This window comes from Verrucomicrobiia bacterium, from assembly GCA_026414565.1.
GTDB lineage: Bacteria > Verrucomicrobiota > Verrucomicrobiia > Limisphaerales > Fontisphaeraceae > Fontisphaera.
The window spans coordinates 57,672-173,014 of the sequence record JAOAIT010000061.1 but is presented as its reverse complement, the minus strand read 5'-3'; the positions used below and the strand labels follow the sequence as shown (position 1 = coordinate 173,014).

Here is a 115,343-nt window from a genome sequence, read left to right as displayed (position 1 = left end):
ACTGGCAGATGGCACGCTGGAGATCATCGGCAGCGATCATGCGCCGCACTGCGACTTCGAAAAGGAGGTGGAGTTCGATTACGCGCCCTTCGGCGTGACGGGCCTGGAAACCGAGCTGCCGCTCTCCCTCATGCAACTGTATCACGCCGGCCGCCTGGGGCTGGCTGATGTCTTGGCCAAATTCACCGTCAATCCCGCGCGCCTGCTGCGCCTGGCCACCAAAGGCAGCCTGGCCGTGGGCATGGACGGCGATGTGACGGTCATTGACCCCGCCCGTGAGTGGACCTTCCGCCGTGAGGACTCCGCCAGCAAATCCCGGAACACCCCCTTCCACGGCTGGCGGCTTAAAGGACGCGCCGTCGTTACGATCGTGGGCGGGCAGGTGGTATGGCAGGCTCCCGCGTGAAAAAGCATTGCGCTTTGACGGACGGATTTTAAGGTGGGCGCGTGGCGGTGCGTTGGACCATTCTGGGCAGCGGCTCAGCCGGCAATTGCGCGTATCTTGAGGCCGGCAACACCCGCTTGTTGATTGACGCCGGCCTGAGCGCCCGGCAAATCCGGCTGCGCCTGGCGGCGCTGGGGCGGGTGGTGGAGTCCCTCTCGGGCATTCTCATCACCCATGAACACAGCGACCACACCGAGGCATTGAAGGTGCTGGCCGCCCGCCATGACATCCCGATCTACTGCAACCGCTTCACCCGCGAAGCCATCGAAGCCCAACTGGGCCTGCGGCTGGCCTGCCGGGTGTTTGAAACCGGCAGCGCCTTCTCCGTCGGCGAGGTGGAGGTGGAATCGTTCAGCGTGCCGCACGATGCCCAGGACCCCGTGGGCTTCCTGGTGCGCACCAACGCCGGCAACGTGGGGGTCATCACCGACCTGGGGCATGTCACCCGCCTCGTCCTGGAGCGGATGCGCCCGGCCCATGTCCTGCTCGTGGAGGCCAATCACGATGTGCGGCTGCTGCAGGAGGACACCAAACGCCCCTGGGCCACCAAACAACGCATCCTCAGCCGGCATGGCCATTTGTCCAACGAGGCCGCGGCCGCCATGGTGGAATCGCTGGCGGGCGAAAACCTGCAACACGTCTTCCTGGGGCATTTGAGCCGCGATTGCAACCGCCCGGAGCTGGCGCATGCGGCCGTGGCCCAACGGCTGGACGCCCTTGGCGCGCAGCACATCCGGCTGGCCACCGCGGCGCAGGACGTGCCCACACCGGAGCTGGTGTTATAAGACCGGGCGCCGCCGGGGCGCTGTCAGGCGCTGGCGCTGGTGTAACGCCGCAGGGACAGCCGCCAGAACTTCTCGGAAATCCACAACAGCAGCAGACTCATGCCCAGCAGCAGCACCAGCTCCCACGGCGAGCGCAGTTTGGCCACCAACAATTTCACCGGCACATTGACCACCAGCAGCACCGGCAGCGCATAGGTGAAGGCCACCTTGAACAGGCCCCGAAACGCCTCGTCCGGAAACCGCGCCAGGTTGAAGAGATTGTAGTAGCTCCACACGATGCCCTGCGCGCGCACCGTCCAGAAGCTGATGCACGCCAGCATGTACATCAGGGAGTAGTGAATCAGTATGCCGGCCACCAACAGCACGCCGAAACCCGCCAGCTCGGCCGGCGACGGGCGCAAGCCGAGTTGGCGGGCCGCATAAACCATCACCACCACCGCGGTGGCGGCGTTGACGTAGCTGCCCCAGTCCACATGCCGCAGCGACACCACAAAGCGCGTGTTCACCGGCAGCAACAGGAGAAAGTCCAGCCGCCCGGTGCGGACATGCTCGGAAAGTTGCACGCAATTGTTGAGAAACAGCGCCGTGAACACCTGCTGAATGAAATGACTGGCCCCCACCAGCATCACCACCTGCCAGCGCGTCCAGGTGCCGATGGCGTCCGTGTGCGTGTAAAGCACCATGAAAAAGGTGATCTGCAGGGCAAACCACAGCAGCTCCACCACGATCCACAGCAGGAAATTCACCTTGAAGCCCATCTCGCGGATGAGCGCATTGCGCCACATGGCCGCGTAAAGGCCGGCGTAGCGCGCCAGGCGCTGGAAGAAGGAAGTACTGTCTGCGTGGAGAACGTGGCCCACGGCGCTTAACGATGAGGGGGCAGTGCGGGTTTGTCAAACCGCCAGCCGGTCGCCAGCCCAAGCCTTATCCCTCCCCTCGTGGCCGGAGCCATCCGGCCTCCTGCCGACGGCGCTGCGTTTGAGGAGGATGGGGCGGAATCCCGGGCCTTGGGAGGGTCAATCCTCCGGCAGGGGTTTGTCCTTGGTTTCCGGCGCCCAGATCAAAGCCACCAACCCAATCAGAAACACGCTGCACATCAGGGTGGCCACCAGCCGGAAATCCATCAACGTGGTCAGATAACCAAACAACGCCGGCGCCGGCGCCGCCAGATAGCGCACCGTGTTATAGCAGAACCCCACCCCCGTGCCCCGCAGGCGGGTGGGAAATAATTCGGGGAAGTAAATCGAGTAGCCGGCAAACACCGACAACGTGGCAAACCCCAGCAGCGGCAGCATCCAGTAGGCGTCCGTGGGTTTGCGCAGGAAATTGAACACAAACGCCACCACCACCAAACACGTCAGGAAGGAGACCAGAAACGCCGGCTTGCGTCCCCAGCGCGAGGCCAGCGCCGTAAACACCATCATCCCCACAAAGGCGCCGGCATCCTGCAACAACGTCCCCAGCCCGCGCACCCGGTCCACCACCTGCGCCGGATAATCCCCCTTCAAAGCCTCGCTGATCAATTCCGGCGAGAAAAAGCCGATCCCCCACAGCCCAATCATGCCCGAAACCCCCAGCAGCAGCCCGATGAGCGCGTGCCGCCGCCACCGCGGATGTTTGAGCATCTCCAGGGGGGACCCCACCTGCTTGTCCTTCTGCCCCTGCCGGGCGGCTTCCTTGGCCTTTTTCCACGCCTCGGGCTCCTTGAGGATGAAAATCATGGGAATGGCCAGCAGGGCCGGCAGAATGCCCACAAAAAACAGCACCCGCCAGCCCGCATAATGACCCACGAAATTTTCCGCCCCCGGCGGAATGAGCAGGCTGATGCCCGAGCCGGTCATGTTGCCGGTGGCGGACAACGCCTGCAAGGACCCCAGCGCCACCGAACGGAAATTGGTGGGCACACTCTCCGCCACCAGCGTGGTGGCGGCGCCAAACATGCCGCCCACGCCCAGGCCCACCAGAAAGCGGAAGACCATGAACTGCTCCCACGTCTGGGCCAGACCCGATAAACCGGTGAATCCGGAATACACCAGCAGGGTGGCCACCATCGTTTTCACCCGGCCCCATTTGTCGCTCATCATGCCAAAGAAAATGCCGCCCGTGGCCCACCCAATGATCATGCACGTGGTGGCCCAGCCGCCATAATTTTTGGCGTCCCGCGCAATGACCTGTTTCAACTTGTCCGGCGCAGGCGCCGCAGGCGTGGCGGCCGTGCGGCCTTTGTCCTGGCACTCGCCGCAACGGTCTGTCTTGGCCTGATTCTTGATGGGCACGCCGCAGGCGCTGCAATGGCGCTTTTGCGTGTACTCGTGCGCCGCCAGCTCGGTCAGCGCCGGCTGCCGGGCCAGGATGAACAATCGCTGGTCCATGCAATCAAACAACCAGCCGCAGGAGGCAATGATGACCAGCAGCCAGTGATAGCGGGTGACCCCGTCAAATGTGCCGCCGGTGCGGGGCGCGTCTGCTGAAGTATTCGCGTGCATAACGTCTTTCACTGCCACACACCCGCTGCGGCTTGCGCAGGCGGCGGTGGGCTGATGCCCGGCATTGTCCAAATCTCCCCTTGGGGGTCAAGCCGGGATGGAAAAAAAGTGCCCCTGCCCTTGGCCCCTGGCGCCGCCTCTGCCCGGGATTTCAACGGGGCGCGGAAAACAGGCTATGCAGAACCGCCTCCTTGATTTTCCACACCATCGCCATGGTGGTGGCCACCGGCAGCAGGGTGAACAACAAAAACAGCCACTCCTGCGCCGGCCCAAATTGCTGCCACGCCCGCGCCAGCCGCGCGGCGGAGTCCGTGCCGGCCAGCAGTTGCGGCAGGGCATGGCTCAGCACCACCGCCAGGGGCAGGCCGGCCAGGATCACCTGATTGAGGCGGGTGAAGGTCATCGTCTCCTGGCGCAGGGCCTCGGCCGGCAGCATGGCCACCAGCCGCTGCAGCAGATGGTTGAAATGAAACAGAAACAACACCCCAAACACCGCCAGAAACCACACACATGCCGAGTAGGCCGGCACCTCCGGCAGCAGCACGTGCCAGTAGAGAAAAGGCGAAAAGCCGGTCAGGACCAGGGCCAGAGCCCGGGAGCGATCCACGGCCCGCATCCAGATGGTCTCCTGCGGATGAAAGGCGGCCAGCATCCAGACGCCGTAAAGCAGCAGCCCGGTGGCGGCCGGCGGCAAAAATGCGTCAAAAAGACGCAAATCCAGCCGGGTCTTCAATCCCGTATGCACCCCCACCAGCAGGGCGGCGGGCAGCCCCCAGAAAATGGCGGTCAACCCCCGCACCAACCGTCCCAAGGCATGCAACAGTTCAGGGGTGGGCGGGGGGGAGGCCATGCGTTGCCGGATCAGGGCTGAAAGGAGAGATAGGTGTACTCCTTGAGTCCGCGCTCATAGTCATCCAGCAACCGCATGCCTTCGGAGGGTTTCATGCGGTCCGAGCGGATGGCTTCATCAATCTGCGCCTTCATCTGCCGCTTCAGTTCATTCTCATCGTACTGCACGGACATCAGGGCCTGGGCGATGGTGGTGCCTTCGATGATTTCCTCCACATAATAACCCGCCGGCTCATCGGGATCGAGAAAGACATGCACTTCATTCACCCGCCCGAAAAGATTGTGCAAGTCCCCCATGATGTCCTGATAGGCCCCCATGAGGAATATGCCCAAATAATACGGCTCCGGCGTGCCGTTGCCGTTGCCGTTCAGGGCATGGAGCGGCAGGGTGTCGCGCACATCGTTCAGATCAATGAACTTGTTGATCTGCCCGTCGGAATCGCAGGTGATGTCCACCAGCGTGGCCTCGCGCGTCGGGCGCTCATTCAGCCGGCTGAGCGGCATGATGGGGAAAAGCTGCCCCAGGGCCCAATGATCCAGCAATGACTGAAAAACGGAGAAGTTGCAAAGGTATTGATCCCCCAGGCTGTCCTCCAGCTTGCGAATTTCCTCCGGCACATACCCGCCCCCCTTGTAACACTGCACCACCGCCTGGCCAATCTCCCAGAAAAGGCTCTCAATCTTGGCCTTGTCCACCAGCTCGAGCATCCCCAGCATGAACATCTGGTGGGCGTCCTCCTTCCGCTCCAGGGCATCGTGGAAAGCCTCCAGTTTGTTGAGCTTGTGCAGGTTTTTGCGGATGTCCAGCAGCTCATTCACCAGCGGATGCTCGTGATCGCCAAACTTGAACAACGGCTGCGGGGCCACCTTGGCGATGGCGCCAAACACCTCCATGATCAGCACGCTGTGATGCGCCACCAGCGCGCGCCCGCTCTCGCTGATGATGTCCGGATGGGGCACCCCTTCATTGTGGCACACGTCGGCAATGTAATACACCACGTCATTGGTGTACTCCTGCAGCGTGTAATTGGTGGAGCTGTCGTACGCCGAGCGGCTGCCGTCATAGTCCACCCCCAGGCCGCCCCCCACATCCAGGTACTGGATGTCAAAGCCCATCTTGTGCAGCTTGGCATAAAAACGGGCGGCCTCCTGCACCGCTTTTTTGACGGTGAGAATGTCCGGCACCTGCGAGCCAATGTGAAAATGAATGAGCTTGAAGCAATGGGCCAGTTGCTCCGTCTTGAGCATCTGCACCGCCTCCATCAATTCGGTGGTGCTGAGGCCAAACTTGGCGTTTTCCCCGGCGCTGTCCGCCCACTTGCCCGCCCCCTTGGCGGACAGCCGCACGCGGATGCCGATGATCGGCTCCACGCCAAACTGGCGCGAAATCTGAATAATCTGGCGCAGCTCCTCAATCTTCTCCACCACGGTGATGACCGTCTTGCCCAGCTTGATCCCCAGCATGGCCATGCGGATGAACGCGGCGTCCTTGTACCCGTTGCAGATGATGAGCGAGCCGGGCTGGTTTTGAATGGCCAGGCCGGCAAACAGCTCCGGCTTGCTGCCCACCTCCAGCCCAAACTGATACGGCCGCCCGGCATCCAGGATTTCCTCCACCACCTCCCGCAGTTGATTCACCTTGATCGGAAACACCCCGCGGTATTTGCCCTGATAATTGTACTCCGCAATCGAGGCCCGGAAGGCCGCATGCAACGCCTCCACCCGATGGCGCAAAATGTCCTGGAAACGCACCAGCAGCGGAAATTTCAAACCCCGCCCGCGGGCCTCCTCGATGATGTCCGTCAAATCCACCACCGCCCCGTTCTCCTGCAGCGGCTTGGCCACCACATGACCGGCTTCGTTGATGTCGAAGTAATTGGCCCCCCAGCGGTGGATGTGGAAAAGCTGGCGGGCCTCCTCCAGGCTCCAGCCGTCCTGCCCGGTGTGATTCTCACTCATGTTTGATGTCAGCCAACCATCCCTATACGTCACCGCCCGCAGATTTCAAGTGTTATCCCCGCAGCCCCGCGGCGGTGAGCCGCTGCACCTTCTCCTGCAGCTCGGCAAACTTCTCGAAGGTCAGCGATTGCGGGCCGTCGCTCAAGGCGCGCGGCGGATCCGGATGCACCTCCACCAGCAGCCCGTGCGCCCCCGCCGCCACACCCGCCAGCGCCAGCGGAATGACATACGGCCATTTGCCCGCAGCGTGGCTGGGATCCACCAGCACCGGCAGATGGCTGAGCTGCTGGACCACCACCACCGCGCTCAAATCCAGCGTGTTGCGGGTGTGATCCGCAAACGTGCGCACCCCCCGCTCGCACAACACCACCTGCCGGTTGCCGCCCGCCAAAATGTACTCCGCCGCCATCAACAGCTCCTCCAGCGTGGCGGCCAGCCCGCGCTTCAACAAAATCGGTTTGCGGCTCTGCCCCGCCCGGCGCAACAGGGAAAAGTTCTGCATGTTGCGCGCCCCAATCTGGATCATGTCCGCCACCGGCTCGACGGCGTTGAAGTTCTCATGATCCAGCGCCTCCGTGACCACGCCCACCGGAAACTGTTGCTTGATTTCCTCCAGGATCTTGAGGCCCTCCTCGCCCAGCCCTTGAAACGCATAGGGCGACGTCCGCGGCTTGAACACCCCGCCGCGAATCAATTTCACCCCGCGCGACACCAGATACTCCACCGTGCGCAACATCTGGTCGCGCGACTCCACCGAGCACGGCCCGGCGATCAGAACCGGGGGCGCCTGCCCCCCCACGGACACACCCGCCACCGTCAACACCGTATCCTGCGGCTGGGTCTCGCGGCTCACCAGTTTGTAGGGCTTGGTGACCCGGATGCATTCCTTGACCCCCGGCAGGTTCTCAAAGGGCGCCGGATTCACCGGCCCGGTATTCCCCAGCACACACACCGCCGTGCGCTCGGCCCCGGGCATCGGCACCGGCCGAAATCCGCAGGCGCGCACCTGCTCCATGACCGCCTCCACCTGCGCCGGCGTGGCGGCGTGATCCATCACAATCAACATAAGCTCTAACTAATACGACATGAGGCGGGGAAAGTGCAATGGCAGGTTTTGGCCACCCAACGGACGCCCCCCGGCACGGCGGGCCGCTTCGAAGACAGGACTTAAAACACCACTACTGACCGCACCGGGTACTGGCTCAGGCGCTGCCGCCCGTGCAGGAAAGAAAGCTCGATGAGAAAAGTGATTTCCACGATCTGGGCCTGAATTTTCTGCAGCAGCTCGGCCGCCGCCGCGGCCGTGCCGCCCGTGGCCAGCAGGTCATCCATCAAAATCACCCGCGCCCCGGGTTTGACGGCGTCCACATGAATGGCAATGGTGTTGGTGCCATATTCCAGGGCGTAACTCTGCTCCAGCGTCTGGTAGGGCAGCTTGCCTTTCTTCCGCACCGGCACAAAGCCGGCCCCCAGCCGCAAAGCGGCGGCGGCGGCAAAAATGAATCCCCGGGCATCAATCCCCACCACGGCGTCAATGGTGCCGGGTTGATGGTGCCCCACAAGCAAATCAATCGCCCCCGCCAGCAGGCGCGGGCTGGCCAGGACGGGGGTGATGTCCTTGAACTGAATGCCCGGCTGGGGAAAATCGGGAATGTTGCGGATCGCGTCCTTGATCTCCGCCGCAGTCACCGGTGATGGCTTCATACGGCGCTATAAATGCCCAACTTGCGCTCTTTTCGCAAAGGTTTTTCTGCCGCCCATCCGGGGAAGCGGCTTGACGCCACCATTGGCGGCGGCAAACTGATACCCATGAAGCAAGCCCTGCCCAAGCCCCTCGGCACGGCGGCCGCAGGCCCCTGCGTGCCCCGTCGTCATTTCCTGCAAACCACCGCGGCGGCCGGTCTTTGGCTGGCCAGCGCGCCTGCGTTCATCGGCGCCGAACCCGCCGGCAAAAAATATCGCACCGCCCTGCTGGGCACCGGCTGGTGGGGCATGAACATCCTGGGCGAAGCCATGGCCAGCGGCCAGTGCGAGGTGGTGGCCCTGTGTGATGTGGACCGGCGCCTGCTCGAGCCGGCGGCCCAGAAAGTCCAGCAGCTCACCGGCGCGCAGCCCAAATTGTTCAAGGATTACCGCGAGCTGCTGGCTGCCGCCAAACCCGAGATCGTCATCGTGGGCACCCCCGATCACTGGCACCCCCTCATGACCATTGACGCCGTCCGCGCCGGCGCGCACGTGTACGTGGAAAAACCGATCGGACATACCATCCGCGAGGGCCGCGCCATGGTCCAAGCCGCGCGCGAAACCGGCAAGGTCGTGCAGGTGGGCACCCACCGCCGCGTCTCGCCCCATAATGTCTCGGGCCGCGAATTCATCCTCTCCGGCAAGGTGGGCAAGATCGGCTTCATCCGCTCCTTCGTCCACTACGGCGGCGGGCCCGAAAAACCGCGCCGCAACGTCGAGCCGCCGCCGGAATTGGACTGGGATTTGTGGTGCGGCCCCGCCCCCAAACGCCCTTACAACGGCGACCCGAAGAACCCCTGGAGCGGCGGCATCCATCCGCGCGGCTTCCGCAATTATCTCGATTATGCCAACGGCACCCTCGGCGACTGGGGCGTGCACTGGATGGATCAGATTCTCTGGATCATGGGCACGCTGACGGGCGAAAAGTGGCCCCGCAAGGTCTATTCCACCGGCGGCCGCCCCATCAAAGGCCCCCCCGTGCTCACCCCCACCGAGCAAACCACCGACGCCCCGGATCATCAAATCGCCACCTTCGAATTCGAGAACTTCACCGCCACCTGGGAGCACCGCCAGTTCGCCGGCAACAATGCTGAAAAAGGCGAAAATGTGGGCTGTTATTTCTACGGCACCAACGGCACCTTCCACATGGGCTGGAAAAACGGCTGGGTCTTTTACCCCGCCGACAGCCGCGCTGAACCCGTCCGCCAGGCCCCGCAATTGCACCAACCGGACGATCAGAACATCAAAGAATTGTGGGCGGATTTCCTCGACGCCATCAAATCCGGCCGGCGGCCCGTCAGTGACATCGAGGAGGTGCATCGCTCCACCAACATGAGCCTGCTGGGAATGCTCTCGCTTAAGCTGGGCCGCAGCGTCGTCTGGGATGGCGCCAAAGAAGAATGTGTGGGCGACCCGGAGGCCAACAAGTTGTTGCGCCGGGAGTACCGGCCAGGATGGACCTATCCGGCGTAAGCGCCGACCGGCCGCCGCCTCGCTGGCCCTGGTTAAGCCGGAGTAATCCTCCTGCCCAAGTTTGGCTCATACTTGCTTCCGCCCCGTTCTCAAACGGTGCAAGTGTGATAAGCTGGAGCTATATTGTGGTTTGACGATTGATTATGAGCAACATGGATGAGGCAGGCTCGGCCGCCAACCTGGAATTTGTCGAGGCGATGTACGCCGATTATTTGCGCGACCCGGCCAGTGTGCCGCCGGAATGGCGCGAGTACTTTGCACAGATGGACGGCGGTTTGCCCGCCCGCCCGCCCACTCCCCCCGGCTCCCTGACCTCCCCGCCCCCGGCGGCCCCGGCAACCCGGCCTGCCTCCCGGCGCACGACCGCCTCGCAGGAAAACCGGCCGGCCCCGGCGCCTCCCTCCGCCCCCACCCCGCGGGCCCCCGGCCTGCAAGGGGAAGATTTGGAGCACCGGGTCCTGATGCAGCACCGGGTGGAACGCCTGGTGCGGGCCTACCGTGGCCGGGGACACATCCAGGCCCGCATTGACCCCCTGGGCACCCCCACCCGCTATGTGCCCGAGCTGGACCCCCAGTATTACGGATTCACCGAGGACGACATGGATCGGCAGTTTTACTGCGAAACCATGCGCACCGAGGGGCCCCTGACCCTGCGCCAGATCCTCAGCCGCCTGCGCCAGATTTATTGCGGCTCCATCGCCTTCCAATTTCTGCACATTGACGATATGCGCATGCGCCACTGGGTCCAGGAGCGCATTGAAGGCGACCAGTACTGGGAGCCGCTGCCCCGCCACATCCAGCGCCGCATCCTCACCCGCCTCACCGATGCCGTGGTCTTCGAGCAGTTTGTGCGGCGCAAATTCGTCGGCGCCAAAAGCTTCTCGCTGGAAGGCGGCGAGAGCCTCATCCCGCTGCTGGATCTGGCCATCGGCACCGCCGCCCAGCAGGGCGTCAAAGAAATCGTCATCGGCATGGCCCACCGCGGACGCCTCAATGTGCTGGCCAACATCATCGGCAAAAGCCCCAAGGAAATCTTCCGTGAATTTGAGGACAAGGACCCGGATTTGTACATGGGCGGGGGCGATGTCAAATACCACATGGGCTACAGCAGCGACTACCGCACCGCCGCCGGCCAGCATGTGCATCTCTCCCTCTGTTTCAACCCCAGCCACCTGGAATACGTCAATCCCGTGGCCCTCGGCCGCACCCGGGCCAAGCAGGACCGTCTGCGGGATGATGAGCGCGCACAGGTCATGGCCCTCCTCATCCATGGGGATGCGGCCTTCATCGGCGAGGGAATTGTGCAGGAGACCCTGAACTTGAGCCGGCTCAAAGGCTACCAGGTGGGGGGCACCATTCACATCATTCTGAACAACCAGATCGGCTTTACCACGCCCCCCTCCGAAGGCCGCTCCACCATGTACACCACCAGCGTGGCCAAAATGCTCCCGGCACCCATCATGCACGTCAACGGCGAAGACCCGGAGGCCGTGGCCCGCTGCATCCAACTGGCCATGGACTTCCGCAAGACCTTCCAGGTGGACGTGGTGATTGACATGTACTGCTACCGCCGGCTGGGGCACAACGAGGGCGACGAACCCTCCTTCACCCAGCCGCTGATGTACAAGCTGATCGAAAATAAACCCAGCGTCCGCGACGCCTATCTGGAAAAATTGATCGAGCTGGGGGGCGTCACCCGCGAGCTGGCCGAGCAAATCGAGAAAAAACGCACCGAAGCCCTCGAGCTGCAACTGAGCGAAGCCCGCCGCTCCACGCGCATCATGCCGCCCAGCAGCCTCATGGGCCGCTGGAAAGGCTACCTGGGCGGACCGGAGCCGGCAGATGACCAGCCCGAAACGGGGCTGCCCAAAGAGCAGTTGAGCAGCCTGCTGGAGCGGCTCACCGATCTGCCGGAGGATTTTCACCTGCATCCCAAGCTCCATCGTTTCATGGAGGCCCGCCGTGCCATGGCCCGGGGCGAGCAGCCCCTGGACTGGTCGGCTGGCGAAGCTCTGGCGCTGGCCAGTCTGGCGGCGGACGGCGTCCGCATCCGCCTCAGCGGGCAGGATAGCTGCCGGGGCACCTTCAGCCACCGCCACGCGGTCCTGCATGACGTGGAGAACGGCCGGACCTATTGTCCCCTGCAACATCTTGCCGGCAACCAGGCGCCCGTGGACATCATCAACAGCCCGTTGTCCGAAGCCGGCGTGCTCGGCTTTGAATATGGCTACAGCCTCGACTGCCCCGAAGGGTTGATCATGTGGGAGGCGCAGTTCGGGGACTTCGTCAATGTGGCGCAGGTGATCATTGATCAATTCATCTCCAGCGGCGAGGACAAGTGGCGCCGTTTGAGCGGGCTGGTGATGCTCCTGCCGCACGGCTTTGAAGGCGCGGGGCCGGAGCACTCCAGCGGGCGCATCGAGCGTTTCCTCACCCTGGCGGCGGATGACAACATCCAGGTGGCCATCCCCACCACCCCGGCGCAGATGTTTCATCTCTTGCGCCGCCAGGCCCTGCGCCGCTGGCGCAAGCCGCTGGTGGTGTTCACCCCCAAAAGCATGTTGCGTAATCCGCGCGTTGTCTCCTCCCTCGAAGAGCTGGCCGGCGGCCGTTTCCAGCGGGTCATTCCTGACCCGCGGCATCCGGCCATGGACCGCGTGAGCCGCGTCTTGTTGTGCGCCGGCAAGCTCTACTACGAACTCGAGGCCCGGCGCGAAAAACTCGGCATCGAGGATGTCGCCATCGTGCGGCTCGAACAGCTCTATCCCTTCCCACGAACCGAGCTGGAAGCCCTGCTCGGCGACTGCAAACCCGGCACCAATGTCATCTGGGTGCAGGAGGAGCCCGAAAACATGGGGGCATGGCGTTACCTCCGCGTGACCGTCAGCATGCAGTTCCTCAATCGCCTGCCCTTCAGCGGCATTTGCCGGCCGGCCTCGGCCTCTCCGGCCACCGGCTCGGCCTCCGCCCATCAAATCGAGCAGGAGGAACTGCTGGCCAAGGTCTTCGCCGCCGAGCAGCCGGTGGTGCGGCCGCGCACCGAAACCATCGTGGGCACCAAACAGCCGCAGGCTTGAATCGAAGCAGGATTTTTTTATGAGCAAACCAACCATCGAATTGCGGGTGCCTTCCGTGGGCGAGTCCGTCTCCGAAGTGGAAGTGGGCGAGTGGCTGGTGGCCGAAGGCGCCGAAGTGCGCCGCGATGCCACCGTGGTGGTGTTGGAAACCGACAAGGCCACCGTCGAAGTCCCCGCACCCGAGGACGGCCGCCTGCTCAAGCAGCTCTGCCCCCGGGGCGCCAAGGTCAAAGTGGGCGAGGTGTTGGGCCTGCTGGAACCCGCCGCCCTGCCGGATGCCACCCCGGAGGTCATCAAGGCGGCGGGCCGCAAAAAAGCGGCCGCGGAAAAACCCCCGGCGCCCGTTGCGCCTCCCCCTCCTCCTCCACCGCCGCCCGCTGCCCCCTCCCCGGCTGCCCCCGTCGTCATGCCCGCCGCCGCAAGGTTGGCCGCGGAACAGGGAGTGGATTTGAGCAAGGTGACCGGCACCGGTCCCGGTGGCCGCATCCTCAAGGAAGATGTGCAGCGCGCCCTGCCTGCCGTCCCGCCTCCGCCTCCCCCTCCTGCCGCTGCGCCCCCGCCTGCCGTACCGGCGGCGCCGCCGCCAGTGGCGATGCCCGCCGCCGTGGACAGCAACGGGCCGGAGGAGGAAGTGGTCCCCATGAGCCTGCTGCGGCGCAAAATCGCCGAGCGCCTGGTCCAGGCCCAACAAACGGCGGCGCTGCTGACCACCTTCAACGAGGTGGACATGTCGGCCGTGCAGGCGCTGCGCAAGCAATATCAGGAAGCCTTTCAACAAAAGCATCAGGTCAAGCTGGGCATCATGTCCTTCTTTGTGAAGGCAGTGGTGGCGGCGCTGCAACAGGTGCCGGGCCTCAACGCGGAAATTCGCGGCACTGACATCGTCTATCACAAACGCTATGACATCGGCATTGCCATCGGCGGCGGCCGCGGCCTGGTGGTCCCCGTCCTGCGCCGGGCCGAGCGGATGAGCTTCGCCCAGATTGAGGCCGCCATTGCCGATTACGCCGCCCGGGCCCGCGAAAACAAATTGCGCCCGGACGACCTGGCCGGCGGCACCTTCACCATCACCAACGGCGGCGTGTACGGCTCCATGTTGTCCACTCCGCTGCTCAATCCCCCGCAAAGCGGCGTGCTCGGCATGCATGCCATCCAGGAGCGTCCCGTGGCCGTCGCCGGGCAAATCGTCATCCGGCCCATCATGTACGTGGCCCTGACCTACGATCATCGCCTGGTGGATGGCCGCGAGGCCGTCACCTTCCTTAAGACAGTGAAGGAACTGATCGAAAACCCGGCCCGGCTGCTGCTGGAGGTGTAGGGCGGCAGGGAGCGCTTTCTCCCTCCCGCCGCCCGCCGGCAGGCCTAGTGCATCTCCACCGCGCAGGTGCCCAGGCCGCCCCGGTAATAATTGAACTGCACGTTGGGATGATCCGCCAGCAGGGACATCGGCACGGCGGTATCCACGATGCGTTTCGAAATCATGTACGCGGTGAGCCGCTGCCCAAACGGATTGTCGTGCCGGCCCGCCTGCCAGATGCTCACCTTCTCCGCCTTCCACGTCTCCACCGGCCCCACGCTGATGGCCATGGTGGGCACCAGGGCAATGTTGCCGCCGCCGCTGGTGCGGGCGTTTTGCGCCACGGTCAGCGGGTGTAATTGGACCACGCGCGTGGCCAGTTGGCGATACTCCGCCGCAGAAGGCGGTGCGTCCTTGTATTTGCCCTTGCGCTGCGGCGGATCATTGAAGGCCCAGTGCTTCACATCCCCCTGCCCGCCCTGCATCACCACGCAGCGGATGCCGCTTTCCCACGTCTTGCGGTACGGCGCGGTGTCCGCCTTGGGGAAATGCAGGTGCGCCTCCGGCATCCGCAGCTTGCGGTCAATCCGGTTGAAACACAGCTCCCGATCCGCGCGCTCAAATGACAACGGATGCGTGACCGGCACTTCCCGGCCGTCCAGATACCACTCGTCCATGCCCCAAAAATGCCCCTCGCGCACGTCCAGCCCCAGCGCATTCACCAGCCGCGCCACCAGCGGCAACTGCTCGGTGGGACCGATGGGGCCGCAAATCCCCGCCGGATTGTCCGCCGTGCTCTGCCGCCACGCCTGGATGTACTCCAGCGCCTCGGCCAGATAAAAATCCTCCAGCGTGTCATACATCACCACCTTGAAGCCGGGCCGGGAGAGCCGCTCCAAATCCCGCGGGGTTAGGCGGGCCACTTCCTCGATCAACTCTTTGGGCAGGGTGGTGTAATCCCACCAGTCCGGGGCGATGGCACTCAAGGGGCGGGGCATGATGCGGCGCGGGTTGGTGGGTTACAGAACTTGCGTCTCTCCCGGCATGGCGATGGGGTAGCGCCCCTGCGCATCCGGCATGACCGGCGCCGGGCCGTCCATGGTCAAAGTCTCCAGATTGGGCGCCAGCGACAAGTTGGAGTTGAGGGCCGCGTCCCACGTGATGAGCGCCCCCGATTCGCACGCCATCCGCCCCATGATCGCCGTGAGGCACGACTTGGCGCAGCGCTCCGTCTCGTTGTACGGCTTGTCATTGCGAATGGCCTCAAACAGCAAATCGTGCTCGCGCTGGTATTGATCCCCTTTGTCCCCACGAAACCGCCACAGCAACTGTTCACCGGCGGGCTTGTGCCCCTTGAACAAACGCGGATCGGGAATGCCCTCCCCCAAAATGCCGCAGCCGGTGGTGCCGTAAATCATGTTGCCAAAGAAATCATAACACCGGGAGATATGCCGCCCCTGCGCGATCAGGCGCGTGCCGTCCGCAAAAGTGTACTCGGCCATGTAATGATCAAAAAGCTGGTCCGCCTCTTTGCGCACCTGCCGCCCCCCCATCCCCTGCACCGAGACCGGCCAGGCGTCTTTAACCCAGCAGCAGACATCAATGTTATGGATCAGCCAGTCCACAATGAAGCTGCCGTTCAACCAGGTGAAACAACTGTAGTTCATGATTTGATACGCCACCTCGCTCATCCCCGGCGTTTTCGGCGCCAATCCCACCGGCCCATGCATGCGATAGGCGTACGACGTCACCACCGTCCCAATCGCGCCGTCATGAATCCGTGCGATGGCCTCCTCCAGCGGCGGATAATGCCGGCTCATCAAGCCGCCCGCCACCTTCAGATTTTTCTGCCGCGCCACCTCGCCTGTCTTGAGCACCCGCCGGATGCCGGGGGCGTCCACCGCAAAGGATTTCTCCATGAACACATGCATGCCCTTCTCGATGGCGTATTCAAAATGCAGCGGACGAAAAGCCGGCGCCGTGGCCAGCAACACCACGCTCCCCTTGTCCAGCGAATCAATGGCCCGCTTGAAGGCGTCGAAGCCCACAAACCGCCGATCCGGCGGCACATTGGCTTTTTCCCCCACTTGCGCTGTCAAATTGCGCACGCATGCCTCGGTCTTCTGCTCAAACACATCCGCCACCGCCCAGAGCTGTGTCGGCCCGGCGGTGGACAGGGCATTTTTCGCCGCCCCCGTGCCTCGGCCGCCGCACCCCACCAGCGCTATTTTCAAGGTGTTGCTTTCCGCGGCATATCCCGGCATGGCGACGCCATGCGCCAATGCCGCTCCTGCGGCCAGGGTGGACGAAGTCTTCAAAAATTTGCGGCGGGTGGTGGATATTGTTGCGGGCTTCATGCGGTTGATTGCATTAAGTAATCTCCCTGCCGTCAAGCCGGAAAACCGGGGGCGTTATCGGCCTCGCCCCCGCCACGGACCACGTGCCGGGCAGACGCGGCGCAATCGCCAACCTGTAGGCGTATTTGCCAACCCCCCGGCAAGGGGCTAGCATGGGGCAGCGATGAAACCAGATTCCGCGCATCACTTCCAGGAGCCGATCCTCAAATACGCCCGCCAGGACTTCGCCAAGTTGGCCGTGCGGTTCACGGTGCAGGAGGCCCTGGAGGCCATCCGCCGGCAGGGCATCGGCGAGAAAATCGTCTATTTCTACGTGGTGGATGATCAGGATCACCTCGTCGGCGTGGTGCCCACCCGCCGCTTGTTGACCGCGCCCCTGGAGGAAAAACTGGAAAACATCATGATCCGCCAGTTGGTGGTCATCCCGCATACGGCCACCGTGTTGGAGGCCTGCGAGCAGTTCATCCTGCACAAATTCCTCGCCTTTCCCGTGGTGGACGAGCAACGCCGCATCGTGGGCATGGTGGACGTCCAGCTCTTCACCGGCGAAATTTTTGAGTTCACCGAGCACGAGCAGGCCGAAGACGTGTTTGAGATGCTGGGCTTCCGCCTCAGCCAGGTGCGCGATGCCACCCCGCTCCGCGCCTTTCGCTACCGCTTCCCCTGGCTCATGCCCACCGTCCTCAGCGGCACGGTTTGCGCCCTGCTCTCGGGACTCTATGAAACCACGCTGGACCGGGTCATCCTGCTGGCCTTCTTCCTGACCCTGGTGCTGGCACTGGGCGAAAGTGTCAGCATTCAATCCATGACACTGGCCATTCAGAGTTTCCGCGCGCTGCGTCCCACCTGGCAATGGTTTGGCCGCGCCCTGAGCCGCGAGCTGACCACCGCCCTGCTTCTGGGGCTGGGCTGTGGCGCCCTGGTGGCCTTGATTGTCTGGCTGTGGCGCGGGGCCGTGCCGGCCGCGCTGGTCATCGGCGGCAGCATCACCCTTTCCCTCATGTCGGCCTGTTTGATTGGCCTGGGCATTCCCACCCTGTTGCATGCACTGCGCTGGGATCCCAAGGTGGCCGCCGGCCCGCTCACCCTGGCGTTGACCGACATCATGACCCTCCTGTTTTACTTCAATCTGGCAGCACTCTTCCTCTAGTCCGAAAGGACTGGGCGCCCGAGGCGGCGGGGGGTTACGGCGGGACGGCGGCCGGGCGGCGGTGATTTGGTGGGCGCTGAGGGATTCGAACCCCCGACCTACTCGGTGTAAACGAGACGCGCTAACCGCTGCGCCAAGCGCCCATCCCCACCGCCGGCACCTTCGTTTACTAGGCCATTGGCGGCCTTCCCGCAAGCCAAATACATGCCGCCCACACCGCCTTACGCCCGCCACGCCAAGGCTTTTTCCATTGTGATTCCGCCGCCCTCGTATTAAATAACCCCTGTCATGGCGACCCCAGACCAACAACCGGGGCCGGAAAAAACTGCCAATCCCTTCCAGACAACCGGCAGCCCGGCGGTGGGCGACCGCCTGCTCACGGCGGCAGAGGTGCACCAGTGCCTCAAGCGCGCCCGGCGCACGCAGTTGGTGCAGTTGCTGGTGGCCGTGGTGCTCATCACCGCCATCACCGGCACCGCCACCTATTTGATTCTGGAATCCTGGCAGGCCGCCGAACGCCGCCTCCAACACAGCCAGGAATGGACGGACCAAAGCGGGCGTTACATGGTCATCATCGCCTCCAACTACGCCGCCCAGGCGCGCCTGGCCCAGCATCAGGCCATGCTTGCCGCCAGCCAAGCCGGCGCGGATCGCGAGGCCGTCGTCGCCCTCCGCACCGAAACCGCCGTGACCATCACCAACGCCGCCGTGAACCTGACCCGCCAGCTCTCCCGCGCCCTCAATGATTTGGGCCACAGCAACATCATGGCGCTGGACCTGCACTACGCCGCCCGCCTGCAAAACATCGAAAAACAAATGGAGGCCGAACGCCAGAAACTCCTGCAAACCACCCTCGAACAACTCAAGCGCCTCACCAAAGAGCTCTCCAAGTACGATCCGCTCCTTAAAATTGACCCCGACGTGGCCGGCCGCATTCAGACCGCCCTGGCCCAGCTCAAACAATTGGTGGAGATCACCGAACTGCTCAAGTTGCGGCAGGAAGACCAGGTGAAAAACCTGCAAAACCAGATCACCCTCCTGAACGAAAAATTAAAAGTCCTCGAGCTGCGCCTCGAGCAGATGCAATCCAGCATGGGCGGTTTGCTGACCAATCTCCCGCCCGGCGTGCGGCTCAACACCAACGCCCCCCCCGCCGCTCCGCGTCCCGCGCCTTGACCGCCGCGGCCGTGGCATTCCGTTCAGGGCCTTTGGGCCTTGGCCCCGTTCTTTCAAGCCCCAAACAACCGCCGCACGTACGCCCCATTTTTCCGCGCATCGGCCACGGGATCCTTGGAGGGCGCCGAGGTCTCCAGCACAATCCACCCCCGATAGCCAATATCGTGGATCGCCTGCGCCAGGGCCTCGAACTTGGCCGGCTCGTCCTCCAGATACTTGGGCCCGTTTTTGAAATGAATCTGGGCAATGCGATCCCGCAGCAGCCGGATCTCCGCCGGTGAATCATACTGCTTGGTGGTGCCGGTATTATAGACATCATAATACATCTGCACCGCCTCATGATTCACCGCGTCCAAAATCCGCAGGTTGTCGCGCGCATTCAGATAAGTCTCGATGGCCAGCACCACCCCGGCCTTTTTGGCCCGCGGCGCCGCGTCCTTCAACCGCTGCACCACCACGTCCATCTCCTTCGCCTTCAGCCGCCCCTGCTCATCCAGCAAATCCCCGCGGAAAAAGAACGCCACCAAAATCACCTTCGCGCCGAGCTCCTGCGCCGCATCAATGGATTGCTCCAGCCACGCCGGCCCGCGCGGATCGCTGGCCAGGGGATATTCGTTCAACAACCCCATCATCAGCGAACAGATCGGCAACCCCGTGGCCTGCATCTGCGCCTTGTAGCGGGCGCGTGTCTCCGGCTCGGCAATGGACAGCCGCTCCGCCGCCCCGCCCACGCCCACCTCCACGCCCTCCAGCCCGGCCTGTTTGGCCTGCTCCAAATTCACCACACAAGCCCCCACCTTGATCCGGGCCCGCGCCGCAGCCGCCTGCAGCATGGCCGGCCCCAGCGCGGCGCCGGCCAGCGCGGCTGAAGTGGTGGCAATAAAATGACGCCGGTTCACCAGAGTTTTTTTCATGCGTGCCATGCCGCGACGTTATCGCCCCCCGCCCTTTTGTCAACCCGCCCCTTGCTTCATTCCCGGGCCCGGGAATCCATCAAAATGGTCACCGGCCCGTCATTCACCAGCGCCACCTTCATATCCGCCCCAAACTCGCCCGTGGCCACCGGCTTGCCCAGCTCCGCGCCCAACCGCGCCACAAATTCCTCGTACAAGGGGATGGCGGTTTCCGGGCGCGCCGCCCGGCTGTAGCTGGGGCGGTTGCCTTTTTTGGTGCTGGCATGCAGGGTGAACTGGCTCACCACCAACACCTCCCCGCCCACCTCCTGCACCGAGCGGTTCATCACCCCCTGCTCGTCGTTGAAAATGCGCAACCGTGCAATCTTGCCGCACAACCATTCCACGTCCTCGGCCTGATCCACCGCTTCAATGCCCACCAGCACCAGCAGCCCCTGGCCAATGGCGCTCCGGACCTGCCCGGCAATGGTCACCGAGGCCTGCAGAACCCGTTGAATGACGACCCGCATAAACTGTCTCTCCTCACTTGAGCCACGCGCAACGCCCGCCTCACCGCGTGCGGGCGGTGAGCCACACCCCCGCCAGCCCAAACAACAAATTGGGCAGCCAGCCCGCCAGCCACGGCGCCAGCCGTCCGCTCAACCCCAGCGCCTCCGCAAACCGCTGCACCAGGAAATAGGCAAAGGCCAGAAACACGCTGCTGGCCACCCCCACAAAAACATTGCGCCGCCCGCTGCGCGCCGCAAAGGGCACCGCGATCAACACCACCACCAGGCACGTCACCGGCGCCGCCAGCCGCGCATGCCATTTGGTGTCCAGTTGCGCATCGCGCCCCCGCTCCGGATGCCAGCGCCGGTAATCGTAAATCTCCCGCAACGAAAGCGACATCCCCCGTGCCGCCCGCAAATCACTCAGACTGCTCACCTTGATCTCGCTGCGGATGCGCGCCGGCGAGGCCGTCAAATCCGGCAGCGCCATCGCGTTGGTCAGATGGCGCTCGCTGGGAATGGGCTGCCCCGGCGCATAGACGTTCTGCTGCACCTGGAAAAAATGCCAGTGGCCGTTGCTGTACACGCCGCGCTCGGCCGCCAGCTCCAGCCGGCGGCCATCCGCCGCATGCCAGATCACCCGCGCCTTGCGCATCTGACCCGTTGCCGGATGAAAATCAAACGGCCCCACCACGTTGGTATGCCCGCCGGTGAAATCCAGAAACACCACATGCCGCTGCCAGGCCTCCTCCCCCCCGCTTTGCCGCTGGCGCCGCGTCAACAACTCCTCCGCCTCGTCCAGACTGTGCGGCATGAGCACCTCGTTGAGCACGAACATGCCCATTCCGCACGCCGCGCCCACCCCCAGATAGGGCACCAAGAGCCGCCACAAACTCACCCCCGCGCAACGCATGGCCGTCAGCTCGTGATGCCGCGCGTGATGCGTCAGGCTGTACAGCATCGCCAGCAGCAGCCCCAGCGGCACCACATAGCCCAGCGTCTTGGGCAGGGTGAGAAACAGGTATGTGGCAATCTCCCCCGCCTTCAAACCCTGCCGCTGGAATTCGTCCATCTCCGAAAACGTGATGAACGCCAGCCAGAAAATCAGGAAGCCGCTCAGGCAGTAGCCCAGCGGCACCAACAACTCCCGCAGCAAGTACCGGTCCAGCAGGCGCATCGCGGCCCAACCTAAGCCAAAGCCCACGCCGGAGCAAGAACCACTGCAGCCGCGGCCCCTCCGGCTGGCGCCTGCTGGCGCGCTCCAAGCAATCGCCCGCCCGGCGGCTCAGGAGCGCGGCGCGGCCCCGGCAATGCTCAACGTCAGCTCAATCTCCTCCGCCACCTTGTCCTGCGGCGCGGCGGGGTTGATGTTGAAGTCCGACCGCTTGATGGTGAACTGCGCCCGGAGGACCAGCAAATCGCCCTGCTGCCGGTTGTTCGTCCGCGCCCCCAGCTTGTCCTTCAGGTACGTGAACCGCACCGGCACGGTGATCTCCCGCGTCACCCCCTTGATCGTAAGCTGCCCGGTGACCTCCGCCGTGGCGGTATCGCCCGACACCTTGACATTCTTCAGGCTTACCGCCTTGAAACGAATCTCCGGATGCTTCGCCACATCCATCCACTGCGCGCTGTGCAGGTGCTCCTTCATCATCGGATTGGGCACGTGCAGCGTGGCCGCGCTCACCACGATTTCTCCGGTGGTGGCCGCCGGATTCTGCGGATCATAGATCACCTTGCCGCTGATGCCGTTGGCGCTGCCATTGATCGCTTCCAGCGGCGCATCCAGATGAAACACCACGTTGTTCACGCCCTTGGGGTCTGCAAAATCAAACGTCTGCGGCGCCGCCATCGCGCCCAGCGCCAGCCCCAATCCCATCGTGATCATCCCAGCTATTTTCATGCGTCTATTCCTTTCTCACGCCTCAACCGGCGTTCGTTTCATGTTTCTCGATTTGTTGCCCGGGACACGCGTCCCAGAAATGAAAGCCCGATCATGAGCAGGCCCAGAGCCGCCGCCCCCGCCACCACATCCACCCCCGGCACCACCCGCGGCTCATACACCACCGCCTCAATCCCGGTCACCTCGTCCAACACCCGCGTCGGCACGCTGGTCATGGTCCAGCCCCGATGCGCCCCCGCCGCCAGCCACCAGGCCAAAGCCCCGGCCAGCAGCAGCACCCCTGCCCCACGCAACCCGCTTTTGCCTCGTTTGAGCATTATCGTTGCTTTCTAATAACAAACATTAGCAATAATGACACGAGTCGCGCCAACCGCAAGCCACCGCCGCCCGCCCGCCCAAGGCCACATCGCCGGCGGTTTGATCATGGAATAGTATGGCCTCCCCGAACGGCTTTTGTCATGATGCCCGCGCAGAGGACGAGTCCATGACAGCGTCTCGCGGGCAAATGGTGCGTTCGATCTCCGCCGCCTCCCTCATCATGATGGGATCGGTGCTGCTCAGCCGCGTCCTGGGCATCGTCCGCGAAATGGTGCTCGCCGGCATGGGCGGCACCAGCGCCGCCATGGACGCCTACGTGGCCGCCTTTCTCCTGCCGGAGTTCCTCAATCACCTGCTGGCCGGCGGCTTCATGTCCATCACTTTCATTCCCCTGTTTCAGGAAAGGCTGCAACAGGGCGACACCCCCGGCGCCTGGCGCCTGTTCAACAACCTGCTCTGCGCCGGCACGCTGGTGATGTCTCTGCTGGTGGCCATCACCTGGGTGTTCACCCCCCAAATCCTTGCCCTCATGGGGGAGCGCATCGGCGGCGCGGCGCCAGAATACGTCACCCGCCTCACCCGCATCATTTTGCCGGCCCAAATCTTCTTTTATTGGGGCGCCCTCTTCATGGCGGTGCAGTATGCCCACCAGCAATTTTTCCTGCCTGCCCTGGCCCCCTTGATTTACAACGGCGGCATCATCCTCGGCGGCCTGTGCCTCGGCCGCTGGCTGGGCATCGAAGGTTTTGCCTGGGGCGTGCTGGCCGGCGCGCTGGCGGGCAATGCCCTGATTCAGCTCGTCGGTTTGCGGCGGCTCCGTTCCCCCCTGGCCTGGGTGGTGGATTTCCGCGACCCCGGCCTGCGGCGCTATGTCTGGCTCAGCCTGCCGCTGGTCCTGGGGCTGGGCATGCAATTTTCCAACGAGATTGCCTTCCGCATTTTCGGCGCCCCCCTCGGCGAGGGTGCCCTGGCCAGCCTGAATTACGCCCTGCGCATCATGTGGGCGCTGGTGGGCCTGTTTGGCCAGGCCGTCGGCATTGCCTCCTTTCCCTTTCTGACCCGTCTGGCGGTCAGCGGACAAATGGCCGAAATGAACCAGATCGCCCTGGGCGTGTTGCGGCGTCTCCTCCTCCTGGTGCTGCCAGTCTCGGCCGTCCTCATGGCCCTCGCCCCTGAAGTCATCACGGTGGTCTTCCAGCGCGGCCGCTTCACCGCAGAGAGTGCGGCGCAAACGGCGCCCGTGTTGCAATGGTACCTGGCCGGGGCTTTTGCCTTTGCCGCCATGACGATCGTCACCCGCTGCTTTTACGCCCTGCAAAACACCTGGCTGCCCATGCTCGCCAGCACCGCCATTGCGCTGGCCAGCCTTCCCCTCTATGCCTGGCTCAGCCGCGGCTGGGCCGCCCCGGGCATCGCCCTGGCCGGCTCGCTGGGCGCCCTGATTCAACTCGCCGTGCTCTTCTGGCTGTGGCTGCGCCGGCACGGCCAGCAGGCCCCGCTGCGGGATTTGGGCGCCGGCCTCGGGCAGGCCCTGCTGGCCGCGGCGGTGGCCGGCGGCGTAGCCGCCGGCTTGCGCGGGCTGCTGTGGCACAGCCATGCCCTCGCCGGCCTCAAAACGCCGTTCAGCCACGCCCTGGTGGGCCTGAGCGCCGGGGCGCCCGCCCTGTTGGCCGCCGCCCTGCTGCTCTGGCTCCTGGGCAATCCCGAGGCCCGCCAGCTCCTGAAAAAAGGAAGCCGGGCAGGGAGCTGAGAGCGCCCGCCTTGACCGCTCCGCCCGCCCTGTGAATAAATTTTACGTGAAAAACGGGCGGTTTGTGGCACAGTGAAAGGAAGGTGAATTTTTTGACACGGGAACAGCTTAGGACGCTGGCCGTGATGGGACTGCTGCTGGCGTTGGGCTGGGGAGTGAAATGGTACCGCAGTTCAGCCGCTTCCCCAAGCCCACCACCCCCCGTAGTCCATCAGCCGTGAACTATGCACAAGGTCAATTTTGACGAGGAACTGGAGAAAATCCTGGAGCGCGATCCGCGCTATGACCGGGAAGCTTATCATTTTGTGCGGGAGGCCCTCGAGCACACCCAGAAAATGCTCAAGGGCCGCGGACGCACCCGCACGGAAACCCGCCATGTCACCGGCCAACAACTCCTGGAGGGCATTCGCGAGCTGGCCCTGCAACAATTCGGCCCCATGGCCATCACCGTCTTTGAAGAATGGGGCATCCACCGCTGCGAAGACTTCGGCGAAATCGTCTTCAACATGGTCGAGCAGGGGTTGCTGAGCAAAACCAAGGAGGACAGCCGCGCCGACTTCCAGGGGGGCTACGATTTTGACACCGCCTTCCGCCAGCCATTCCTGCCCTCCTCCAAACTCTCCCCCCCGCGGGAACCCAAGGCCGGCTGATGCAGTCTGCGGCTCACAAACCGGTTGGCGCCCGCCGCCAGCCCCCCGCCACTGTGCCGCCCACGCGGGTTGTTTCCCTGGACAACGGCCTGCAACTCATCATCCGCGAGGACCACAGCGCGCCGGTGGCCTCCGTGCAGGCCTGGTGCAAGGCCGGCAGCATTCACGAGGGCCCCTGGCTCGGCGCCGGCCTGTCGCATGTGCTCGAGCACATGCTCTTCAAAGGCACCACCAACCGCCCCGGCCATCAAATTGACCGCGAAGTCCAGAGCGCCGGCGGCTACATCAACGCCTACACCAGTTTTGACCGCACCGTCTATTATATTGATGTCCCCAACTCCGGCGTCCCGGTGGCCCTGGACATCCTCTGCGACATCATGCAAAACGCGGCCCTCCCCGAGGAGGAGCTGGCCCGGGAAATGGAGGTCATCCGCCGCGAAATGGACATGACCCACGACGACCCCGCCCAGCGCTCCGCCCGCCGCCTCTTCGAAACCGCCTACACCCGCAGCCCCTATCGCTTCACCGTCATCGGCTACCCCGATATTTTCAATGAGTTGAAACGCGAGGACATCCTGGCTTATTACCGCGAAAAATACGCCCCCAACAACCTCTTCTTCGTCGTCGTGGGCGATGTGGACGCCGCCGCTGTCGAGCAGCGCATCCGGGACAACTTCGCCGCCGCCAAGGCCCGGCCTCTGCCCCCCATGGTCTTGCCCGAGGAACCCCGCCAACTGGCCCCACGCGAAGTCATCGAAGAGGCTCCCATTGCCCTGGCCCATGTGCATTTTAGCTGGCACATCCCCGACCTGCGGCATCCCGATGTCCCCGCCCTGGACGTGCTGGCCACCATCCTCGGCAGCGGCCGCAGCTCGCGCCTGTATCAAACCGTCCGCGAGCGCCTCGGGCTGGTCAATACCATCGAGGCTTGGACCTACAGCCCCGGCAACCCCGGCCTCTTCGGCATGAGCGCCGTGATGGATCCCGACAAACTCGAACCCGCCCGCGCCGCCATGCTCGCGGAAATCGAGCGCCTCAAATCCCAGCCGGTCAAGGCGACCGAGCTGCAAAAAGCCATCAAACAATTCACCGCCGCCACCCTGGCCACGCGCAAAACCATGGCCGGCCAGGCCCAGGACCTGGGCGCCAGTTGGCTCGCTGCGGGCGATCTGGACTTCTCCACCCGCTACCTCGAGGCAGTGAAAAAAACCACCGCTGCCGATTTGCAAAGAGTCGCCCGCCACTACCTGACCGAGGCCAACCGCACCTGCTTTGTCCTGACGCCCGCCCGCCCCAATCACCTGGCGGCGGCCCGCATCACGCCGCCCCGCAGCTCGGCCATCGAAAAATTCACCCTGCCCAACGGCCTGCGCGTCCTCATCAAAGAGGACCACCGCCTCCCCTTTGTCGAGTTTCGCACCGTCCTGCGCGGCGGCGTGCTGGCCGAAAACCTGGCCAACAGCGGCCTCACCATGCTCCTGTCGCGCCTGCTGCTCAAGGGCACCCGCAAACGCACCGCCGAGCGACTCGCCCGCGAAATTGAATCCCTCGGCGGCAGCATGGACACTTACGGCGGCAATCAGTCCTTTGGCATCAATGTCGAGGTCCTCCACGGCGATTTCGCCCGGGGCCTCGATTTGCTGTCCGACGCGCTCCTGCATCCCACCTTCCCGGCGGAGGCCCTCGAACGCGAACGCGAGGTGCAACTGGCCACCCTCGAACACCAGCGCGATCAAATTCTCCCTTACGCCGCCCGCCTCATGCGCCGCGTCATGTTTGGCCCCGCCGGCTACGGCCTGGACGCGCTTGGCGAGTCCGCCTCCGTCAAACAAATTGGCGCGCCGGACCTGCAGCGCATGCACCGCCAGTTGGTGGTCCCCGCCAACTGCGTGCTGGCCATCTTTGGCGACGTGCACACCGGCACCGCCCTCAAAGCCGTCGAAAAACACCTCGGCCGCTGGCAGGGCCGGCTCGAACTGCCCGAACCGCCCCTCCCGCCCCCCCTCACCGGGGTGGTGCGCCAGTCAGAGACGCTCGAGAAAAAACAAGCCCTCGTCATCGTGGGCTTCCCGGGCGCCACCCTCTTTGACTCGGACCGTTACGCCCTCGATTTGTTGCAGGAAGCCTGCAGCGACCTCGGCAGCCGGCTGTTCATGCGCATCCGCGACCAGCTTGGCCTGGCCTACTATGTCGGCGCCCAGAATTTCCTGGGCCTCACGCCGGGCTTCTTTGCCTTCTATGCCGGCACCGAGCCTTCCCAGGCCGCCCTGTGCGAGGCGGAAATGCTTGCCGAAGCCACCCTCCTTCGCCGCGAAGGCCTGGCCGCGGACGAGCTGCAACGCGCCAAAGCCAAACTCCTGGGCCAGCGCAAAATTGCCCGCCAGGACCTGGGGCACCAGGCCATGGTCACCGCCCTGGATGAACTCTACGGCCTGGGCTGCCATTACTTTGAACAGGAAGACGCCCGCATCCAGGCGGTCACCCTCGAGGATGTCCGCACCGCCGCCCAGAAATATCTGACCCCCGAGCGCATGGTGGTAGTGGTGATCAATCCCCAGCGTGACCCGGCTTGAGGCCCGGCCCCCACCCGGCGGTGTCCGTGCCTTGCCCGGGCAATTAAAAAATCCTGCGGTTTGCTTTTTCTTCGGGGCACGCCCCCTGCCGCTTCCCCCTTGGCCAACCGCCGCTCTCCCGTTACACTCGTCGCATGATGACACGACGCCTTCGCCTCGCCTGGTCCGGCCTCCTCCTGGCCGTTTCCCTGCACTGCCACGCCGGCAATCCCGTCTTCCCCGGTTGGTACGCCGACCCCGAGGTGGCCGTTTTCGGCAAGGAGTACTGGATTTACCCCACCTACTCTGCCCCGTATGATCAACAAACCTTTTTTGACGCCTTCAGCTCCCCCGACCTGGTCCACTGGACCAAGCACAGCCGCATCCTCACCACCAACGAAATCCAATGGGCCCGCCGCGCCATGTGGGCCCCCTCGGTCATCGAAAAAGACGGCCGTTACTTCTTCTTTTTCGGCGCCAATGACATTCAGAATGACCGCCAACCCGGCGGCATCGGCGTGGCCGTCGCTGACAAGCCCTCCGGCCCCTTCAAGGACTACCTGGGCAAACCGCTGATTGACAAATTCCACAACGGCGCCCAGCCCATTGACCAGTTTGTGTTCAAGGACCGCGACAACCAGTACTACCTCATCTATGGCGGCTGGCGGCATTGCAACATCGCCCGCCTCAAGCCCGACTTCACCGGCTTCGACCCGTTCCCGGACGGCACGGTATTCAAGGAAATCACCCCCCAAGGCTACGTGGAAGGCCCCTTCATGTTCATCCGCAATGGCCGCTACTATTTCATGTGGAGCGAAGGCGGCTGGACCGGCCCCAACTACTCCGTGGCCTATGCCATCGCCAACTCCCCCCTGGGCCCCTTCCAGCGCATCGGTAAAATCCTCCAACAAGACCCCGCCGTGGCCACCGGCGCCGGCCATCATTCCGTCCTCAAAATCCCCTATGAAGACACCTGGTACATCGTCTATCACCGCCGCCCCCTGGGCGAAAAAGATGGCAACCATCGCGTCACCTGCATTGACCGCATGGAATTTGACGACCAGGGCTTCATCAAACCCGTCAAAATCACCTTCGAAGGCGTCCCCGCCCATCCCTTGAAATGACCACCCTTGGCGGCCCGTCTGGCCACGGGTGGGATAACCCCGCCCGCTAAGCCGCCGCCAGCATCCTTCGCACGGCTTCCCAGACCGTATTAGGTGGCAAAGCGGGCAGTCCCTGTGGATGGCGCACCAAATGCACATGGCTGCCCCGGGGACGCCACACGGCCTCCACACTCGGCCCCCACAACACCAGCGAGGGCACGCCCAAGGCCGCCGCCAAATGGGTGATGCCCGAATCATGCCCCACAAACAACCGGCAGCCGCGCAGATGCTCGGCGACTTCCGTCAAGGGCCGGTTGCGCAGCAACGTCAACCGCTCCCCCGCCGCCACGGCCCCCAGTTGATCCAGCCGGTCACCCTCGGCCTCACCCCCCACCAGCGTGAGATGCCATGGCGTCTGGCTGAGCAGTTGTTGCACCAGCGTTTGCCAGTGCCGCGCCGGCCAGTTCTTTCGCTCGCTGCCGCTGCCGGGATGCAACGCCACGCGCAGGCATCCTTCCGCACCGGGCGCCAGAGCGCCCGGACCGGCCTGCCCCAACCGCGGCACACCATCCGCCCCGATGATGTCCAGCGCCTCCAAAGGCTTGAGAAAGACCTCCGTGGCATGTATGCCCGCCGTTTCGTTGGGCCGATGCGGCCCCGCAATAAACTGCGCGCTGGTGCAGCTCTGCACGTTGTCCTGAAAAATCCCATCCGGATCGTAAAGGTAGGAGACAATCAGGCTGCACGAGGCAAAATACTCGCACAACTCCAGTTGCAACCGCCCCCCGCGCACAAAAAAACCGGCCATGGCCCGGCTTTCAATCGGCCGCACCGCATCGGCCAGCCCCCCCCATTGGGCCAGGCTGGCAATGTGCGGGTAGCCCAGCACCTCCAGCGGCGGTTGCGGAAAACGGGCGCGCAAGGCCGCCAGCACCGGCAGGGTCAGAATGAAATCCCCAATGGCGCCGCCGCGGATGACCAGGATTTTGCGCTGCATGAATTCAACTTAGAACACTAACACACCAAGCAGCAGCACCAGCAGGCCAAACGCCGCCCGCACGGCGCTGCCGACGCGCACCCGCTGTTCGGTGGCGGTGGCCCAGTGGAGCCAGTCGCGCAAGCGCCACGGTGAGACGGTGAGCCAGATGCCCGCAATCACCAGCCCATACGCCCACCCCACAATGACCAGCCGCCAGTTGCTTTCCGCCCAGCGCGCCGTATCCACCATCAACTTGGCCAGCAGCAGCATGAACACCGCCGCGCCGCGCACCGCCAGAAAGTCCCGCACAAACAGACAGGAGCCAATCCCCACCGCCACAAACAGCGCATAGAGATAAGGCTTTAATGGCTCAAAATCGGCCACCTCCTCCCAGCGCACATAATAAATAAACCAGGCCGTGCTCAGCAGCATCAACACCACCCCCGTCAGCCAGTGCCGCGGAAACTGCCGCGCCACGGCCGCAAATCGCGCCGGTTGAAAAAAACCGTAAAGGTTGGGGGCCAGCACCGCCAGTCCCAACAAAATCGCGAGGGTGGATAGCTTCACCGTCAACATGCGCCTTCGTGTTTAATGTGCCCCTCCCCGCAAGTCACGCAAAATTACCGGCCCGCCCCGCTGCGGCCCGGGCTTCCGGCGGGTCTTTGGACTTGGTAAAGCGCCCGGGACAGGTTATGCTGGGCGCCATGAAACACATTGCACCTTACCACGGGGTTATGCGGGGGACGAGGCCGCCCTGCCTGATGCTTTTTGCGCTGCTCGGCACTCTGGCCCTGCTCACCCTGATGACCGGCTGCAAAAGCAGCCGCCCTGCCACCTGTCCCTGCCAGGCCGCCAAAACCCAGGCCGCCCTCAGCACCACGTCACCGGCGCCGGCCTCTGCCGCCCCCGCCACCAATGCTCCAGCCCCCGCGGAGGAGGAGGTGGAGGAAGGCGAATTGATTTTCGACGGACAAAGCCTCAAGGGGTGGAAAATCACCCCCTTCGCCGGCCACGGCGAGGTGGAGGTTAAAGACGGAAAAATCATCCTCCATGAAGGCATCATGACCGGAGTGAATTACACCAACCCCATCCCCCGCATGAATTACGAGGTCACCTGGGAAGGCTGCCGCGTGGCCGGCAGCGACTTCTTTGCCAGCCTCACTTTTCCAGTGGGCGAAAGCCATTGCACCTTGATCACCGGCGGCTGGGGCGGCGGGGTGGTGGGCATCTCGAGCATTGACAACATGGACGCCTCCGAAAACGAAACCACCCAGTTCATCGCCTTTGAGAATGGCCGCTGGTACCGCTTCCGCGTGCGGGTGACGCCTGACAAAATCGAGGCCTGGGTGGACAACAAAAAAGTGGTCAATGTGAACACCAAGGGAAAAAAGATTGACGTCCGGCCAGGCGAAATCGAGGAGTCCCGCCCCTTCGGCTTCGCCGCCTGGTCCACCACTGGCGCCTTGAAAAATATCCGCATCCGGAAGCTGGACTAAGCACTTCCCCTCTGCCGGTGCCTGGCCGGGGCAGGGCCTCCCCACGCTCCTCGTTTCCCAACGCCCTGCCACGTGCTTCCAGGCTTGCTTCCGTACCCCTCAGACGACTATAACCAAGCGCGTGTCCGAACCCCTGGCATCGCCCATCAACGCCAGCACCCGTTATTGCGCCGTGCTTGGCTGGCCGGTGCGCCACAGCGCCTCACCGGCCTTCCAAAACGCCGGCCTGACGGCGCTGGGATTGAACTGGCGCTACCTGGCCTTTGCCGTGCGGCCGGAGCATCTATCCGAAGTCATCGCCGGCGCGCGGCGCATGCAGTTTATCGGCCTCAATCTCACCGTGCCGCACAAACTGCTGGCCTGCCAAATGGTGGACGCCCTGGATGCCTCGGCCCGCCACTATGGCGCGGTCAACACCATCCGCTTCGAGGCGCAAAACGCCGCCGGCGAGTGGCGGCCTCTGGGCGAATTTGAGGAAGAAGCGCCCGGCGAAATCCGCGCCCAAGGTTTCAACACCGATGCCGAGGCCATCGTGCAGGCCCTGCGCGAAGATCTCGACTTCACCCCCGGCGGCGCCAGCGTCCTGCTGCTCGGCGCCGGCGGCGCCGGCCAGGTCGCGGCGTTGAAACTGGCCGATGCCGGCGTGGCCACGCTGTATCTGGTCAACCGCACACGCCAGAAAGCCGAAGAGGTGGCGCAACGCCTGGCCGGCACCCATGCCCGCCTGCGGGTGCACGTGGGTTATCCGACGGAGCCGGTGGATTTGGTGCTCAACGCCACCTCCCTCGGGCTGCGCGCCGCCGATCCCCTGCCCCTGGACACAGCCCAATTCCCCCTCGCCCGCGCCCGGCTGGTGTATGACATGATTTATCGGCCGGCCGAGACGGCCCTTCTGCAGGCGGCCCGCGCGGCTGGGTGCCGCACCGCCAACGGCCTGAGCATGCTGCTGCATCAAGGGGTCAAGGCGCTGGAAATCTGGAGTGGACGCCCCGCGCCCGTCGAGGTGATGCGCCGGGCGTTGCGGGAGCATGTCTATGGCCACGTTTGACCCCGAAATCTGGGCGCAGGTGCCCTTTCATTTTTGGTCGTGCGCCTTTTTTGTTTTCGGCACGGCCGTGGGCAGTTTCCTCAACGTCATCATCCACCGCGTGCCCCGGGGCCAGAGCATTGTTTCCCCCCCGTCGCACTGTCCCCAGTGCCAGTACGCCATCCCGTGGTACTTGAACATCCCGCTGGTGACATGGCTCTGGCTGCGGGGCCGTTGCGCCAACTGCCGGGCGCCCATCTCGCCCCGCTATTTTCTGGTGGAACTGCTCACCGGCGTGCTGTTTCTGCTGGCCTGGTGGCGGCAGGGCCCGGAGCATCCCGGCGTGGCCCTCATCCTGTGTCTGATGCTGGCCGGCATGATCGCCGCCACCTTCATTGACTTCGAGCATTTCATCATCCCGGAAAGCATCACCTTCGGCGGCATGGTGGCGGGAGTGTTGCTTTCCCCGCTGGCGCCCGCCCTCCACGGCAGGGAATCCGCCGCCGAAGCCTTGCTGGCCTCCCTCCTCGGCCTGGCGGTGGGCTGCGGCCTGGTTTATGGCATCCTGCGCGGGGGCAAGCTGCTGTTTGGGCGCAAAAAATTTAACCTCCCGCCCGACACCACCCTCCTTTTTGGCGAGGAATCACTCAAGCTGCCCGAAGAGGAAATCCCCTATGGCGAGATGCTGTACCGGGACTCCGATTACATCGAGGCCCACGCCAAAAAAGCGGTTTTGGGCGAGCGGGTGTTTGAAAATGTGCGGGTGCGCCTCTACAAGGATCGCCTCGAAATTGGCGAGGAAGTGCTCGATCCCGGCCCGGTCACCCATCTGGAGGTGGTGACCGACAAAATCATCATTCCGCAGGAGGCCATGGGCCTGGGCGACGTGTTTTTCATGGGGGCCATTGGGGCGTTCATTGGCTGGCAGGGGGTGGTGTTCACGCTGCTGGCCAGCTCCATCCTGGGCGCCCTGGCGGGAATTACCCTCATCGCGCTGCGCCGACTGGAATGGTCCCGCTGGATCCCCTATGGCCCCTATATCGCCCTGGCGGCCACCCTCTGGATTTTTGCCGGGCCGGAGCTGGTGAATTGGGTGTTAAAGTGGGGCGAGCGGGCGGCGGGCGGTTGAACGCCTGAGACGCGCCAGGCACGCTGCGCAGATTCCAACTGCGTGGGCGGTGATTACGAGGCCTGCTTCGGCCCCTCCAACAAACCACGCGCCTGCAGCAGTTGTTCAATATATTTGCCCAGCAAATCCGCCTCCAAATTCACCCGATCCCCCACCTTGCGCTCACGCAACGCGGTCACCTCAAAGGTGTGCGGAATGATCCAGATGCGGAAGCCATCCGGATTGACGCCGGCCACTGTCAGGCTGATGCCGTCCACGGCCACGCTGCCTTTGAAGACAATGTAGCGCTGCACCTCGGGCGGCGCCTGGATGTCCAGCACGTGATCCTGCCCCGCGCGCTCCCACCGGATGATCGTCCCCACGCCGTCAATGTGCCCCGTCACAAAATGCCCCCCCAACCGCCCGTTGGCCAGCAGCGACCGCTCCAAATTCACCAACATGCCCCGGGCCGCCGTGGAAAAACTGGTCCGCTGCCAGGTTTCCTGCAGCAAATCAAATTCCAGCAGGCGCCCGGCGCCCCGGCCGCCAGCTTTAACCACCGTCAGACAGCAGCCATTCACGGCCACACTGTCGCCCACACGGACCCCCGTGCCCAGGCGGCCGGCGCGAATGACCAGCCGGATGGCCCGCGCCCCGTGGTGGATGCGTTGAATGACCCCCGTGCCTTCGACAATCCCGGTAAACATAACCCAATAACAACCGCCTTACCCCCCTCCGCCAGGCCGCGGCGCCGCGCCCACGACCCGCCCGCTCAGCCGGCCCTGCAGGTAAAAAGTCTTGATGTCGCCGCAGCGCTTGATGCTCACCGGCTCGGCCGGCGTCAGTTGATATTTCTCCTTGAGCAAATCGGCCGCCGCCTCCGCCACACGAATCTGCCCCGGCGGACATTGCGACTCCAGCGCCGAGGCAATGCGCACCGTGTCCCCCCAGATGTCATAAATAAACTTGCGCCGCCCAATGACCCCGCCAATCAGCGGCCCGGAGCAGATGCCAATCCGCAGCGAGAAATCCATGCGGCTGAGCGAGGCAATGCGTTTGATGACCTTCTGCATTTCCAGGGCCATGTCCGCGGCGGCCGTCGCATGATTAATCTGAGCCACGGGCGCCCCCGCCACGGCCAGGTATTTGTCCACGATGGTCTTGATCTTCTCCAGCCCGTGCAGCTCCGCCAGCCAGTCAAACTGGGACACGATGTCATTCAGCAGCTCCACCGTTTCCGCCGGCGTCAACTGCGTGGAGGCCACGCTAAAGCCCACCACATCCGCCACCAGCACCGTGGTGGCCGGATACTGATCCGCAATCGAGCTTTCCCCCTGCTTGAGCCGCTGGGCGATGGATTCCGGCAAAATGTTGCGCAACAGCGTCTCGGCCTTCTGGCGCTCGGTCTCGATCAACTCAAAGTAGTTGCGCTCCTGATCCCGCAGCCGCTTCTTTTCCAGCGACGCCGCAATGCGGGCATTGAGCAACACCGGATTGAAGGGCTTGGTCACGTAATCATCCGCCCCGATTTCCACGCAGCGGATGACATTTTCCATCTCATCCAGCGCGCTGAGCATGATGACCGGGATGTGCCGCAGGGCCGGATCGGCGATGATCTGCTGCAGCGTTTCCAGCCCCCCCAGCTCCGGCATCACCACATCCAGCAGAATCAAATCAAACTTGCGCTGCCGCAGCAGTTGCAGCGCCTGCAGGCCGTTCTCCGCCTCCATGACCGTGTGCCCCTGCCGCTCCAGCCGCCGGCAGAGCATGTCCCGGTTCATCTCGTTGTCGTCCACAATCAATATGGTGCCGCGGCGCAGCGCCGCCGCCTCGGCCTGGGTGGACGGCGCGCGCAACAACGGGACCGTGGTGGCCGCCTGGCCGCGAATTTTGCGGGCGTCCAATTGCGAGGGGAACGACACACTGTCCAGCAGCGCCAGCAGGTTTTTGGCGGCGCCGGTCACCTTCTGCAAATCCGCCAGCACCCGCTCCAGGCGGTTTTCCTCGGCCAGCTCCTGGCACAGCTCGCTGTAGCCAATGATCAGATTCAGCGGCGTGCGCATTTCCATGCGCACATAATCCAGATCAATAATGTCCGACTCCAGCCGCCACGGCGCCAGCGCCTCGTTGATCAGGGACAGCAACTGGCCGCCGGCGGTGTGGATTTTGCGCAGATCGGCCAGCAGCTCCGGGTCGTCATAGTTCTCCAGCTCCTCCAGCATCAGCTCGCAGTAGCCGATGATCTGATTCAACGGCGTCCGCAGGCTGTGCCGCAGGTTGGACAGCAGCTCGGCCTCCTCGCCCTCCGGGGGCGTGGGCGCGGGCTGCCCTCCGCCCTGCTCGGGCGGGGTGGGGTCTGAAGGCTCAGACCCGGCGGGAGGGGTCGGCAGGGAATCGCTCACGACGACTTTTTGGGCAGCAGTTTTTCAATTTTCTCCAGCAACCGCGGCAGCTCGATCGGCTTGGTGTCGTAATCATCGCACCCGGCCTGCAGGGCCTTCTCGCGATCGCCCGCCATGGCATGCGCCGTCAGCGCAATGACTGGAATGGTTTGCGTCGCCGGAAAGGTCTTCAAAATCTTGGTGGCCTCCCACCCGTCCAGCACCGGCAGGCTCATGTCCATAAGGATCAAATCCGGCGCCTCGGTCTGCGCCTTGGCCACGCCCTCATTGCCATCCACGGCGATGATCACCTCATAGCCCTTGCGCGCCAGCCGCCGCGACAGCATGTCGCGATTCATCTCGTTATCCTCGACCAACAGTATTTTCGCCATAAGCCATGCCTTTAATATACCCTACCCCGACAGTTTTGCCGATTCTTCCTCGGCTTGGTGCTGGGTGAGCACCCGCAGCCGGCTGACCAGCTCCTCGCAGGTGTAGCTGCCTTTGCGCAGAACGCCTTCCACCTGCCGGCCCAGTTTCTGGAAATAGTCCGGCCCCATGTCTTCCGTGGCAATCACCACCACCGGAATCATGCTCCACGCCGGCTGTTTGTCCAGCGCCGCCAAAAACTCCATCCCTTCCATGTCAGGCAGGAGCAGGTTCAGCAAAATCAAAGCCGGGGTGATTTTCTCCAGCCGCTCCAGCGCCGCCCGCCCGCTGCCGGCCTCCTCCACCGTCCAGCCTTCGTTTTCCAGCATGATGCGCAGGGCCTGACGGCTCGGCGCGTCATCATCAATCACCAGCACCTGCCCGCTCTTGTTTTCCCGCCGGTATTTCTTGAGCACATTGGCCAGCCGCTCGCGGCTCACCGGCTTGGTCAGATATTCCGAGGCGCCCAGCGTAAAGCCCAGATTCTTGTCGTCCACCATGCTCAGCATCACCACCGGGATTTCCGCCAGTTGCGGATCCGCCTTCAGGGCCGTCAACACCGCCCACCCGTCCATCTCCGGCATCATCACATCCAGCGTGATGACATCCGGCTTGATCTCCCGGGCCAGCCGCATGCCCTCCTTGCCCCCCAGGGCGCAGGTGACATAAAAGCCTTCCTTCACCAGGTAACGCTTGAGCAGGTCATGGATGATGGGATCATCGTCAATCACCAGCACCCGGCTCGCATTGGGCGGCAGCTCCACCGGCTTCTCCACCTTGGCCGGCGCCACCTCCACCTTCTTCACCGTCGTGGCCGGCAGCCACACCGTGAACGTGCTGCCCTTTCCGTATTCGCTGGTCACCTCGATGCTGCCCCCCATCATTTCGCAAAACCGCCGCGTTATGGCCAGCCCCAACCCCGTCCCGCCGTATTTCTTGGTCGTCCCGGCGTCGGCCTGCGTGAACGCCTGAAACAACCGGCCCATCTGCTCCTTGGTCATCCCGATGCCCGTGTCGGCCACGCGGAACAAAAAGCCCTCCTCTCCGTTGCGCGGCTGCCGCCGTACCTCCAGCGTAATGGTGCCTTCCTTGGTGAACTTGCACGCATTGCTCAACAGGTTGAACAGCGTCTGCCGCACCTTGGTCTGATCCGAATGCATCGTGCCCAGGTTCTCCCCCAGCCGCAAATCCAGCTTGTTGGCGTTTTTCTCCAGCAGCGGCGTGATGGTGGAGGTGATTTCCTTGATCGTCTCCGGCACGTCAAAGGTCTCCAGGAACAAATCCATCTTGCCGGCCTCGATCTTGGAGAGATCCAGAATGTCATTGATGAGCGCCAGCAGATGCTTGCCCGCCCCATGAATCTTCTTGAGATCCACCTCCATGGTTTCCTCGCCCAGGTCCTGCGCCTCCTCGATCAGCATCTCGCTGTACCCGATGATGGCATTGAGCGGCGTTCGCAGCTCGTGGCTCATGTTGGCCAGAAACGCGCTCTTGGCCTGGTTGGCCACCTCGGCCTGCTCCCGCGCCTCCTGCGCCTCCATCGTGGCCCGCGCCAGCTCGGCCGTGCGCTCCTCCACCTTCTTCTCCAACGTCAGATTCGCCTCGCGCAATTTGGCCTGGGCCGCCTGCAAATCCTTCTCGCGCCGCTCCAGGTTTTCGAGCATGGCATTGAACGAATCAATGAGCGAGCCGATCTCATCCTCCGCCTCCTTGGGCACGCGCACACTGAAATTGTGCTGCTGCGCCACGTTGCGGGCCACCTCCGCCAGCGCCAGGATCGGCTTGCTGATGACCCGCTGCAACGCGAACGAGAACAACACGGCACACAAAAAGGATACCAGCAGCACCACCTGCGCAATCTCCAGGTACTGCTCATAATGCGCCCGGATGTTCTCCCCAAAATCCGCCTTCAAATAAACGATGCCCAGCCGCTCGCCCTCGGCTTCAATCGGCTTGAACAAAATGAGGTAATCCCCCTCGAAAAATTGCTGCAACTTCTTGGGCTGCACCGGCAGAACCTCCTCCACGTCCGCCCGCGTGTATTGGGCCATAAGCAAATTGTTCGTGCCATACACCCCCGCCGCCAGCACGTTGGGCGTGCCGGCCAGTTTGGCCAGTTGCCGCCGCACCTCCTCCCGATCCCCCTGCACCACCGCCTTGAGCGTGGTGGCCGTCACCAAATCCGCCACCGTCTCCAGTTGTCGGGAAATGGTCTGGCGAAATCGGAACATCTCATACGCGATGATGGCGGTGCAGGCAACCACCGAGGAAAACATGCAGGCCGCCACAATCACCAGCATGAGCTTCCACTTGAAAGAAATGCGTTTCAACATCTTCATCTGGCCTTTTGTCAAAACCCGCGGCCGGGGCCGGCTTTCCGTCCGGGCATCATGCCGGGCGCCTTTCCGCACCAATTGAAACCAACGTCAGTTTAGGCCAAGACCAGCCTTCTGCGCAATCTCTTTTAAGGCCGCCACTCCAGAGGGCGGGGGAGGAAGCTCCGTGGCCCGCCGGCGTGGCCCCCCGGCCCTGGTCCCCCGGGCCTCGCCCCCTCAACTTCCCGCTTTGCGCCGCTGCCATTCAAGTGTAGTGTTCCCGCATGGGCTTCAAGCAGTTTGGCTTATCTCCTGCGCTGTATCAGGGGGTACAGGCGATGGGATACACCGATCCCACCCCTATTCAGTTGCGCGCCATCCCCCTCCTCATGGAAGGCAAGGATGTCATCGGCAGCGCCCAAACCGGCACCGGCAAAACGGCCGCCTTCGCGCTGCCCATCCTCCACCATCTGGGCGAACCGGCCGACGGCCCGCGGGCACTCATCCTGGAGCCGACACGCGAGCTGGCCGCCCAGGTGGAAACCGCCTTCCGCGACCTGGCGCGCTTTACCAAATTGCGCGTGGCCGTCATCTATGGCGGCGTGGGATACGGAGCCCAGCTCGCCGCCCTCAAAACCGGCGTGGATGTGCTCGTGGCCACCCCCGGCCGGTTGCTGGACCACCTGGAACGGCGCGCCTGCCGCCTGGACCGCGTGCAGTTCCTGGTGCTCGATGAAGCCGATCGCATGTTGGACATGGGCTTCCTGCCGGATGTCCGCCGCATCGTGGAACGCTGTCCCCGCAAACGCCAGACCGCCCTCTTCTCGGCCACCATCCCGCCCGAAATCGAAACCCTCATCCAGTGGGCCATGCGCCAGCCGGTCACCGTCGAAGTCGGCGTCCGCCGCCGGCCCGCCGAGACGGTCAAGCATGTCATTTACCCCGTCAGTGATTATCAAAAAACGGACCTCCTGCTAACCCTGCTGGAGCGGGTCAATTACGATTCGGTCATCATCTTCTGCCGCACCCGCGAGCGGGCCGATCACGTCGCCGCGCTCCTCAAACGCCATCAACACGCCGTCGCCGTCCTCCATTCCAATCGCACCCAGATGGAGCGCGAGCAGGCCCTGCGCGGCTTCCGTGACGGCCGCTACGAAGTGCTGGTGGCCACCGACATCGCCGCCCGGGGGCTGGACATCGCCAACGTCAGCCATGTCATCAATTACGATGTGCCCCAGCATCCTGAAGACTACGTGCACCGCATCGGCCGCACCGGCCGCGCCGAGCAGGTGGGCGATGCCTTCACCCTCATGGTGGCGGAGGACACCTCCCACGTGCTCGCCATCGAACGCTTCATCGGCCAGAAAATCCCCCGCGTCCGCCTCGAAGGCTTTGATTACAAATACACCGCCCTCTTCGAGCAGGAAAAACCCGGCGCCTCCACCGCCCCCATCAAAGTCCGGGGCGCCCGGGTCAGCGGTGGATACTTCTTCGGCCCCGTCCGCCGCCGCCGACGTTAAGGCCCCCACAGAAAAAAACGGCCGCCGCCGGATGGCTCACGCCGGCGCCGGAGCCGGCGGCGCCACGGCAGGACGGCTGGCGGCGGGCGCGGCGGTTTGCGCCTTGACGATGCAGCACAGGGCGCGCAACCCCAGCTCCGGCATGGAAAATGGCTTCCCCACCAAATCTGTGCCCCCGGAAAGCGCCAGCCGCATCCGCGCCTCGAAACCGGAAAGACTGGTGATGAACACCACCGGCACCTGTTTGCCCTTGGGCAGTTGCCGGAGTTTCTCGCAAAACGCAAAACCGTCCATCCCGGGCATCATCACATCCGACAAAATCAAATCAAATTCGTTGTCCTCCAGCAGGCGCAGCGCACTCTCCGCATCCGGAATGCATACGGAACGAATGCCCGCCTTCTGCAGCGCCGCCCGCATCGTGCGCCGACTGATGGTGTCATCATCCACGATCAAGGCCAGCGGAGTCTGCTGGAAGTTCAGCCACCAGCCCCCCTCCGGCTTGAGCATCCCCCCCAGCACATCCAGCGCCACCGCCAGCGAGCGCAGATTGGACGGATTGACCTTGCGTGGCGCATCCCGCAGCTCCCGCAGCAGCCCCTCCAACAGCCCTGTCAACTGCGCCAGCGCTTGAAAGCCCGCCGCCGCCGCCCCGCTCACCAGGGCATGGGCACTCTCCGTGGCGGCGGCCAGCTCCGCCGCCAGCACGCCCGGATCCCCCGCCTGCCGGGTGATGGTTTGCAGGCGGTTGCGCAGCACCGTCAACGCCAGCCGCGCATGCCGCACAAATTCCTCGCGGCCCCGCTCGCCCCCCGCCGCCGCACCCTCCGCCGACGGCGGCAGCCCCAGCAACTCACGGGCCTGGGCCAGCAGCTCGGCCGGACTGCACGAATGTTTGGATAATATCCGGCTGATCCCCGCCGCCTGTGCCGCCTGCCGCAAATAATCTTCTTCGCTCCGGGTGTAAATCAGGACGGGTGCATCCTTGCGGGCGCCCTGCGTGCGCAGTCCAATCAGCACCGTCAGTCCGCCCCCCTGCGGCATGGCCAGCTCCAGCACCACCAGGTCATAGGGAGTGACCTTGAGTGCTTCCAACGCGCGCCCCGCCTCGGTCCGCACCTCCACCGCAAATCCGTCTGCCTCGAATTTGCGCTGGCACAGGGAGACAAGCTGGGCGTCGTCATCAGCCAGGAGGACGCGCTTCATGCCGGCACTGGATTGTATTTGAACCGCTCTTGCAGGCAAGCCTTCACACGGCCATACGCCGCTTGCACCTCCGCCCAGGCCTGATCCACCGCCTCCCAACGCCCAGCCACCGCTTCCCGCTCCAACAGCGCCAGCGGCTCCACCATCGCCATCATCCCGCACGCCCCGCAACTGCCACGCAGCTTATGCGCATGCACCTTGACCCGCGCGCCATCCTGTTGGGCCCGCGCCTCCTGCATCGCCCCCAACAACTCCTCGGCCTGTTCGATGAAAAGCTGCCCCATCTCCGCCATGGTGTCCGGATCTTCATTGCTGACCTCCGCCAGCCGCGCAAAGTCCACCGCGTCTTCCTGCCTGTCCGCGGGCTGGCAGGCCCCGCCCTTTGAGGAGGTTACGGCCGCCGGCGCCGCGGGCGGGGAAACGCTGGCCGGCGGGGAGGTCGCCCCCGCCGGCGCCGGTCCCCCCGCTGCCGCGGATTTTTTCGCCACAATTTGCGGATGCCATTTTTCGATCACCTGCTGAAGCTGCTGCGCGCGGAAAGGCTTGCTCAAATAGTCATTCATGCCGGCGGCCAGGCAGCGCTCGCGATCCCCCTGCATGGCGCCGGCCGTCAGGGCCACGATGATGGGCTGCCGCTCCGGCGGAAATTGCTGCCGCACCCGCCGCGTCACCTCCAAGCCGTCCAGGCCGGGCATTTGCACATCCAGCAACACCAGATCGTAAGTGCCGCGCTCCAGCGCCTCCAGCGCCTCATAACCATGGGCGGCCGTGCCCGGCGCATAACCCAATTTTTCCAACGCCCCCACGCCCACCTTGAGGTTGATCGGATTATCATCCACCAGCAGGATGTTCAACGGCAGACGGCGGGCCAGCGTGCCATCCAGCGTGGCAGCGGCGGCCGTGACCGGCCGGGCCTGACCTTCCCAGAGCGCCATCAGTTGGCGGGGCAGATCAGTGCTCAACAAGGGCTTGTACACCCCCCCGGCCAGCGGCAGGTTTTGGGGTTGCAGATGTTTGATGTCCGTTTCGCGATACGTCAACACCCCCAGCCGCACCTGCGGCAGCGCGCCCGCCAGCTCCACGATCAGCTCGCGCAACTGCTCCGGCGCCGCCCACGGCTCGATCAGGATGCCGTCGGGCAACGGCCCGGTTTGCAGCATCTGCCACAGGCGATCCACCGTGGCGGCCTTTTGAATCTTCAAGCCCAGTTGTTGCGCGGCCACTTCCAGCATCAACCGGTTGGTGTAGTTGCCTGACAACAACAAAAGCGAGCGCCCCCCCATCCGCGGCAGCTCTTCCTGCGGCGCCTGCGTGCAGGCCGGGGCAAAGCCCACGGTAAAGTGGAAGGTGCTGCCTTCGTTGACCTGGCTCTCCACCCAGATGCGCCCGCCCATCATCTCCACCAGCCGTTTGCTGATGGCCAGCCCCAGGCCGGTGCCGCCATGCCGGCGGGTCACGGAGGCATCCCCCTGGCTGAACTTCTGGAACAACCGCGCCATGTGCTCCGGCGGGATGCCCGGCCCCGTATCGCGCACCGCCACATGCAGGACCAGCCCCTCGCGGGAGGCAATCCCCGCGGCCGGCTCCGGATCCCCCAGCGCCACTTTGACCACCACTTCGCCATGCGCCGTGAATTTGATCGCGTTGCCCACCAGATTCAGCAGAATCTGCCGCAAACGCAGCGAGTCTCCCCGCATCTGCAACGGCACCGCCGGCTCGATGATCGCCGCCAGATTCAGCTCCTTTTGCGCGGCTCGCGGCGCCAGCGCCTGCAGAGTCTCGCGCAGGCAGTCGGCCAGGTGGAAATCTTCCGGATGCAACTCCAGCCGGCCGGCCTCGATTTTCGAGTAATCCAAAATGTCATTCAGCAGCATCAACAGGGCCTCGCCGCTGGCGCGGATGCTCCCCACCAAATCCCGCTGTTCAGGCGTCAACGGGGTATGCTCCAGCAGGCTGGTGAGGCCAATCACCCCGTTCATCGGCGTGCGAATTTCATGGCTCATGTTGGCCAGAAACTCGGACTTGGCCCGCGCCGCCTCCTCCGCGGCCACCTTGGCCGCCTGCAATTCTTCCTGCGCCCGTTTGCGCTCGGTAATGTCCTCCATCGCCGCCACAAAGTTGGTGATGCGCCCCTGGGCGTCCTTCAGCGAGGAAATGTGCGCCATCTCCCAGTAAAGCGTGCCATCTTTCCGGCGGTTGAGCATCTCCCCCACCCAGCAGCCCCGCTGCAGCAGCGAGTCCCACAAATCCCGGTACAGCTCCGGCGGCATCAAACCCGATTTGAGAATCCGGGGATTCTGGCCCACCGCTTCTGCCGCCGTGTATCCGGTCAGCTCCTCAAACTTGGGATTGACGTACTCCATGCGGCCCTGGGCATCGGTGATGATGACGGCAATGGGACTGTTCTCCAGCGCCCGCGAAAGTTTGCGCACATTCGAATCCGCCCGCTGATGACCCTCCAATTCCTCCGCCAGCGCCGCGTTGAGGTGGCGCATGTCCCGGTTGACCTTGCGCCGGTACAAACTGGCCAGCAACAGCAGCCCCGCCGCCAGCCCCCCCAGAAATCCCGCCGTGCCCCAGACGGATTGATAATGCAAACGCGTCGCCTCCAGTTGCGTGGCCGGCACCCCCACCTCCAACACCGCCAGCGGCTGGCCGCCCAGTTGGGTAAGCACGGGAATGAGCACTTTCTGCGCCAGCCCTTTTTGCTGACAGGTGTTGCAACGAATCTGTTTCTCCCCACCCTCGCGCACCGTTTGCGCCACGGCCTGCTGCAATTCCGGTGAGTTGCACAAATCATCTCGACCAGGAGTATATTCCTTGAAGCCCTGCCCGGCGGGCACCCACAAACGCACTGGCGGCTGCCCTTTGATGCTCAAACTCACCCTTGCCAGCCAGCTCACCAGGAATTCGCGCCGGGCATCCCCCGGCGGGGCTGAAGGACTGTGGCCCAGCATTTCTTCGTTCACGGTGCCCGCCGCCACCCGGGCCTGACCAACAATTCGGTTCAACTCATGCTCCTCACCCAGCCGCGCCCCCCACCAGCCGGCAACCACCATCCCTATCACCGCCAGCAGCAAGGTCAGCCACAACGTGCGGCGGGCGGCGGATCGCCAAATCCCTTCAGAGTTGGCCGGCACCTTACCCCCGGCAGAAGCCACCGTCGGCGCGGCGGGTTCTACTGCCGGGCCTTTGCCCGGCGGTGTCGTGTCCACTGTCATGACTTGTTTTGTGTGCGTCCGAGTCAAAAACCCTCGTCCCATTCTCCTATCGGCAAACCACCACCGCTCCTGCATGGGCAAAACACCGAAACTGTCGTCAGAAAAACTGCCTCCCTTTGTCAGTATATTCCTACACGCACCCACCCTGTTTCATGCCCCACCTATTCCGCCCCAGCAGGCATTCTTCCCCAAGGCATAAATTCGCGCCCCCGCACCCCCCGCCGCCTGGCACCCCCCGCTGTTGGAATTTGTAACTTTTTCATGCCTGGCGGCTCTGTGACCTTGGAACTGACGAAAAGACACGGTTATGAAAAACATCATGGCATTGAACGACACGAATTTTGAACGCACCCTCCAGGCCGCCACGCTGCCGGTGCTGGTGGACTTCTACGCCACCTGGTGCGGCCCCTGCCGCATGCTCGCGCCTGTGCTCGAGCAGTTGGCGGCCCAAATGGGGGGGGAAATTCAATTTGCCAAGGTCAACGTGGATGAAGCGCCGATGACCGCCGCCCGTTTCCGCATCACCGGCGTGCCCACCCTGATACTCTTCCGCGACGGCAAACCGGTGGACCAGGTGGAAGGCTTCATGCCGCCCCAATACCTGGCGCAATGGCTGCGCGAGGCGGCGGCCGTGCGGACGGCCTGACGTTGAAGCGGAACACATCAAACGCGGAGGGACAGCTATGACCACGGAAAATGCCATTCGGATTTTGGCGGGCACCATGGTGCTCATCGGCACAGCCCTGGCTCACTGGGTCACGCCCTGGGGGCATGCCTTGACGGCATTTGTGGGATTAAACCTCATCCAAAGCGCCTTCACCGGCTTTTGCCCGGCGGAAAACATTTTCAAAAAACTGGGCATTGGAAAGGGTGGCTCATGCTGCAAGCCGTCTTGAGCATCGGCATCGGGGCGGGCCTGGGCGCCGCCATGGGCTACTTTGGCCAGTGCACCTCCGGCGCCTGCCCCCTGACCTCCACCTGGTGGCGAGGGGCCATCTACGGGGCCATCATGGGCCTGGTGTTCTACCTGTCCGCCCGTAAATAGCCGGCCCCGCCCGCCGGCGCCGTGCGCCGTAGAGCCCGGCCGTTGCACCACCCGGCGCGGCGGCTGCCCGGGAGATCGGTGTTTTCAAGGCTGGAAGAAAATGTTTTAATCGCGGTGCTACTCAATGACCAATAGGCCACAGTTATGGGATTCTTAGAAGGGTTTATGAGGACTTTGTTGCTCAGCACGGGCGCAGGCTTGATCCTGCTCGTCATGGCCGGATGCCATCAACCTCCTCCTCCCCCGCCGGGCACCCTCCCCGCCGCCACCGTCAAGGTGCAGCCGGTGGCCGGACGAGTGTACGTCGCCACGGAGGAAGTCGTCGGGACCGTCCGTCCCAAACTCCGCGCCACCATCTCGCCCAAAATCACCGGCCGCGTGGAAGAGCTGCTCGTCGCCCCCGGCCACACGGTCACCCAGGGACAACTCCTGGCCCGCATTGACGCCCGCGAAATCCAGGCCCGTCTCCTCCAGGCCCAGGCCGTCCGCGTGCAGGCCGAGGCGGACCTCAAGCGCTTCCAACGCCTGGTCGCCGACGGCACGGCCCCCCAGGCCGAACTGGATCGCGCCATCATGCAGGCGGAGGTGGCCGCCGCCAACGTCAAGGAAATTGAAACCCAGCTCGGTTACGCCCGGGTCACCGCGCCTTTCAACGGCCTCATCACCCGCAAACTCTCCGACGTCGGCGACCTGGCCGCCCCCGGCACCCCGCTGCTGGAAATGGAAGACCCCAACGTCCTGCGCCTGGAAGCCGATGTCCCCGAGGCCCTCATTGACCGCGTCAAACTGGGCGACCGCCTGCGCGTCAGCATCTCCACCCTCGCCCACCCCCTTGAAGGGGTGGTGGGCGAAATGGACCCCGTGGCCGACCCCGGCAGCCGCACCTTCCGCGTCAAACTGGACCTGCCGCCCGTGCCGGGCCTGCGCTCCGGTTTATTCGGCCGGGCCGCCGTGCCGGTGGGACAGACCACCACCCTGCGCGTGCCCGCCTCCGCGTTGCTCGTGCGCGGCCAGATGGAAATGGTCTTCGTGGCCGCAGACGGCAAGGCCCAGCTCCGCCTGGTCAAAACCGGCAAGCGCCTGGACGGCGAAGTGGAGCTGGTATCCGGCGTCCGCACCAATGAACTGGTGGTGGTGGAGGGCGCGCTGCAACTGGTGGACGGGCAACCGCTGACCGTGCGCTAGCCGCGCCGCCCCCAACTCCCACATTTGCAAACTTGTTGAGCCATGGCCTCACCCAACCCCAACTCCGGCATCGAACCCCCCGCCCACCTCGGCGTGGCGGGCACCATTGCCCGGGCGTTTATTGATTCCAAGCTCACCCCGCTCATCATCCTCACTTCCATCCTGCTGGGCGTGGGCGCCGTGCTCAAGCTGCCGCGCGAGGAGGAGCCGCAAATCAAGGTGCCCATGGTGGACGTGCTGGTCTCCATGCCCGGCTCCAGCGCCAAGGAGCTGGAGGAGCGCGTCACCCGCCCCATGGAAAAGCTCCTCTGGGAAATCACCGGCGTGGAATACATCTACTCCATCTCCCGCCCCGGCGAGAGCCTGGTCATCGTCCGCTTCAAGGTGGGCGAAGACATCGAAGACAGCCTGGTCAAGCTGAACCAGAAGTTGCAGCAAAACTTTGACCGCATCCCCCACGGCGTCTCCCATCCCCTCATCAAACCCAAAAGCATTGACGATGTCCCCATCCTGGCCCTCACGCTCCACAGCCCCCATCATGATCACCTCACCCTCCGCCGCCTGGCCGCCCAGGTGGACGATGCCGTCAAGCAGGTGCCGCTGGTGGCCGAAACCATGCTCATCGGCGGCGCCCGCCGCCAGGTGCGCGTCCAGCTCGACCCCGTCAAGCTGGCCTCGCGCAATCTCAGCCCCGCCGGCCTCATCCCCATGCTCCAACAGGCCAACCGCCAGTACGCCGCGGGCGGCCTGACCAGCGACAACCGCGAAATCGCCATCGAAACCGGCGGCTTCCTCACCAGCGCCGAGGAGGTGGGCCAGATCGTGGTGGGCGTGTTTCACGGCCGCCCCGTCTATCTGCGGGAGGTGGCCCAAATCCTGGACGGCCCGGAGGAGCCTTCCCAGTACGTCTTCTTTGGCCGCGGCGCCGCCCAGGGAGTGCTGGGCAACGAGGAGCCCGCCGTCACGTTGACGGTGGCCAAACGCCCCGGCGCCAACGCCATTGACGTGGCCCGGGAAGTCCTGCGCAAAGTGGACACCCTGAAGGGCACCGTGCTGCCCGCCGATGTCACCGTCAGCATCACCCGCCACTATGGCGAAACCGCCGCCGAAAAATCCAACGAGCTGCTCTTCCACATGGCCATTGCCGTGGTCAGTGTCTCCCTGCTCATCCTTCTGGTGCTCGGCTGGCGCGAGTCCGGCATCGTGGCCCTGGCCATTCCCAGCACTCTGGCCCTCACCCTGCTGGTCTTTTACCTCTACGGCTTCACGCTCAACCGCATCACCCTCTTCGCCCTGATCTTCTCCATCGGCATCCTGGTGGATGACGCCATTGTGGTGGTGGAAAACATCGTCCGCCACTATCACCTGCCCCACAACCGCGGCCGACCGCTCTTCACCGTGGCCGTCGAGGCGGTTGGCGAAGTGGGCAACCCCACCATCCTCGCCACCTTTGCCGTCATCTTTGCCGTGCTGCCCATGGCCTTTGTCGGCGGCCTGATGGGGCCGTACATGCGGCCGATCCCCATCGGGGCCAGCGCCGCCATGTTCTTCTCCCTGGCCATTGCCTTCATCGTCACCCCGTGGGCCGCTGTCCGCCTGCTCAAAAAACACGCCATGCCGGCCGCCGGCGCCCCGGCCGGCAGTGGCGGCCCCGCCTCCCACTCCCATTTCGAGCACGAGGAGGATTTCTTCACGCGGTTATACCGCCGGATGATGGGCCCCTTGATCGCCCACGTAACCTGGCGCTGGGCCTTCCTGGCGGGTATTGTCGTCCTGCTCCTGGCGGCAATGGCCACCGTGGGCATGGGCTGGGTCAAGGTCAAAATGCTCCCCTTTGACAATAAAAGCGAATTCCAGATCGTCCTCAACATGCCCGAGGGCAGCGCCCTGGAGGTCACCGCCCAAGCCGCCCGCGAAATCGCCGCCGCCGTCCGCACCGAGCCCGAGGTCACCGATTACCAGGTCTATGTCGGCATCGCCGCCCCCTTTAATTTCAACGGCCTGGTCCGGCATTATTTCAACCGGCGCGGCGCCCACGTGGCGGACATCCAGGTCAACCTGGTCAACAAACACCAGCGCAAGGCCCAAAGCCATGACATCGCCAAACGCGTGCGCCCGCGCGTCACCGAAATCGCCCGCCGCTACGGCGCCCGCGTGGCCGTCACCGAAGTCCCCCCCGGCCCGCCCGTCCTCCAAACCCTCGTCGCCGAAATCTACGGGCCCTCCGAAGAAGCCCGCCTCGCCCTGGCCGAGGAGGTGAAAAAAGTCTTTCAAAACACCCCCGGCGTGGTGGACGTGGACTGGTACATTGAGGCCGATCAACCCAAGGCCCGCTTTATCATCGACAAGGAAAAAGCCGCCCTCCACGGCGTCAGCGCCGAAACCATCTCCCAGACGTTGCGCATCGCCGTCAGCGGCCTGCCGGTGGACCTGGTGCACCTGCCCCGCGAAAAGGAGGATGTGCCCCTGGTCCTCGAAATCCCGCGCCACTTCCGCACCATGCCCGAGGAGCTGCTGGCCCTGCGCGTCCGCTCAGGTGATGCCAACGCCCTGCCCGAACCCGCGGGCGACGCCCCCCCGCCGCTGGTGCCGCTGCGCGAGCTGGTGAAAATCGAGTACACCCTCACCGACAAAAGCATCCACCACAAAAACCTCATGCCGGTGACCTACGTCATCGGCGATGTGGCCGGCGAGGCCGAAAGCCCCGTCTATGCCATCCTCCAAATGAACAAGCAACTGCGCCAGATTGATCCGCGCAAGTTTGGCGGCAGCGTGAGCGAGTTCAAAATCTACAATGCCGTGCTGCCCTTCACCGAGGCCCAACCGGCCATGAAATGGGACGGCGAATGGCACATCACCATCGAGGTCTTCCGGGACCTCGGCATCGCCTTCGGCGCGGTGTGCATCCTGATTTACCTGCTCATGGTGGGCTGGTTCCGCTCCTTTGTGACGCCGCTGGTGGTCATGGCCGCCATTCCCTTCTCCCTGGTGGGCATCCTCCCGGCGCACGGCCTGCTGCACGCCTTCTTCACCGCCACCAGCATGATCGGCTTTATGGCCGGCGGCGGCATCGTCGTGCGCAATTCCATCATTCTGGTGGACTTCATCGAGCAGCGCCTCCGTGAAGGCATGCCCCTGGCCGAGGCCGTGGTGGATGCCGGCGCCGTGCGCTTCCGGCCCATGCTGCTGACCGCCCTGGCGGTGGTGGTGGGCGCCAGCGTCATCCTGTTTGACCCCATCTTTCAGGGCCTGGCCATCTCCCTCATGGCGGGGGAAATTGCCTCCCTGCTCATCAGCCGCATGGCCGTGCCCGTGCTCTACTACATGGTCAACCGCAAGTCGGCCGCCCGGCCGGCGGCCGGCGCCTGACCGCGCCCGGCCTCAGGGCTTGATTTTCTGATGCAGCGCCGGCAGCCGCGTGCGGTACAACTCGGCCACCTGCGCCTCCATCTCCGCCAGCGGCTTGACAGGGATCAAATCCATCACCTCGGCGGGGCTTAACCCTGACTCCAGCAGCGTCCGCACGCCCCCGCACACCATGCGCTTCATGGCCGGGACAATCTCCGCCTCGCTCAAACCCAGCCCCGCCGCCACCTCGCGCAAGGCCTGCCATTGGAACCAGAAATACGTCGGCCCCATGGCGCTCAACAGGGCGTACGCCTCCAGTTTGTCCTCCGGCACCTCCGGGTGCTCCCCCAGCGGCTCCAGCAGCGCGTTGATCTCCGCCCGATCCTCCCCCGCCAGCTCCGCCGCGAAAACCATGGGATTATATCCCAGCCCCAGGAGCGACGGCGCATTGGGAATCACCCGCGCCAGCCGGCCAAACCCGCCCAGCAGCTCCCGCAGCCGCTGCAGGGTAAACTTCGGCGCCAGCGAAATCACCAGCGCCTCCGGGCGCAACGCCGCCTTGATGCCTCCCAGCACCTCGCCCAGCGCCGGCGGATGCACCGCCAGAAACACCACCTCCTGCGCCGCCGCCTCCGCATTGCTCACCGTGGTTTGCACCGTGGGAAATGCCCCCTGAAGCCGCTGGAGCACCTCCGCATGGACATCGCTGACCACAATGCGCTGCGGCAGCCGGCCCGCCTTTTGCCAGCCGCCCAGGAGGATGCGCGTGATGCGCCCGCCGCCAATGAAGCCGATCGCCTGATGATGCATGGTAGGATTTGGGTTGAGGTTGAAGTCGCCGCCCGCTCACGTCCCCGCCGCCGCGCCCTGCAACAACTCCTTCAACTCCGCCAGCGTCGGCACTCTGCCGGACAACTTGAGGTTGCCGTTGATCGCGAGCGCCGGCGTCATCATCACCCCCAAGGCCATGATTTGCTTCAAATCAGTGACCTTGTTGATTTCGGCCGGAATGCCCAACTCGTTCACCGCCTGTTCGGTGAGTTGAGCCAGGGTCTTGCAACGGGCGCACCCGGGGCCAATGACCAGGATTTGCAAGCTGTCCATACAACCTGCACGATAAGGGAAGCTCGGGCCTGCGTAAAGCCCTTTCAGCCGGCCCCCGCCCCGGCCGCTCAAACCCCCGCCGGCCCCGTTTCCAGAATGACCGCCCGCACCCGCCCGCCCCCAACCATCAATTCCACCTCCTGGCCCGGCCGGTCATGCTCGCGACGAATATACACGAGGGCGAGGTTGGACTTTAATGCCGGAGAATGCGTGGCGCTGGTGGCATAGCCAATCTCTTTCCCGCCCTCATATACCTTATCGCCCTTTTGCGGCAAAACTTGAGCGTCCCCCTCCCACCGCACGCGCCGCAAATGTTTGGCCACCTGCCCATAGGTCCGAATGCGGGCAATCACCTCCTGACCAGTGTAACAGCCCTTGGTATAACTGATCGCCCGCGTGTCCAAACCTGCCTCCGGCGCCAGATTCGTTTCGTCCATGTCCACCGGAAAACGGGGTATCCCCTGCTCGATGCGCGCCGTCTCGAACGCCTCCCAACCCGCCGCGCGCCCCCCCACCCGCGCGGCGGCGGCCAGCAGCGCCGTCCACACCGCCTCCAGGGCCGCAACGGGCACAAACAAATCCACCCCGCAGCTCAGCAACCGGGGCACCCGCGCCACGCACAGCTCGCCCCAGGCCGCATGTTGCACCACTACCGAATGGCAGGTAGTGGCGGGGATTGCCCCCCCCAAACCAAGCGCCTCCACCGCCGCCACAGCCTGCGGCCCCTGCACGCTCAGCAAACCATAATGCGGGGTGACGTTGACGATCTGCACGTCATCCGCAATCAGGTATTTCTCCAGGCGCTGCGTCACCTTCTCCAACTGCCCCGGCTCGAAATCCAGCAACAATTCCTGCGCCAGGGCATGAATGTACATATCCCCCTGCACCTTGCCTTTGGGGGTGAGCAGCGCCGCATGACACCCCTGGCCGGGCAACAGATCCTTCACATTGTTGGTGACCTGGCCGTTGAGAAAACGTTGCCGGTCCTGCCCTGTAAGGCACAACCGCCCCCGGGCCGAGAGATCCAGCACCCCGGCGGTTTCCACCAAAGCGCGGTACTCGCCCGCTGCATCGCCGTAATGCGCCACCACCTCCACCCCGTTGACCGACAGAAACCGCCCCCCCAACGCGGCGTGCGTCTCTTGTAACGGCAGCAAATGCATCAAAAAACTCCCCCCGGCCTAGTCCCCATCCAGCAGATTCCCCAGCCCGCCCAGCACCGAGCCTTCTTCGCGCCGGCCGCCCGCCTGGGCTGCGGAGACAATGCGATCAGCCATGCGGCTCAGCGGCAGGCTTTGGAGCCAGACCCGCCCCGGGCCGCGCAGGGTGGCAAAGAACAAGCCTTCCCCGCCAAACAACGCCGTCTTGATTTTCCCGACAAATTGAATGTCAAACTCCACCGAAGGCTGAAACGCCACCACGCAGCCGGTGTCCACCCGCAGCACCTCGCCCGGCGCCAGGGTCTTCTCGCACAACGCGCCCCCCGCATGGATGAAGGCATAGCCATCCCCCTGCAGCCGCTGCAGGATGAAGCCCTCCCCGCCAAACAAACCGGCGCCAAACCGGCGCTGAAACGCGATGCCCACCGACACGCCCTTGGCCGCGCACAAAAAGGCGTCTTTCTGGGCATGCAGCTCGCCCCCCAGCTCGGCCAGATGCACCGGGATGATCCTGCCCGGATACGGCGCGCCAAACGCCACGCGGCGCTTGCCGGAGGCACGGTTTTGAAAGACTGTCATGAACAGGCTCTCGCCGGTCAGCAGACGCTTGCCCGCCCCCACCAGCACACCGAGCAACCCGCTGCTCTGCTGCGAGCCGTCGCCAAACACGGTTTCCATCTCAATCCCGTCTTCCATGTACATCATGGCGCCCGATTCGGCCACCGCCGCCTCCATGGGGTCCAACTCGATCTCGACGAACTGCATGTCGTCGCCGAAAATCTTGAAATCTATCTCGTGCATCACTCGCGGAGGAGTGGCACTGCCAATCACCGGTGGCACCATAGGTGGTTTTTCCATAAGTCAATTCCTGTTTCCCAATGTTCTCCTAATATGCTTGCGTTTGCGCGGCTTGCCAAGACCTGCCCCGGCTTTGGCTTCCCCCCCGGCGGAGGCGGGCGCCCTGGCCAGCAAACTGCGCAACACGGCCAGATTCTCCACATCCTCGTGCAAATCTTCCGACTTCGGCGTCTCCAGACAGCCGGGCAGCTCGCGAAAGCGGGCATCATTGACGATGTGCCGGAAGGCCTCGCGGCCCATGGCCCCCTGGCCGATGCCGGCATGGCGGTCCACCCGCGAGCCGAGCTCGCTCTTGGAATCGTTCAGATGCACCGCCAAAATCTGCTCCAACCCCAGCCGCCGCTCGCACTCCGCAATGACCGCGTCCCACACCTGCGGCAGCCGCACATCATAACCCGCCGCAAAAAAATGGGCCGTGTCCAGACACAATCCCAGACGCTGCGGATGCTTCACCCGGGCATACAATTCAAACAAATGCTCCAACCGGTGCCCCAGACAGGTGCCTTGTCCCGCTGTGTTTTCCAGCGCAAGGCGCACGGGCGAATCCGCCGTGGCCGCAAACACCTCATCCAAAGCCGCCGCCGCCTGCCGCAATCCGGCCTCCTCCCCCTGGCCCAGATGGGCCCCGGGGTGCAGCACCAGAAACGGCAGCCCCAGACTGCCGGCCAGTTGAATCTCCTGGGTCAACGACTCCAGGGAGCGCTCGCGGTTGGCCGAAGCCGGCGCGGCAATGTTGATGAGATAACCCGTGTGCCCAAACACCGACGCCAGCCGCCCCTCCGCCAGGACGCCGGCAAAACGGGCAATTTCCTCCGGCGCATAGGGGCGGCCAAACCACTGCATGTTGTTTTTAACAAACAATTGCACCACCTCACACCCAATCCCCAGCCCGCGCTCCAAGGCCCGATGAACCCCCCCGCTGGTGGACATGTGCGCGCCCAGTCTCATGCCATGCGCTCCGGCCGCTTAGAGGATTTCCGGCTGGTTCATCAGGGCCGCAATGCGCGTCAGAAGGCGCCCGGCGGCGCCGCCATCCAGCACGCGATGATCAAAGCTCAGCGTCAAATAAGCCTCCATCACCGGCACAAACTGACCCCGGGCTTCATCCCAGCGGGGCACCTTGCGCCCGGCCCCCAGACCCAGCACCAGGGTTTGCTCCGGCAGCGGTATCGGCGTGGCCCAGATCAACCCAAACGTGCCGTAATTCGTCACCGTGCAGATCGAGCCGCCCGTGGCATCGGCCGGCAGATTCCGCGCCCGCGCCTGCTGCAGCAGCCGGTCATACAACGGCACCAGCTCCGCCAGGGTTTTCTTGTCCGCCGCGCGAATTACCGGCACCAGCACCCCTTCCTCCGCCTCGACGGCAAAGCCAATGTCCACCGCCGGCGGATGCACTATCCGCGCCCCCACCAGCCGGCCCGCCGGCGCGCTGTTCTCCGCCAGGGCCAGCGCCAGCGCCCGCAGGGCGTACAAGGTGGGGCCGGGTTTGGGCTCAAATTGTTTGCGATGCTGCAACAAGGGATCCAAAACCACCGGCAGCCCCACCGTCGCCAGCGGCCGCGTCCAGCTCCGCCGCATGGCATCGGCCACCGCCACCCGCATGGGCGAAGCTGGCGTGAGTTTCTGCTGTTCCAGATGGGCAATGTACCGCTCAAAGTCCTCAATGGTGACCCGCCCCCCCGCTCCGCTGCCGGCAATGCCGGCCAGGTCAGCCGCCTGCAAACCCAGCTCCTGAATCCGCGCCTTCAGCCGCGGCGACATGTAAGTGGCCCCCAGCCGGTCCGCGGGCACCGGCAGGCCCCTCACCCGCGGCTCCACCTTCTGGGGCGGCGGCGTGAGCGGCAGGGCCGTGGCCGTGGGCGTCCCCGCCGGAGGCGCCGCAGCGGCGGCCACCGGGGTTTGCGGCGCGGCCGCAGGCGGCGGAGCCGCCGGTTGCTCCACTTCAATGTGGCCCAGCACGCTGCCCACCGGATAACTCTCATTGACCTGCACCAGCCATTCGGCCAGCCGGCCGGCGCAGGGGCTGACCACCGTCATGGTGGCCTTGTTGGTTTCCACCTCCAACACCTCCTGGTGATTCTCCACCTTGTCCCCCGGCGCCGCCAACAGGCGCACCACGGTGGCCTCGGCAATGGACTCGCCCAACTGGGGCATTAAAATCGGTACGTATGGCATAAGGCAAAGGCAGGTTGCATCAGGTGCAAGGGCCGTTCATAACCGCAAAAGTTTCCGGGCGGCATCCGCGATGGACCGCGCCGTGGGCCGGTGCGCCGCCCACAAATTGGGATGAAACGGTATCGGCGTGTCCTTGGCATTCAACCGCTGCGGCGGCGCATCCAGCAAATTAAAACCCTCCGCCGCCACCCGCGCCACCACCTCCGCCGTCACCCCGCCCCACGGCCACGCTTCGCCCACCGCCAGCAACCGCCCCGTGCGCGCCACCGAAGCCATGACCGTATCCGTATCCAGCGGCTTGACCGAACGCAGATCCACAATCTCCAGCTCCGCCCCCTCCGCCGCCAGCTCCTCCGCGGCGGCCAGCGCCTCGTGCACCATGGCGCTGTAGGTCACCAGCGACAGATCACGGCCCGGCCGCGCAATCCGGGCCCGGCCCACCGGCAGGGCCGTCTCCGGCAGGGCCTCCGCCTTCAAGTGGTAATAAAGAAATTTGTGCTCGCAGAAAATCACCGGATCATCCAGCGCCACCGCCTCCAGCAACATGCTGTAAGCGTCCTCCACCGTCGCGGGCGTCATCACAATCAGCCCGGGATAATGCGCATACAGCGCCTCCATGCTCTGACTGTGGAAAGGCCCGCTCCCCATCGTCCCCCCCGACGGCAGCCGCACCACGATGGGGCACGGTCTGCCCGTGCGCCAGAACAACGTCGCCGCCTGATTGACAATCTGGTTGAACGCCACCGTGCTGAAATCGGCAAACTGAATCTCCACAATCGGCCGCATCCCTTCAATGGCCGCCCCCACCGCCGATCCCAGGATGGCATCTTCGCTGATCGGCGCATCCAGCACCCGCCCCGGAAATTCTTGCTGCAGATTCTTGGTGGCCTTGAAGGCCCCCCCAAACGCGCCCACGTCCTGCCCGTAAATGAACACCCGCGGATCTTCCGCCAGGGCCCTGGCCTGCGCGGCGCGGATGGCTTCAAGGTAGGTGATGCTCATGACTCCCCAAATCCCCCTTAGGTGGAAGCAAACTGATCCAACAACCGCGTGGTGCTGATGGCCTCCCAACGCTCCGTCACCGGATCAGGCACCGGCTCCTGCTGCACTTGCGCCACCGCCGCCTCCACCTGCTGCTGCGCCTCCTGCCGCCACCGCTGCACTTCGGCGGGAGTGACCCGCCCCCTCTCCAGCACCTGCTGCTCCGCCACCCCCAGGCAGTCCCGCCCCACCGGCAGCTCCTTTAATTTGGGATTAACATACGAGGCATCATCATGCTCCCCGTGCCCGCACAACCGCAGCAGCGTGGCCACCACCATCTGCGGACCCCGCCCCGCCCGGGCGCGCCCCACGGCCTCGCGCAGCGTGGCCAGGCAGGCGCCAAGATCGGTGCCGTCCACCGCATGGCCTTCCACCCCGTAACCCGCAGCCCGATCCAGCAGCCGCGCACAGGCATATTGCCGGCTGGTGGGCGTGCTGTAGGCGTATTGATTGTCGGCAATCACCAACACCAGCGGCAGCCGCTCCACCGCCGCCTGATTCACCGCTTCATGAAAAGCGCCGGTGGACGTCCCTCCATCCCCAATGCAGGTCGCCCCCACCGTGCCCGACCGCCCCTGCATCCGCCGCGCCATCAACGCCCCGTTGACCACTGAAATCATCGCCCCCAAATGGCTGATCATGGGATACAACCCCATCTCCAAACGCCCCCGGTGAATGTTGCCATCCCGGCCACGCATCGGGCCTAACACCGACCCCAAGTGCGTGCGCACAGCATCCAGCACCGGCTCGCCAAAGGCCAGCCGCCCCGCCAAATCGCGTATCAGCGGCGCAAAAATATCCCCCCGGCGCAGATTCATCCCCACCGCCACACTCAACGCCTCCTGCCCGCGTCCCAGAAACACCCCGCCATGAATCCGGCCTCCCCGGTACAGATTGGCCATTTTTTCATCCAGGGCACGGGCCAGCAACATCCAGCGGAAAGCCTGAGCCAGGCCCTCCGCCTCCTGCTCCCCAACCACATCCCGGGTCGCTTGTGTCTCGACCATGCGCCCAGTTTAAGCAATCGGCCAGCCTGCCGCAAACTTTTTGCAGAAACCCGGCCCACCCCGGCCGCCCCCGCCCGGCCCCGGCTGCCCGCCCCCCGCGCCCATTTTTTGCTGTCCTCCCGGCGCGCTTTCCCTTAAATCAGCGGCGTGGCGACCAAAGTCATTGCCGTGGCCAACCAGAAAGGCGGGGTGGGCAAAACCACCACTGCCGTGAATCTGGCCGCCTGCGTGGCCGCGCAGGGACGGCGTGTGCTCCTGCTGGACCTGGACCCCCAGGCCAACGCCACCAGCGGCGTGGGCCTGGAAAAAGAACCCGGCGGCAGCGCCTATGGCCCCCTCCTGGGGCAAGGCTCCCTGACCGAAAAAATCAAACGTACCCCCTTTGAGCGGCTCGATGCCATCCCCAGCGAGATGGATTTGTGCGGGGCCGATGTCGAGTTGATCCGTGCCGATCAGCACCTCCACCGCCTCGCTCTGGCCCTGGAGCCGGTGCTCCACGCCAATCAATACCAGGTCGTGCTGATTGACTGCCCCCCCTCCCTGGCAGTGTTGACCCTCAACGCCTTCGCCGCCGCGGATGGCCTGGTGGTCCCCCTCCAGTGCGAGTACTACGCCCTGGAGGGCATCTCCAGCCTCACCCGCATCATCAATCAGCTCCGCGATACCGGCGTTAACCCCCGCCTCCATCTCTTTGGCGTGGTGATGACCATGTTTGACGCCCGCACCAACCTTTCCCGCCAGGTCGAGGGCGAGGTCCGCCAGCACTTCGGCCCCATTGTCTTTGACACCGTCATCCCCCGCACCACCCGCCTGGCCGAGGCGCCCAGCTTTGGCAAGCCCATCATTCATTACGATAAATACAGTGCGGGCGCCGCCGCCTATGAAGTCCTGGCCCAGGAGTTCTGCCAGCGCCTGGGCATCTGAAAATCGCCCCGCCATTGAAGAAGCCCCTGGCCCGGCGCGTCCAAGGCAACAGCTTTGACATACCATGATGATCCAACCACATACGATACATCGGCTGTATCACTGGATGCTTGCCACCGCCCTGACCGCCCTGACCCTCCCTGCGGCGGACTGGCCCGCCTACCGCGGCCCCCAGGGCAATGGCATCACCCCGGAAACCTTGAATCCCTGGCCCGCCAGCGGCCCCAAAGTGCTCTGGAAAGTCCCCACCCCCCGCGGCTTCAGCTCCTTTTCCGTGGCCGGGGGCCGGGTCTATACCCAGCTCGTAAGCGAGGAACAGGGCGGCGCGGTGGAACAATTGGTGGCCTTGGACGCCAACACCGGCAAGGTCCTCTGGCGCTTTGACATCGGCCCCGGCATCTATGACCGAGGCGGTGACGATGGCGCCCCGGACAATCGCGGCGGCGACGGCCCCCGCTCCACCCCCACCGTCAGCGGCAACCGGGTGTACGTCTTCTCCCAGGACCTCGTGCTGAGCTGCGTGGATGCCGCCACCGGCAAAAAAGTCTGGAGCAAGGACATCCTCAAAGAGTTTCAAGGCCGCAACATCGGCTGGAAAAGCGCCATGTCCCCCGTGGTGGACGGCGATTTTGTCTTTGTGGCCGGCGGCGGCCAGGGCGCATCCATGCTCGCCTTCAACAAAAACACCGGCCAACTGCTCTGGAAAACCGGCAATGAACGCATCACCCATGCCACGCCCGTCGTGGCCACGATTCACGGCGTCCGCCAGATCATCTATTTCATGCAAAGCGGGCTCGTCGCCGTGTCCGTGGTGGACGGACGCGAGCTGTGGCGTTTCCCCTACAAGTTCAACGTCTCCACCGCCGCCTCCCCGGTGGTTTGCGATGACATCGTTTATTGCTCCGCCGGTTATGGCGTGGGCGGCGGCGCCTGCCGCATCACCAAAGAAGGCCAGCAGTTCAAAGCCACGCCGCTGTGGCAGGTGCCGGGCGACACCAAGCTGGCCAATCATTGGAGCACCCCCGTGTACAAGGACGGCCACCTCTACGGCATGTTCAGTTTCAAACAGTACGGGCGCGGCCCTTTGAAATGCGTGGATGTTAAAACCGGCGAAATCAAATGGGAAAAACCCGGCTTCGGCGCCGGCCACATCATCCTGGCCGGCAACAAACTGGTGGCCCTGGCCGACGATGGCCACGTGGTGTTGGTGGAGCCTTCCCCCACCGCCTACAAGGAGCTGGCACGCTACAAAGCCGTCAGCGGCAAGTGCTGGACCACGCCCGCCCTGAGCAACGGCCGGCTCTACGTCCGCAGCACCGTCGAAGGGGTGTGCCTGGACGTCAAATAACCCGCCTCTGATGTATCGGCCAGGCGCGCCGCCCCCCGCAGCCGACGCCTCGGCCCAAAAGGAAAGCCCCGAAAACCGCCCGGTTTTCGGGGCTTTGCCCTAAAATAACACCTGCCCTACGCCCGCGGCGGAAGTTTCTTCTCCACGCGATTCTTGAGCAGGCTCACATACTTCGGCAGGCCATGCTCCATCGGCGGCCGCACCTCGCCCTCAATGAGCGGCAGGGCGTACTCCACAAATTTCTCGTTGGGCATGAAGCCGTCCTCGCTGATCCATTCCCGCGGCAGGAAATGCTCCACGTTGGCAATATCCTGCAACGGCTGCAGATCCGTGCTCCATTGAATCAGGCCACCAGCCCCCACCTGGCGCACAATCTTCACCATGTACCCGCTCTTGCCCTCCACCGCCGCACGCACCGCGGCTTCTCCCACGGCAAACGCGTTGTTCGAGTCGGTCAGGCTGGCGCAATGCGCCGCCGCCCGCTGCGCGTAGCCCAGCAGCACCGTCCGCGTCTTGGTGTTCAGCCGGCCCTGCACAATCTGCTTGAGCTTCTCCGCCGCCCCCGCCAGCACCGGATGGCCAAATGCGTCCAGGCGCGTCTTGTCCGCCCCAATTTCCTCGCCATTCGGGTATTTCACGCCCTCGCCCACCACCACCACGCAATACTTGTAGGCGTCCACCACTTCCTTCACCTTGGCAACGAATTTATCCTCATCGAACGGAATTTCCGGCAGCAAAATGATATGCGGCGGATTGGCCGGATCACCCCGCTTGGCCAGCACCGTCCCGGCCGCAATCCACCCCGCCGAGCGGCCCATCACCTCGATGATGCAGCAGGAGCCGTCATCGGTGGCCATGCTGCCCACATCAATCCCCACCTCCATTACCGTGGTGCAGTTGTACTTGATGACCGACCCATACCCCGGGCAGTGATCGGTATGCGGCAGATCGTTGTCAATCGTCTTGGGCACCCCAATCACCCGCATCTCGTACCCCCGCTTGACCGCCTCTTCATGCACCTTGTGGGAGGTGTCCTGGGAGTCGTTGCCCCCAATGTAGAAAAAGTAGCGGATGTTATGGGCCTCAAACACCTGAAACAGCCGGTCCATGTCCTTGGCCGCCTTTTCCGGCTTCTTCTTGAAGTCAATCTTGTACCGGCAGGTGCCCAGCGCCGCCGCCGGCGTATAGCGCAGCCCCTCAATCGCCCGCCGTTGCTCGTCATTCAAATCAATCAAGTCCTCATTGAGGATGCCCAGGATGCCATTCATCCCCCCGTAGATTTCCTCGATGAACTCATGCTTGCCGGCCTCGGTCACCACCCCCGCCACGCTGGCATTAATGACGGAAGTAGGCCCGCCCGACTGGGCCACCAGTAGATTGCCAACTAATTCAGCCATAATTCAGTTTCAATAATAATACTTAACCTTGCCAACCCGCCCCGCCGCCTGTCAAAGCGGAAAATGAAAAAAATACCACACCTTCACCCTCCCGGCGTCGCCGGGGGGACAAGCACAGCACGGCAATCTGCGGGGGGGTTATCCACTCCCCGCCAGCCAGTCTTGCAATGCCCTCTGCAACACCCCGGCCAACGCCCGCCCGGCCAGATCGGTCTGGGCCCGCAACCGCAGCAGGCCGGGAATCACCCCCGGGGCCTGCAACACGGCGCCCGCCAGTTTCCACGGTGACAGCGGCCGGTCCGGAGTCCCCAGCCGGTTGAAATCCAGCGGCAAATCCTCCCCTGCCTCATCCGAAACGGCCCGCACCGTGGCACAGGCCACTCCCGCCTCCCGGCAGCGGGCCTCAATCCAGGCCGATTCCATCTCCACCGCGTCGGCCCCCGTTTGGGCATGGCATTCCGCCTTCTCGCGCGCCGTAATCAACATCCGCTCCGCACCATGAAAACGCGCCGGTTGCGCCCCGGCCCGCCGCAGACATCCTGCAAACGCATGCCCCGGCTCCATGGCATACAACACCGTGCCCAACCCCAGCTCGGGCCGCAAGGCCCCCGCAAAGCCGCCCGTGATCACCAGCGCCGGCAGGCACTCCCGCAGCACCTCCTCCACCGCCCGCTCCGCACGCGCCCGGCCCCCCCCCGTGACCCGCAGCAACACCCGCGGCTCGGCGCGCACCCACGCCCGCAGCGGCGCCGCCTCGCGTCCCAGGGCAAACATCAGCACCACCGGCCGAAGGGCGGCAGACAGGCCATGGGGAACCGCGCCCGTCATTTGATGCCCGCCAGGCGCTCCTTCCACACCCGGTAAAGCTGCACCGTGGCCTTTACATCCCGCAGGCAATACTCCGCCACCTCCCGATACCGGCCCGCGGCCACCAGCGCCGCCACATCCATGCCCGTCACGCCCTGCATCTTGGGGCTTTCGATGCCAAACGCCTTGCAGTAGAAGTCCAGATTGAACTTCCGTGCCGCCCCATCGCGCCCGCTGACCCCATAAAAGGTGAGCTGCTCCGCCAGGTCACAATGCGGCTCGGCCGTAAAACGGTACCCCAGCCAGTCCTTGCGGCTGATGGGCACGTTGAGCAGCGCGGAGCGCAGATACAAAAAGGGAATATCAAAGGAGCGGCCGTTGAACGTCACAATTTGCTCATAATGTTTGGCCACATCCCAAAACGCATTCAGCATCTCCCCCTCGTCGGGAAATGGCACAAACTCCACCGGCCCGGCCTCGTCGGCGTCATCCTCGTAATCCTCGGCCGTGAACAGCACCTGCCCCCGCTGGCTCTCGGCATTGAGCATCGCAATGCACACCACCTGCGCCGTCAACGGATACAGGCTCATCAGGTGCTCCAGCTCGGCCCGCTTCTGGGCCCGCGCCGCTTCGTCCTCCAATTTCTCCGCCTCGCGAAACAAATATTCGCGCTGCACTTCATCAAAAGCCTCCACCGGCAGGGCGGTGGTTTCAATGTCAAACACCAGCGTTGCCATGATAAGAAAGAAGATTGTGCCCGTGTGGTTGTGCTGCCGACTGCGCCACGTCCCCCAACCTATCGCCGCCCATCGCCCCTGACAAGCCGCAAAACCGGCCGCCGCCGGCCCGCCAGAAAAAGGCCGGCCCGCCCCCACCGGGCCTGGCTTGCGCAGCCGTGCTCGTTACGGCACCAGAATCGCCACCGCCTCGATCTCAATCAACAGATCGCTCCGGCAAATCCCCGCCTGAATCCCCGTGCTGGCCGGGTAGGGATCCAGCCCCAGCGCGTCAAAAAACTCGGTCCGAATGCGGTTGAACTCCGCGTAATCACGGTCAATGTCCCGCAGGTAGCACGTCGTCCGCACCACGTCATGCCAGGTGGCCCCTTCACTCTCCAGCAGCCGGGTGATGTTGTGATAGGTGCGCCAGAGCTGCGCCCGAAAATCCCCCGGATACAACGTCTCGCCATTCGGCCCCACACTGGCGGTCCCGCTGATCAGCAGTTGCGTGTATTGCGCCGGCAATTCCAGCCGCAACCCCCGCGTAAACGCGCTGCCATATACCGGCGCCTCGTTCAACACCCCCGGCGCCGAGATCGCCTTCTTCAAAATCGGTGTCCGCCCCACCGGCAGCTTCTTGAGCATCCCCTTGGGCGCCGGCGCGCTCGGCGGCAAACCCAGCGCCGCTCGTTCTTTTTGTTCTCCCGGACTGTAATAAATAACGGTCGGAGGCAGTTTCGTGCTGACAATTTTCTTCTTCATGTAAAAAACAGCAGGACAGTGACTGAATTAATTTGGTTAATTATCTGCAGATTCGGACGCTTGTAAATTATTTCTTATTCAGCCAGCCCCGCTCCGCCACCACCCCGGCAGGAGCCTGTCCAAGGCTTGGCATCAATTTAACTTCGCAACTCCGCTTGTTTTAGGCCATTCACTCCGGACGCATCTTCATGTGCCAAAAAACATCCCCGATGTGCCATTACGATACACTTTTAATGTGCGACAGCGGCGGCTGGCGTCATTGTATTATACGTAAGTTACTCTCTTACAGCATCTTGTATTTATTTTGCACCGTGGCACCTCGTTTGCTGGTTAAAGCGCGGATTTAACTGAGGTTGAATATGGCAAAAGTATTGGGAATTGACCTGGGGACCACCAACTCCTGCATGGCGGTGATGGAAGGCGGGGAGCCGGTGGTATTGGAAAACAGTGAGGGCAAACGGACTACGCCCTCCGTAGTGGCTTTCACCAAATCAGGCGAGCGGCTGGTGGGCGAGGCCGCCAAGCGGCAGGCAGTCACCAACCCGCGCAATACCATTTTCTCCATCAAGCGCTTCATGGGACGGAAGTACGATGAAGTGCAGGAGGAAATCAAGCGGGTGCCCTACAAGGTGGTGCGGGCCGCCAACGGCGACGCCCACGTGGAGGTGGAGGTGGACGGCAAGCCCAAGACGTTCAGTCCGCCGGAAATCTCGGCCATGATCCTGGCCAAACTCAAAGCCGATGCCGAGATGCGGCTGGGCGAGCCGATCACCCAGGCGGTCATCACCGTGCCGGCCTACTTCAACGACTCGCAACGGCAGGCCACCAAGGATGCCGGCCGCATTGCGGGCCTGGAGGTGCTGCGCATCATCAACGAGCCGACGGCCGCCTCCCTGGCCTATGGCCTGGACAAGAAGAAGGACGAGCGGATCGCCGTTTATGACCTGGGCGGCGGCACCTTCGACATCTCGGTGCTGGAAATCGGCGACGGCGTGTTTGAAGTCAAGGCCACCAACGGCGACACCCACCTGGGCGGGGACGACTGGGACAACCGCATCATGGACTGGGTGCTGGACACTTTCAAGAAGGACACCGGCATTGATCTGCGCAAGCAGCCCGACGCCCTGCAGCGCATCAAGGAAGAGGCCGAGAAGGCCAAGATCGCCCTGTCGAGCGCGCAGGAATACGAAATCAACCTGCCCTTCATCACTGCTGACGCCACCGGCCCCAAACACATCAGCATGAAGCTGACCCGGGCCAAAATGGAGCAGTTGTGCGATGACCTCTTCGAGCGCACGGTCATCCCGGTGCGCAACTGCTTCAAGGACGCCGGCATCACGCCGGAGCAGGTGGACGAACTGGTGCTGGTGGGCGGCATGACCCGCATGCCTCGCGTCGTGGAAACCGCCCGGCGGCTGGTCAACAAGACCCCCCACCAGGGCGTCAACCCGGACGAAGTAGTGGCCGTGGGCGCGGCCATCCAGGGCGGCGTGCTCAAGGGCGAAGTCAAGGATGTGTTGCTGCTGGATGTGACGCCCCTGTCCCTGGGCATCGAGACCATGGGCAAGGTGTTCACCAAGATGATCGAGCGCAACACCACCATCCCCACGCGCAAGAGCGAGATCTTCAGCACCGCCTCGGACAACCAGCCCGCGGTCACCATCCGCGTGGCCCAGGGCGAACGGCCCATGTTCGACGACAACAAGCTGCTGGGGCAGTTCGATTTGGTGGACATCCCGCCGGCCCCGCGCGGCGTGCCGCAAATTGAAGTGACCTTTGACATTGACGCCAACGGCATCCTCAGCGTCAGCGCCAAGGACCTGGGCACCGGCAAACAGCACAGCATCAAAATCACGCCCAGCAGCGGCCTCACCAAGGAAGAAGTCGAGCGCATGCGGCGCGACGCCGAGGCCCACGCCGAGGAAGACCGGCGCCGGCGCGAGGAGGTGGAGGCCCGCAACGAGGCCGACTCCACCATCTATCGCACCGAAAAAATGCTGCGCGACCACGGCGACAAAATCCCCGCCGGCGAGAAGGCCAAAATCGAGTCGGCCATCAGCGCCTTGAAGGACGCCTTGAAAGGCAAGGACACCGCGGCCATCCGCCAGGCCCTCGAAAAGGTCATCGAGGCCAGCTCGGCCGCCTGGAGCGAGGTGTACAAGGCGGCGGGCGCCGAGCGGATGAAGGCCGGGGCCGCCGGCGGCACCGGCGAGGCGCGCAGCAGCACCAGCAGCAGCGCCAACGAAAAACCGGGTGAAACCATCATTGATGCCGAAGTGGTGGACGAGAAGAAAAAATAAACTTTCGCCCGTTCCACCCGGACGCGCGCCCGGAATCAGCGGCGGCGCAGGCCGGGGGGGACGGGCGCCTTTCCCATTTCCCCCGCGGGTGCGGTGGGAGTTGTTTCAAGAAACCTGAACAACAAGCAGTCAACACTAACCAAAACGAACATTATGGCAGTCAAAGTGAAACCTCTCGGGGACCGTGTTCTGGTGGAACCGGTGGAAGAGAAAGAAGTGAAAAAGGGCGGGATCATCATCCCCGACACCGCCAAGGAAAAACCCATGGAAGCGGTGGTCGTGGCCCTGGGCACCGGCAAAACCGACGACAACGGCAAAAAAATCCCCTTTGAGGTCAAAGTGGGCGATCATGTCCTGACCAGCAAGTATGGCGGGACGGAAATCAAACTGGACGACAAGGAATACAAGATCCTCAACTCGGACGACATCCTTGCCGTGTTGGAATAACTCCCTGAAAACCCGAACCTTTAACCTGAACCCAACCGACTATGGCAGCAAAACAACTTCTGTTCGACGATCAAGCCCGGCAGGCCATCCTCCGGGGTGTCACCAAGCTCTCCAAGGCCGTCACGGCCACCCTCGGCCCCAAGGGCCGCAACGTGGTGCTCGACAAAAAATTTGGCTCCCCCACCGTCACCAAGGACGGTGTGACCGTGGCCAAGGAAATCGAGCTGGAGTGCCCGTTTGAAAACATGGGCGCCCAGATGGTGCGTGAAGTCGCCAGCAAGACCAGCGACACCGCCGGCGACGGCACCACCACCGCCACCATCCTCGCCGAGGCCATCTACCGCGAAGGCCTCAAGTTCGTCACCGCCGGCGGCAACCCCATCGGCATCCAGCGCGGCATTGCCAAGGCGGTGGACGCCGCCGTGCAGCAGCTCGACAAAATCGCCAAGAAGGTGAAGGACAAGGAGGAGATCAAGCAGGTGGCCACCGTCTCGGCCAACTGGGACACGGCCATCGGCGAAATCATCGCCGACGCCATGGACAAGGTGGGCAAGGACGGCACCATCACCGTCGAGGAGGCCAAGTCCATCGAAACCACCCTCGAAGTGGTCGAAGGCATGCAGTTCGACAAGGGCTACCTGTCGCCCTACTTCGTCACCAATGCCGAGACCATGGAGTGCAAGCTCGAAGACCCCTACATCCTGGTCTATGAGAAGAAGATCAGCAGCCTCAAAGACCTCCTCCCGCTGCTCGAGAAGGTCGCCAAGGTCGGCAAGCCGCTGTTGATCATCGCCGAGGAAGTCGAGGGCGAGGCCCTGGCCACCCTGGTGGTCAACAAGCTGCGCGGCGTGCTCAACGTCTGCGCCGTCAAGGCCCCAGGCTTCGGCGATCGCCGCAAAGCCATGTGCGAGGACATCGCCATCCTCACCGGCGGCAAGTTCATCAGCGAAGACCTCGGCATCAAGCTCGAAAATGTGGAAATCTCCGACCTCGGCCGCGCCAAGAGCGTGGTGGTGGACAAGGAGAACACCACCATCGTCGAGGGCTGTGGCAAAACCGCCGACATCCAGGGCCGCGTCAACCAGATCCGCCGCCAGATCGAGGAAACCACCTCCGATTATGACCGCGAGAAACTGCAGGAGCGCCTGGCCAAGCTGGCTGGCGGCGTGGCCGTCATCAATGTCGGCGCCGCCACCGAGACCGAGATGAAGGAGAAGAAGGCCCGCGTGGAAGACGCGCTCCATGCCACCCGCGCCGCGGTGGAGGAAGGCATCGTCGCCGGCGGTGGGGTGGCGCTCATCCGCTGCCAGGCCGCCATTGCCGCCGTCAAGGGCGACAATGAGGACGAGCAAATCGGCGTGGACATTGTCAAACGCGCCGTCGAATACCCGCTCCGCGCCCTGGCCGACAACGCCGGCGTGCAGGGCGAAGTGGTGGTCGAGGAAGTCAAACGCCGCAAGGGCAACGAAGGGTACAACGTGGCCACCGGCGTGTATGAGGACCTCGTGAAGGCCGGCGTGGTGGATCCCAAGAAGGTCACCCGCACCGCGCTGCAAAACGCGGCCTCCATCGCCGGGCTGCTCCTCACCACCGAGTGCCTCGTCACCGAGATCCCGGAGAAGAAGGAAAAGCCGGCCGCTGGCGGGCACGGCATGGGCGGTGACATGGATTATTAAGCCGCCTCTTTTTGAGGAACCAGGGAAAACCCCTGCATCACGCGGGGCTGAGTCGCTCAGCCCCGCGTCTTTTTTTTATTCCACCGAAATCTGCCGGCGAATGCCGTAACGCTCCATGCGCTTGCGCAGCGTGGCGCGCGTCATGCCCAGCAGCCGGGCCGCCTGCACCTGGTTGCCGCCCGTCTCCCGCAGAGCCTGCAACACCAGCTCCCGCTCCACCGCCGGCAGCAGCCGCCGCCGCGGATCCTGCCGCGCCCAGTCAAACAGCGCCCGCACCAGCGCCGCCACCTCCCCCGCCCCCGCCGGGGCCGGCGGGGCGGCTGCCGCCGGCGCGGCCGGCCCGGGCGTTGCGGGCACCGCCCGCGGGGCGACGCCCCCCCCGCCCCGCAGCTCGGCCGGCAAATCCTCCGGCAGCAGCGTGTCCCCCTTGGCCACCACCAGTGCCCGCTGCATGACGTTCTCCAGCTCGCGCACGTTGCCCGGCCAGTCATGCTGCGCCAGCAGCGCCAGCGTCTCCGGCGCCACGCCCGGCCGCGGCCGCCCCGCCGCCCGCGCCAGTTTGCGCAAAAAAAACTCCACCAGCAGCGGCAGATCCTCCTTCCGCTCCCGCAGCGGCGGCAGATGCAGCCGCACCACGTTCAGCCGGTAAAACAAATCCTCCCGGAAATTCTTTTCCGCCACCGCCCGCTCCAGCGGCCGGTTGGTGGCGGCAATCACCCGCACATCCACCTTCACCGTCTGGTTGCCGCCCACCCGCTCAAACTCCCCCGATTGCAGCACCCGCAAAATCTTCGTCTGCGTGGCGGGGCTCATGTCGCCAATTTCATCCAGAAACAGGGTGCCGTGATGGCATTGCTCAAACTTGCCAATGCGCTGCGTCGTTGCGCCGGTGAACGCGCCTTTCTCATGCCCGAACAGCTCGCTCTCCAGCAGCGTCTCCGGTATGGCGGCGCAGTTGATGGCCAGAAACGGCTGCTGCGCCCGGCGGCTGTGGCTGTAAATCGCGCGCGCCGCCAGCTCCTTCCCCGTGCCGCTCTCGCCGGTGATCAGCACCGTGGCATCCGAGGCCGCCAGTTGCCCGATGAGCTTGAACACCTCCTGCATCGCCGCGCTGCGCCCCACCATGCCCGTGGCCACATCCTCGGCCGAAAGACTCGTCTCCAGGCTCACCGCCTGCCGCATGGCCTGCGAGGCCCGCAACGCCGCCGCCACCACCTCCTTGAGCTTGGGCACGTCAAACGGCTTGAGCAGATAATCATACGCCCCCAGCTTCATCGCCTCGATCGCCGTCTGGGTGGTCCCGTAGGCGGTCATGATGATGACCGGCAGCCGCGCGTCCGTCTGCCGCAGCCGGCGCAGCGTCTCCAGCCCGCTCATGCCGGCCATGCGCACATCCATCAGCACCAGGTCCGGTTTGAGCCGCGGAATGAGGCGCAAGCCTTCCTCGCCGCTGGAGGCGGTGGCCACCTCCACCTCCGGCCCTTCAAACAACCGCCGGAAGGAGTACTGCACGTCCGCCTCGTCGTCTATGAGCAACAGCCGGTACATAACCTCATGCCCCGCCCCATCCTAGGCCAACGCCCGTAAAAATTCATGAAGAATTTGCCGGCCCAAAAACGCCCCCCCCGGCGGCCGCCGCCGGGCCTTCAACTTTCTCTGGCCGCCGCTGTCGTGCCGGCGGCGGGCAGATCCGCCGGCGCGCGCCCATAAAACACCTTCCACAGCACCAGCCCGTGCGCGGGAGCCGTCATGCCCGCCACGCGCCGATCCCGCTGCTTGAGCATGGCCGGAATGGCCTCCGGCGGGATGCGTCCCAGCCCCACCTGCACCAGCGTCCCCACCATGCCCCGGCACATTTTATACAAAAAACCATCCCCCTCGATGATAAACGTCCACTGCGGCCCGGCCCGGCGAATGTCCAGCCGCGTAATCGTCCGCACCGTGTTTTCCACCTCATAGTTGCGGTTCGCCGCAAAGGAGCGGAAATCATGCCGGCCCAGAAAATAACGCGCCGCCTCCCGCATGGGCGCCAGCTCCAGCGGCCGCGGCACATGCCACGTCAAATGCCGCAACAACGGATGATGCGCCGGATGATTCCACACAAAATACCGATACTGCTTGCCCCGCGCCTGAAAGCGCGCGTGAAAATCCGGCGCGCACCGCCGCACGCTCAACACCCGGATGTCCTCCGGCAGATGCGCATTGAGGGCCAGCGGCCATTTGGCCTCCGGCAGGCGCAGCGCCGTCTCCGGCACCTCCACATGGGCCACCATGCCCACGGCATGCACCCCCGTATCCGTGCGGCTGGACCCGTGCACCCGCACTGGCGCGGGTAGCAGCCGGGCGAAGGCCTCCTCCACTTTCTGCTGCACCCCCACCCCGATCTTCTGCACCTGCCACCCCTGATAGCGGGTGCCCTCGTAGGCAATGACCAGTTTGAATTTGACCACACCGGACACGCTCATGCGCTCGGGGGACGTTGTGCGCGGGCATCCAGAAAACTTTGCAGCAAAATGGCCGCCGCCATGCGGTCCACCGTTTCCTTGCGCTGCTGCCGCCGCACCCCGCCCTGTATCAACAAACGCTGGGCCTGCGCCGTGGTAAGCCGCTCATCCCAGGTTTGTATGGGCACAGCCAGCGCATCCTTGAGAATGGCCACAAACTCCTTCACCTTCAACGCCGCCGGGCCATAACTGCCGTCCATGTTGCGGGGCATCCCCACCACCAGCAGCTCAACCTCCTTTTCCTTGATCAGGGTTTTGAGCCGGGCCAGAAACTGATCAAACGGCTCGGCCGGAATGTACTCCAGCGGCTGGGCTATCAGCTCCATTTCGTCACAAATGGCCACACCCACCCGCTTCGTCCCATGGTCCAGGGCTAAAATGCGCATATCATCCTGCTCCCATCTTCACCGGCGCCGCTGTCGCCCAACAGTATGGCCTCCCCCGCCCCGATGACAAACCAAAATCCCCGGCAGGCTGCCCCCCTCCACCCGCGCCGGGCCGCCGGGCAGGCCCTGATAAAACTGCTTGCACCGGCCGGCCGGGACGATTACATTTTTACGCGCTGGGGCGCATCCATAGCTCAATTGGATAGAGCATCTGACTACGGATCAGAAGGTTTCAGGTTCGACTCCTGATGGATGCGCCATTTTCCTTGCCCCATCCCTGCGCTTTTAGAACTTCATGATGGCCTGCACGTAGAACCAGTGCGCCCCCACCGTGCCCCCGTTGGCCGGCACCAGCGCCGCCGTGTCGCGCAAGTAATCCCCCACGAAGAAATGCCCATAGCCCATCTGCAGATTGACCCAGGGCGTGGGATTAAAATTGGCCACCACATCAATCTCCGTGCCCACAAAGCGGCCCGCCTGGGTGTTGATGCCGTAGCCATTGCCCACCCGCGCGGCGCCGGTCACCGTGTAAAGATAGTCCTGGTCACTGGCCAGAAAGAAGCCCAGCACCTCCGCGGTGAGCGTCAGGTTTTTCACCGGCTTGAGCGTCACATTGGCCCGCGGTATGTGCATGTTCCACCCCCCAAACAAGTCCATGGTGCCATAAAACCGGTGATTGGTGCCAAACAGGCTCTGAAAGGTGTTCACCTCCCCGTCCGCCGGATTCTCGTCCCCCGTGCCAAAGTCGTAGCCCAACGCCAGCCGCGGGCTGGCCCAGGCCTCCTTGAACGTGTACCCCCCGCAGACCCCCCCGCCAAAGGCGTACAAATCACGCCGCAGCCCGCCTTGATTGATGCTGCCCAGTTGGCCGGCCAGCTCCACCGAAAAATCCCACGGACCGTACGCCCCCGGCAGGGACTTGACCCGCACGCCGGGCATGTAAAGGTCGCGCGGCCCCGGCCCGCCAAGGGTCGGCGTGATCGCCGTCGGGGAGCCGGCACTCACGTTGCGCGATACCAGATAAGCCTCCGTCTCCCACTTGGGCACCACGCCGCGCGCCGAGGCGTAGAGGCCAAAGAACCAGTCATAATCATTGGCCACATTAAAATGGCGGTTGTAGGGCAGCACCACCCGCCCGGCCCAGGCATCCACCCACCACTTGTCCCCGCCGTGCAGGCGGAGCTTGGCGGCGTCGAAGGTACGGGGGACATTGCTCCAGTCGCTCACCCCAATGAAGCGCTCGTCCCCATAGGCCAGCTCCTGCCGGCCGATTTTTAAGGTCAGGGGAAAGGCCTTGGGCCGGCCCAGATTCACATAGGCCTGATAGAGGTCAAAACGATCGCGATCCGGCGACGGCGAGCGCACATCGCTATGCACCGTGCTGTCGCGGCCCTGCGCAAACAGGGTGACCCAATCGCAGGGCGTCCACCCCAGATGCACCTTGGTGCGGAAGAGCAGCCAGTCATTGTCATTCGCCAGATTGCGCAGGAAATCCCGGTTGGCGGTGACCCCGGCGTTTTCCTTGACCTCATAACGGACACGGAATTGCGCGCCCAGGTCCCATTTCTCCGCCGCGGGCGATTGCTCCCGCAACCATTGATTGACCAGGCCCGGCTGGCTGTTGCCCGTGGCGCCCCAAGCCATACTCCCAGGACCGGTCACCCCAAAAATGGCACAAACGGCCATCCAAACCCCGCTGTTTATCAAGGTTCTCATAGCACCTGTACCTTATCGGCTGGCCCTGGAAAAACCTTGATAAAAATCAAATTCCCCCTCCCGCAGCCAACCACCGGCAAAGGCCGGGCTCAGAGAATGAACCGCAGGCCCTCCACGTGCGCCCGCCATCGCCGGCGCCGCCCGCCCCCTCCACGCGCAAAGCTCCAGCCGCCGCAGCGGCGTGCATTTAATCCGCCGCCCGCAGCCGGATTTTCTCCAGAATCTCCCGCACCACTTCCTCGCGCGGCCGCACGCCCTGCTGGCCCTTGCCGTGCACCCGCACCGCCACCGCGTTGGCCGCCTGCTCCCGGCCGCCCACCACCAGGATGTGATGCACCCGGGCCTCCTCGGCGCGCTGGATGCGCCCCATGAGCTTGTCGTTGCTGAACTCCAGCTCGGCCCGCACCTGCTGCCCGCGCAACTCCTGCACCAGGCTGCGCCCGTACTCGAGCTGCGCCTCGGTCACCGGCAGCACCCGCACCTGCTCCGGCGCCAGCCACAACGGGAAATTGCCGGCGTAGTGCTCAATCAAAAAGCCGATGAACCGCTCATGCGTGCCCAGCGGCGCGCGGTGGATGCACAGCGGCGTTTTCATCGTATTGTCCCGATCCCGGTACTCCAGGCCAAACCGCTTCGGCACCGCAAAGTCCACCTGGTTGGTGGCAATGGTGAACTCGCGCCCGATGGCGCTCCACACCTGCACGTCAATCTTCGGCCCGTAAAACGCCGCCTCGTTGGGCACCTCCACAAAGTTGATCCCGCTCTCCTGCAACACCCGCCGCACCATGGCCTCGGTTTTCAACCACAGCTCCGGCTCGTTCACAAACTTCTGTCCCAGCCGCGCCGGATCGTGCGTGCTGAAGCGCATCACGTACTTCTCCAGGCCGAAAATCTTGAAGTATTTCAGGTACATCTCGTTCACGGCCTTGAACTCCTCGGCAAACTGCTCCTCCGTGCAGTAGATGTGCGCATCGTTCATGTTCAACGAACGCACGCGCATCAGGCCGAACAACTCGCCGGACTGCTCATACCGGTAACAGCAGCCGTACTCCGCCAGCCGCAGCGGCAGATCCCGGTAACTGCGCGGCTCCGCCGCAAAAATGCGGTGATGATGCGGGCAGTTCATCGCCTTGAGATAGTACCGGCTCACCGCCGCCCCGGCCCCCTCCCCCCCCGCCTCGCCCTCCTCGCCCTTCAATTCCATCGGCGGAAACATGCTCTCCGCGTAGTACGGCAGATGCCCGCTGGTCAGGTACATCTTTTCCCGGGCCACATGCGGCGTGCGCACCCGCACATACCCCGCGGCAAACTCCGTTTCCTTCGCCAGCTTCTCCAGCTCCTCCACCAGCACCGTCCCCTTCGGCAGCCACAACGGCATCCCCGGCCCGGTGTATTCCGGATCCATGAAAAACAGGCCCATCTCCGTCCCAATCTTGCGATGATCCCGCTTTTTGGCCTCCTCCTGCATCTTGAGCCATTCCTCAAGCTGCGTCTTGTTCTTGAAGGCGGTGCCGTAAATCCGCTGCAACTGCGGATTCCGCTCGTCCCCCTTGTAATAGGCGCTGGCCACGCTCGTCAGCTTGAACGCGCCAATGTTGCCCGTCCGCATCACATGCGGCCCCGCGCACAGATCAATGAAATCCCCGTTCCGGTAGTACGAAATCGGCTCCCCCTCCGGAATCTGGTTCAGCAGATCCAGCTTGAACTTGCTCGGCTGCCCCGGCCGCTCGCTCAACGCCCCCAGCCGCCCGCTCTGCGCGTCCCGGATGGCCTGCTCGCGCGTGACCACGATCTTCTCAAACGGGTGGTTCGCCTTGATCTCCTTGCGCATCTCCTCCTCAATGCGGGGAAAATCCTCCGGCGTGATGCGATGCGCGCATTCCAGATCGTAATAAAAACCATTCTCCACCGGCGGGCCGTAGGCAAACTGCGCGTCCGGCCACAACCGCAATATCGCCGTGGCCATCACATGCGCGCAGGAGTGCCGCAGCCGCTCCAGCTCCGACATCTGGTTGCGTTGTTCCAAACTCTTGCGTTCGCCAGCTTGTGCTTGCTCTGCCATATCAATCCTCTTGCCCGCCGTCGCGCCGTCGCCCCAAACAAAAACGCCTCGAACGGTCAGTGCGAGGCGTGGGTGTTCACGGCGGCCTTCACCGTGAACCCTTAGGCGGTCGTCGTCATCTCAGGCGCGGCCAGAACGGTTCGCATCCTGTGCAGCCTACCCCACCCCCCCGCCGTTTGGCAATGCCAAACCCCGCCCCCGCCCCCCGCCTGGGACGGCGCAGCGCGGCGCGTCACCGAATCCGGGCATCGGGCAGCTCGGCCTTCACGCCTTCATCGAGCGGCATCTTGTCCGGCCAGGCCCCGGCCAGCCGCATCAACCGCTCCAGCTCCCGGCGCAGCTCGCGCACCCGGGCGGCCTGCGCCGGATCGCCCATCAGGTTGTGCCGCTCCTCCGGATCCCGCCGCAGATGATACAACTCGGCCAGGTGCCGGTCCGGCCCGCCGTCGCCGTGCGGATAATGGATGTATTTCCATTCGGCGGTGCGCACCCCGCGCACATTGGGCGTGTAAGGGAATTGCTGCTCGTAATTATAGGCGTAATAAAACGACTCGCGCCACGGCCCGCCGCCGGTGCGGGCGAGGGTTTTGAAGGAGCGGCCGTGTGTGCGGGGCAGCGGGGGCAGACCGCACAAATCCAGGATCGTGGGGGCAATGTCCACCGTCAACACCATCGGCTCCACCACCCGCGGCCGCCCAAACACCGGCGGGTAGCGCACAATCAGCGGAATGCGGATGCTGGGCTCGTGCATGGTGCGTTTGTCCACCATGCCATGCTCGCCGTTGAGCAGGCCATTGTCCCCCATGAAGATGATCATGGTGTTGTCCAACTGCCCCACGGCCCGCAACGCTTCGTAAATCCGCCCCACACTGTCATCCACGCTCAAGATCGTCCCCCAGTAGGCGCGGATCATCGCGGCAAAGTCCTTCACCGCCTCGGGCCGCCGGTCGGGAAACTGTTTGCGCCACTCAAACAACGGCCCGTAAATCCCGTGCCAGGTGTCCAGCCGCTGCTTCACCCACGCCGGCTTGTCCTCCAGTTCAAACGCCGTGTCGGGGTACTTGATCTCGACCTGATCAAACACGTTGGAATATCGCGGCTCCGGTATATAAAAGCTGTGCGGCGCCTTGTGGCCCAGAATCAACAGAAAGGGATGGCCCGGCGTCTGGCGCAGCATAAAATCCAGCGCATAATCGGTCACCACCCGGGTGTAATACCCCGGCGGCGTCTCCCGCCGCCCGTTCACATTGAACTCTGTCCCGTAATATTTCCCCTGCCCCTTGTGCGAAATCCAGTAATCAAAGCCCGGCCGCGGCGCGTCATTGTCCTCGCCCATGTGCCACTTGCCAATGTACGCCGTGCGCCACCCGGCGGCCTGCAGCCGGGCGGGGAAATTGGGCAGGTGGGCGGGAAACTCGGTGAAATTATTCAACACCCCGTGCGCGTGCGCGTACAACCCGCTCAAGATGGACGCCCGGCTGGGCGAGCACAGCGAGGTGGTGCAAAAGGCATTCGCAAACCGCACCCCTTCCGCCGCCAGCCGGTCAATGTGGGGCGTCTTGACATGCGGATGCCCCGCGCAGCTCAACGTGTCCCACCGCAGATCATCGCACAATATGAGCACCACATTGGGACGCGGCGCGGCGGCAAGGAGGCCCGCCATCAACCAGCCCACAGCCGCGCCCAATAACACCCTGCACCAGCGCACAAGAGGGAATTGCATGGCTCCTTGTACCACCCGCCCGCGGCGCGGGCAAGCCGCCTTCTCCCCCCGCCCCGCCCCCCGGCGCCGCCGCCTTTTGGCTTGCAGCCTTGGGTGGTGGTCTTAGCATGGGAGCAATGAAAAAGCCCCGTCGGCATTGCTGGATGTTTTTGCTCTTGGGCTGCTTCTGGGCCGCCGGAGGCGGCAGCAGCGCCTGGGGCGCCGAGGCTGCCCTCGAGCCGGCCTATCGCCAGGCCATCGAAGCCGATTGGGCGCGCCAGGAAAAACGCCTGGGCCGGCGGCCGGACGAACCAGCCGCGCTGCAGGCGGCGCTCGGCCGCGCCTCCCACTACCTGGCCCCCGCCCTCCTCGCCGCCTGGAGCAACACGGTGGCCCGCGCCCACACCCTGCCGGAAAATCAGCGGCTGGCCTTGTACCAGCAAATCCGTTGGGCCACCCGCGAGGCCATCCTTCAACAGCCGGAGCTGCGCGGCAAACCCATCCTCTTTCTCAAGCGCAACCGGTTCATCTGCCAGATGCTCCATGAATACATGGGGTACTTCTATGACTATGGCAACGTGCCCCCCGGCGGCGGTGTGTACGTGCTGGAAAATCCGGGACGCTCCTTTGCCATCCGCGATTTGATTCAAGGCCGCCTGCCCGCCGGCAATTACACCACCCTGGCCCTCAGCCTCGATGCCCGCCGCGCCTATTTCGCCTTCGCCGAGCGCGCCCCGGGCCGCACGCCCTTCACCAGCCCCGAACGCCGCGGCTTCAACCTGTACGCCCTGGACCTCGCCGAGGGCGGCCACTTGACCCGCCTGACCCATGGGAGTGAAGACGACTTTGATCCCTGCCCCCTGCCCGACGGCGGCCTGGCCTTCATGTCCACCCGCCGCGGCGGTTTTGCCCGCTGCAACAACCGTTGGGAGCCTACCGCTTCCTACACCCTGCACCGCATGGACGCCGACGGCAAAAACATCCGCCTCCTCTCCTGCCACGAAACCGCCGAGTGGCATCCCTCAGTGCTCAACGATGGACGCATCGTTTATATCCGCTGGGATTACGTGGACCGCTCGGCCGCCAATTTCCACGGCCTCTGGGCCTGCCAGCCCGATGGCAGCGGCGTCACGGCGCTCTTCGGCAATTACACCATGCGCATCAACGCCTGCTACCAGCCCAAGGCCATCCCCGGCTCCGATAAAATCGTTTTCATCGCCGGCGCGCATCATGCCGATGTCGGCGGCGCCCTGGTGTTGCTGGACCCCTCCCGCGTGCGGCTGGACGCCGCCACCGGCGAAGACCGCTTTGACAGCCTGCAAAACCTGACGCCGGAACTGTGTTACGCCGAGGCCGACGGCTGGCCCAAAAGCTACTTCCACAGCCCCCATCCGCTCAACGAGCAGGCCATGCTGGTCTCCTTCAGTTTCGATCCCCTCCCCGGCATGAGCTCCGGCGAATCCCGCGATACCCGCACCGGGCTTTATTACTTTGACCGCCACGGCACGCTGGAGCTGCTGTATTTCGACCCCGCCATCTCCAGCATGTATCCCCACGTCCTGACGCCGCCCCCTCCCCGCCCCCAACTGGCCTCCAACCTGGATCCCGCCCTGGGCGCAGAGGGCGAATTCCTCCTCGCCGACGTGCGCCAGAGTCTCATGCCCTTCCCGGCCGGCCGCCGCGTGGTGGCCCTCCGCGTGTTCCAACTGCTCCCCAAATTCGGCTCGCACACCGTCAATGACCCGCGCATCGGCCATGCCAACGCCGAAAACGCCCGCGCCCTCCTCGGCACAGTGCCCGTCGAGGCCGACGGCTCCGCCTATTTCCGCGTGCCCGCCCGCAAACCGCTCTACTTCCAGGCGGTGGACGAGTCCGGCCGGGCGGTGCAAACCATGCGCAGCGCCGCCTATGTGCAACCGGGCGAACGCCGCGCCTGTGTGGGTTGTCATGAACCCATCGGCACAGCCGCCCCCGTCCGCCCCCTGCTGGCCGCGCGCCGCCCGCCCAGCCGCCTTGAACCCGGCCCCGAAGGCTGCCTGCCCTTCAGCTACCCGCGCCTGGTCCAGCCCGTGCTCGAACGCAACTGCGTCCGCTGCCATGACGGCTCGGCGGGCCCGGGCAAGAGCACGCTGGCGCTGACCGACCAGCCGGAAGGGCCGTTCACCCGCTCCTACCAAAACCTGAAAAAATACCTGCGCTGGTATGAATGGGGCGGCGCCAGCATCTCACAAATTGCCTCCCTCCCCGGCCGCGCCGGCGCCGATGCCAGCCCTCTGACCCGCATTCTGGAGGACCAGAACCACCGGGACATCGGCCTGAATGAGGCGGACCGCCGCGCCCTTTATCTGTGGATGGATGCCAACGTGCCTTTTTACGGCACCTATGACCACGCCGAACAGGCCGCCCAGCGCAGCGGCGCCTTGATCACCCTGACGCCCCACCAATAATGCGTCCCCCGGCGGGCAGCGCGCACGCCGTGCTCTACCGAGACTTTCTCTCTCAGCCTGCGGAGCAGGCCGGGCGTGGCCCTTTACGCCTTGGGCAGCAGCTCAGCCACCATGGCGCGCTCCTCCTTGAGCTCCTGCTCCGTGGCGGCGATTTTCTGGCGGCTGAACTCATTCAACGGCAGCCCCTGAATGATCTCCCATTTCTGGCCGTTGCAACGAATCGGGTAGGAAAAGATTAGTCCCTTCTCAATGCCATAGCTCCCATCCGAGCACACCGCCACGCTGAAACAGTCGCCCGCCGGCGTGGGGGTGGTCAGGCAGCGCACCGTGTCAATCGCCGCGTTGGCCGCGCTGGCGGCGCTGGAAAGCCCGCGCGCCTTGATGATCGCCGCCCCGCGCTGCTGCACGGTGGGAATGAACGTCTCCGTGAACCAGGCCACGTGGGAAATGACATCCGTCACCGGCCGCCCGCTGATGCGCGCATTGAAATAATCCGGGTACATCGTCGAGGAATGATTCCCCCAGATGGCCATGTGCGTCACCTGCGTCACGTCCACGCTCGCTTTTTTCGCCAGTTGCGCCTTGGCCCGGTTCTCATCCAGCTTGGTCATGGCAAACCAGCGGTCCGCCGGGATTTCGCGCGCGTTGTTCATTGCAATGAGACAGTTGGTGTTGCACGGGTTGCCCACCACCAGGATGCGCACATCACTGGCCGCATGCTTCTGCAACGCCTGCCCCTGCCCCACGAAAATCTTGCCATTGATGCCCAGCAAATCCTTGCGTTCCATCCCCGCCTTGCGCGGCACACTGCCCACCAGCAAGGCCCAGTTGACCCCCTTGAATCCCTCCTCCAGACTCGCCGTCGGCACCACGCCCTTCAGCAGCGGAAAAGCGCAATCCTCCAGCTCCATCACCACGCCATTCAATGCCGGCAACGCCGGTTCAATTTCAATCAAATGCAGAATGACCGGCTGCTCCGGCCCAAACAGGGCGCCGGACGCAATGCGAAACACCAGGGAATAGCCAATCTGGCCGGCGGCGCCGGTCACAGCCACGCGAATCGGTTGTTTAGTCATAAATCAATAAGCTGCACCCAAGTTAGGCAGGGATACCCCCCGGCTCAAGTTGAAAAGGTAACTTTTCCGCCCGCTCCCCGCCCCGCCGGGCAGCGCCGAACGCGCGGTTGGCGGAGGCGCCTCTCACCCGCCGCGCTCTGGCTGCCTGCCCCCGCCTTCAGCCGCCCGCAGGCCGGCGCTTTTCAATTCCTGTTGGCGGGGCCTGATTCTCTATGTATCTTAACCGCACCTATGAAACCCGCACTCGTCATTTTACTGGGGATGGGCCTGTTGTGCGCCCCCGGACAGGTGGGCGCGCATGAGCCGGTCACCCGTGCCCGCACCGAAATCCGCCTGCCCAACCTGCCGGGGCTGCTCACCTTGAAGTGCGATTTTCATATTCATACCGTGTTCTCCGATGGCCTCGTCTGGCCCACCGTCCGCTCCGAGGAGGCCTGGCGGGAGGGGCTGGATGCCATCGCCATCACCGACCACATCGAATATCAACCCCACAAAGCGGACGTCAGCACCAACCACAACCGGGCCTACGATATCGCCAAACCGGCCGGCGAGGCCCTGGAATTGATGGTGATCCGCGGCTCGGAAATCACCCGCCGCATGCCGCCAGGTCACCTGAACGCCATCTTCCTCACCAACTCCACCCCCCTGGCCACCAGCAACTGGCTGGACGCCGTGGCCGCCGCCCATGCCCAGGGCGCCTTCATTTTCTGGAATCACCCCGGCTGGGAAGCCCAAACCACCAATGGCCTCGTGTTATGGTATCCCGAGCACACCCAGCTCCTGGAGCGCGGCATGCTCCACGGCATCGAGGTGGTCAACGGCCGCTCCTACTATCCCGAAGCCCACCGCTGGGCCATCGAGAAAAATCTCGCCATGATCAGCAACTCGGACATCCATGCGCCGCTGAATCTCGATTATCACGTGCACGACGGCGATCTGCGCCCCGTCACCCTCGTCTTCGCCGCCGAGCGCACCCCGGCCGCCCTCAAAAAGGCGCTCTTCGCCCGCCAGACGGCCGTCCTGGCCATGAACCGCCTCATCGGCGACGAAAAGTTCCTGCGGCCCCTCTTCGAGCGTTCCCTGCGTTTCAACAAACCCCAGTACGAAATCCGCGGCCGCGGGCGCGCCCTGGCCCAGATCGCCAACGACAGCTCCGTGGACTTTGTGCTCGAACGCACCGGCCAGATTCCAGAATTGATCCTCCCCCCCAAACTCGTGCTGCCCGCCATGAAAACCGTCCTGCTGGAAATGCGCGCCTCCACCAACATCGTCAAGGGCACCCACCGCCTCAAGCTGCCCTACCAGGTCAGCAATGTGCTCGTCGGCCCCGCGCAGCCCCTCCAGGACGCGCTCACGGTGGAAATCAAATTCACGCCCACCTCCGCCAAATAAGCCCAACCGGTTGCCGCCCGCCACGCGGCCCGACCCGGCCAGCCCTGATTCCGCCCCCCCCCCGGCGGGCAGCCGCGCCATGCGGACCAGCTCACGGCGCCTTGCCGCCTTTCCCCGCCGCCGCCAGCAGGGTCTCAAAATGCGGCGGTTGCTCCTCCCGCGCCACCACCTGGATTTCGATCTTCTCAAAACCCGCCGCCTCCAGCCACTGCTGCAAATCGCTCTCGCGAAACCCCAGCCAGCGATCCCCATACAGCTCCCGCGCCTGCTCGAAGCGGTGGGCCGCCAGGTCCAGTATCATAAGCTGCCCCCCGGGCCGCAAAATCCGGTGGGCGCTCTGGAGGGCGCGCTGCGGATCCTCGGCATGATGCAACGCCTGGCTCAACACCACCACATCCACGCTGGCGGCGGCAATGGGCGGCTCCTGCAAATCCCCCAGGCGGAACTCCAGATTCTTCAACCCGTTTTTGCGGGCCTTGCGCGCGCCATACGCCACCATCTTGGGCGAGTTGTCCACCGCAATCACCCGCTTGCACCGCAGGGCGAGCAGCTCGCTCATCAACCCCTCCCCGCTGCCCAGATCCGCCACCGTCAACGGCGGCAGCAGCCGCAGCAGCATCTGCCCAAAGGCCTGCCAGGAGCGCCCCGGCCCGTAACTCCGGTCAAACCGCCCCGCCACCTGGTTGAAGTACAACCGCGTCTGCTGGCGCCGCTGCGCCAGAATCCGCCGCAGATTCGCCGCATCCGCGCCGGCCTCCGGCAATTCCGCCGCCCCCCGCGCCGCCAGTTGCATCAGCTCCTGCAGCGCCGGCTCCGCGGGCGTGGCCGCCCGGTAAAACGTCCGCTTGCCCTCCCGCCGCGACACCAGAAAACCGGCCTCCTGCAGCAGGCCCAGATGGGTGGAGATGCGCGACTGCCCCAGCCGCGTGATGCTCTGCAGCTCCTGCACGCTCAGCTCCTCCCGCGCCAGCAGCGCCAGAATGCGCAGGCGGGTGGCGTCATCCAGGGCACGCAGGCATTTCAGGAGTGACGGCATAAAACAGTTGACGACCGGAGAAAAGGATATATCCTCATATCTTGATACGTCAATATGTAACTTGACCATCGGCAAACGCAAAAGCGCATGAGCAAACGTTTTATTTTCTCCTCGGAATCCGTCGGCGAAGGCCACCCGGACAAGGTCTGCGACACCATTTCGGACTACGTGCTGGACGCCTGCCTCAAGCAGGACAAGTTCAGCCGCGTGGCCTGCGAGTGCTACGCCAAAAGCAACCTCGTGGTGGTCGGCGGCGAAATCACCACCCAGGCCCGCCTCGACTTCGTCGCCATCGCCCGCCAGGCCATCCGCGACATCGGCTACGTGCACGAGGATGACGTCTTTCATGCCGACAAGGTCTTTGTGATCAACGCCATCACCCGCCAAAGCCCCGACATCGCCCAGGGCGTGGACGCCCGCGCCGCCAAGGGCAAGAAAAAGGCGGAACAGGGCGCCGGCGACCAGGGGCTCATGTTCGGTTATGCCTGCAATGAAACCCCGGAGCTGATGCCCGCCCCCATCATGTTTGCCCACCGCCTGGGCCGCAAACTCACCGAAATCCGCAAAACCAGCAGAAACGGCCGCCCCCTCGTCCCCTGGCTGCGCCCCGACGCCAAAAGCCAGGTCTCCGTCGAATATGTGGACGGCCGCCCCACGCGCATCACCAACGTCGTCATCTCCACCCAGCACACCGCCGACGTCGAGCACGACGAAATCGAGGAGTTCTGCATCGAGGAAGTCATCAAAAAGGTGCTGCCCGCGGACATGCTCACCCGCGACACCCTCTACCTCATCAACCCCACCGGCCGCTTCGTCGTGGGCGGCCCCCAGGGCGATACCGGCCTGACCGGCCGCAAAATCATCGTGGATTCCTACGGCGGCATGGGCCGCCACGGCGGCGGCGCCTTCAGCGGCAAGGACCCCAGCAAGGTGGACCGCAGCGCCGCCTACATGGGCCGCTATGTGGCCAAAAACATCGTCGCCGCCGGCCTGGCCGACCGCTGCGAAATCCAGTTCGCCTACGCCATCGGCTACCCCGACCCGGTCTCCGTCTCGGTGGACACCTTCGGCACCGGCAAGGTCAGCGAGGAGGCCATCGCCCGCGCCGTGCAGGAAGTCTTCAGCTTCAAACCGGCGGACATCATCAAGCAACTCAACCTCCTGCGCCCCATCTATTCCAAGACCACCAACTATGGCCACTTCGGCAAAAACGATCCGGAGCTGACCTGGGAACGGACCGACAAGGTGGCGGCTTTGAAACGCGCCCTGAAATAACCCTGCGTTGCCCCACGCCCACCAGCCGGGGGGGCAGCCCAACCTCCAACACGCTTATGACCGACCGCAAACGCAAACTCCCCAAAATCCAGAACATGGATTTCAAGGTCAAAGACCTCTCCCTCGCCGAATGGGGGCGCAAAACCATCCAGATCGCCGAGCATGAAATGCCCGGCCTCATGGCCATCCGCGCCAAGTACGGCCCGCGCAAACCCCTCAAAGGCGTGCGCATCACCGGCTCGCTCCACATGACCATCGAAACGGCCGTCCTCATCGAAACCCTCGTCGAGCTGGGCGCCAGCGTGCGCTGGGCCAGTTGCAACATCTTCTCCACCCAGGACCACGCCGCCGCCGCCGTCGCCGCCGCCGGCATCAGCGTCTTTGCCTGGAAGGGCGAAACCCTCGAGGATTACTGGCAATGCACCCTCGACGCCCTCACCCACCCCGGCGGCAAAGGCCCGCAGCTCGTCGTGGACGACGGCGGCGATGCCACCCTCCTCATCCACAAGGGCTACGAGCTGGAGGAGGGCAGCGACTGGGTCAAATCCCCCAGCGCCAGCCGCGAGGAGCAAATCATCAAAAACCTCCTTAAACGTGTGGCCAAAGAACGCCCCGGCTTCTGGCATGAAGTCGTCAAGGAGTGGAAGGGCGTCAGCGAGGAAACCACCACCGGCGTGCATCGCCTCTACCAGATGCTCCAGGCCGGCAAACTCCTCGTCCCCGCCATCAATGTCAACGACTCCGTCACCAAGAGCAAATTTGACAACCTCTACGGCTGCCGCGAATCACTGGCCGACGGCATCAAGCGCGCCACCGATGTCATGGTGGCCGGCAAGGTGGCCGTCGTCTGCGGTTATGGCGACGTGGGCAAAGGCAGCGCCCACTCGTTGCGCGGCTTTGGCGCGCGGGTGATCGTCACCGAAATTGACCCCATCAACGCCCTCCAGGCCGCCATGGAAGGTTTTGAAGTGACCACCGTCGAGGAAACCCTCGGCCGGGCCGACATCTACGTCACCGCCACCGGCAACTGCGACGTCATCACCCTCGAGCATCTGCAGAAGATGAAAGACCAGGCCATCGTCTGCAACATCGGCCACTTCGACAACGAAATCCAGGTGGACCGCCTCAACGCCGCCCCCGGCGTCAAGAAAATCAACATCAAACCCCAGGTGGACAAATACGTGTTCCCCGACGGCCATTGCATCTATCTCCTGGCCGAAGGCCGCCTCGTCAACCTGGGTTGCGCCACCGGCCATCCCAGCTTCGTCATGTCCAATTCCTTCACCAACCAATGCCTGGCGCAGATGGACCTCTGGGCCAACCGCGACCGCTACACCGTGGGCGTCTATCGCCTGCCCAAAAAGCTGGATGAGGAAGTGGCCCGCCTGCACCTGGAAAAAATCGGCGTCAAACTCACCAAGCTCACGCAAAAACAGGCCGATTACATTGGCGTGCCCGTGGACGGCCCCTACAAGCCCGAGCATTATCGGTACTGAAACACCTCGCTCCCCCGGCGGCTTGCCGCCCGGGGGCAGTCGAGCTTGGCCATCGTACCGGCCCCGGGAATCACGGGCGGCGCCTGCCTCTGGGCTTGTCACCTCCCCCGGCCTGTGTTGAAGTAACGCCGCATGAGGTTTGCATGGTTGCATCATTCCGCCGCCGGGCGGCGGCTGGCCGGGCTGGCCGCCTGCTGGCTGGCGTTCTCCATCACGGCCGCTGACCTGCCCAAAGGCATCTCCCGCGAACGTTATCTCGTCTGGGAGGGCGCCCTCCGCCTGGAATCCCCGGAGGCCGAGGCGCTGGCCGTCATTGTGCCGGAATTGGGCGGGCGCGTCATGCGTTACGAGGTGATGGGCGAAAACATCTTGTGGGACAACGCCGCCGCCTACGAGCGCCCCGGCAGCCAGGGCCGCAAAGCCCCCCCACCGGGCGGTTACCAGGTCTATGTGGCCTCCGACTCCACGCCTTTGGGGGAAATGGAGCGCCTGGTTTACGGCAGCTACAAAGTCGCCACCCCCCGCGCGTTCACCGTCACCCTCACCAGCGAGCCGGAGCTGATTCGCGAGCTGGTGCTCGAAAAGGAAATCACCCTTGACCCCGAAAAAGGTGATTTGGGCCTGGTGCAACGCCTCACCAACAAAGGCTCGCGGGAAATCGTCTGCGGCCTCCGCTCCCGCACCCAGTGCCGCGGCGGCGGCTTCTTCGTGGCCCCCCTCAACAAATACAGCCGTTTCCGCTTCGGGTGGACCTTGCGCCACATCGTCGAAGACCAGGCCATCTACGACAGCCTCAACCCCGGCCATGACCGCGTTAAAATCACCGGCGGCTTTCTGATCGCCCAAACCGGCGGCACCGGCCCCGAAGTGCGCCTCGGCATGGACGTCAGCGCCGAATGGGTGGCCTATGTCTATGATCGCAGCCTGTTTGTCCTCTATTTCCCCTACGACTTCCGCGCCAAATATCCCCATGGCGGCCACACCATCGAGCTGGGCTGGAACCAGTGGATCGCGGAAATCGAAGTGCTCGCTCCCGATGAACCGCTGGCGCCGGGCAAAACCGTCACCGCCCCCATGAAATGGGCGTTGATCCCCCTCAAGGAGGCCGTCACCAACGCCAAACAAGCCCGCGCCGCCGCCGCCAAAGTGCCCCCCTCCCCCTTCTCACCCGCCCGGAAATGACGCTCCTCCGGCACCGCCCACGTGAGGGAAAATCCCCAGTCCTCCCTGTGCGAAACCGCCTTTTAAGCTAGTCTTTCCTACGGATGTCCGTCCTGCATCAACTACTGCGCGATCACCCGGTGGTCATCACCGGCCGCGGCGCCCTCACCGTGGCCGGCCCCGGAGTTGCCTCCCTGTGGCAGGCCGTCCAGACCGGCCGCTCCCTGGCCGAAGCGTGGCGCAACCCGGCCGCGCCCGCCGCCCCGCCTGCGGCCGTCTGCCGCGTGGCCAACCTGCCCCCCGTGCCGCAGGCCGCCCGCAAATTGGATCGCTCCGCCCGCCTGGGCTTTGCCGCCGCCCTGGAAGCCTGGCATGACGCCCGCCTGCATGAAATCGCCCCGCCCCCCCGCCGGATCGGCGTCATCACCGCCTCCTCCCGCGGCACGGTGGAGGTGTGGGAAAAAGCCTTTGCCGCGCTGCACCAGGGCCAGACGCCGCCCTCGTTCATCGCCTCCACCACCATCGCCCATCTCAGCGGCGCGCTCTCTCTCCACCTCAATCTGCAGGGTCCCATGCTCGCGGCATCCGCCACCTGCGCCTCCTCCGCCGCCGCGCTGGCCCTGGCGGCGCAACAACTGCTGACCGGCGCGGCCGATGTCATCCTGGCCGGCGGGGCCGAGGCCCCTTTGCATCCGGTGGTCCTCCAGGGCTTTGATACGGCCGGGCTGCTGGCGCATCATCCAGACCCCGCCCAGGCCTGCCGCCCCTTCGATCTCCACCGCAACGGCACCGTGCTCGGCGAGGGCGCCGGCTTCCTGGTGTTGGAAACACTCGAATCCGCCCGCCGCCGCGGCGCCACGATTTATGGCCAACTGGCCGGCTGGGCCTTGGGCGCGGAAGCTTACGATCGCGCCGGCATGCACCCCGACGGCCAGGCCCTGGCGCAGGTGATCCATGAAGCGCTGGCCGTGGCCGGCCTGCCCCCCGGGGCCATCGGCTACCTCAATCTGCATGGCACCGGCACCCAGCTCAATGACGCCAGCGAAGCCCGCGCCGTCCAACACGTCTTCGGCCCGCCCGCCGCCCAGCCGCCCGCTTCCTCCACCAAACCCGTTTTCGGCCATTGCATGGGCGCCGGTGCCGCTCTGGAAGCCATCGTCTGCCTCGAAGCCCAGCGCCATCAGCTCCTGCCCCCTGCGGTGAATTGTCCCCAACCCGACCCCCACTGCCCGATTGCCCTGGCCCGCTCTCCCGCTCCGCCCCGCCCCATCCAGGCCACCCTCAGCCTCTCCGCCGGTTTCTGGGGGGCCCAGGCCGCGCTGGTCTTCCGCGCCGCGCCCTGACCCCTCCCACCCGGCCGCTGCCCGCTCTCCCCCGCCAAAAGAACTACCCTTTTGCGGCCATTTTTGCCATGCTCCGCCCAGCATGAATCGGATTGATGCACGGTTTGCCGAGCTGCGCCGTCAGGGGCGGAAGGGGTTGATTGTCTATATCGGCGCCGGCGATCCCCACCTCGAAGCCACCCGCCAACTGGCCCTGGCTTTCGAGCGCGCCGGCGTGGATGTCCTGGAACTGGGCGTACCCTTCAGCGACCCCCTGGCCGACGGGCTGGTCAATCAGCTCGCCGCCCAACGCGGCCTGGCCTCCGGCACCACCCCGCCCAGGGTGTTGGAAACAGTGGCGGCCATCCGGCGCGACAGCCAGATCCCCATCGTCCTCTATCTCTATTTCAACCTCATGCATCGCTACGGCGTCGAGCGCTTCATCCAGGACGCCGCCCGCGCCGGCGTGGACGGCCTGCTCATCCTGGACCTGCCGCCGGAAGAGGCCGAGGCCACCGAAAAAGCCATGCGCGCCGCCGGCCTGCACCCCATCTACCTCATTGCCCCCACCACCCCGGAGGCGCGCATTGAACTCATTGCCCGCCGCGCCTCGGGCTTCATTTACTACGTCTCCCGCGAGGGCGTCACCGGCATGCAGCAACAGCTTTCCTCCACCATCCCCGCCATGGTGGCCCAAATTCGCGCCCACACCTCGCTGCCCGTCGCGGTGGGCTTCGGCATCTCCAATCCTGAGCAGGCCGCCCAGGTGGCCGCGCAGGCCGATGCCGTGGTGGTGGGCAGCGCCGTCGTCAACCAGATCGCCCGCCTGGGCCAGGCCCCCGACATGGTGGAGCAGGTGGCCGCCTTTGTGGCCTCCCTGGCCCGCGCCATCAAACCGCATTGATGTCCCCTCTATGCCTGCCAAGAAAATGCCTGCCGGAAAAACCCAAGCCCCTCCACAGGACCGCTACGTCATCATCATGGCCGGCGGCCGCGGCGAGCGCTTCTGGCCCTTGAGCCGGGAGAAAACCCCCAAGCAGCTCCTGCGGCTCCTCGGCGGGGAAAGCCTCCTCCAACAGGCCGTCGCCCGCGTGCTGCCGCTGGTGCCCTGGTCCAACGTCCTGGTCATCACCAGCGCCGCCCAGGCCCCGCAAGTCAAAAAGCAACTGCCCAAACTGCCCGCGGAAAACCTGATCGTCGAGCCGGTGGGCCGCGACACCTGCGCCGCCGTCACCCTCGGCGCGGCCGTCGTGGGCGCCCGCTCCACCACCGCCATCATGGCCGTGCTGCCGTCGGATCACGTCATCCCCGAACCCAAAAAATTCCAGCAGGTGCTCGCCGATGCCTTCGATCTGGCCGGCCGCGGCCAGGTCATGGTCACCATCGGCATCCAGCCCACCGAGCCCGCCACCGGCTACGGTTACATCCGCGTCGGCGATCCGCTGCCCCCGCCGCAGCACGCCAAACCCTACAAAACCACCTTCTTCCGCGCCGAACAATTCGTGGAAAAACCGGACTTCCACCGCGCCCAGGAATTCCTGGCCAGCGGCCGGTACCGCTGGAACGCCGGCATGTTCATCTGGTCCTTCGTCACCATCACCGAAGGCCTGCAAAAACATCAGCCGGAAATGGAGGCCGCCTGCCATCGCTGGTTTGAGGCCGCCGCCAAAAAGAAACTCCCCCGCGTCCTCGCCGCCGACTACCCCGCCCTCAAAAAAATCTCCATTGATTACGCCCTGATGGAAAAGGCGCAAAACGTGGCCGTGGCCGATGGCGCCTTCGCCTGGGACGACCTCGGCTCCTGGGCTGCCCTGGCCCGGCACCTGCCCGCCGACGCCGCCGGCAACGCCGCCGTGGCCGACTTCGTGCACGTGGACGCCGCCCGCAACCTCATCTTTGACGCCCGCCAGAAGCACCGCACCCCCATTGCCGTCGTGGGCCTGCGCGATGCCATCATCGTGCAAACGGACGACGCCACCCTGGTGGCCCATAAAAGCCAGGCCCAAAAAGTCAAGGAGCTGGTGCGCCGTCTCGCGGAAAAACCCGATTACCGCAAGCTGCTCTAAACCCCATGAAACCCATCCCCCTCCCCGCGGACCTGTTCATCCACAACCGCCAGCGCCTGCGCGAGCTCCTGCCGCCCAACTCCCTGGTGGTGGTCAATTCCAACGACATCATGCCCACCAACGCCGACGGCGTGATGGGACATCATCAAAACGCCGACCTGTTCTATCTCACCGGCATCCTGCAGGAGGAAACCCTCCTGTTGCTGGCGCCCACCGCCTACGACGAGCGCCAGCGCGAAGTCCTCTTCATCCGCGAGCCCAACGAACATCTCGCCACCTGGGAGGGGCACAAGCTCACCAAGGAAGAGGCCGCCCAGCTCTCCGGCATCAAGGAAATCCGCTGGCTCTCGGAATTCCCCGGCCTCTTCCGCCAGCTCATGTGCGAAATGGACCTGGTGTACCTGAACACCAATGAACACCAGCGCGCGGTGATTGAAGTGGAAAGCCGCGACTTGCGCTTCATCCACCAGGTCCAGCGCCAGTACCCCCTCCACACCTACCGCCGCCTGGCGCCGCTCATGCACCAGTTGCGCGTCGTCAAATCCCGCTGGGAAATTGACATGATCCGCCGCGCCTGTGAGCTTACCGGCAGCGGCTTCCTCCGCGCCCTGCGCCTCATTGAACCGGGCGTCAACGAGGCGGAAATCGAAGCCGAATTTGCCCACGAGTTCATCCGCCACAAGGGCTGTTTTGCCTACCCGCCCATCATCGCCGCCGGCCCCAACAACTGCGTGCTCCACTACGTCCAAAATGACCAGCCCTGCAAGGACGGCCAGTTGGTCCTGCTCGACGTCGCGGCCGGCCTCGGCCAGTACATGTCCGACCTCACCCGCACCGTGCCGGTCTCGGGCCGCTTCAGCCGCCGGCAGAAACAGGTCTATAACGCCGTGCTCCGCGTCCTGCGCGAGATGATCCAGCGCATTCGCCCCGGCAAAACCACCCGCGATTTGCGCCGCGAGTGCGAAGCCCTCCTCACCGAGGAATGTCTGGCCCTGGGCCTCCTCAAGCCCGCCCAGGTGCGCAAACAGGATCCCCACGCCCCCGCCGTGGCCAAATATTTCATGCACGGCGTCTCCCATCCCCTCGGCCTGGATGTCCATGACGTCACCTACAACCACCTTAAAATCGCCCCCGGCTGGGTCCTCACCTGCGAACCCGCCCTCTACCTCAAAGAGGAAGGCTTCGGCATCCGCCTGGAAAACACCATCGTGGTGGGCGAAAAGGAAAATACAGACCTCATGGCCCACATCCCCATCGAAGCCGAGGAAATCGAGGCCCTGATGCAAAAGTGATGCCGGCAGGTTTCACCGCGGGGGCCTGACCACCGCGCATGACGCTGCGCCAAACCCTCATCGCTGCGGCAGCCGTCCAGTTGGCCGGCCTGTTGGCCGCCGGGTGGTGGTTTCGTGAAGCGCTGAACACCGACGCCGTCGCCTATTTGCGCCTGGCCGACTACTACGCGCAAGGCTCTTGGTCCCTCGCCCTCAACGGTTATTGGGGGCCCCTCCTGAGCTGGCTCCTCGCGCCCTTGCGGGTATTGGACTGCCCGCCCTGGCTGGCCGCGCGCCTCGTCATGGGACTCTCCGCCGTGTTTTTCTTCGTCTGCTGCAACCAGTGGTTGCTCACCCTCCCGGAGGAGGAGTCCTGGCCCAAGGCCGGTGTCTGGACCGCCGCGCTGATTTCCATTCCCTGGTCCGTCGCCCAAATCACCCCCGACCTCCTCCTGGCCGGCTGCCTTGCCCTGGTATGGATGGCCCTCTACCGCGCCCGCCAGCTCAGCAGTCCCCGCTGGAGCCTCGCCGCTGGCGCGCTGGCGGGGCTGGCCTATCTGGCCAAGGCCGTCGCCCTCCCGGTAACCCTGCTCACCGCCGGCCTCTGGCTGCTGGGCAACCCCCTCCAACGCAAATTTTTCAAAAGCAACGCCGGCCTCTTCGCCGCTTTTCTAGTGGGACTCGCCATTGTGATAGCGCCCTGGGTAAGCCTGCTCACCGCCCACTACGGCCAGTTGACTCTCACCCGCTCCGCCCGCATCAATCACGCGCTCGCCGGTCCGCCGGACGTGGAGCGGTACCATCCCACCTTCCGCACCTTTCACGCGCCGCCCCCCGGCCGCCTGACCACCTGGGAAGACCCCTCGGAGATGTCTTACGCCACCTGGCAACCCTGGGCCAACCTCCCCTCCGCGTGGCATCAATGCAAAGTCATCCTCAAAAACCTCGCCCTCATCCAGCTCATGCTCACCACCCTCTTCCTCGACTGGCCGGTGGTCCTGGGCTGGTGGTGGTGGTCTCGCCGCAACCCCCTCACAGTCTCAATTCCGCCCCCCCTGCGGCTGGCCGCCTGCGCCCTGGGAGCCCTGATGCTGATCTATGCCCCCAACTATTTGCGCCTGGGCGACCAGCGCTATTTCTACGCCGCCTTCCCCCTCCTGTGGCTCACCGGCGTCTGGATGGCCCGGGGCTTCGGCGCCCTGCTGCCCGAGGCCAAACGCTGGCTCCACCACGCCCTCCCGCTGTCGTTTGTCATTCCGGCTTGCGCCCTGCTGTTCTGGTGGCTGCCCCCCAAACGCGCCGCCGGCCAAATCGCCCTGCAACTGGCCGAAGAACTCCGCGCCACCAACCTGCGCGGGCCAATGGCCGGCAGCGCCCTGCAACCCGGCGGCCGCGTGGGCTTGATGACGGCCTACTGCCTCAATCTGCCCTGGCTGGGCGACCAACCCACGGCCACGCCGGAAGCCTGTCTGGCTTCAGGGGCAGAGTTGTTTTTAGTGAATCAGAATGATCCGCTGGCAGAAGCCTTGCAACGGCATCCGGCCTTCCGGGAAGTCTCCCCGCTCCCCTCCCGGAAATCTCCCCTGCCCGTGGTGGTGTTTCATGGCCCACCCCAACCACCGCCGCAGGGCAACCCCTGGGCCGGGGCAAAGCACAACACTCAGGCCGCGCCCATGCCCACAGCCAGCCCCCGCCGGGCCGGCCATCACTGGCCGACAAAGAAGGTGTTGGTGCGGTAATAATCCGTCACCGCCCAGAGATTGAACGGCGTGACACTGCGGCCGAATTTCAGATATTCCACGTGGCCATCGTGAAACGCAAAATTGGAGCCCCCGCCGGCCCGGTTGCTGCGATCCGACATGTGGCGGCTGTGCTCGATTTCGGTGTTGTCATTCCCGGCCACGCTTTCCAGAAAATCCATGAAATAATGGCCCGAGCTGTTCTCCTTTTCCCCAAACACAATCGTCTGCGACGATTTGACGATCACCGAATCCCGGAAGGCATTGGTGGCCATCAACCGGCTGATCTGGTTGAAATCCGTGGTCTTGTACGTGAACGCATACCAGTCATTGAACCCGTTGATCATGTAGCTCCGCGGCGCCGCGTCCGGCGAATTGGGATTGGCCGTGTACTGGCTGCGCGGCGTGTCCGGCCCGTCACTGGGACAAACCAAGACTTTCAAGTTGTAGTAATAAGGATGCAGCTTGGTGGGCCAGGCCCCAGGTATCATCCGCGGCGGCACATAATCATCGTTGTCGTCCGTGTACATCCGCAACGCCAGTGCCAGTTGCTTCATGTTGTTGTTGCAATAAATCCGCTTGCCGGCCTCCTTGGCCCGCGCCAGCGCCGGCAGCAGCATCGCTGCCAGCAGAGCGATGATGGCAATCACCACCAGCAATTCAATCAACGTGAAGGCCCCTGCCTTCCTTGTAACCGTAAGCTGCCGTGAAACGTCTTTACTCATACAAGTCGCGGTGTTGGATCCGTCCGAATAATTCATCCGGCACAGCGTCCAATCTTTAGTTGTAACATGAAACGAGCCATTTTCTGGTCGCTGCTGCTCGCCATCGTTGTTGGCGCGTATCTCTATTATAATGACTTTTTTCGCCAGCCTCCTATTCAAATCACCCCCACCATCCGCCCCGGCGCCACCTCCCGCCTGAACCCCGACGCCTACCCCGTCACCTTCATGCTCGATGGCAAATACGCCCTGACCTCCATCAAAGTGGTCAAAGCGGACGAAATCAAAACCAACAAATATGCCCGCCCCCTCTGGCACATGATTTCCGACTCCACCTCTGTCCCCACCAAATGGTTCATCTACGGCCAGCGCATCCAGGGCATGAAACCCAGCATCCCCCGCGCCACGCCGGAGCCGTTGCAGCCCAATGTGCCCTATCGTCTCATCGTGGAAACCAAAGATCGTCGCGGCGAGGTGGACTTCAAAACCTACGAAGTCGTCCCCCCCGCCAATTAAAGGCCACACCAGACGGACTGCGGCCTGCCCAGCGCTGCTGGCCATCCCCCTCCCCCTCCAGGCCACGGCGTCTGCCGCATGGAAAAAATGTGTAACCTTCAGGCCGCAGGCAACGTCCAATGGGGTGTAACAGTATCGTGTCGCTTTCGTTTGGGACGAAAGTTAAGACACGATTATTGGCGTTTGTCAGAACCTAACAGAAAATATGCAAAGCAAATCGCGTTCAATCGTGTCGGTGTTGTCGGTGGTCACCTTCGCCTTGGTATTCCTTGGATTCATGGCCCAGGCGGCGGACATCAACGGGACCTGGACCTGGTCCACCCCCGGACGGCAGGGCGGTGAACCCCGTAAAACCACCCTCAAATTGAAGGTCGAGGGTGAAAAACTGACGGGCACGCTCATCACGCAGAACCGCCAGGGTGAACCCCAGGAAACCGCCATCAGCGAAGGCAAGGTCAAAGGCAACGAGATCTCCTTCCAGGTGGTGCGGGAGTTCAACAACAACCGCATGGTCAGCAAGTACAGCGGCAAGGTCGAGGGCGACACCATCAAGGGCAAGATCGAGTTTGAGCGCAACGGCGAAACCATGTCCCGTGACTGGGAAGCCAAGCGCGAAGCGGAGAAGAAATAAGTTTTCGTTCCTCCCTTGCCTCGCCACACCCGCTGCCGGAAACGGCGGCGGGTGTTTTTTTCGGCGCGCGCCCCTCAGCCCGCCAGCTTTTGGTACAAGGCCACGTACTCCCGCGCCGTGCGATCCCAGGAAAAATCGGCTTTCATCCCGTTGATCCGGTAGCGGCGCAGCAGCGCCGGCTCTGCATACAGTGCCAGCGATTTGCGCATGGCCCGCGCCAAAGCCCGCGAGCTGTATTCCTGAAACTTGATGCCGTTGGCCCGGCGCGGATCATCCAGGTAGTCCACCACCGAATCATCCAGCCCTCCCGTCCGCCGCACGATCGGCACCGTCCCATAGCGCAGGCTGTACATCTGGTTCAGCCCGCACGGCTCAAACCGCGAGGGCATCAGATAAAAATCGCAGCCGGCCTCAATGCGATGCGACAACGGCTGATCAAACCCGATGCGCACCGCCACCTGTTGCGGATACCGCGCCGCCAGCCGCCGGCAGGCCGCCTCCAACACCGGCTCGCCACTGCCCAAAAAAACAAACTGAATGTCCGTGGCCAGCATCTCCTCCAGCGCGCCCAGCAGCAAATCCGTGCCCTTCTGATCCACCAGCCGCGAAATGTTGCCATACAATGGGACATTCGCCCGCTCCGGCAGGCCCATCTCCCGTTGCAACGCGCGCTTGTTGGCCGCCTTGCCGGCAAGGTTGCGCCACGAATAGGGATGCGGCAGATGCGGATTGTTCTCCGTATTCCATTCTTCGTAATCCACCCCGTTCAATATGCCGGTCAACTGCCCCGCCCGCCGCCGCAGCACGCCGTCCAACTGGCACCCAAATGCCTCGGTGGTGATCTCCCGCGCATAGCGCGGACTGACCGTGGTCAGCCAATCCGCATATTCAATGCCGCCCTTGAGAAAATTAAACGCCCCATAAAACTCGCAGCCGTCCGGCCACCAGTAGGCCGGGGGCAGGTTGGTCAGCGCAAAAAGCCGGGCATCACAAATCCCCTGATAGGCCAGGTTGTGAATGGTCAGCAACGTGCCCGGCAGATTCACCGGCGCCCCCTGCTGCCGTTGATGATGCACCAGCGGCGCGGCCAGCGCCGTCTGCCAGTCATGCAAATGCAACACCTCCGGCCGCCACGGCAGATAATTGGCCAGATGCACCACCGCCTTGGAAAAAAACAGGTAACGCTCCGGATTGTCCGCATATCCCTGGCCGTGCTCGGTATAAATGCCCCCTCGATCAAACAAGTCCGGCCGGTCAATCAAGTAAATGGTGAGATGCTTCTCGGGCTCCCGATAATACACCTGCCCCCCCTGCCGTCCCTCCCCCCAGGGCACCTCCAGCCACCAGTCCAGCCTTTGAATGTCCCCAAAGCGCTCCCTCACCCCCCGATAGAGCGGCGCCACCAGCCCCACCTCATGCCCCTGCCGCGCCAGCGCCTTGCCCAACGCCCCCACCATGTCGGCCAGCCCGCCGGTCTTGGAATAAGGATGGATTTCGCTGCTGGCGAGGAGGATTCTCATGCCGGGGGAGCTAGGCGGTCCTGGCCAAGATACCCGCGCAACGCTTCCGGCACCAGCACAGTGCCATCAGCTTGCTGATGGGTTTCAAGGAGCGCCACAAACAGCCGCGCCAGGGCCGTGCCGCTCCCATTGAGAATGTGCGGAAAAATATTCTGCCCCGTCTGGCTCTTGTAACGCAGATTCATCCGCCGCGCCTGGAAATCCTCGCAATTCGAGCAACTGGACACCTCCAAATACGCCCCCTGGCCCGGCGCCCACACCTCAATATCATACGTCTTGGCGCTGGCAAAACCCATGTCCCCCGTGCACAACAGCACCACCCGGTAATGCAGCCCCAGCCGTTGCAGCACCGTTTCCGCATTGCCCACCATCCGCTCCAGCTCGTCATAGCCACTCTCCGGCTTGACGATCTTGATCAGCTCCACCTTGTCAAACTGGTGCACCCGGATCATCCCCCGCGTCCCCACCCCCGCCGCGCCCGCCTCCGCCCGGAAACACGGACTGTACGCGCAATAGTAGAGCGGCAGCTCCTCCTCCCGCAGAATTTCCTCCCGGTGAATGTTGGCCACCGGCGCCTCCGCCGTGGGCAGCAAATACAACCGCCCCAGCGTGCTGTCGTCCAACCCCTCCCGCACCGCGTAGGCCTGATCCTCAAACTTCGGAAATTGCCCCACCCCAAACATGCAATCGCGGCTGATGATGTACGGCGGCGATACCTCCGTAAAACCATGCTCCCGCGTGTGCAGCTCCAGCATGAACTGAATCAGCGCCCGCTCCAGCCGCGCCCCGGCCCCGGTGTACAACAAAAAACCGCTGCCCGACAGTTTGGCCCCCCGCTCAAAATCCACCAGCCGCAGGCTCCGGCACAGCTCGATGTGATCCCGCGGTTTGAATTCGAACGCCCGCTTCCCCCCCCACTCCCGCACCACCGGGTTATCCGCCGCGCTCCGCCCCACCGGCACACTGGCATGCGGCAGATTGGGCAGCCGCACCAGCACCGCATCCCGCGCCTGGCTGGCGGCCTCCGCCTCCTTGTCCAAGGCCGCGATGCGATCCCCCAGCTCCCGCGTCTCCGCCTTCCGGGCCTCGGCCTCGGCGGTTTTCTTTTGGGCCATCAGGGCCCCGATCTCCTTGGAAACCCGGTTGCGCTGGGCTTTGAGCGCCTCGACTTCCGCCAGCGCCTTCCGCCGCTTCTCATCCCACTCCAACACCTCGGCCACCCGCGCCTCATCCCCGCCGCCGCGGGTCGCGAGCCGTTCACGCACCCAATCCGGGTTGTCCCGGATGCTCTTGATATCCAGCATTGTTAAATTGTTAGAAAGCCCGCCACAGCGGCGCAAGCAGAAAGGCATAAACCCCTCATAAAAGGGCGCGTGTCCAGTCATGCAGTTGGCCCCGCCGGCCTTGACCTCCCGCTCCCCCGCGGCGGTCTGCCTCCCGCCTCCGTCATGGACACCGCCGCCAGGGCTTGGTATCATCCCCTCCATGCGGCGCTATCAACAATTCATCGGTGGTGAATGGGTGCCTTCCGCCAACGGAGCCGTCCTGGTTACCCGCAATCCGGCAGACACTCGGGAAATCGTGGCTGAATATGCCGCCGGCGGCCAGCCCGATGCCCGGGCCGCCATCGAAGCCGCCCAAAAGGCCGCCCCCGCCTGGGGCGCCATGACCCCCGTGGCTCGTGGCCGCATCCTCAGCACCGCCTCCAATCTCCTGGATGCCCGTAAAAAAGAACTGGCCGCACTCCTCACCCGCGAGGAGGGCAAAACGCTGGCCGAAAGCACCGGTGAAGTGCAGCGGGCGGTGGACATTTTCCGCTTCTACGGCGGCCTGAGTTACACGGTGGGCGGCCACACCATCCCCCACGATCTGCCCGGCAATTTCCTCTACACCCGCCGCGAGCCGCTGGGCGTGGTGGCCCTCATCACCCCCTGGAACTTCCCCATCGCCATCCCCGCCTGGAAACTGGCCCCCGCCCTGCTGGCCGGCAACGCCGTAATCCTCAAGCCGGCCTCCCAGGCCCCCGCCATGGCCATGGAGCTGGCCCGCGCACTGGCTGAAGCCGGCCTCCCCAAAGGCGTGCTGAACGTGGTCACCGGCGAGGGCCGCGCCGTCGGCGCCGAGCTGGCCGATCATCCCGCCGTGGCCGCGCTTTCCTTCACCGGCTCTTATTCCGTCGGCCACGCCATCTATCAACGCCTGGCCCTGCGCATGGCCCGCGCCCAGATGGAAATGGGCGGTAAAAATCCCACCCTCGTCCTGGCCGATGCCGACCTCGACCTCGCCGCAAATCTCGTCGTCAAAGCCGGCTTCGGTTTGACCGGCCAGGCCTGCACCGCCACCAGCCGCGTCATCGTCGAAAAAACCGTGCTGCCCGCCTTCATGGAAAAACTTGTAGCCCGCACCGCCGCCCTCAAAGTTGGCCCCGGTGACGCCCCGGGCGTGGACATGGGGCCGGCCGTCAGCGCGGCCCAGCTCGAGTCCAATCTGGCCTACGTGCGCGGCGCCGTCGCCGAGGGCGCCACCTTGATTTATGGGGGCGAACGCCTGCAGGACGGGGAGCTGGCGCATGGCCATTTCATGCAGCCCACCATCCTGGCTGGCGTGAAACCCGACATGCGCATCGCCTGCGAGGAAGTCTTCGGCCCCGTCCTGGCCGTCCTCGCCGCCGAGGATTTTGAGCACGCCCTGGCCCTCGCCAATGGCGTGGACGTGGGCTTGAGCGCTTCCCTGGTCACGCGCGATTTGAAGAAAGCCATGCTCTATGCCGAGCGCATCCAGGCGGGCGTGGTCAAAATCAATCAAATCTCCACCGGCCTGGCCCTCCAGGCGCCGTTCGGCGGCGTCAAAAAATCCAGCACCGACTCCTTCAAAGAACAAGGCCCCGGCGCCCTGGATTTCTACACCCGCATCAAAACTGTCTATCTGGATTACTCGGTCTAGCTCCACCCTGACCCGGCCCCCGGCCGAAAAACGCAGCGGCGGAGCCAGGGGCCGCTTCCGCAAACTTGCCTCTTCCTCGCCGCCCTGCTAAGCAGGGCGTATGTTCTCCATGTTGCGCAGCCCCCGTTGGCGACTCTTCTGGATAATCATTCTCTGGGGCAGCCTTCTCCCCGGCCGGGCGGCCGGGCTGGCCCGCGATTTCCGCCAGCCGCCTCCCACCGCCCAACCATGGGTGTATTGGTTTTTCATCAACGGCAACATCACCCGCGAGGGCATCACCGCCGACCTCACCGCCATGAAAGAGGCGGGCATCGGCGGAGTCATCCTCATGGAAGTGGACGTCGGCGTCCCCGCCGGCCCCGTCCATTTCATGGGGCCGGAATGGCGGGCGCTCTTCAAACACGCCGTGCGCGAGGCCGAACGCCTCGGGCTGGAAATGGCCGTCAATGTGGGTCCCGGTTGGACCGGCAGCGGCGGCCCCTGGGTGCCCGTCGAGCAATCCATGCAACACGTGGTCTTTGCCGAAACCAACGTCACCGGCGGCCGCCGTTTCGAAGGCCGCCTCCCCGTGCCCGCCCCCCAGCCGCCTGTCTTTGGCCTGCCCCGGGAATTAGAAGCACCCCGCGCCGCCTACTACCGCGATCTTGTCCTGCTGGCCGTGCCCGCTGACACGCCGCGCGCCGGGAATGATGAGTTACCCGAAAAAGCCTTGTATTTCCGCATGCCCTTTTCCTCCCAGCCCGGCGTGAAGCCCTACCTGGCCGGTGATTTTTTGGCTCCGGCCACCGGTCTGCCGCTGACGCAAATCCTGGACCTGTCCGCCCATCTTCAGCCCGATGGCCGGCTGACCTGGGACGCCCCGCCGGGCCAGTGGCGGCTCCTGCGCTTCGGCCTCCGCACCACCGGCGCCAACACCCGCCCCGCCCCCCCGCCGGGCATCGGTTTCGAGTGCGACAAGTTTGACCGCGCAGCCGTCAAGGCCCATTTCGATCATTTCGTCGGCGGCCTCCTGCGCGAGCTGGGCCCGCTTCCCCGCCCCCGCCGCGCCGGCTGGACGATGCTGCACCTGGACAGTTGGGAGATGGGCGCGCAAAACGGCTCAGCAGCCATCCTGTCCGAATTCCTCCAGCGCCGCGGCTACGACGCCCGCCCCTGGCTGCCGGTGCTGGCCGGTTGCGTGTTGCAAAATCGCGGAGACACAGAGCGTTTTCTCTGGGATTGGCGCCAGACCGCCCAGGAATTGGTGGTGGAAAACTACGCCCGCTACTTGCGGGAACTGGGCCGCGCCCACGGCTTCCAACTCTCCATCGAACCGTATGACATGAACCCCTGCTCAGACCTCACGCTGGGCGGCGTGGCCGATCTCCCCATGGGCGAGTTCTGGGCGGAAGGTCTGGGATTCAACGCCGCTTACAGTTGCCTCGAGGCCGTCTCCATCGCCCACACCCAGGGACGCTCCCTCATCCCAGCCGAGGCATTCACCGCCGACAAACCAGAGGGCTTCTCCCTCCACCCGGCCGCCATGAAGGCCCAGGCCGACTGGGCCTTTTGCCTGGGCATCAACCGCCTGGTGTTTCACCGCTTCGCCCACCAGCCATGGCCTCAATACGCGCCGGGCATGACCATGGGCCAGTATGGCGCGCATTATGAGCGCACCCAAACTTGGTGGCCCATGGTGGAGGCGTGGCATGCCTACCTGGCCCGCTGCCAGGCCCTCCTCCAACGCGGGCGGCCCGTCGCCGACATCCTTTACCTCGCCCCGGAAGGCGCGCCACTCGTCTGGCAGCCGCCCCCGTCCGCCCTGGCCGGCACGGCCTTCCTCCCGGACCGCCGGGGCTACAACTTCGCCGGCTGCGCCCCGGAATTATTGTTTGGGGCCCGCGTGCAAAACGGCCGACTCATCCTCCCCAGCGGCGCAGAGTTTCGCCTCCTTGTCCTGCCCGAACATGGCCTCATGACCCCCCGCCTGCTCGCCCGGCTGCGCGATTTGGTCCGAGCAGGCGCCACTATCATGGGGCCGCCCGTGGAAGCCTCGCCCAGTCTAAGCCCAGACGCCCACCCGGAGCGCCTCCGCGAATGGGTGCATGAATTGTGGGGACCGCATCCCGTCCCCGGGCAGCCGCGCCCCGTGGGCCGGGGTCAAGTCATCCCCACCGACCGCCAGCGCTGGCGCAACGCCTACGCCGCCGCCACCCAACCGCCTGCACCCTGGCCCGCCGCAGCGCGCTGGATTTGGTATCCTGACGGCGAGCCACACCAGGCCGCCCCGCCCGGGCGTTGCCATTTTGAGCGCGCCTTCGTTTTACCGCATGGCATCTCCGTGACCCAGGCCTGGCTCCGCATCACCGCCGATAATTCTTTCACCGCCCAGCTCAACGGCCAGCCCCTCGGCAGTGGCGACAACTTCCATCTCCAATATGAATTTGCCGCGACCCCCGCCCTGCGCCCCGGCACCAATGTCCTCCAGATCACCGCGGAAAATGCCGGCGACACCCCCAACCCCGCCGGCCTGCTCGCCGCCCTGCTGCTTCGCCTGGGCCACGGCGAAGAGCAGCTCATCGTCACCGATGAACAATGGCATGCCGCCTTGGGCTTGCCCTCCGCCCAGAACCCGCGCCCCGCGCGCGTATTGGGGCCGCCGGGCATGGCGCCCTGGCCCAAAGCCGGTCAGCAGCGGCCGGCCAGTGCCCTGCCCAGCCTCTACGGGGATTACGCCCAGGCCGCCGCCGTCCTGCAACGTCTGGGCCTCCCCCCTGATTTCGAGGCAGATGCCCCGCTGCGCTACACCCATCGGCAACTGCCCGAGGCCGAAGTTTATTTTGTGGCCAACCCGGCTCGCACCGCCGTCACCGCCCGCTGTTGGTTTCGCGTCCACGCGCGGCGCCCCGAGCGTTGGGACCCCAAAACCGGCGCGCAGCAACGGCTCACGGAATATCACGAGGAAGCCGGCCGCACCACCCTTGCGCTCACGCTCGGACCGGAGGAATCCTGCTTCATCGTCTGGCAAAAAACCTGGACCGCCCCGCAGGCGGCCCGCCGGGCCGACGCAGGCCGGCCGGCATTGGCCATCGAAATCGGCGGCCCGTGGCAGGTGCGGTTTCAACCGGGCCGCGGCGCGCCGGAGTCCATCACCTTGGAACAGCTCATGGACTTGTCGCAGCATCCTCTCCCCGGCGTGCGGTTCTTCAGCGGCCTGGCCACCTACCAAACCACCCTGCACTGGCAGCCCCCCTGGCCGGGCGCGCAGGCCACCTTGGATCTGGGCCGCGTGGCCGTCATGGCCCGCGTGCGCGTCAACGGCCGCACCGCCGGCGTGGCGTGGCATCAACCTTGGACTGTGGATTTAACGCCGGCGCTGCAACGCGGCACCAACCAGATCGCAATCGAAGTCGCCAACCTGTGGCTGAACCGCTTGATCGGCGATGAACAGCTCCCGCCAGACGCAGACTGGCACCGTAACGGCAGCCTCAAGGAATGGCCGGCGTGGCTCCGCCAAGGCCGGCCCAGTCCCACCGGCCGCGTGGCGTTCGCCACCTGGCGCCACTGGCAAAAAGATTCGCCCCTTCCGCCCTCGGGCCTCCTGGGTCCGGTCACCCTTCGCGTGCAATAAACCACCGGCCACCCGCCAAAAGGCCAGAGTGGCCCCCAACAAATACCCCCTTGCCTCGCTTGACAGGGAGGATTCGGGGGCGTTTATTGGTTATTGGAGTCTTAAACATCAGCCGGACACGCTTATGATTTTGCGCAGCCGCTTTGGGCGTTTCTCCGCCGGGGCGGGGGGAATGTTTTTGCTGGCCGCCAGCCTAGCCCTGGCGGTCCCTCCCGTGCCGGTTATCACCGCCATCAAACCGACCCGCACCAATATCCTCGTTGAAATCCAAGCACCGGTGGGCTTCCGCGAAATCACCCTGGAAGGCCGCGCCCGCTTTGGCCGCGGCACCTGGGAACCGCGCGCGGTGGTGCGCACCGACGGCGGGGGCGGACGGCTCACCGTCTCCCTGCCCCCGGGCAGGTCCATGGAAATGTTGCGCGTCAAGGCGCGCCCCCAGGCGGCACTGCCGGACAATTTCTACACCGGCCAGACCAATTTCTCCGGCCCGGCCGAGACGGAAGTGAACACCTACGGCGGCCCGATGATCTACACCTCCACCGGCATGGGCGGCATCGAAGTGCGCACCCCCACCGATATGGACACCGGCGGCCAGCCCCGCGAAGTCGTCGAGTCCGACATCTGGAAAATCCGCGGCGCAACACTTTACTACTTCAACCAAAACCGCGGCCTGCAAATCGTGGACCTGCAAAATCCGGATGCGCCCCGGTTGCGGGGCACCTTGTCCCTGCCGGCGGTCGGCGAGCAGATGTACGTGTTAAATGACACTTATGCCGTGCTGCTGGTCCGCGAAACCTGCGAGAGCGGCAGTTACCAGAGCGGCCAGGTGCTGGTGGTCAATGTGGCCGGCTCCACCCCCTCCCCCGCCGCCACCGCCCCTGTGGCCGGGCGCCTGCAGGAAAGCCGCCTGGTGGGCACCGCGCTCTATGTCTCCAGCTCCGTGTACCGCCCCGTCACTGGCACCACCAACACCCAGTGGGAATACGGCACCATGGTGGAATCCTTCGACTTGGCGGACCCCGCCCGGCCCCTCCGCCGCACCCAGCTCTGGTTTGCGGGCCAGAGCGATGACGTCGTGACCGCCACCGACACCTTCCTCTTCGTGGCCCATCGCAGCCGTGAAAATTTCCAGCGCTCCGTCCTCCATGTGGTGGACATCACCGCCCCCAACGGCCAGATGCAGGAATTCGCCTCCCTCCAGCCCGCCGGCCATCTCAAGGACAAATTCAAAATCCATTATCACGGCGGCATCCTGACCACCGTGGCCGAGGATTGGACGCCCACCCCCACCAACCGCATGCGCACCCGCCTCGAAACCTGGCGCCTGCCCGATCCCCGCAGCGCCGGCCCCTTGGGCATCGCCAAACTGGGCGAAGTGATCCTCGGCTACAACGAATCCCTCCACGCCACCCGCTTCGACGGCACGCGCGCCTATGTCGTGACCTTCTTCCAGGTGGACCCGCTCTGGGTGGTGGACTTGTCCGACCCCGCCCGTCCCCGCATCGCTGGCGAGCTTGAAGTGCCCGGCTGGTCCACCTACATCGAGCCGTTGGGCGACCGTCTGGTGGCGGTGGGCTGGGAAAACAGCCGCGTCGCCGTTTCCCTCTTCGATGTCAGCAATCCCGCACAGCCCCGCCTGCACAATAAAATCCTCCTGGGCGAGTACGCCTCCTGGAGCGAGGCCAACCTGGATGAAAAAGCCTTCACCGTCCTGCCGCAAGCCGGCCTGATCCTGGTCCCTTACGGCGGCTTGGTCTCCAACGGCTACGCCCAGCGCGTCCAGTTGATTGATCTGCGCCAGACCAATCTTGTCCAGCGCGGCGTCATCGAGCACCAAATGCAGCCCCGCCGCGCCACTCTCTACCAGAACCGCATCCTCTCCCTCTCCGGCTGGGAGCTGCTGACGGTGGACGCCGCCGACCGCGATCATCCCCGGGTCACCGCTTCCCTCGAACTTTCCTGGCCCGTCTCCCGCCTTTGGGTGGCCGGCTCCCATCTGCTCCAGTTGTTTGACCGCCGCAACTACTACAGCGGCAACCCGAACGACCAGCCCGTCCTGCGCGTCTCCACCCAGGCCGACCCCAATCGCGTCGTGAACCTGTTGCGGCTCTCCGCCTGGCCCGTGGTCGGCGCCACGTTGCGCAACGACCGGCTTTACCTCCTGCAAACCCCCTCCGATGGTTATTGGTGGCGCGGGTATGCGGCAACCGATTCCCCCGCCGGCACTGACAGCAACTTCAAACTCACCGTCATTGACCTCGCCGCCCTGCCACAGCTCCAGATTCTGGGCGTGTACGAGGGCAACCACGGCCACGCTGATTATGGCCAGCAATGGGAGCCGCTCTGGCTGGACCATGGCCTCCTCGTCTGGGTCAACACCCAACCCCTGCCCTATTATTACATCATGCCGGTGCTCTGGGATGGGCCCATCACCTTGGGCCGCTTTGGCTTCTGGCCCGGCCCCATCTATGGCAGCGGCGGCGGCGAGATGGTGGCCTTCGAAGTGGGCAGCCCCACCTCGCCCATTAAATGGGTCTCCTCCGTGGATTTGAGCACCAACGGCTGGCTCCAATTCAGCCGCCCGGTGGCTCAGGGTAATTGCGTCTTCCTCAGCCATGGCGCCAGGGCCTGGTCCGCGCCAATCAGCGTGCCCTCCGATTATCCCGTCGGCGAACCCGTGCCCTATGCCTGGCGGGTGGAGCAAAAGCATTATCTCTCGGTGGTGGATTTCACCGATCCCCAGGAGCCGGTGGTGCGCGCCCCGGTGAACCTCCCCGGCACGCTCATCGGCCTCTCCCACGAAGGCAACATCCTCTATACCACCGGCCCCCATTACACCACCAATGGCCTGAGCGACTACCGGCAATACGTGGACGCCGGCGCCTACGACGGCACCCAATTCCATCTGGTGGCCTCCCTGCCACTGCCCGCCGAAGCCCAGCCGCCCCGGGTGCACCAGGGCGGCGTGTTCTACCTGGAAGGCAAATACGCCCCTGACGCCAGCGCCACCACCTTGTTGGGCTGGCGCCTCGACACTCAAGGCAAATGGCAGGAATGGGGCCGCCTGAACTTCAACGGCTACCCCGAAAAACTCGTCCCGCTGGGCACGTGGCTGGGCGTGCAATCGCAAGGAAACATCGCCGTGGTGGAGGCCGCCGCCACTTTGCGCACCGTGGCCCAAAGCCGCGTCCAGGGCTGCTTCTCCCCCGCCCTGGAGGGAGCCGATGGCAACCTGCAAACCGGCTGGTTTGTGCCCCTGGACGCCTACGGTGTCCTGCGCCTGCTCCCGCTGGCATGGAGCGCCAATCCCTCGGCCATGCCCTCGCCGCGTTAAGCACACTCCAATCACCAACGGCCGGCGCGCACCGCCCCTGCCCCCGCCGGTCACTCCATCGGACCGCCGGGGGTAAATCAAACCTTTCCAGCCCGCCATGGATAATCATAATATCCACCGTTAATTAAATGGAAGAGCTGTATGAAATTCACGACTCGCCCATCCACGGGCGCGGCGGTTTTGCCCGGCGGGACATCCCCGCCGGCACCCGCATCCTGGAGTACGTCGGCGAGCGCATCTCCAAGGCCGAATCCCTGCGGCGTTGCGAAGCCCTGAACGCCTACATTTTTCATCTCGATGAGCAATTCGACCTGGACGGCCTGGTGCCCTGGAATCCCGCCCGTTTTCTCAATCACAGTTGCGATCCCAACTGCGAAGCCGTCATGGACCATGGCCGCATCTGGATCGTGGCCCGCCGCAACATCCGGGCTGGCGAGGAGCTGACCTTCAATTACGGCTACGACCTGGTGGATTACCAGGACCACCCCTGCCATTGCGGCGCGCCCAACTGCGTGGGGTACATCGTGGCCGAGGAGTTTCACCCCCTCTTGCGCCAGCGGCAGGCCCAGACCGCCGCCGCCTCCTGATCAGGCCGCCGCTCGCCGCTGCACCAGCACCCCAAAGCGCTCGCCCATGTGCTGCGGATGGGTCAGCGTCATGAACTGCCGCCGCCGCGCCGGCGTCCACTCCAGGGCCTCCCCCAGCCCCAGGGCCAGCCGCGTCAAAAACCGGCCTTGTCTCTCACAGTGCTCCGTCACCAGCCCCGCCGCCCGCCCGGCCGCTTCCAGCACCGCAAATGGGACATCCGCCGTAATGTCCTGCTCCCCCGGCCGGGCCAGCAAATCTTCCTGCAACGCATGCCGCCAGTAGGCCCGCAAAGTGCCGCGCGGCCGCCGCGGATCCACCGGCAGCGCCTGCAGCGGGCCATAATCGAATGTCACCAGCCGCCCCCCCGCCCCAAGACACGCCGCGGCCTCCTGCCACCAGCGCACTGCGGCCGGCCCCACCTCCACCGTGAAATCCGCCGGCAACACCTCCAGCACGGCCTGCGGCAAGTCAGGCGCCAGTTCTGCCGCACTCAACGGCAGCCGTGTCCAGGTCAGACCCCCGCAGCCTTCTTGCACTCCCCACTCAAACCATTCCTGCCGGGCGGCATCCCACCCCAGCCGGTGAACCGGCAGGGCGTCCAGCAGTTCATTGGCATAAATCACCCCCGCCAGCGGCCGCGGCAACTCTTCCGCCGTCCGCGCACGCCGTACCTGCCCGGCAAAGGGCGCCAGGGTCTCCTGCTGCCACGCCGCGCGCGTGTCGGACGGCTCCCACAAATAAAACATCACCCGCGCGGCCAGCTCCGGATGGCGCCGGTGCAGCGTCCCCAGCACGTCGGCCGCCAGCCGCCCGTCATGCGCGCCCGCCTCCACCACCACCAGCGGGCGGGCGGGTTCATATTCCCGCAGCCAGCCGGCCAGTTGATGCGCCAGCAATTCCCCAAACAACGGCCCGGCGCTCACACTGGTGAAGTAATCCCCCCGCCGGCCGGGAGTGTGCTCGCGGCGCTCGTAATAACCCAGGCCGGGATGATACAACACCAGCTCCATGAACCGCGCAAACGGCAGGGCGCCCCCGCCGGCGCGCAGCGCCTCCCGCACCACCTCCCGCAGGTCATTCATAAGCTTGCAGTTTCGACATTTTCATCTAATAGTATGAGGCGGGACTGACACATATCCATTTTTATGGCCAAAATTGACGCCTTTTTTAATCTGCTCCTCGAACAAAAAGCCTCGGACCTCCACATGTCCTCCGGCAATCCGCCCATGCTGCGCATCAACGGCGAGCTGCACCGGGTGGATTTCCCGCCGCTGGAGAACGACTCGCTCAAGGCCATGCTCTATGAGATCGCGCCCGAGTACAAGATCAAGGTGTTCGAGGAAACCGGCGACGTGGACTTCGGCTATGAAATCCCCGGCGTCTCCCGCTTCCGCGCCAACTTCTTCAACCAGAAAAATGGCATCGCCGCCGTCTTCCGCCAGATTCCCAGCAAGGTCCTGTCCTTCGAGGATTTCGAAAAACTCGACGCCCCCCTGCCGCCCGTCCTCAAAAAATTCTGCATGCTCCACAAGGGCCTGGTGCTGGTCACCGGCCCCACCGGCTCCGGCAAAAGCACCACCCTCGCCGCCATGGTGGATTACGCCAACAAAAACCGCCGCGACCACATCCTGACCATCGAGGACCCCATCGAGTTCGTCCACGAAAGCAAGGGCTGCCTCGTCAACCACCGCGAAGTGGGCGTCCACACCAAGTCCTTCGCCGCCGCCCTCCGCGGCGCCCTGCGCGAAGACCCCGACATCATCCTCGTCGGCGAAATGCGCGACCTGGAAACCATCGAGCTGGCCCTCACCGCCGCCAGCACCGGCCACCTCGTCTTCGGCACCCTCCACACCCAGAGCGCCGCCAAAACCGTGGACCGCATCATTGACGTCTTCCCCGCCGACCAACAAAACAAAATCCGCGCCACCCTCTCCGAGGCCCTGCGCGGAGTCGTGGCCCAAAACCTCTTCAAACGCATTGACCGCAAGGGCCGCGTGGCCGCCCTTGAAATCCTCGTCTTCACCACCGCGGTGGCCAACCTCGTCCGCGAAGGCAAAACCCACCAGATCCCCGGCATGATCCAGGTCGGCAAACGCATCGGCAACCAGCCCCTCGACGACGCCATCATGGACCACCTCAAAATGAAGCGCATCTCCCCCGACGAAGCCTTCGAAAAGTGCCTGGACAAGAAAAAGTTTTTCCCCTTCCTGTCGCCGGAACGGCAGGAGGAAGCCCGGGCCAACGGCGATGTGGAATAACCAACCCGGCCCGCCGGCCGCCCCCGCGGCCCCGCGGGCCTCCCGCTTATGCGACGCAACGAACTGGACTACATCCTCAACCGGATGCTCGATTATCATCCGGACGTCTCCGACCTCAACATCACGGTGGACAAACCCCTGCAGGTCGAGCACGACGGCGAGCTGCGGCCCATCCAAATTGATCCGCCCATCGAAAAACTCACCCCCTTCCAGACCGAAACCATCGCCCTGAACCTCATCGGCGGCAACCGCCGCCTCATGGAAGACCTGCTCCGCAGCGGCTCCTGCGATGCCTCCTACGGCGTCGAGGGCCGGGCCCGCTTCCGCGTCAACATCTTCAGCCAGCGCGGCCATTACTCCTGCGTCCTCCGCAAGCTCAACACCAAAATCCCCACCCTCAAGGAATTGGGCATGCCGGAAATCTTTTACCAGGTCGCCAAGGAAAAAACCGGCCTCGTCCTCGTCACCGGCGCCACCGGCTCCGGCAAAAGCACCACCCTCGCCGCCCTCCTCAACGAAATCAACGAAACCCGCTCCATCCACATCATCACCCTCGAAGACCCCGTGGAGTTCGTGCACCCGCAAAAAAAGGCCACCTTCAACCAGCGGGAAATGGGCAACGACTTCGACTCCTTCTCCAGCGGCCTCCGCGCCGCCCTGCGCCAGGCCCCCAAGATCATCCTCGTGGGCGAAATGCGCGACCGCGAAACCGTCGAAATCGGCCTCAGCGCCGCCGAAACCGGCCACCTCGTCCTCAGCACCCTCCACACCATTGACGCCGGCCAGACCATCAACCGCATCCTCGGCATGTTCGAGCCGGAGGAACAGGAGCAGGTCCGCGTCCGCCTCGCCGACACCCTCCGCTGGGTCATCAGCCAGCGCCTGGTGCCCAAAATCGGCGGCGGCCGCTACGCCCTCCTCGAAATCATGGGCAACAACCTCCGCACCAAGGATTCCATCATCCACGGCGAAAGCGAGGGCAAGAGCTTCTACGAAATCATCGAGGCCGCCTATCCCTTCGGCTGGCGCCATTTCGACCAGGCCTGCCTCGAAGCCTTCGAAAACAACATCATCTCCGAGGAAACCGCCCTCATGGCCGCCAGCAAACGCGCCATCGTCAGCCGCGGCATTGACAACATCAAAAAGAAACGCGGCGAAATCACCTCCGCCTACAGCGACCTGCAGATGAAAAAAACCGAGGAAAAAAAGACCGACATCCCCATCCCGCCCGTCCTCAAACTCAAATAACCTCCCATGCAACAATACGAAATTTTAACCCTGGCCGACAAACCCGCCCTCCTGGGCATCAGCACCCTCGAATGGCAGGTCCAGGTCATGGGCGTGCTCGATCAAATGGGCTACAAAGTCCACGCCGCCCTCGACCATGAGGACTTCATGACCCGCTTCACCCAGTACCAGTACCAGGTCACCATCATCGAGGAAACCTTCCATTGTGCCTCGCTCCCGGAAAATCAAAGCCTGATTTACCTCCAAAACCTGCCCATGCACCTCCGGCGGCATTCCACCGTCGTCCTCCTGACCGAAAATTACCAAACCCTCAACCCCCTTCAGGCCTTCGCCCTCAGCGTTCACGGCATCATCAACCGCTCCGACTTCCCCAACCTCGAAGGCATCCTCGGCAAAATCATCAGCGACAACGAACTCTTCCTGGCCCCCTACCGCCAGACCCAGGACCGCCTGAGCCAGGGCAAGCTCTGAGCCTCGCCGCCCCTCCCCGCGCCCCCTTCAGCTTCACTCCCCGCACCCCGGCAGCCTCCCTCGGGCTGGCACGCTGCCGCCAATGGGCTTATATTTCCCCTGATCAACCGCCCGCACAAAACATGAAAATGCCTTTATCAGCCCGTCGCTCCTGTGGCATCTTCCTGCTGGCAACCATGAGCTGGTGGTCGTTTTGGGGCTGCAATTCCGCCACACAACCGCCCAACCCGGACGGCGCCGCTGACCCCTACGCCCACGCCCGCCGCCAAATGGTCGAACACCAGCTCGCCGGTTTCGGCCGCGACATCACCAACCGCCGCGTGCTCGAAGTCATGGGCCAAATTCCCCGCCATGAGTTCGTCCCGGCCAACGTTGTGAAGGAGGCCTACGAGGACTACCCCCTCCCCATCGGCCACGGCCAGACCATTTCCCAGCCCTACATCGTCGCCTTCATGACCCAGTGCCTCGATCCCCAGCCGCAGCATCGCGTCCTGGAAATCGGCACCGGCAGCGGCTACCAGGCCGCCGTCCTTGCCCCCCTCGTCAAGGAAGTCTATACCATCGAAATCATCGAACCCCTCGCCCGCCAGGCGGAGGCCACCCTCAAGCGCCTCGGCTTCACCAACGTCACCGTCAAAGCCGGCGACGGCTACCTCGGCTGGCCGGAGCATGCCCCCTTTGACGCCATCATCGTCACCTGCGCGCCAGACCGCGTGCCCGAACCCCTCGTCCGCCAGCTCAAGGACGGTGGACGCATGATCATCCCCGTCGGCCCCCTCCACGCCCAGGAGCTTTATCTGCTCACCAAAGAAAAAGACCACGTCCGCCAGCAGGCCGTCCTCCCCGTCCGCTTCGTCCCCATGACCCGCAAATAGGAAGCTCGACTCACGCCCCAAATTCGCCGCAGGCTCCCTGCCCCTGCCCGGGCCAGAACCAGCCCGCAGCTTGACCGCTCCCCCCGGATCCCGCTCCGGGAGCACTTCGCCTCCGCACGCGTGGCCCCATGCTCTCCCCGTGGGGCGCGGCAGGCGGGACATCCCCGCCGCTGAGCTCGGCCCCGGGCTGGGGCCTGCTCTCCAAACCCTGCGCCCCGCCCAGCTTGACGCCAACACCTGACCACCTGCTTATGCAACCGGACATCCTCCTCGGTATCGCCCGTCACCTCCTGACCGCCGTGGGCGGCGTGCTCGTCTCCCGCGGCTGGACCGACCCCGCCAGCCTCGAAACCGCCGTGGGCGCCCTGCTCACCCTCGCCGGCTTTGCCTGGTCCATCTGGCACAAACGCCGCTCCACCCCGCACCCCCATGATTGAAACTCTGCTCGGACTGCTGGGCACTCTGCTGGCGCTGCTGTTCTGGTGGTGGCGCCGCCGCGCCGCCCGGCAGGCGGACCCTCTCCACCGCCATCGTTTGCGCTATGAAAACATTGACCGTGAAATGGCCTCCACGCCTCCCGGCCAGCCGGCGGCTCCCCGCCGCGGCCTGGCTGATGATCTGGATGAGCTGGAGCGGCTGTCACGCGCCCAAAGTCATCCCCGCCGATCAACTGGTGCTCCGCGTTGAAGCACATCGCCCCTTCACCGCCCCCTGCGACGGCTGGTTTCTCAGCGATGCCCTTTACCAGCGCACCCGCCGCGCCGTGGCCGACCGCATCCTTGAACTGGAAACCCAATCGCCCCCCGCCCGCCCATGACCCTCCTGGCCCAAATCCCCGTGGAACCCCAGCACCTCGCCTGGTTTCTGGCCATCCTGTTTTTTCTCGTCGCCGGCGTGAATCAACTGTTGCACCTGGCCGACCGCCTCCGCGGCCGCAAACACGAAATCGCCCCCCAACCGCTGGTGATCCAGCCCGCCCAGGAATGGGTCTCCCGCTCCGAATGTCACAACCTGCGCCTGGCCCTGGCCGCGCGCCTCGACGCCACCGAGACCGGCCTGGCCGAGCTGCGCGCCCAACTGGCCGCCGACCGCCAGGCCCTCCTGGACGCCGGCGAAGAACGCGCCCGCCGCCTTCACCAGCGCATGGATGCCCTCGGACTCAAGCTCTCCGAGGAAATCGGCGTCCTGCGCGGCGAACTCAAACGCATCCCGTGAACCTCCCGCTCCTCCTGCTCACCGCCCTGGACCGCCTCCACCCCCATCTGGCCCGCGAGGAAGTCCTCGCGCTGGAGGTCAACTCCTGGCTCGCCCCGCCCGCCACCCTCACCGAGGTGCGCCACACCCTCCGTCACTTCGAGCGCCTCGGCTGGGCCGTGGGCGTCCGCGCCGCTGCCGGCCACACCCTCTGGAAAATCACCTGCGCCGGACGCGCTTCCCTGGCCGAGCAGGAGCTGGGCCTGTAATCCCCTTTTCCGCCCCTGCTTGAAATGACGGCGGCCCCGTGGTACATTACCCTCGCAGCTCAACCGGGGGCGTACTGGTTTCGACCTGGTCGAGACGCCGGAAGTGGCATGCCGAGGATGATCCGTTGGCCTCGTTAATCACCGGATCAACACGAACAAGTGCCAACGAAGAATTGGCCCTCGCGGCCTAATTGAGCCGCGACGTCCCCCGCTGGACGCCTGCTACGGCAGCGGGACGCCACAGCAGGCTGGGGCAGAAGCGGTGCCGACGCGCTGATGCCTGAGACTCTTTCTGCCGGCTGGGCCGGCGGTGGGTTGCCGAAAGCCACACCACCGGCTGAAACTCCCTTTCGGCTAAGCATGTAGTCACGACCGGGGAATCGGTCAGGGACGCGGGTTCAACTCCCGCCGCCTCCACCATTTTCCACCTCTCGCCCCAGCCGGCCGCCAGGCCGGCTGGTTTATTTAATGCCCAACCGGTGCTGGATTTCCTCCAGCGTGATCCCTTTGGTCTCGGGCATGATAAAGATCACCCAGGCCAACTGCCCCACCATGCACAAAGCATAGAACAAAAACGCATGCCCGCCCGAAACATCGGCAATCAGCGGAAACGTCCACGAAATCAGCGCCGCCATGATCCAATGGGTAAAGCTCCCCAGCGCCTGCCCCCGCGCCCGCACCCGGTTGGGGAAAATCTCGCTGATGAACACCCAGATGACCGCCCCCTGCCCAAACGCGTGCGAGGCAATGAACACCACCAGCGCCCCCAGCAGCAGCTTGCCGCCCGTCCCGGAGTAAAAAGAATACGCCGCCACCAGCAGGCTCATAATGTACCCCACCGACCCCACCAGCATGAGCTTCCGCCGCCCAAACCGGTCAATCACCGCCATCGCCGCCATCGTGAACACCAGGTTGGTGAATCCAATGATCACCGACTGCCACAACGCATCCACGCTGTCATACCCCGCCATCTTGAAGATGTGCATGGTGTAATAAATCACCGCGTTGATGCCCGAAAGCTGGTTGAACATCGCGATCGCCACCGCCAGCAATATCGGCTTGCGGTATTTCCGGCAGAAAAACGGCTCCTTCTCCACCCCGCTCCCCGTAGCCAGGGACTCCTGGATCTCCCGCACCATCGCCTCCGCCACCCCCGGCTCCTCCCCGCACCGCACCAGCACCTCCACCGCCTCCCCCGCCCGCTTCTGCGCCACCAGCCAGCGCGGGCTTTGCGGCGTAAAAAACAACAGCGCAAAAAACAGCGCCGACGGCGCCGCCATCACCCCAAACATCCACCGGCAGGTGGCCGGCCCCAGATTCAGACTCCCGATGAGGTAGTTGGAAAAATAGGCCAGCAGAATGCCCAGCACGATGTTGAACTGCGTAATCGCCACCAGCCGCCCCCGGTACCGCGCCGGCGAAATCTCCGCGATGTACATCGGCGATACCACCGACGCCCCGCCCACCGCCAGACCCCCAATAAAACGGAAGATCACAAAGGACGCCCAGCTCCACGCCAGCGCGCAACCCACGCTGGTCACCAGAAACAGCACCGCCAGCGCAAACAACACCTCGCGCCGCCCGTAACGATCCGCCGGACGCCCCACCACCACCGCCCCCACTATCGTCCCCAGCAGCGCGCTGGCCACCGTGAACCCCTGCATGAAACTCCCCAGCCGCTCCGCCGACACCCACGTCACGTGCGGCGCCAACGCCTGGGTGATTTGCGCCACAAAACCCTCCCGCAGCCAGTCCGTCGTGCCCGAAATGACGGCGGTATCAAAACCAAACAACAATCCCCCCAGCGCGGCCACCAGCGCGCTGAAAAACAAGTAGCGATTCAATTTCATGGATGCGCGCATTGGAGCCGGACCGGCCGAAAAAGGCAAGCCTCGGTCTTGCCCTCAGCCAGAAGCATCAAATCGGTGGAAAAAACAAAATCTCGCACGCCCCCCTGCCGCGCCTCAAGGCGCGGCGGGCGGGGGCCGGGGCGTAAAATCCACCCGCAGGCTCGTCAGCACCCCATGCGCCACATACGACCGCCCCGCCCCGCCCCAGGCCTCGTCAAAGTGATAAAACACATAGTTCAACCCGGCCACCACCCGCGCACCAAATCGCCGCGTCAACCCCGCCTGCGCCACGTGGCTGGTGAATTCGCTCCCCAGCGGCAGTCCCTCGGCGCCCCGGGGCTGGCGGTAATCCGCCTGCGTCAACGCATAGCCCGCATTCACATCCGTCGTCCGGCTGAGCAGGTACGTCATCCGGTTCATCACCGTCCACGTAGTCCCCCGCCACGGCGCAATCGCCGCAAAGTCCGCCGCATAAGCCGCCGTCTTGCTGTCCGTCCACGCCAGCGTGGACGACGCATAAAACCGCGGATGCGGCGTCAGCGTCAGCGTGGCGCTGAAGGTATGACCGCGGCTCACCGCCGTCTGCAGCCCGCCACCGGGGGAAACATCCCACGGCAATTCATCTGTGGCGCTGAACCAGTCGGTCACGCGATGCCGGTAACCCAGGGTGACCTTCACCGTTTTATGCGCGCGCCATGCCAGTTTGGCCTCCCATTCATCCGTCATATCCCGCCGGCGGGTGATGAAGGCCGAGTAGCCGTCGTTGGGAAATCCTCCCGCGCTCATGAAGGTGATGTCCTCCGGGTGATGATAGTGATTATAACGCTCGCGCCGCCGAAAATGACCCGTGAACGAAAACCGGCTCCACGGCGACACACTCAGGCCCGCCCGATAATCCCGCTGATCCGCCGAGGCATCGGTGCGGCGGCCAAACTCGTAAAAATTGCCCGGCCCGATGAACTCTTGCTGCTCCAAACTCTCCTGCCGGAAACGCGCATCCGCAAACCACACCGTATGCGGGATCGCCGTCAATCGCAGCCCCACATCCTCGCTGAGCGACACCCGGTCATGCGTGGCGTTGATCCACGCCGTTTGCGCAAACACCGGCACCCCCTCGTCCAAAATTACGTGCCCCAACCCCTCCTGGCTCTGCCATTCCGGCTGCACCCCCGCCGCCACCGTCAGATGCCGCCACGGCCTGAGCTGCAC

The 115,343-nt window shown here is 64.4% G+C and carries 94 protein-coding genes, 2 tRNA genes, 1 other RNA gene and 1 pseudogene (1 of these 98 only partly in view); 51 read left to right on the top strand and 47 right to left on the bottom strand.

The annotated features are described in order from the left end of the window. Positions 1-406, top strand: the 3' portion of a protein-coding gene (locus N3J91_15180) for a dihydroorotase (protein MCX8157762.1). It extends 965 nt beyond the left edge of the window; only the last 406 of its 1,371 coding nucleotides appear in the window; its start codon lies beyond the left edge, outside the window; it ends in the stop codon at positions 404-406. A gap of 41 nt (positions 407-447) precedes the next feature. Next, positions 448-1,230 (top strand): MBL fold metallo-hydrolase, encoded by a 783-nt coding sequence (locus N3J91_15175; protein ID MCX8157761.1) that lies wholly within the window; start codon positions 448-450, stop codon positions 1,228-1,230. Between the two features lie 23 nt (positions 1,231-1,253). Here N3J91_15175 and N3J91_15170 read toward each other — a convergent pair whose 3' ends face one another. The 6 genes from N3J91_15170 to N3J91_15145 all read right to left on the bottom strand — a co-directional run bounded on the left by N3J91_15170 (position 1,254) and on the right by N3J91_15145 (position 8,228). Next, positions 1,254-2,090 carry an ABC-2 family transporter protein gene (locus N3J91_15170; GenBank protein MCX8157760.1) on the bottom strand — a complete coding sequence of 279 codons (837 nt, stop codon included), beginning with the start codon at positions 2,088-2,090 and terminating at the stop codon, positions 1,254-1,256. 156 nt (positions 2,091-2,246) lie between these two features. Then, the gene (locus N3J91_15165) at positions 2,247-3,716 is read right to left on the bottom strand and encodes an MFS transporter (GenBank protein MCX8157759.1); all 1,470 of its coding nucleotides are present in this window, start codon (positions 3,714-3,716) and stop codon (positions 2,247-2,249) included. Positions 3,717-3,867: 151 nt separating this feature from the next. Then, positions 3,868-4,566 carry a hypothetical protein gene (locus N3J91_15160; GenBank protein ID MCX8157758.1) on the bottom strand — a complete coding sequence of 233 codons (699 nt, stop codon included), beginning with the start codon at positions 4,564-4,566 and terminating at the stop codon, positions 3,868-3,870. Between the two features lie 11 nt (positions 4,567-4,577). Continuing rightward, positions 4,578-6,524, bottom strand: a complete 1,947-nt coding sequence (gene speA / locus N3J91_15155; GenBank protein MCX8157757.1) for a biosynthetic arginine decarboxylase — start codon at positions 6,522-6,524, stop codon at positions 4,578-4,580. Between the two features lie 52 nt (positions 6,525-6,576). Further along, on the bottom strand, positions 6,577-7,590 hold the full coding sequence (gene aroF, locus N3J91_15150; GenBank protein MCX8157756.1) for a 3-deoxy-7-phosphoheptulonate synthase: 1,014 nt from the start codon (positions 7,588-7,590) through the stop codon (positions 6,577-6,579). 101 nt (positions 7,591-7,691) lie between these two features. Then, complete coding sequence (locus N3J91_15145) at positions 7,692-8,228, bottom strand: adenine phosphoribosyltransferase (GenBank protein MCX8157755.1); 537 nt, start codon at positions 8,226-8,228, stop codon at positions 7,692-7,694. Positions 8,229-8,384: 156 nt separating this feature from the next. Between N3J91_15145 and N3J91_15140 the strand changes: the two genes are divergently transcribed. From N3J91_15140 to odhB, 3 genes are all read left to right on the top strand, one after another. Then, the gene (locus N3J91_15140; protein MCX8157754.1) at positions 8,385-9,740 is read left to right on the top strand and encodes a Gfo/Idh/MocA family oxidoreductase; all 1,356 of its coding nucleotides are present in this window, start codon (positions 8,385-8,387) and stop codon (positions 9,738-9,740) included. A 143-nt stretch (positions 9,741-9,883) separates the two neighbouring features. After that, positions 9,884-12,817: a 2-oxoglutarate dehydrogenase E1 component gene (locus tag N3J91_15135; protein ID MCX8157753.1), complete on the top strand. Its 2,934-nt coding sequence runs from the start codon at positions 9,884-9,886 to the stop codon at positions 12,815-12,817. Positions 12,818-12,836: 19 nt separating this feature from the next. After that, on the top strand, positions 12,837-14,135 hold the full coding sequence (odhB, locus tag N3J91_15130) for a 2-oxoglutarate dehydrogenase complex dihydrolipoyllysine-residue succinyltransferase (protein ID MCX8157752.1): 1,299 nt from the start codon (positions 12,837-12,839) through the stop codon (positions 14,133-14,135). Between the two features lie 44 nt (positions 14,136-14,179). Here the strand turns inward: odhB and N3J91_15125 are convergent, their stop codons facing one another. Both N3J91_15125 and N3J91_15120 read right to left on the bottom strand, forming a co-directional pair. Continuing rightward, positions 14,180-15,112 (bottom strand): glucosamine-6-phosphate isomerase, encoded by a 933-nt coding sequence (locus tag N3J91_15125; GenBank protein MCX8157751.1) that lies wholly within the window; start codon positions 15,110-15,112, stop codon positions 14,180-14,182. Positions 15,113-15,133: 21 nt separating this feature from the next. Next, on the bottom strand, positions 15,134-16,471 hold the full coding sequence (locus tag N3J91_15120) for a Gfo/Idh/MocA family oxidoreductase (GenBank protein ID MCX8157750.1): 1,338 nt from the start codon (positions 16,469-16,471) through the stop codon (positions 15,134-15,136). A gap of 163 nt (positions 16,472-16,634) precedes the next feature. On the opposite strand from N3J91_15120, the gene N3J91_15115 reads away from it, so the two are divergent. Next, positions 16,635-17,621: a magnesium transporter gene (locus N3J91_15115; protein ID MCX8157749.1), complete on the top strand. Its 987-nt coding sequence runs from the start codon at positions 16,635-16,637 to the stop codon at positions 17,619-17,621. 67 nt (positions 17,622-17,688) lie between these two features. Here the strand turns inward: N3J91_15115 and N3J91_15110 are convergent. After that, positions 17,689-17,764: transfer RNA gene (locus tag N3J91_15110), tRNA-Val, on the bottom strand. Positions 17,765-17,909: 145 nt separating this feature from the next. On the opposite strand from N3J91_15110, the gene N3J91_15105 reads away from it, so the two are divergent. After that, positions 17,910-18,797: a hypothetical protein gene (locus N3J91_15105; protein MCX8157748.1), complete on the top strand. Its 888-nt coding sequence runs from the start codon at positions 17,910-17,912 to the stop codon at positions 18,795-18,797. Between the two features lie 53 nt (positions 18,798-18,850). On the opposite strand, the gene N3J91_15100 is transcribed toward N3J91_15105, so the two are convergent. The 5 genes from N3J91_15100 to N3J91_15080 all read right to left on the bottom strand — a co-directional run bounded on the left by N3J91_15100 (position 18,851) and on the right by N3J91_15080 (position 22,416). Continuing rightward, the gene (locus N3J91_15100; GenBank protein ID MCX8157747.1) at positions 18,851-19,720 is read right to left on the bottom strand and encodes a sugar phosphate isomerase/epimerase; all 870 of its coding nucleotides are present in this window, start codon (positions 19,718-19,720) and stop codon (positions 18,851-18,853) included. Between the two features lie 47 nt (positions 19,721-19,767). Continuing rightward, positions 19,768-20,220 (bottom strand): D-aminoacyl-tRNA deacylase, encoded by a 453-nt coding sequence (gene dtd, locus N3J91_15095; GenBank protein ID MCX8157746.1) that lies wholly within the window; start codon positions 20,218-20,220, stop codon positions 19,768-19,770. 40 nt (positions 20,221-20,260) lie between these two features. After that, positions 20,261-21,376, bottom strand: a complete 1,116-nt coding sequence (locus tag N3J91_15090; protein MCX8157745.1) for an LptF/LptG family permease — start codon at positions 21,374-21,376, stop codon at positions 20,261-20,263. A gap of 108 nt (positions 21,377-21,484) precedes the next feature. Beyond that, positions 21,485-22,099 carry a YceI family protein gene (locus tag N3J91_15085; protein ID MCX8157744.1) on the bottom strand — a complete coding sequence of 205 codons (615 nt, stop codon included), beginning with the start codon at positions 22,097-22,099 and terminating at the stop codon, positions 21,485-21,487. Between the two features lie 38 nt (positions 22,100-22,137). Next, complete coding sequence (locus N3J91_15080) at positions 22,138-22,416, bottom strand: hypothetical protein (protein ID MCX8157743.1); 279 nt, start codon at positions 22,414-22,416, stop codon at positions 22,138-22,140. A gap of 116 nt (positions 22,417-22,532) precedes the next feature. On the opposite strand from N3J91_15080, the gene murJ reads away from it, so the two are divergent. The 4 genes from murJ to N3J91_15060 all read left to right on the top strand — a co-directional run bounded on the left by murJ (position 22,533) and on the right by N3J91_15060 (position 28,493). Then, positions 22,533-24,167, top strand: a complete 1,635-nt coding sequence (gene murJ / locus N3J91_15075) for a murein biosynthesis integral membrane protein MurJ (GenBank protein ID MCX8157742.1) — start codon at positions 22,533-22,535, stop codon at positions 24,165-24,167. A gap of 224 nt (positions 24,168-24,391) precedes the next feature. Further along, positions 24,392-24,817, top strand: coding sequence for a hypothetical protein (locus N3J91_15070; protein ID MCX8157741.1), 426 nt, complete (start codon positions 24,392-24,394; stop codon positions 24,815-24,817). After that, the gene (locus N3J91_15065; GenBank protein ID MCX8157740.1) at positions 24,817-27,390 is read left to right on the top strand and encodes an insulinase family protein; all 2,574 of its coding nucleotides are present in this window, start codon (positions 24,817-24,819) and stop codon (positions 27,388-27,390) included. Before N3J91_15070 ends, N3J91_15065 begins: the two co-directional genes overlap by 1 nt. Before the next feature lie 134 nt (positions 27,391-27,524). Continuing rightward, positions 27,525-28,493, top strand: a complete 969-nt coding sequence (locus N3J91_15060; protein ID MCX8157739.1) for a glycoside hydrolase family 43 protein — start codon at positions 27,525-27,527, stop codon at positions 28,491-28,493. A 46-nt stretch (positions 28,494-28,539) separates the two neighbouring features. Here the strand turns inward: N3J91_15060 and N3J91_15055 are convergent, their stop codons facing one another. Both N3J91_15055 and N3J91_15050 read right to left on the bottom strand, forming a co-directional pair. Then, complete coding sequence (locus N3J91_15055) at positions 28,540-29,469, bottom strand: glycosyltransferase family 9 protein (GenBank protein ID MCX8157738.1); 930 nt, start codon at positions 29,467-29,469, stop codon at positions 28,540-28,542. A 9-nt stretch (positions 29,470-29,478) separates the two neighbouring features. Continuing rightward, positions 29,479-30,027, bottom strand: coding sequence for a hypothetical protein (locus N3J91_15050; protein MCX8157737.1), 549 nt, complete (start codon positions 30,025-30,027; stop codon positions 29,479-29,481). Positions 30,028-30,155: 128 nt separating this feature from the next. On the opposite strand from N3J91_15050, the gene N3J91_15045 reads away from it, so the two are divergent. From N3J91_15045 to N3J91_15035, 3 genes are all read left to right on the top strand, one after another. Continuing rightward, positions 30,156-30,947 (top strand): DUF1080 domain-containing protein, encoded by a 792-nt coding sequence (locus N3J91_15045; GenBank protein ID MCX8157736.1) that lies wholly within the window; start codon positions 30,156-30,158, stop codon positions 30,945-30,947. Positions 30,948-31,068: 121 nt separating this feature from the next. Further along, entirely contained in the window at positions 31,069-31,995 is a 927-nt protein-coding gene (locus N3J91_15040; protein ID MCX8157735.1) for a shikimate dehydrogenase, read from the top strand. Continuing rightward, entirely contained in the window at positions 31,982-33,103 is a 1,122-nt protein-coding gene (locus tag N3J91_15035) for a prepilin peptidase (protein MCX8157734.1), read from the top strand. The genes N3J91_15040 and N3J91_15035 overlap by 14 nt, the downstream gene beginning before the upstream one ends. Positions 33,104-33,156: 53 nt before the next feature. Here N3J91_15035 and N3J91_15030 read toward each other — a convergent pair whose 3' ends face one another. The 4 genes from N3J91_15030 to N3J91_15015 are packed head-to-tail and all read right to left on the bottom strand — an operon-like array spanning position 33,157 to position 38,225. Continuing rightward, a complete protein-coding gene (locus N3J91_15030; GenBank protein ID MCX8157733.1) occupies positions 33,157-33,789 on the bottom strand; it encodes a riboflavin synthase in 633 nt (210 codons plus the stop codon). An 18-nt stretch (positions 33,790-33,807) separates the two neighbouring features. Then, complete coding sequence (locus N3J91_15025) at positions 33,808-35,484, bottom strand: response regulator (protein MCX8157732.1); 1,677 nt, start codon at positions 35,482-35,484, stop codon at positions 33,808-33,810. Further along, a complete protein-coding gene (locus N3J91_15020; protein MCX8157731.1) occupies positions 35,481-35,855 on the bottom strand; it encodes a response regulator in 375 nt (124 codons plus the stop codon). The genes N3J91_15025 and N3J91_15020 overlap by 4 nt, the downstream gene beginning before the upstream one ends. 21 nt (positions 35,856-35,876) lie before the next feature. Continuing rightward, a complete protein-coding gene (locus tag N3J91_15015; protein MCX8157730.1) occupies positions 35,877-38,225 on the bottom strand; it encodes a response regulator in 2,349 nt (782 codons plus the stop codon). 266 nt (positions 38,226-38,491) lie between these two features. Between N3J91_15015 and N3J91_15010 the strand changes: the two genes are divergently transcribed. After that, complete coding sequence (locus N3J91_15010; GenBank protein ID MCX8157729.1) at positions 38,492-39,727, top strand: DEAD/DEAH box helicase; 1,236 nt, start codon at positions 38,492-38,494, stop codon at positions 39,725-39,727. Between the two features lie 36 nt (positions 39,728-39,763). On the opposite strand, the gene N3J91_15005 is transcribed toward N3J91_15010, so the two are convergent. Then, the gene (locus tag N3J91_15005; GenBank protein MCX8157728.1) at positions 39,764-40,930 is read right to left on the bottom strand and encodes a response regulator; all 1,167 of its coding nucleotides are present in this window, start codon (positions 40,928-40,930) and stop codon (positions 39,764-39,766) included. Continuing rightward, positions 40,927-44,151: an ATP-binding protein gene (locus tag N3J91_15000; protein MCX8157727.1), complete on the bottom strand. Its 3,225-nt coding sequence runs from the start codon at positions 44,149-44,151 to the stop codon at positions 40,927-40,929. The genes N3J91_15005 and N3J91_15000 overlap by 4 nt, the downstream gene beginning before the upstream one ends. A gap of 307 nt (positions 44,152-44,458) precedes the next feature. On the opposite strand from N3J91_15000, the gene trxA reads away from it, so the two are divergent. The 5 genes from trxA (at position 44,459) to N3J91_14975 (ending at position 49,750) form a co-directional block, all read left to right on the top strand. Continuing rightward, positions 44,459-44,797, top strand: a complete 339-nt coding sequence (trxA, locus tag N3J91_14995) for a thioredoxin (protein MCX8157726.1) — start codon at positions 44,459-44,461, stop codon at positions 44,795-44,797. A gap of 37 nt (positions 44,798-44,834) precedes the next feature. Next, positions 44,835-45,047, top strand: coding sequence for a DUF2892 domain-containing protein (locus N3J91_14990; protein ID MCX8157725.1), 213 nt, complete (start codon positions 44,835-44,837; stop codon positions 45,045-45,047). After that, entirely contained in the window at positions 45,029-45,196 is a 168-nt protein-coding gene (locus tag N3J91_14985; protein MCX8157724.1) for a DUF6132 family protein, read from the top strand. Before N3J91_14990 ends, N3J91_14985 begins: the two co-directional genes overlap by 19 nt. Before the next feature lie 165 nt (positions 45,197-45,361). After that, positions 45,362-46,381 carry an efflux RND transporter periplasmic adaptor subunit gene (locus N3J91_14980; GenBank protein MCX8157723.1) on the top strand — a complete coding sequence of 340 codons (1,020 nt, stop codon included), beginning with the start codon at positions 45,362-45,364 and terminating at the stop codon, positions 46,379-46,381. Between the two features lie 42 nt (positions 46,382-46,423). Next, positions 46,424-49,750 (top strand): efflux RND transporter permease subunit, encoded by a 3,327-nt coding sequence (locus tag N3J91_14975; GenBank protein MCX8157722.1) that lies wholly within the window; start codon positions 46,424-46,426, stop codon positions 49,748-49,750. A 558-nt stretch (positions 49,751-50,308) separates the two neighbouring features. On the opposite strand, the pseudogene N3J91_14970 reads toward N3J91_14975, so the two are convergent. The 8 genes and pseudogenes from N3J91_14970 to N3J91_14935 all read right to left on the bottom strand — a co-directional run bounded on the left by N3J91_14970 (position 50,309) and on the right by N3J91_14935 (position 57,074). Next, a pseudogene (locus N3J91_14970) lies at positions 50,309-50,539 on the bottom strand (NAD(P)-binding domain-containing protein). 36 nt (positions 50,540-50,575) lie between these two features. Continuing rightward, a complete protein-coding gene (locus tag N3J91_14965; protein MCX8157721.1) occupies positions 50,576-50,824 on the bottom strand; it encodes a thioredoxin family protein in 249 nt (82 codons plus the stop codon). Positions 50,825-50,901: 77 nt separating this feature from the next. Beyond that, positions 50,902-51,990, bottom strand: a complete 1,089-nt coding sequence (locus N3J91_14960) for an aminomethyl transferase family protein (protein MCX8157720.1) — start codon at positions 51,988-51,990, stop codon at positions 50,902-50,904. A gap of 24 nt (positions 51,991-52,014) precedes the next feature. Then, entirely contained in the window at positions 52,015-52,794 is a 780-nt protein-coding gene (locus tag N3J91_14955) for a TIGR00266 family protein (protein ID MCX8157719.1), read from the bottom strand. Between the two features lie 60 nt (positions 52,795-52,854). Further along, the gene (locus N3J91_14950; protein ID MCX8157718.1) at positions 52,855-53,799 is read right to left on the bottom strand and encodes a deoxyribonuclease IV; all 945 of its coding nucleotides are present in this window, start codon (positions 53,797-53,799) and stop codon (positions 52,855-52,857) included. An 18-nt stretch (positions 53,800-53,817) separates the two neighbouring features. Next, on the bottom strand, positions 53,818-55,026 hold the full coding sequence (locus tag N3J91_14945; GenBank protein MCX8157717.1) for a 2-oxo acid dehydrogenase subunit E2: 1,209 nt from the start codon (positions 55,024-55,026) through the stop codon (positions 53,818-53,820). Between the two features lie 36 nt (positions 55,027-55,062). Next, the gene (locus N3J91_14940; protein ID MCX8157716.1) at positions 55,063-56,028 is read right to left on the bottom strand and encodes an alpha-ketoacid dehydrogenase subunit beta; all 966 of its coding nucleotides are present in this window, start codon (positions 56,026-56,028) and stop codon (positions 55,063-55,065) included. 17 nt (positions 56,029-56,045) lie between these two features. Next, positions 56,046-57,074 (bottom strand): thiamine pyrophosphate-dependent dehydrogenase E1 component subunit alpha, encoded by a 1,029-nt coding sequence (locus N3J91_14935; GenBank protein MCX8157715.1) that lies wholly within the window; start codon positions 57,072-57,074, stop codon positions 56,046-56,048. Between the two features lie 147 nt (positions 57,075-57,221). Between N3J91_14935 and N3J91_14930 the strand changes: the two genes are divergently transcribed. Then, a complete protein-coding gene (locus tag N3J91_14930; protein ID MCX8157714.1) occupies positions 57,222-57,998 on the top strand; it encodes a ParA family protein in 777 nt (258 codons plus the stop codon). Between the two features lie 64 nt (positions 57,999-58,062). Next, positions 58,063-59,346 (top strand): PQQ-binding-like beta-propeller repeat protein, encoded by a 1,284-nt coding sequence (locus N3J91_14925; protein MCX8157713.1) that lies wholly within the window; start codon positions 58,063-58,065, stop codon positions 59,344-59,346. A gap of 116 nt (positions 59,347-59,462) precedes the next feature. On the opposite strand, the gene N3J91_14920 is transcribed toward N3J91_14925, so the two are convergent. The 4 genes from N3J91_14920 to N3J91_14905 form a co-directional block, all read right to left on the bottom strand. Next, positions 59,463-60,743 carry a 6-phosphofructokinase gene (locus N3J91_14920; protein MCX8157712.1) on the bottom strand — a complete coding sequence of 427 codons (1,281 nt, stop codon included), beginning with the start codon at positions 60,741-60,743 and terminating at the stop codon, positions 59,463-59,465. A 138-nt stretch (positions 60,744-60,881) separates the two neighbouring features. Then, on the bottom strand, positions 60,882-61,571 hold the full coding sequence (locus N3J91_14915) for a hypothetical protein (protein MCX8157711.1): 690 nt from the start codon (positions 61,569-61,571) through the stop codon (positions 60,882-60,884). Then, positions 61,568-62,287, bottom strand: a complete 720-nt coding sequence (locus N3J91_14910) for a ribonuclease H-like domain-containing protein (GenBank protein ID MCX8157710.1) — start codon at positions 62,285-62,287, stop codon at positions 61,568-61,570. Before N3J91_14910 ends, N3J91_14915 begins: the two co-directional genes overlap by 4 nt. 165 nt (positions 62,288-62,452) lie before the next feature. After that, on the bottom strand, positions 62,453-63,031 hold the full coding sequence (locus N3J91_14905) for a Rid family hydrolase (GenBank protein MCX8157709.1): 579 nt from the start codon (positions 63,029-63,031) through the stop codon (positions 62,453-62,455). A gap of 359 nt (positions 63,032-63,390) precedes the next feature. Here N3J91_14905 and dnaK point away from each other — a divergent pair, with 359 nt between their 5' ends. The 3 genes from dnaK (at position 63,391) to groL (ending at position 67,454) form a co-directional block, all read left to right on the top strand. Continuing rightward, a complete protein-coding gene (dnaK, locus tag N3J91_14900) occupies positions 63,391-65,331 on the top strand; it encodes a molecular chaperone DnaK (protein ID MCX8157708.1) in 1,941 nt (646 codons plus the stop codon). A gap of 153 nt (positions 65,332-65,484) precedes the next feature. Then, a complete protein-coding gene (locus N3J91_14895) occupies positions 65,485-65,778 on the top strand; it encodes a co-chaperone GroES (protein ID MCX8157707.1) in 294 nt (97 codons plus the stop codon). A 41-nt stretch (positions 65,779-65,819) separates the two neighbouring features. Next, a complete protein-coding gene (groL, locus tag N3J91_14890) occupies positions 65,820-67,454 on the top strand; it encodes a chaperonin GroEL (protein ID MCX8157706.1) in 1,635 nt (544 codons plus the stop codon). Positions 67,455-67,529: 75 nt separating this feature from the next. Here groL and N3J91_14885 read toward each other — a convergent pair whose 3' ends face one another. From N3J91_14885 to ruvX, 3 genes are all read right to left on the bottom strand, one after another. Next, on the bottom strand, positions 67,530-69,002 hold the full coding sequence (locus N3J91_14885; protein ID MCX8157705.1) for a sigma-54 dependent transcriptional regulator: 1,473 nt from the start codon (positions 69,000-69,002) through the stop codon (positions 67,530-67,532). Between the two features lie 98 nt (positions 69,003-69,100). Beyond that, on the bottom strand, positions 69,101-69,919 hold the full coding sequence (gene truA, locus N3J91_14880) for a tRNA pseudouridine(38-40) synthase TruA (GenBank protein MCX8157704.1): 819 nt from the start codon (positions 69,917-69,919) through the stop codon (positions 69,101-69,103). Next, positions 69,916-70,344, bottom strand: coding sequence for a Holliday junction resolvase RuvX (gene ruvX, locus N3J91_14875; GenBank protein ID MCX8157703.1), 429 nt, complete (start codon positions 70,342-70,344; stop codon positions 69,916-69,918). Before ruvX ends, truA begins: the two co-directional genes overlap by 4 nt. Positions 70,345-70,527: 183 nt before the next feature. On the opposite strand from ruvX, the gene N3J91_14870 reads away from it, so the two are divergent. After that, positions 70,528-70,604 (top strand) — tRNA-Arg (locus N3J91_14870). Between the two features lie 25 nt (positions 70,605-70,629). Here the strand turns inward: N3J91_14870 and N3J91_14865 are convergent. The 3 genes from N3J91_14865 to N3J91_14855 form a co-directional block, all read right to left on the bottom strand. Continuing rightward, positions 70,630-71,988 (bottom strand): alginate export family protein, encoded by a 1,359-nt coding sequence (locus N3J91_14865; GenBank protein MCX8157702.1) that lies wholly within the window; start codon positions 71,986-71,988, stop codon positions 70,630-70,632. 259 nt (positions 71,989-72,247) lie between these two features. Then, the gene (thrS, locus tag N3J91_14860) at positions 72,248-74,122 is read right to left on the bottom strand and encodes a threonine--tRNA ligase (GenBank protein ID MCX8157701.1); all 1,875 of its coding nucleotides are present in this window, start codon (positions 74,120-74,122) and stop codon (positions 72,248-72,250) included. Positions 74,123-74,354: 232 nt separating this feature from the next. Then, on the bottom strand, positions 74,355-75,785 hold the full coding sequence (locus N3J91_14855; GenBank protein MCX8157700.1) for a sulfatase: 1,431 nt from the start codon (positions 75,783-75,785) through the stop codon (positions 74,355-74,357). 176 nt (positions 75,786-75,961) lie between these two features. Between N3J91_14855 and N3J91_14850 the strand changes: the two genes are divergently transcribed. Beyond that, the gene (locus N3J91_14850; protein MCX8157699.1) at positions 75,962-78,271 is read left to right on the top strand and encodes a hypothetical protein; all 2,310 of its coding nucleotides are present in this window, start codon (positions 75,962-75,964) and stop codon (positions 78,269-78,271) included. An 83-nt stretch (positions 78,272-78,354) separates the two neighbouring features. Here N3J91_14850 and N3J91_14845 read toward each other — a convergent pair whose 3' ends face one another. Beyond that, entirely contained in the window at positions 78,355-79,347 is a 993-nt protein-coding gene (locus N3J91_14845; GenBank protein ID MCX8157698.1) for a malate dehydrogenase, read from the bottom strand. A 231-nt stretch (positions 79,348-79,578) separates the two neighbouring features. On the opposite strand from N3J91_14845, the gene N3J91_14840 reads away from it, so the two are divergent. Next, entirely contained in the window at positions 79,579-80,739 is a 1,161-nt protein-coding gene (locus tag N3J91_14840; GenBank protein MCX8157697.1) for an Sb-PDE family phosphodiesterase, read from the top strand. Between the two features lie 91 nt (positions 80,740-80,830). On the opposite strand, the gene N3J91_14835 is transcribed toward N3J91_14840, so the two are convergent. Continuing rightward, positions 80,831-81,775 carry a metalloregulator ArsR/SmtB family transcription factor gene (locus tag N3J91_14835; GenBank protein MCX8157696.1) on the bottom strand — a complete coding sequence of 315 codons (945 nt, stop codon included), beginning with the start codon at positions 81,773-81,775 and terminating at the stop codon, positions 80,831-80,833. Positions 81,776-81,862: 87 nt separating this feature from the next. Between N3J91_14835 and metK the strand changes: the two genes are divergently transcribed. The 8 genes from metK (at position 81,863) to N3J91_14795 (ending at position 92,105) form a co-directional block, all read left to right on the top strand. After that, entirely contained in the window at positions 81,863-83,050 is a 1,188-nt protein-coding gene (metK, locus tag N3J91_14830; protein MCX8157695.1) for a methionine adenosyltransferase, read from the top strand. Positions 83,051-83,106: 56 nt separating this feature from the next. Beyond that, on the top strand, positions 83,107-84,546 hold the full coding sequence (gene ahcY / locus N3J91_14825) for an adenosylhomocysteinase (protein ID MCX8157694.1): 1,440 nt from the start codon (positions 83,107-83,109) through the stop codon (positions 84,544-84,546). 132 nt (positions 84,547-84,678) lie between these two features. Next, positions 84,679-85,728 (top strand): hypothetical protein, encoded by a 1,050-nt coding sequence (locus N3J91_14820; GenBank protein MCX8157693.1) that lies wholly within the window; start codon positions 84,679-84,681, stop codon positions 85,726-85,728. An 83-nt stretch (positions 85,729-85,811) separates the two neighbouring features. After that, entirely contained in the window at positions 85,812-87,050 is a 1,239-nt protein-coding gene (locus N3J91_14815; GenBank protein ID MCX8157692.1) for a beta-ketoacyl-[acyl-carrier-protein] synthase family protein, read from the top strand. Positions 87,051-87,132: 82 nt separating this feature from the next. Continuing rightward, positions 87,133-87,933: a tryptophan synthase subunit alpha gene (gene trpA, locus N3J91_14810; protein ID MCX8157691.1), complete on the top strand. Its 801-nt coding sequence runs from the start codon at positions 87,133-87,135 to the stop codon at positions 87,931-87,933. Between the two features lie 10 nt (positions 87,934-87,943). Further along, on the top strand, positions 87,944-89,095 hold the full coding sequence (locus tag N3J91_14805) for a sugar phosphate nucleotidyltransferase (protein ID MCX8157690.1): 1,152 nt from the start codon (positions 87,944-87,946) through the stop codon (positions 89,093-89,095). 5 nt (positions 89,096-89,100) lie between these two features. Next, a complete protein-coding gene (locus N3J91_14800; protein ID MCX8157689.1) occupies positions 89,101-90,387 on the top strand; it encodes a Xaa-Pro aminopeptidase in 1,287 nt (428 codons plus the stop codon). A gap of 38 nt (positions 90,388-90,425) precedes the next feature. Beyond that, positions 90,426-92,105, top strand: a complete 1,680-nt coding sequence (locus N3J91_14795; GenBank protein MCX8157688.1) for a glycosyltransferase family 39 protein — start codon at positions 90,426-90,428, stop codon at positions 92,103-92,105. Here N3J91_14795 and N3J91_14790 read toward each other — a convergent pair. After that, entirely contained in the window at positions 92,072-92,830 is a 759-nt protein-coding gene (locus N3J91_14790; GenBank protein ID MCX8157687.1) for a DUF1559 domain-containing protein, read from the bottom strand. The genes N3J91_14795 and N3J91_14790 overlap by 34 nt on opposite strands. A 66-nt stretch (positions 92,831-92,896) precedes the next feature. Here N3J91_14790 and N3J91_14785 point away from each other — a divergent pair, with 66 nt between their 5' ends. Beyond that, positions 92,897-93,343 (top strand): hypothetical protein, encoded by a 447-nt coding sequence (locus N3J91_14785; GenBank protein ID MCX8157686.1) that lies wholly within the window; start codon positions 92,897-92,899, stop codon positions 93,341-93,343. 205 nt (positions 93,344-93,548) lie between these two features. After that, the gene (locus tag N3J91_14780) at positions 93,549-93,974 is read left to right on the top strand and encodes a hypothetical protein (GenBank protein ID MCX8157685.1); all 426 of its coding nucleotides are present in this window, start codon (positions 93,549-93,551) and stop codon (positions 93,972-93,974) included. 74 nt (positions 93,975-94,048) lie between these two features. Here N3J91_14780 and glgA read toward each other — a convergent pair whose 3' ends face one another. Both glgA and serS read right to left on the bottom strand, forming a co-directional pair. Continuing rightward, positions 94,049-95,494: a glycogen synthase GlgA gene (glgA, locus tag N3J91_14775; protein ID MCX8157684.1), complete on the bottom strand. Its 1,446-nt coding sequence runs from the start codon at positions 95,492-95,494 to the stop codon at positions 94,049-94,051. Next, complete coding sequence (serS, locus tag N3J91_14770) at positions 95,491-96,798, bottom strand: serine--tRNA ligase (GenBank protein ID MCX8157683.1); 1,308 nt, start codon at positions 96,796-96,798, stop codon at positions 95,491-95,493. The genes glgA and serS overlap by 4 nt, the downstream gene beginning before the upstream one ends. Before the next feature lie 181 nt (positions 96,799-96,979). On the opposite strand from serS, the gene N3J91_14765 reads away from it, so the two are divergent. The 4 genes from N3J91_14765 (at position 96,980) to N3J91_14750 (ending at position 105,968) form a co-directional block, all read left to right on the top strand. Beyond that, complete coding sequence (locus tag N3J91_14765) at positions 96,980-98,437, top strand: aldehyde dehydrogenase family protein (protein MCX8157682.1); 1,458 nt, start codon at positions 96,980-96,982, stop codon at positions 98,435-98,437. Between the two features lie 100 nt (positions 98,438-98,537). Next, positions 98,538-102,047 carry a glycosyl hydrolase gene (locus N3J91_14760; protein ID MCX8157681.1) on the top strand — a complete coding sequence of 1,170 codons (3,510 nt, stop codon included), beginning with the start codon at positions 98,538-98,540 and terminating at the stop codon, positions 102,045-102,047. A 124-nt stretch (positions 102,048-102,171) separates the two neighbouring features. Further along, entirely contained in the window at positions 102,172-105,381 is a 3,210-nt protein-coding gene (locus N3J91_14755) for a beta-propeller domain-containing protein (GenBank protein ID MCX8157680.1), read from the top strand. A 128-nt stretch (positions 105,382-105,509) separates the two neighbouring features. Then, positions 105,510-105,968, top strand: coding sequence for an SET domain-containing protein-lysine N-methyltransferase (locus tag N3J91_14750; GenBank protein ID MCX8157679.1), 459 nt, complete (start codon positions 105,510-105,512; stop codon positions 105,966-105,968). On the opposite strand, the gene N3J91_14745 is transcribed toward N3J91_14750, so the two are convergent. Next, complete coding sequence (locus N3J91_14745; protein ID MCX8157678.1) at positions 105,969-107,051, bottom strand: SAM-dependent methyltransferase; 1,083 nt, start codon at positions 107,049-107,051, stop codon at positions 105,969-105,971. A 63-nt stretch (positions 107,052-107,114) separates the two neighbouring features. Here N3J91_14745 and N3J91_14740 point away from each other — a divergent pair, with 63 nt between their 5' ends. From N3J91_14740 to ssrA, 9 genes are all read left to right on the top strand, one after another. Next, positions 107,115-108,227, top strand: coding sequence for a type IV pilus twitching motility protein PilT (locus N3J91_14740; protein ID MCX8157677.1), 1,113 nt, complete (start codon positions 107,115-107,117; stop codon positions 108,225-108,227). Between the two features lie 48 nt (positions 108,228-108,275). Then, positions 108,276-109,475, top strand: coding sequence for a PilT/PilU family type 4a pilus ATPase (locus N3J91_14735; GenBank protein ID MCX8157676.1), 1,200 nt, complete (start codon positions 108,276-108,278; stop codon positions 109,473-109,475). Between the two features lie 6 nt (positions 109,476-109,481). Beyond that, positions 109,482-109,946 carry a hypothetical protein gene (locus tag N3J91_14730; protein ID MCX8157675.1) on the top strand — a complete coding sequence of 155 codons (465 nt, stop codon included), beginning with the start codon at positions 109,482-109,484 and terminating at the stop codon, positions 109,944-109,946. A 269-nt stretch (positions 109,947-110,215) separates the two neighbouring features. After that, complete coding sequence (locus N3J91_14725) at positions 110,216-110,821, top strand: protein-L-isoaspartate(D-aspartate) O-methyltransferase (GenBank protein ID MCX8157674.1); 606 nt, start codon at positions 110,216-110,218, stop codon at positions 110,819-110,821. 251 nt (positions 110,822-111,072) lie between these two features. After that, positions 111,073-111,258, top strand: a complete 186-nt coding sequence (locus N3J91_14720; protein ID MCX8157673.1) for a hypothetical protein — start codon at positions 111,073-111,075, stop codon at positions 111,256-111,258. A 104-nt stretch (positions 111,259-111,362) separates the two neighbouring features. After that, positions 111,363-111,638: a hypothetical protein gene (locus N3J91_14715; GenBank protein ID MCX8157672.1), complete on the top strand. Its 276-nt coding sequence runs from the start codon at positions 111,363-111,365 to the stop codon at positions 111,636-111,638. After that, complete coding sequence (locus N3J91_14710) at positions 111,635-112,036, top strand: hypothetical protein (GenBank protein MCX8157671.1); 402 nt, start codon at positions 111,635-111,637, stop codon at positions 112,034-112,036. The genes N3J91_14715 and N3J91_14710 overlap by 4 nt, the downstream gene beginning before the upstream one ends. Beyond that, a complete protein-coding gene (locus N3J91_14705; protein ID MCX8157670.1) occupies positions 112,033-112,284 on the top strand; it encodes a hypothetical protein in 252 nt (83 codons plus the stop codon). The genes N3J91_14710 and N3J91_14705 overlap by 4 nt, the downstream gene beginning before the upstream one ends. Positions 112,285-112,349: 65 nt before the next feature. Further along, positions 112,350-112,704, top strand: a transfer-messenger RNA (tmRNA) gene (ssrA, locus tag N3J91_14700). A 41-nt stretch (positions 112,705-112,745) separates the two neighbouring features. Here the strand turns inward: ssrA and N3J91_14695 are convergent. Further along, positions 112,746-114,134 (bottom strand): sugar porter family MFS transporter, encoded by a 1,389-nt coding sequence (locus N3J91_14695; GenBank protein MCX8157669.1) that lies wholly within the window; start codon positions 114,132-114,134, stop codon positions 112,746-112,748. Positions 114,135-115,343: the final 1,209 nt, after the last annotated feature.

Excerpts from the sequence above, each read along its gene's own strand:
- N3J91_15165 (MCX8157759.1), bottom strand. The coding sequence starts at position 3,716 with ATGCACGCGAATACTTCAGCAGACGCGCCCCGCACCGGCGGCACATTT.
- N3J91_15160 (MCX8157758.1), bottom strand. The coding sequence starts at position 4,566 with ATGGCCTCCCCCCCGCCCACCCCTGAACTGTTGCATGCCTTGGGACGG.
- speA (MCX8157757.1), bottom strand. The coding sequence starts at position 6,524 with ATGAGTGAGAATCACACCGGGCAGGACGGCTGGAGCCTGGAGGAGGCC.
- aroF (MCX8157756.1), bottom strand. The coding sequence starts at position 7,590 with ATGTTGATTGTGATGGATCACGCCGCCACGCCGGCGCAGGTGGAGGCG.
- N3J91_15145 (MCX8157755.1), bottom strand. The coding sequence starts at position 8,228 with ATGAAGCCATCACCGGTGACTGCGGCGGAGATCAAGGACGCGATCCGC.
- N3J91_15135 (MCX8157753.1), top strand. The coding sequence starts at position 9,884 with ATGAGCAACATGGATGAGGCAGGCTCGGCCGCCAACCTGGAATTTGTC.
- odhB (MCX8157752.1), top strand. The coding sequence starts at position 12,837 with ATGAGCAAACCAACCATCGAATTGCGGGTGCCTTCCGTGGGCGAGTCC.
- N3J91_15125 (MCX8157751.1), bottom strand. The coding sequence starts at position 15,112 with ATGCCCCGCCCCTTGAGTGCCATCGCCCCGGACTGGTGGGATTACACC.
- N3J91_15120 (MCX8157750.1), bottom strand. The coding sequence starts at position 16,471 with ATGAAGCCCGCAACAATATCCACCACCCGCCGCAAATTTTTGAAGACT.
- N3J91_15115 (MCX8157749.1), top strand. The coding sequence starts at position 16,635 with ATGAAACCAGATTCCGCGCATCACTTCCAGGAGCCGATCCTCAAATAC.
- N3J91_15105 (MCX8157748.1), top strand. The coding sequence starts at position 17,910 with ATGGCGACCCCAGACCAACAACCGGGGCCGGAAAAAACTGCCAATCCC.
- N3J91_15100 (MCX8157747.1), bottom strand. The coding sequence starts at position 19,720 with ATGGCACGCATGAAAAAAACTCTGGTGAACCGGCGTCATTTTATTGCC.
- dtd (MCX8157746.1), bottom strand. The coding sequence starts at position 20,220 with ATGCGGGTCGTCATTCAACGGGTTCTGCAGGCCTCGGTGACCATTGCC.
- N3J91_15090 (MCX8157745.1), bottom strand. The coding sequence starts at position 21,376 with ATGCGCCTGCTGGACCGGTACTTGCTGCGGGAGTTGTTGGTGCCGCTG.
- N3J91_15085 (MCX8157744.1), bottom strand. The coding sequence starts at position 22,099 with ATGAAAATAGCTGGGATGATCACGATGGGATTGGGGCTGGCGCTGGGC.
- N3J91_15080 (MCX8157743.1), bottom strand. The coding sequence starts at position 22,416 with ATGCTCAAACGAGGCAAAAGCGGGTTGCGTGGGGCAGGGGTGCTGCTG.
- murJ (MCX8157742.1), top strand. The coding sequence starts at position 22,533 with ATGGCCTCCCCGAACGGCTTTTGTCATGATGCCCGCGCAGAGGACGAG.
- N3J91_15070 (MCX8157741.1), top strand. The coding sequence starts at position 24,392 with ATGCACAAGGTCAATTTTGACGAGGAACTGGAGAAAATCCTGGAGCGC.
- N3J91_15065 (MCX8157740.1), top strand. The coding sequence starts at position 24,817 with ATGCAGTCTGCGGCTCACAAACCGGTTGGCGCCCGCCGCCAGCCCCCC.
- N3J91_15060 (MCX8157739.1), top strand. The coding sequence starts at position 27,525 with ATGATGACACGACGCCTTCGCCTCGCCTGGTCCGGCCTCCTCCTGGCC.
- N3J91_15055 (MCX8157738.1), bottom strand. The coding sequence starts at position 29,469 with ATGCAGCGCAAAATCCTGGTCATCCGCGGCGGCGCCATTGGGGATTTC.
- N3J91_15050 (MCX8157737.1), bottom strand. The coding sequence starts at position 30,027 with ATGTTGACGGTGAAGCTATCCACCCTCGCGATTTTGTTGGGACTGGCG.
- N3J91_15045 (MCX8157736.1), top strand. The coding sequence starts at position 30,156 with ATGAAACACATTGCACCTTACCACGGGGTTATGCGGGGGACGAGGCCG.
- N3J91_15035 (MCX8157734.1), top strand. The coding sequence starts at position 31,982 with ATGGCCACGTTTGACCCCGAAATCTGGGCGCAGGTGCCCTTTCATTTT.
- N3J91_15030 (MCX8157733.1), bottom strand. The coding sequence starts at position 33,789 with ATGTTTACCGGGATTGTCGAAGGCACGGGGGTCATTCAACGCATCCAC.
- N3J91_15020 (MCX8157731.1), bottom strand. The coding sequence starts at position 35,855 with ATGGCGAAAATACTGTTGGTCGAGGATAACGAGATGAATCGCGACATG.
- N3J91_15015 (MCX8157730.1), bottom strand. The coding sequence starts at position 38,225 with ATGTTGAAACGCATTTCTTTCAAGTGGAAGCTCATGCTGGTGATTGTG.
- N3J91_15010 (MCX8157729.1), top strand. The coding sequence starts at position 38,492 with ATGGGCTTCAAGCAGTTTGGCTTATCTCCTGCGCTGTATCAGGGGGTA.
- N3J91_15005 (MCX8157728.1), bottom strand. The coding sequence starts at position 40,930 with ATGAAGCGCGTCCTCCTGGCTGATGACGACGCCCAGCTTGTCTCCCTG.
- N3J91_15000 (MCX8157727.1), bottom strand. The coding sequence starts at position 44,151 with ATGACAGTGGACACGACACCGCCGGGCAAAGGCCCGGCAGTAGAACCC.
- trxA (MCX8157726.1), top strand. The coding sequence starts at position 44,459 with ATGAAAAACATCATGGCATTGAACGACACGAATTTTGAACGCACCCTC.
- N3J91_14990 (MCX8157725.1), top strand. The coding sequence starts at position 44,835 with ATGACCACGGAAAATGCCATTCGGATTTTGGCGGGCACCATGGTGCTC.
- N3J91_14985 (MCX8157724.1), top strand. The coding sequence starts at position 45,029 with ATGCTGCAAGCCGTCTTGAGCATCGGCATCGGGGCGGGCCTGGGCGCC.
- N3J91_14980 (MCX8157723.1), top strand. The coding sequence starts at position 45,362 with ATGAGGACTTTGTTGCTCAGCACGGGCGCAGGCTTGATCCTGCTCGTC.
- N3J91_14975 (MCX8157722.1), top strand. The coding sequence starts at position 46,424 with ATGGCCTCACCCAACCCCAACTCCGGCATCGAACCCCCCGCCCACCTC.
- N3J91_14955 (MCX8157719.1), bottom strand. The coding sequence starts at position 52,794 with ATGCACGAGATAGATTTCAAGATTTTCGGCGACGACATGCAGTTCGTC.
- N3J91_14950 (MCX8157718.1), bottom strand. The coding sequence starts at position 53,799 with ATGAGACTGGGCGCGCACATGTCCACCAGCGGGGGGGTTCATCGGGCC.
- N3J91_14945 (MCX8157717.1), bottom strand. The coding sequence starts at position 55,026 with ATGCCATACGTACCGATTTTAATGCCCCAGTTGGGCGAGTCCATTGCC.
- N3J91_14940 (MCX8157716.1), bottom strand. The coding sequence starts at position 56,028 with ATGAGCATCACCTACCTTGAAGCCATCCGCGCCGCGCAGGCCAGGGCC.
- N3J91_14935 (MCX8157715.1), bottom strand. The coding sequence starts at position 57,074 with ATGGTCGAGACACAAGCGACCCGGGATGTGGTTGGGGAGCAGGAGGCG.
- N3J91_14925 (MCX8157713.1), top strand. The coding sequence starts at position 58,063 with ATGATGATCCAACCACATACGATACATCGGCTGTATCACTGGATGCTT.
- N3J91_14920 (MCX8157712.1), bottom strand. The coding sequence starts at position 60,743 with ATGGCTGAATTAGTTGGCAATCTACTGGTGGCCCAGTCGGGCGGGCCT.
- N3J91_14915 (MCX8157711.1), bottom strand. The coding sequence starts at position 61,571 with ATGACGGGCGCGGTTCCCCATGGCCTGTCTGCCGCCCTTCGGCCGGTG.
- N3J91_14910 (MCX8157710.1), bottom strand. The coding sequence starts at position 62,287 with ATGGCAACGCTGGTGTTTGACATTGAAACCACCGCCCTGCCGGTGGAG.
- N3J91_14905 (MCX8157709.1), bottom strand. The coding sequence starts at position 63,031 with ATGAAGAAGAAAATTGTCAGCACGAAACTGCCTCCGACCGTTATTTAT.
- dnaK (MCX8157708.1), top strand. The coding sequence starts at position 63,391 with ATGGCAAAAGTATTGGGAATTGACCTGGGGACCACCAACTCCTGCATG.
- N3J91_14895 (MCX8157707.1), top strand. The coding sequence starts at position 65,485 with ATGGCAGTCAAAGTGAAACCTCTCGGGGACCGTGTTCTGGTGGAACCG.
- groL (MCX8157706.1), top strand. The coding sequence starts at position 65,820 with ATGGCAGCAAAACAACTTCTGTTCGACGATCAAGCCCGGCAGGCCATC.
- N3J91_14885 (MCX8157705.1), bottom strand. The coding sequence starts at position 69,002 with ATGTACCGGCTGTTGCTCATAGACGACGAGGCGGACGTGCAGTACTCC.
- truA (MCX8157704.1), bottom strand. The coding sequence starts at position 69,919 with ATGAGCGTGTCCGGTGTGGTCAAATTCAAACTGGTCATTGCCTACGAG.
- ruvX (MCX8157703.1), bottom strand. The coding sequence starts at position 70,344 with ATGCGCATTTTAGCCCTGGACCATGGGACGAAGCGGGTGGGTGTGGCC.
- N3J91_14865 (MCX8157702.1), bottom strand. The coding sequence starts at position 71,988 with ATGGCTTGGGGCGCCACGGGCAACAGCCAGCCGGGCCTGGTCAATCAA.
- thrS (MCX8157701.1), bottom strand. The coding sequence starts at position 74,122 with ATGGCAGAGCAAGCACAAGCTGGCGAACGCAAGAGTTTGGAACAACGC.
- N3J91_14855 (MCX8157700.1), bottom strand. The coding sequence starts at position 75,785 with ATGGCGGGCCTCCTTGCCGCCGCGCCGCGTCCCAATGTGGTGCTCATA.
- N3J91_14850 (MCX8157699.1), top strand. The coding sequence starts at position 75,962 with ATGAAAAAGCCCCGTCGGCATTGCTGGATGTTTTTGCTCTTGGGCTGC.
- N3J91_14845 (MCX8157698.1), bottom strand. The coding sequence starts at position 79,347 with ATGACTAAACAACCGATTCGCGTGGCTGTGACCGGCGCCGCCGGCCAG.
- N3J91_14840 (MCX8157697.1), top strand. The coding sequence starts at position 79,579 with ATGAAACCCGCACTCGTCATTTTACTGGGGATGGGCCTGTTGTGCGCC.
- N3J91_14835 (MCX8157696.1), bottom strand. The coding sequence starts at position 81,775 with ATGCCGTCACTCCTGAAATGCCTGCGTGCCCTGGATGACGCCACCCGC.
- metK (MCX8157695.1), top strand. The coding sequence starts at position 81,863 with ATGAGCAAACGTTTTATTTTCTCCTCGGAATCCGTCGGCGAAGGCCAC.
- ahcY (MCX8157694.1), top strand. The coding sequence starts at position 83,107 with ATGACCGACCGCAAACGCAAACTCCCCAAAATCCAGAACATGGATTTC.
- N3J91_14820 (MCX8157693.1), top strand. The coding sequence starts at position 84,679 with ATGAGGTTTGCATGGTTGCATCATTCCGCCGCCGGGCGGCGGCTGGCC.
- N3J91_14815 (MCX8157692.1), top strand. The coding sequence starts at position 85,812 with ATGTCCGTCCTGCATCAACTACTGCGCGATCACCCGGTGGTCATCACC.
- trpA (MCX8157691.1), top strand. The coding sequence starts at position 87,133 with ATGAATCGGATTGATGCACGGTTTGCCGAGCTGCGCCGTCAGGGGCGG.
- N3J91_14805 (MCX8157690.1), top strand. The coding sequence starts at position 87,944 with ATGCCTGCCAAGAAAATGCCTGCCGGAAAAACCCAAGCCCCTCCACAG.
- N3J91_14800 (MCX8157689.1), top strand. The coding sequence starts at position 89,101 with ATGAAACCCATCCCCCTCCCCGCGGACCTGTTCATCCACAACCGCCAG.
- N3J91_14795 (MCX8157688.1), top strand. The coding sequence starts at position 90,426 with ATGACGCTGCGCCAAACCCTCATCGCTGCGGCAGCCGTCCAGTTGGCC.
- N3J91_14790 (MCX8157687.1), bottom strand. The coding sequence starts at position 92,830 with ATGAGTAAAGACGTTTCACGGCAGCTTACGGTTACAAGGAAGGCAGGG.
- N3J91_14785 (MCX8157686.1), top strand. The coding sequence starts at position 92,897 with ATGAAACGAGCCATTTTCTGGTCGCTGCTGCTCGCCATCGTTGTTGGC.
- N3J91_14780 (MCX8157685.1), top strand. The coding sequence starts at position 93,549 with ATGCAAAGCAAATCGCGTTCAATCGTGTCGGTGTTGTCGGTGGTCACC.
- glgA (MCX8157684.1), bottom strand. The coding sequence starts at position 95,494 with ATGAGAATCCTCCTCGCCAGCAGCGAAATCCATCCTTATTCCAAGACC.
- serS (MCX8157683.1), bottom strand. The coding sequence starts at position 96,798 with ATGCTGGATATCAAGAGCATCCGGGACAACCCGGATTGGGTGCGTGAA.
- N3J91_14765 (MCX8157682.1), top strand. The coding sequence starts at position 96,980 with ATGCGGCGCTATCAACAATTCATCGGTGGTGAATGGGTGCCTTCCGCC.
- N3J91_14760 (MCX8157681.1), top strand. The coding sequence starts at position 98,538 with ATGTTCTCCATGTTGCGCAGCCCCCGTTGGCGACTCTTCTGGATAATC.
- N3J91_14755 (MCX8157680.1), top strand. The coding sequence starts at position 102,172 with ATGATTTTGCGCAGCCGCTTTGGGCGTTTCTCCGCCGGGGCGGGGGGA.
- N3J91_14750 (MCX8157679.1), top strand. The coding sequence starts at position 105,510 with ATGGAAGAGCTGTATGAAATTCACGACTCGCCCATCCACGGGCGCGGC.
- N3J91_14745 (MCX8157678.1), bottom strand. The coding sequence starts at position 107,051 with ATGAATGACCTGCGGGAGGTGGTGCGGGAGGCGCTGCGCGCCGGCGGG.
- N3J91_14740 (MCX8157677.1), top strand. The coding sequence starts at position 107,115 with ATGGCCAAAATTGACGCCTTTTTTAATCTGCTCCTCGAACAAAAAGCC.
- N3J91_14735 (MCX8157676.1), top strand. The coding sequence starts at position 108,276 with ATGCGACGCAACGAACTGGACTACATCCTCAACCGGATGCTCGATTAT.
- N3J91_14730 (MCX8157675.1), top strand. The coding sequence starts at position 109,482 with ATGCAACAATACGAAATTTTAACCCTGGCCGACAAACCCGCCCTCCTG.
- N3J91_14725 (MCX8157674.1), top strand. The coding sequence starts at position 110,216 with ATGGTCGAACACCAGCTCGCCGGTTTCGGCCGCGACATCACCAACCGC.
- N3J91_14720 (MCX8157673.1), top strand. The coding sequence starts at position 111,073 with ATGCAACCGGACATCCTCCTCGGTATCGCCCGTCACCTCCTGACCGCC.
- N3J91_14715 (MCX8157672.1), top strand. The coding sequence starts at position 111,363 with ATGAAAACATTGACCGTGAAATGGCCTCCACGCCTCCCGGCCAGCCGG.
- N3J91_14710 (MCX8157671.1), top strand. The coding sequence starts at position 111,635 with ATGACCCTCCTGGCCCAAATCCCCGTGGAACCCCAGCACCTCGCCTGG.
- N3J91_14695 (MCX8157669.1), bottom strand. The coding sequence starts at position 114,134 with ATGAAATTGAATCGCTACTTGTTTTTCAGCGCGCTGGTGGCCGCGCTG.